Origin of the sequence: Acinetobacter sp. ABJ_C1_1, assembly GCF_044684115.1 — a bacterium.
In the GTDB taxonomy this organism is placed as follows: Bacteria; Pseudomonadota; Gammaproteobacteria; order Pseudomonadales; family Moraxellaceae; genus Acinetobacter; species Acinetobacter nosocomialis_A.
This window is the reverse complement of record NZ_JBITPU010000010.1, coordinates 1-115343: the sequence shown is the minus strand read 5'-3', so window position 1 is coordinate 115343 and position 115343 is coordinate 1. Positions and strand designations below refer to the sequence as shown.

Here is a 115343-nt window from a genome sequence, read left to right as displayed (position 1 = left end):
TTCAAAGTAACGGTCATTACCGTCATTCACAATCACTGAACCTGCATAATTTTTATCAAACAAGTTATCTACGCGAGCAAAGCTTTTGACTTTCCAATCACCTAAATCCCATGCATAACCAATATTTGCTGAAGTTACACTGTAGCTCGGCGCTGCGTCACTGTTGGTATCATTCACGTATACTTTGTCCATATACTGTACATCTACACCACCATATATGCCGTGGCTCGGTTGCCAAGCTAAAGAGACAAAAGTCTGATTTTTAGCAATACCCGGAATCGCATTTCCTGATGGAATTTGAGCAATATTTCCCAAAGCTAGAATATCAGCATCAAAAGTTGCATCTAAATAGGCATAGCTTGCAGTTGCTGTTAAATCTCTCCACAACTTTTTGTTCCATGCGAACTCCACTCCTTCACGCAAAGTTTTATCTGCGTTACGGAAGGTTGAACGTCCGTTTGAGCTTCCTGCTGAAACAATGTCATTTTTGGTTTTAGTTTGAAAAACTGCCAAAGTAAAATCACCTAATTTGTTTCGTGATTTTAAACCAGCTTCATAGGTATCACTGGTCGATGGTTTTAAGTCAAAATTAAAACCTGGCTTTGTCGTATCAGTTTGATATGCCATTTCAGTAAAGGTTGGTGTTTCAAAACCTTTGGCATAACTTACATATGCCATGAGCTCAGGTAGAATTTGCCAGCTTAAAGCAGCAGAAGGTAAAACTTTATCGTAATCGGTCTTACCACTATCGTCGCCATTACTTAAATAGTTATCTTTAGATTTGTAATGCACATTACTATAGCGTACACCACTGTCTAAACGCCATGTGGGTAAGAACTGCCATGAAGCTTGTAAATATGGATCAATATTCCACAAAGTATTATCTTCATCACGACGTAATTTACCTTTAACACCGTAAGAAGGTTGGCCGTTTACCAAGTTAAAATTTTCATACCCTTTACGATCTTCATCCATCGCATCAAGTGCAACACCGAGGCTTACAGTGGTATTTGGAAGTAACTCTTTACCTGTCCAACGGAAATCAGCACCATAATAATTACGTTCGAAATCAATCACGCCACCGGCATGATTAATACTGGCATCTTGTGTCGATTTAGGTATAGATTGATACTGAGTGACTTGTCGATTACCTAAATATGCCATGGCATAGAGTTCATTTTTATCATTAATTGGCTTAGACCATGTCACCCCTGTTTGGGTTTGCTCAATGTCTTTACGGACATTAAATTGCTTTAAAAAAGGCACTTGTTGCTTTGGGTTCCCATTCCACTGGTCATGCGTTAAGCCTTGCGGATCGTCTGCATTAATTTTGACATAGTTAGTCACCCAGTTGATTTTACTACCATCATCAAGATTCCAACTGAGCTTTGCATTATTTAATACTTTTTCTGCACCACTATGTTCTCGGTAACCATCAGTATCGAAGTAAGATGAACTAATAATATAACTTGGCTCATTCTCACCCTTTGCTCCACCTTGTAACACTAACCCTGCTCGGCTTTTATCGTGACTGCCGCCCGAATAACTGAGCTCAATTGAGTCTTTCCCTTGCCCTTCTTTAGTAGACGTTAAAATTGTCCCGCCCGATGAGTTTCCATAAAGTGAAGAGAAAGGCCCTGTTAGAATTTCAACATGGTCCAGACTACTTAAATCAATATTAGAGGTTTGGCCTTGCCCATCTGGCATTGTTGCGGGAATACCATCCACATAAAGGCGAATACCTCGAACACCAAAAGTAGAACGTGCACCAAAACCACGCATAGATAGCTGCAAATCTTGCGCATAATTTTCACGATTACGAATCTGTAAGCTCGGAATACCTTTCACAACTTCAGTTAAATTGACTTGCGAAGAAGTATCAGCTTGAGGTGCATCTATTCGAAAAACCGAAGCAGGTGTTTGTAAGTAAGTCGTATCGGTACGCGTTGCTTCCACATGTAAAGTAGGCAATTTGGCAACGTCTTGGGTTAAGTCTTCTGCCCAAACGAGTGGACTCGAAATGCAGCCCATACTCATCAAAATACAGTAATGAAGTCGGTCTAAGCGTAATAAGGACATGCTTATTTCCTTTATTTATATTGTAGTTATCATAACAAAAAGCTGTGTCTTGTCTGGATATTGAATTCGATCTGCATAGTTGTAAATTTAGAACACTATTTCGTTATTTAAAAATTAATTTCTAAATTTTAATTATCGACTTAACGAAGGATGATCTTTCCAGCAATATCGTTCAGGCCAGTCTTTTGCTTCTTCAGCGTAATCAATTCCAATGCGTGGCGTTAAAACAACTTCTGGTTGTGTAGTGGCCGCTTCAATCCATAGCCCAGATTCTTCACCTAGAGTCTGGCCTTTTAAACTACGGTCAATACCCAAATAACGTGTCAGTTTGCCCGGTCCAGCTAAAAGCTTATATTCTTTTTTTGTTGAAGCATTACTTAAAAATACAGACCGAATCATCACTCCTTCAGGCACACCCTCTGTTTGAGTAATAATGTTGAGCATTTCATACATGCCATAAATTAAATAGACGTAAATCGTACCACCATGGCGATACATCACTTCTGTTCGTGCGGTACGTTTGTCATTGTAGCTATGGCAGGCTTTATCACGCACGCCCAAATAAGCTTCTGTTTCACTAATTGTACAGCGGATAACTTGTCCATCAGGCTGTCGCTTACATAATACGCAGCCGATTAAATCATATGCTACTTCCGAAGTTTCTCGTTGAAACCAGCTTAATGGTAAAATATCTGACATAGTATTCTCTGAAATATTACATACCACACGTTATACTTGATTAATCCAGTATATCTGTTAATTCTGCGAGTTGGCATGCCTGAGTTACCCGAAGTCGAAACCACTAAAACCAGTCTATTCCCCTTATTGAATCAAAAAGTTCTAAGTGTTGAAGTACGTAATCCGAGCTTACGCTGGCCTATACCAGAAGACATTCAAAAACTCGTTGGGCAACGTCTCATTGGTTTAAATCGACGTTCAAAATATATTTTGGCAGAGTTTGAACAAGATCAAATGCTCTGGCATTTAGGCATGTCAGGAAGTTTTCGTCTAACCGAGCCAAATGATGAACTAAGAAAACATGACCACCTGATTATTCAATTTGAAGATCAGCAGTTACGTTACCATGACCCACGTCGTTTCGGTTGCATCCTTTGGCTTAACCCTGAAACTCAAGGCAAACTCATAGATACTTTGGGGCCAGAGCCTTTAAGTACTGATTTTCATGCAGAATATTTAGCTTCTAAGCTAAAGAATAAATCTGTCGGCATAAAAATTGCACTTATGGATAATCATGTAGTGGTTGGTGTAGGCAATATTTATGCAACTGAAAGCTTATTTAATGTTGGCATTCACCCAGCACAACCTGCTGGTGATTTGACTATGCAACAAATTGAGAAACTCGTTGTCGAGATTAAACGAATTTTAAAGTCGGCAATTGATTTAGGTGGCTCAACGTTACGTGACTACAGTAATGCTATGGGTGAAAATGGTTATTTTCAGCAAACACTTCTTGCTTATGGCCGTGCTGGAGAAATGTGTGTTAACTGTGAAACCCAATTAGAAAATTTAAAACTTGGGCAGCGTGCCAGTGTATTTTGCCCACAGTGCCAACCACTTAAAAAGCTGAGAAAGCCTTAATTTTTTGGAGGAAGACAACATGCAAACAGCAATTGTCCGACATATTTTAGTCAAAGATAAAGACTTAGCTGAACAGCTAAAAAAGAAGCTACAAAGTGGTGCAGACTTTGCCAAACTTGCCAAGCAATATTCCACCTGTAATTCAGCTAAACGTGGCGGTGAACTTGGCGAAGTCAAAAAAGGACAGTTGGTACCTGTTATCGACAAAGTCGTTTTTACAGCTGCTGAACGCGTGTTGCAAGGCCCTATTAAAAGCCAGTTTGGCTATCATCTTTTAGAAGTTAAATTCCGAATGGGCAGCTTACGCTGATTCCATTAATTTAATTATGGTTTTTCAGAAGATTGAGCCTGTGCATTCATTTGATATGTCCAGGCTTTAATATATTCACCCGACTCTAGTTTCACATCAGCGATGACACGCTGGTATTGAAAACCTTCAAAATCATCTAGCATCTGCCAGTTTTCAGCAAGTTTTTCTGTGCTAAACACATAACCTTCTATCCAATCGGCTTGCGAATCTAACTCAAGTGCTTTTAAACCTTTATCAGGTCCCCAATCTAAAATATGAATTACGCCTCGTACACTGGCTTTTGTCCAGTGACCATCGATTTGTTCTAAAATATGAGCATTAGCTTGATTCGGACATAAAGTGCCATATACAAATAGCTGATTCATTAATTCTCACCCCTTTAACAATATGCCCAGTTAAAACGAATTGTAAGTTTATCAATATATAGGGCCATACTTAAAATTAAAAAAAATAATTGATCAATAAAAAACGGCACTCTAGGTACCGTTTTTTATTTGAAATCTACTTAAGCTTGCTTTTTCAACTCATCACGAATTTCACGCAACAATTGCACATCTTCAGGAGTTGCAGCTGGAGCTTCTGGCTCATTCTTATCACGGCGAAGTCTGTTTAATAATTTCACCATTAAGAACACAACCCAAGCCAAAATAAGGAAGTTAATTAAAATGGTTAGGAAGTTACCGTAGGTCAATACGTTGATACCTGCTTTTTGTAAGGCATCCAAAGATTGTAAATTATTAGGGTTTGCACCTAATACGATAAATTTTTGAGAGAAATCAACACCACCACCAGTAATTACAGTGATAAGCGGCATGATGATATCTTTTACTAAAGAGTCTACGATTTTGCCAAAAGCACCACCAATAATTACACCAATGGCTAAATCCATCATATTGCCTTTAATGGCAAATTCTTTAAATTCTTGAATAATACTCATCTAAACATCTCCAGATGTTGGGGGGAGGAACACATCATATTTTTCTTTTTCAATGGCCTCTTATCCATTTAGATAGTACTCGCCATGATATTGATAATTTAATATTTTTTTCAAAAAAAGAAAGCTATTTCACACTTTGATAACATATTTGTTTACAAGAAAAATATGAATTTAAGCTTATTTTCAGCTTTGTTTGCTTTCAATAAAAAACCGCTAAAATTAATTTAGCGGTTTTTCTTTTTCATTTAAGAAAAATTATTTATCACGGTTACGTTTACGTTCGTTTTCAGTCAGGTAACGCTTACGGATACGGATTGATTTTGGAGTAACTTCTACTAACTCGTCATCTTCAATGAATTCAAGCGCTTGTTCAAGCGTATATTCAATTGCAGGTACTAAAGTTAAAGCATCATCTGTACCAGATGCACGAACGTTAGTTAATTGTTTCGCTTTAGTTGGGTTTACAACCATATCATCTGAACGAGAGTTAATACCCACGATCATACCTTCGTAAACTTCTAACTGTGGTTTAGCAAACAAACGACCACGGTCTTGTAAGCTGAACAATGCATAGCCCAAGCAAGTACCTTGAACCATAGAAATCAACACACCGTTTTGACGTTTCGCAACAGTACCTTGTTTAACAGGGCCATAATGCGAGAAGCTTGAAGTCATGATCCCTGTACCAGAAGTCATGGTCAAGAATTCAGAACGGAAACCGATAAGACCACGTGAAGGAACAGTCGCTTCAATACGGATACGGCCTTTACCGTCAACTTCCATATTGGTCATCTCGCCTTTACGGTGACCCATTTGTTCCATTACAGCACCTTGATGCTGTTCTTCAACGTCAAATGTTACGTTTTCGTAAGGTTCTTGTCTTTCCCCATCAATTTCTTTGATGATTACTTGTGGACGTGATACGCCCATTTCAAAACCTTCACGACGCATGTTTTCAATTAAAACTGAAAGGTGAAGTTCACCACGGCCAGATACTTTGAAACGGTCTGGACTGTCAGTATCTTCAACACGTAAAGCTACGTTATGAATTAATTCGCGATCAAGACGTTCACGGATATTACGTGAAGTTACGAATTTACCTTCTTTACCAGCAAACGGAGAGTTGTTTACTTGGAAAGTCATAGATACTGTAGGTTCATCTACAGATAAAGCTGGTAATGCTTCAACATTTTTCGGATCACAAATCGTGTCAGAAATGTTAAGTGCATCAATACCAGTAATACATACGATGTCACCAGCAGATGCTGAGTCAACATCAATACGCTCTAAACCATGGTAACCCATGATTTTCAAGATACGACCATTACGTGTATTGCCATCTTTGTCAATTACAGTAACAGGAGTGTTTAATTTTACTGAACCACGTTGAATACGACCAACACCGATAACACCTACGAAGCTGTTATAGTCAAGTGATGAAATCTGCATTTGGAATGGACCATCAACGTCAACTGCTGGTGGCTCAACGATGTCTACAATCGTTTCGAACAACGGAGTCATGTCTTCTGCAAGTTCTTCAGGAGCTGGACCCGCTACACCACGTAAACCTGATGCATAAACGATTGGGAAATCTAATTGCTCATCAGTTGCACCAAGGTTATCAAACAAATCAAATACTTGATCGATTACCCAGTCTGGACGCGCACTTGGTTTATCAACTTTGTTGATAATAACGATTGGTTTTAAACCACGAGCAAAGGCTTTTTGTGTCACAAAACGAGTTTGTGGCATTGGGCCTTCTTGAGAGTCAACAAGAAGTAATACGCAGTCAACCATCGACATAACACGTTCTACTTCACCACCGAAGTCGGCGTGTCCCGGGGTGTCCACGATGTTGATACGGTAAGTTGTATCAGTACGTTTATCCAACCAAGTAATAGAAGTGTTTTTCGCTAAGATGGTAATACCACGTTCACTTTCAAGCGCATTCGAGTCCATGACACGCTCAATCTCGCCTGCTCGGTCACCGAGAGCACCTGATTGCTGAAGTAGTTTATCGACAAGTGTGGTTTTCCCGTGGTCGACGTGCGCAATAATTGCGATATTACGGAGATTTTTGATATCTGACATGAAAATTAGAAACGCCTGAAATTTGAGGGCAAATTATACAGAAAAACACTACTCTTGAGTAGTGACAGTTTATTGACATTGACAAAAAAATTTCCCAATAGCCTGTATTTCGTTTTGTAAAGATAGGTATCTCGATTAGAATAGCGCCAATTTGCGAAATTGCGGCGTACTTACCCCCATGTCCAATCAACCATTACAAGACCATCTTGACCTCGTTTATGGACTAGATGACCGACCAAAACCCTTCGTGGCTTTTCTAGCAGCTTTTCAACATTTGCTTGCAATTATTGTCCCGATTGTTACACCTGGACTTCTCATTTGTTTAGCTTTAGGCGTTTCACGTACCGAAACTAACATGATTTTATCGATGTCTTTGGTCATTTCAGGAATTGCAACTTTCTTACAATGTAAAAAAGTTGGCCCTTTTGGTGCAGGTCTACTGATTGTTCAAGGTACTAGTTTTAACTTTATTGGTCCGATTATTGGTATTGGTAGTGCAATGGTTGCCGCAGGTACACCAGTAAATCAGGTTATGGCTGCTATTTTTGGTGTGGTGATCGCTGGTTCATTTATTGAAATGGGTGTTTCACAAATCCTGCCATGGGTAAAAAGACTTATTACTCCCCTTGTGACTGGTATTGTTGTACTTCTGATTGGTTTAACACTTATTAAGGAAGGTCTTATTAGCATGGGTGGTGGTTATCAAGCCATGCATGATCATACTTTTGCAAGTGCAGACAACCTTATTATGTCATGTACCGTACTTGCCATCATTATTGTCTTAAACCGTATTCGTGTAGTTTGGATTAAAAGCTCGGCTATATTAATTGCTTTAGTCATTGGCTACATTCTTGCTGGTTTCATGGGGTACCTAGATTTTTCTGGTCTAAAAGACGCGCCTGTTATTCAAATTCCGACACCAATGCACTTTGGCTTAAGTTTCTCATGGGGCTTATTTATTCCAATGGCATTCATTTATCTGGTGACTTCATTAGAAGCAATTGGTGATGTTACAGCAACAAGTAAACTTTCAAACCAACCTGTCGATGGGCCTCAGTGGATGCAACGCATCAAAGGTGGCGTGTTAGTGAATGGAGCTAACTCTTTACTTGCAGGATTATTTAACACTTTCCCTAGTTCTGTTTTTGCTCAAAATAATGGTGTTATTCAACTCACTGGTGTGGCAAGTCGTTACGTGGGGATCTGGATTGCAGCTTTACTCATTATATTAGGTCTATTCCCTGCTGTAGCTGGTGTAATACAAGCTGTACCACAAGCAGTATTAGGCGGAGCAGTTATGGTGATGTTTGGTGCGGTTGCTGCATCAGGCATTAACATTCTTTCATCTATTCACTTAGACCGTCGTGCCCTTTTAATTATCGCGATTTCACTTGCACTTGGTTTAGGTGTTGCTCAAGTTCCACAAATTTTGGAACACTTACCAGAATTATTTAAAAATATTTTTAGTTCTGGCGTAGCAACAGGCGGTATTGCGGCATTAATTTTAAATGTTGTACTTCCTGAAACACACAAATAAACCATTTTTATTTTTTGATTACTGCCCAGTTCCCACTGGGCATTCTTCTTCATGAGAGATGTACATGGATCCTAGAAGTGAAGTGGTATTAAGACAGCAAGACTATTTAAAAGGTAGACTCTTGTTAATTAATGCTCCCAATGATGCTTTGGTAAGTCAATTACCTGCTGAGATTGATGCATCAGTCTGGACATGGAATTATTCAGATTACCAAGGTTTTATTAATACAGGCACGACAGCACATTTCTCGGTTGAATTTCCATCACAAGAATTTGATCAGGCTATAATTTTTGTTCCAAAATCAAAAGAGCTTTTAAACTATATATTACATGTGGTGATGAGCCATCTAAAAACTGGCCAATCAGTTTTTTTAGTAGGTGAAAAGAAAGGTGGTGTTGAAAGAGCTGCTAAACAACTACAAAGCTTTGGCAAAATACTTAAACTTGATAGCGCTCGACATTGTCAATTATGGCATTTAAAAATTGAGAAAACTGAAAAGATCAAACCTATTGAGAGTTGGTTAAAAACCTATACAGTTCAAGCAAATGAACAAGAACTTACCATTTGTGCCCTCCCTGGCGTTTTCAGTCAAAATCATCTAGATGTCGGAACTGCTGTTTTACTCCCTTATCTAAATCAAGTGAAATCAGGTAGAATTGCCGACTTCGGGTGTGGCGCGGGAATTATCAGTTGCTATTTGGCAAAAGTAAATTCAAGTAATATTATCCATGCCCTAGATATTGATGCCTTCGCTTTACGGTCAACGGAAATGACTTTTAGTCGAAATGGAATAGGTTCAGACCAGTTGAGATTGCAGCCCGTTACAGGAATTGCAGACGCCCCAACAGAACTTGATGCCATTGTCAGTAACCCTCCCTTCCATCAAGGTATTCATACCAATTACGATGCAAGTGAAGGACTCTGCCAGAACGCTAAAAAACATTTAAAGGTATCAGGTGAGCTATGGATTGTAGCAAACCGTTTTTTAAACTATCCGATCTTAATTGAGAAGCACTTTGGTCAGTGTGAGATTAAAACTGATCTACAAGGCTTTAAGGTGTTATATGCCTGTGCATAACAAACTATGTAAGGAATCTCCATGAGCGAAACACATGCTCCTGAAAAACTCCAGCGAAAGCTTGGGGCTCGTCATCTGAATATGATCGCCATTGGTGGTTCCATTGGTACAGGTCTCTTCCTTGCTTCTGGGTCGACCATTGCAAATGCAGGTCCAGGCGGGGCATTACTCGCCTACTCTCTCATTGGTATTATGATTTACTTCTTAATGACCAGCTTGGGCGAACTTGCAACTCATACACCGACATCTGGCGCATTCTTCACCTATGGCAGTCGCTATGTAGAAGATGGCTTTGGTTTCGCTTTAGGTTGGAACTACTGGTACAACTGGGCAATTACGGTTGCGTTTGAGCTCGTTGCAGTACAGTTTATTATGAAGTTCTGGTTTCCAGATATTCCTGGATTTTACTGGAGTGCGCTCTTCCTCGTCATTATTTTTATGATTAATGCGATGAGTGTAAAAGGATTTGGCGAAAGCGAATTCTGGTTCTCAATGGTTAAGGTTATCGCTATTGTTGCCTTCATTATCATTGGTATTGCCATGATTATTAAGGTGATGTTGACACCAGGAGTGGCGACATTCGGCAACTGGACCTATAAAGATGCACCATTTGTAGGTGGTTTACAGGCCATGATTGGGGTTGCCATGATTGCAGGATTCTCATTTCAAGGAACTGAAATGGTGGGTGTTGCTGCGGGTGAATCAAAAGATCCCAAGAAAACAATTCCACTGGCAATTAAACAGATTTTCTGGCGAATTTTATTATTCTATGTGTTGTGTATTTTCATTATCGGCACACTCATTGCCTACGATGATCCAAACCTATTACAAGCCGCGACAACAGAAAATGTTGCACTTTCTCCTTTTACCTTGCTTTATGAAAAGGTAGGCTTTGCTTTCGCTGCGAGCTTAATGAATGCAGTTATTTTGACTGCTATTTTGTCAGCAGGTAACTCGGGCATGTATTCTTCTACCCGTATGTTATTTGACATGGCTCAACAAGGTCGTGCACCGAGATGGTTTGCCAAACTCGACAATCGTGGCGTTCCAATGAATGCCTTATATGCGACTACATTTATTGCTGCATTCTGCTTCTTAACGACTTTTATTGGTGAAAAACAAGTCTTTAACTGGCTACTGAATATGTCAGGGATGTGTGGCTTTATTGTCTGGTTAGGTATTGCAATTTCACATTATCGTTTCCGTAAAGGCTATATTGCTCAAGGCTATAAATTAGAAGATTTAGCTTACCGCGCTAAGTTTTTCCCATTTGCACCTTGGTTTGCCTTTATTCTCTGTTCTATCATTATTCTTGGACAAAACTATCAAGCTGTTTTGGGCGGAAAAATTGACTGGATGGGCTTACTTTCCACCTATATCAGCATACCGTTATTCTTAGTAATTTGGCTCGGATATAAATGGAAAAATAAAACTAAATTAATCCCTTATGACCAAATGGATGTAAAACCAGAGCAAGATTAATAGTAAGTTTAAAGAGTCAATTAAAACTATCTAAACGTCAAAAACTTGATCTTTAGTTAAAAACAGGTAAAATGCCGTTCAGATTTTCAACGGCACTTTTTAAAAAGGAGGACATCATGCCAACACTACAAGGTAAAACACAGTAACGATTTGGCACGATGTCAGCTCACGGACAAGTGTACAAATTTAATTCACTTGTCCGAATGCTCGAATTTAAGACCTAGCATTCGCTAGGTTTTTTTATGCCTATTCGGACAGAAAAATAAGAGAAAAATTATGGGCATACAAAAAATATTAAACGAAGAGGCACTCTATGGTGTCCCTGTTAAAATTTTCACTCAAGATATAGATAGTGAAAGTATCGAACAGCTCAAGAAAATGGCACAGCTGCAATTTATATACTCACATATTGCTGTTATGCCAGATGTTCATGTAGGAAAAGGTGCGACTGTAGGAAGTGTCATCCCGACTAAACATGCCATTATTCCAGCAGCAGTCGGTGTAGACATTGGCTGTGGAATGAATGCAATTCGTTTAAATCTAAAGGCTTCACAACTTCCTGATAACTTAAGTCGATTACGTGATGCAATCGAACGTAAAGTACCTGTCGGTTTTGCTTTGCATAAACAGGTCAAAGCTAAAGCGTCAAGTATTATTCCGCTCGAAAAGCGTTTACAACCAATTATAAAGAAGCATCCTGGACTTGTTCGAATGCTTCGGCAGTTTGATGCGACTTGGCACAAACAATTAGGCACATTAGGAGGTGGTAATCACTTCATAGAGTTATGTATTGATGAAAATCAAGATGTATGGGTAATGCTACATTCAGGTAGCCGAGGTCTGGGTAACGTCATTGGTACTTATTTTATTGAGCTCGCCAAGAAAGAAGCACAACATCGCTTTGGACATGTACCTGATAAAGACTTAAGTTATTTTGCTGAAGGTTCAAACAGTTTTAATGATTATGTAGAAGCTGTGGAATGGGCACAAGAATATGCTTTTGAAAATCGCAAAGAAATGATGCGATTAGTCTTAGAAGCAATTCGACCTCTTCTACCTTCATTTCAAATGACAAAAGAAGCAATTAATTGTCATCATAATTATGTAAGTCGAGAAACCCATTTTGGTGAAAATCTTTTAGTTACCAGAAAAGGAGCGATTAGAGCAGGTTTAGATGAGTTAGGAATTATTCCAGGTTCTATGGGAGCACGTTCTTATATTGTTAGAGGAAAAGCTAATCCTGAATCTTTTTGCTCTTGTTCTCACGGCGCTGGACGTAAAATGAGCCGAAGCAAAGCTAAGATCCTGTTTAACCAACAAGACTTAATTGAGCAAACGCAAGGTATTGAATGTCGCAAAGACAGTGGCGTTGTCGATGAGATCCCAAGTGCTTATAAAGACATAGATGAGGTTATGGCAAATCAGTCAGATCTTATTGAAGTCGTCCATACACTTAAACAAGTTTTATGTATTAAAGGTTAAAACATGAAAATTAAAGAAATGCCAAAAATTAAGGTTCGTAATCACGTAGCCCTGTCACCTTTACTTCAAAAAGGTGGCATGCATGAGACAGAAAAACCTCGTGCACAACATCGTAGAGAACGACAAGACACCAAACAACTGTTAAGAAAAGGTGTTTGGTAAAAACTTATCTATAAATAATTAACTGAATAAATGTCATCAAGGAGATATACAAATGAAAGAATACTTTAAAAATTGCAATAAAAAAAGCGACTCTAACGAGTCGCTTTTTTACTGTTCAGAAACTCAAATTATTGAGCTTGTTGACCAGGTTGAACTACTACAGTACGGCTACCAGTGATTGTCGCGAATACACGACGGTTCATAGCACGACCTTCTTTAGTTTTGTTGTCAGCAATCGGTTGATCCCAAGCGAAACCTTGAGTAGACAAACGAGAAGCGTCAACATTGTATTCGTTTACAAGAGCTGATTTAACAGAGTTAGCACGAGCTAAAGATAAACGTTCGTTCAACTTACGTGGACCAGTGTTATCTGTGTGACCTTCGATACGTGCAGTAGCGTTAGGGTATTCAGTTAACTTCTCAGCAACTTTAGCGATTTCTGGCTTGTATTGGTCTTTGATGTTTGACTTGTTAGTATCAAAGAACACACGAAGTTCCATGTTAAGGTCTTCAGTTAACTCTTGTGGTTGTGGAGCAACTGGAGTTGGTTCAACTGGAGCAACTTCTACTACAGGAGCAGCAGGCTTCAAGTGACCACCAAGAACTACGTTTAAACCAGCAAGAGCTGTATAACGCCAGTATTTTTCGTCAAAGTCATAAGTACCACGAGCTTCTGTACGAAGAGATAAAGCATCGTTTAAGCGATAGAACGCACCGATACCAGCGTTACCGATAGTATCTTTTTTGTCTGCGTAAATGCCATCAAATTCAGTTTTAGTTTGACCAGCACCTAATAATACGTACGGCTTAAATTTGCTGTCGTAGTTCTTAGTGATCAAATCTGAAGTCGCATAGAAGTTACCAGCAACAGTTTTTTGTTTATATTCAGCACCAGCTACGCCAGTACCATCAAGATCACCCTTAACTTGGTTATATTCAGCTTCAAAACCTAACCAAGGAGTTAATTCAACACCTAGTGCAGCACCAACGAATAAATCATCTTGTAATTCAGCATGACTTGTTAATTTATCGTTGTTATGCTCGCTGTCTTGCCAAGTGTAACCAACTAATAATGGAGTAACAGTTACGCCAGCATTAGCAGCAGCTAATGGAGCAGCAACCAGCATAGTAGCAAGTGCAATACGACTCAATTTCATGGATATCCTCCAGAGATAACAATTGTTGTTCAAGCTCAGCCTAAATTTATTGGCCCCTGAGATATTTTTACCCCAGTATTATTTTTAAGCTATTCACATTTGAATCATACAAACACTTGATAAACTTTCCAAGTGCTTGATAATTTTAATCAAGTAAATTATTGACAAAATTACTTACAATTTCCGTTGTAATTCGGTAATTTTTTACTCAACTAGCAAATATGAACAACTTCTTTGTTTCGCTTGCGGTGATTTTACCAGTATTCTAGCCAACTGATAACCCTTATTTAATTTTGTGTTTCCTTATTATAAAAAATAATATAAATCATTGTCAGAAAACATAAAATTGCTCTATTTATACATATATTAAGGTTTCTTAATGTTTAGATCTCCTGGTTTTACTATAGTTGAGCTCTCTATAACCCTCGTAATTCTTGTGATTATGTCAGTTATAGCCATTCCTTTATACCATCAATTTATGGCATCTGCAGAATTAAAAAATACGCCGCATGTACTCACAATTCACATACAAAAAGCCAAGTCTGACGCAATTATCAGGCATAAGAACATTGTTATTTGCCCAAGTTCCGATCAATTAGTTTGTCATACAAACTGGAATAACCGCTTAATCAGCTTTGTAGATAACAACCGCAACCTACAACATGATTTAAATGAAGAATTATTAACTTCTATAGATCTTAACCATACTTATGGCTCTATGAAATTACAACGTTTTGGTAAAAAACAAAATAGTATTGTTTTTCAAGGTAGCTCGGGACTACCAATCGAGTCTAATGGTAGTTTTATTTATTGTTCTTATGATCAGCTTAAAAATTTTAAATTAGTTCTTAGCAAAATGGGACATGTACGCTTAGAAGAACTTCAAAATTGTTAGAACTCTACAGTCTAATACAGAATCCAAGCCATCCCCCATTTTGCAATATACTGCTTAAGTTTTAATGTTTTCTTAATTTGAGATAAAGAACAATCGGAGATTACAACAATGACTGACATCGTAATTGTTAATGGTGCTCGTACTGCTATGGGTGGTTTTCAAGGATCACTATCTGGTCTCACTGCTCCAGAATTAGGTGCAGTAACAATTAAAGAAGCAATCGCACGAGCAGGTTTGCAGCCTACTGATGTCGAAGAAGTCATTATGGGCTGTGTACTGCCTGCTGGTCTAAAGCAAGGTCCAGCACGTCAAGCGATGCGTAAAGCTGGCTTACCAGATTCTACAGGTGCAGTAACGATTAACAAGCTTTGTGGTTCTGGCATGAAAGCTGTTATGCAAGCCGCTGATATGATTAAAGCAGGTAGTGCTGAAGTTGTTGTTGCTGGCGGTATGGAGTCTATGACAAATGCACCTTATGTTTTACCAAAAGCACGTGCCGGATACCGTATGGGTCATGGCGAAATTAAAGACCATATGTTCTTTGATGGGCTTGAAGATGCTGAAACCGGTCGTTTAATGGGTTCTTTTGCTCAAGATATGGCAAATACTCGTGGCTATACTCGTGAGCAAATGGATGACTTTGCAATCCGCTCTTTAAAACGTGCTCAAACTGCAATTACTGAAGGTTATTTCAAAGATGAAATCGTTCCAGTTACCGTGTCTACACGTAAAGGTGATGTCATTGTTGACCGAGATGAACAACCTTTAAACGCAAAAATTGATAAGATTCCTTCGCTTAAACCAGCCTTTGCAAAAGATGGAACAATCACAGCAGCAAATGCGAGTTCTATTTCTGACGGTGCTTCTGCACTGGTGTTAACATCAAGTGAAGTTGCAGCGCAGCGTGGCTTACAACCACTTGCTAAAATTGTCGCGACAGCTTCAAACTCTCAGCACCCTTCAGAATTTACCATCGCTCCTGTTGGCGCTATTGAAAAAGTACTTAAAAAAGCTGGATGGAATGCTCAGGACGTTGACCTTTGGGAAATTAATGAAGCATTTGCTATGGTTACTATGTGCCCAATTGATGATTTCAAACTTGATGCAGAGAAAGTCAATATTCACGGTGGTGCATGTGCACTTGGCCATCCAGTAGGTTCTACAGGTTCACGTATTATTCTTACACTTATTCATGCACTCAAACGTACTGGTGGTAAAAAAGGTATTGCTGCACTTTGTATTGGTGGCGGAGAAGCAACAGCTGTTGCCATTGAACTTATTTAATTCAATTTCCCTATTTAGGAATCCCACTTCGGTGGGATTTTTTATGGAAAATTTACAAAAAAAGACCCACAAAATCACTTTTAAGTTTTAACTTATTCCTTTAAACGAAAACAACAATGGACAATAACAATGCAACTCAATCACTATCTCAATTTCCAAGGTCAGGCAGAGCAAGCCTTTAATTTTTATAAATCGGTCTTTGGTGGTGAATTTGCTATGCTGAGCCGTTATAGCGATATGCCACCTAACGAGGGTGTAACCTTATCGGAAGCCGAAAAAAATTTAGTGCTGCATGTTTCTTTACCGATTAATGAATACACAGTACTCATGGCATCAGACACTATCGATCAGTTCTGTACGCCAAATAGTGTATTTACTAAAGGTAATAATCATTACATCGCAATCAACCTTGAAAAAGATGAGCAAGAAAAAGCGAAACAGCTGTTTGATGCTCTATCTGTAAATGGTCAAATCGAAATGCCGCTAGAAAAAACGTTCTGGGGCGCATTGTACGGTGCATTTACCGATCAATTTGGCATAAAGTGGATGGTTAACTGCCAGCTTGATACATAATATTTTTAATATCTGCCCCTTATAGAGATACTTATTATTTCTATAAGGGTTTTAAACATTAATATTAGAATATTTCGCAATAATCATTAAACCAACTGTAATAAAACCTATCCCTACCCATCCAGCCACATCAATATTCTGCCCAAGAAAAATCTTTGCTAGAAAGGCAGTCGCCAACACGCCCACTCCGGACCACAATACATATAAAATTCCCGCCTGCATATATTTCAAAGCAATAGCAGCACATGCAAAAGACACAATATATAAAATCAGCGCAATCGCCTGAGCAGTTTTATTAACTAATCCATTGCCTTTAGCAGAATAAAATGTTGAGAGCACATCTGTCGCAATAGCAAATATTAACCAGCAAGCACCGGGATTTATTTTTAAAATTAAGCCTAACATTCTTATTCTTCATTTATTAAAAGGTATTTATAAAAAAAGCTGAACCTGAGTTCAGCCTTTATATTTAAAACGATTTAAGCACCAGTTTGATAACTTGCTTGCGGTACAGCTGTTGAAGCTTGATACGGGTTGGTAAAATCTTGCAAACCTGCCGCAGCTTCTTGTACGTCTTTGCCTTCTTTCACGACAAAACTGTCAAAACCAGAACGTTTTAAGTAGTTTAGAACATCCTTAAACACATCACCTGTTGCACGTAGTTCACCTTGGAAACCTTGACGGCGTAATAGTGCAGCGAATGAATAACCACGACCATCACCAAAGCCTGCAAACTCAATGAAGATTGCATCAAGTTCATTTAATGGAAATGTATGATCTTCAGGTGAATCATTTACAGTTACATACAAAGCTTTTTTGCCTTGAACGTTAGCTAACTGGTCTAGTTGAGCTGTTGTTACCACAACATCACCTTGGGGAACCACACCATCTTCAGCAATGATTTGATAAGTATTGTCTGCAATCGTGCCGTCTTTATAAAGCACAGGTAGAGCTGTATTAAGCATATGCACGCTCCTTAAATGGTTGAATTCCTACACGGCGATATGTATCTACAAAACGCTCACCTTCTGTACGTAAATCAAGATAAGTATTCAATACTTCTTCGATAACGTCTGGTACAGCATCTGCTGCAAATGATGGCCCTAAGATATCACCGATCGATGCATCATGGTCTGAATTACCACCTAATGTAATTTGGTAGAACTCAGCGCCTTTTTTATCTACACCTAAAATACCGATGTTACCAACGTGGTGGTGACCACAAGCATTCATACAACCAGAAATATTTAGATCTAAATGACCAAGATCATAAACTTTGTCTAAATCATCAAAACGACGTGTAATCGCTTCAGCAATAGGAATTGATTTCGCATTTGCAAGTGAACAGAAATCACCGCCCGGGCAACTAATAATATCGGTAATGAAACCAATATGTGCACGTGCCATATTTTGTTGTTCAAGCGCTTGCCATACATCGAACAAATCTTTTTGAGGTACATCTGCCAAAGCAATGTTTTGTTCGTGAGTGGTACGAAGTTCACCGAATGTATATTTATCTGCAAGATCTGCAATAAAGTTCATTTCTTCAGTGGTCATATCGCCCGGTGCGATACCTGCACGTTTTAGAGAAATCGTAACAATACGATAGCCTTTCACTTTATGCGCATGCGTGTTGATATTGAACCATTGCTTGAATTTTGGATGCTCAGCAAATAAAGCCGTAAAGTCTTCATCTGCTAAATCTTGATAATCAAACGGAGTGAACTCTTCATCCAGTTTTTTCAAGATTTCTGGCTGAATTTTCAATGCTTCACGTGTATGTTCAAATTCAGCTTCAACTTTCTGAGCAAATACTTCAGGTGTTAATGCTTTAACTAGAATTTTAATACGCGCTTTGTATTTATTGTCACGACGGCCATGTAAGTTATAAACACGTAAAACCGCTTCTAAGTAAGCAATTAAATCTTCACGTGGTAAAAACTCACGAATAACGCTACCAATGATTGGAGTACGGCCTAAACCACCACCAGCCATAATTTTATAGCCGATTTCGCCCGCTTCATTACGCACGATGTAAACACCAATATCGTGGAATGCCGTTGCTGCACGATCTTTTTCTTCAAGTGCAGAAACTGCAATTTTGAACTTACGTGGCAAGAATGCAAATTCAGGGTGGAATGTACTCCACTGACGAATCAACTCACATGTTGGACGTGGGTCTGCAATTTCACCAGCAACCACACCTGCATACTGGTCAGTTGTTGTGTTACGGATACAGTTACCACTCGTTTGAATGGCATGCATTTGCACAGTTGCAAGTTCTGCCAAAATATCTGGCACATCTTCAAGTGCAGGCCAGTTCAATTGGATATTTTGACGTGTAGATACGTGTGCATAGCCACGGTCATACTTTGTTGAAACTTCAGCAACTTTACGTAATTGTTTAGAATTCATTAAGCCATACGGCACGGCAATACGCAGCATAGGCGCATAACGTTGCACATATAAACCGTTTTGCAAACGTAATGGACGATATTCATCTTCAGAAAGTTTGCCAGCTAAATAGCGTTCAGTCTGATCACGGAACTGAGCAACTCGTTCATTAACCAGCTGCTGGTCGAAATCGGTATATAAATACATGGCGTATGGCTAGTAGATTCATTATTAAGGCGGATAGCATAGCGAGCTTTTATTCATCAATAAAATGCTTTTTTTGCATATTTAATAACGGTTTTATTGATAAGCTTTAATATAAATCAATATAAAAAAGCCCAGATCAATCTGGGCTTTTTTATAGCAAAGGTTTATTTGTTATCTGGCAATGCATAAGCCACTAAATAGTCGCCCATTTTTGTACCAAATGAACCATGACCACCGGCCATGATCACAACATATTGCTTACCATTGATTTCATAAGTCATTGGTGTTGCTTGTCCACCTGCTGGTAAACGCGCTTCCCAAAGTTTCTTACCATTCGTAACGTTAAAAGCACGGATGTAGTTATCTTGAGTTGCACCAACAAACATGACATTACCTGCGGTAGAAATTGAACCACCTAAACCAGGAACACCAATTTTCACAGCTGGTAATTGGAACAGTTTTGGCAAGCTATCACGGATAGTACCAATACGTTTTTTCCATACAACCTGATGCGTTTTCAAATCTACGCCAGCAACATAACCCCAAGCCGGTTGTTTACAAGGTAAACCAAGCGGAGATAAGAATGCGCTGATTTCGACACCATAAGGTACACCATACATTGGTTGTACACCCTGCTCAGTTCCCGCACCTTTTGCAGTTTCTGCACGGTTTGGATCAGCAGGAATTAAACGGCTTACGAATGGCAGACCAATCGGGTTCATTACAGCAACTTGACGGTCAGGGTTAACCGACATGCCGCCCCATTCAAACACACCTAAGTTACCAGGGAAAACTAAAGTACCGTTTTCAGATGGTGGTGTATAAATACCATCGTAATTTAGACGTTTGAAAGATACACGACACATGAGCTGATCAAGCATTGTGGCACCCCACATGTCTTTATCAGTCAATTTGTCTTGTGGCGCCAAGTTCAAGTCAGAGAATGGCTGAGTTTTTGAATAATGCTCGCCTTTGGTTTGTGGTCCGCGTTTCACTGTTTGTGGAACTGGTTTTTCAGTTACAGGAACAATTGGCTGACCATTACGACGGTCAAGAACAAAGGCATTACCTGTTTTAGTCAATACATAGATTGCTGGAACAGTTTTACCTGTTTTGTCTTTAATATCTGCCAAAGATGGTTGAGATGGTACGTCCATATCCCACAAATCGTGATGAGTGGTCTGGAAGTTCCATATTAATTTACCAGTTGAAGCATTAATCGCTAACATTGAATTTGCATAACGTTCTTTCAACTCAGTACGGTCACCACCCCAGATATCTGGAGTACCTACACCTGTTGGTACATAAACGATATCAAGTTTGGCATCATATGCTAAAGGTGCCCAAGCATTTGGCGAGTTATGAACAAAGGTTGTACCTTCGCCTGGCATTGCATTTGGATCTGCTGCACCCGTGTCGAATGCCCAAAGAAGCTTACCAGTGTTAACATCGTAGCCACGAATTACACCAGATGGCTCTTTACTTGAATAGTTGTCTGTTACCGAACCTGCAATTACGACAGTTGAACCTGTCACAACACCAGGAGATGTTGGGTTATACCCACCTGGATAAGCATATGGCATGAATTTTTGTAAATTCACTTCACCATTTTCACCAAAGTCAGTACATGCTTTACCAGTGTCAGCATTCACAGCAACTAAACGCCCATCGTTGACTGGTACAAATACCTTACGTGGACATTGTGTAGAGCTAGATTTCTTGCTTTGAAGACTCGTTGCAAACTCACTTGTATTGTTTGCATCGTAGTACATTACACCACGGCAAGTTAAATGCTGGAACGATTTATCCGTTTTAAGCTTCGGATCAAAACGCCATTTTTCTTTACCAGTCGCTGGATCAATCGCAATTAACTGTTGATGAGCCGTACAGATAAACATGTTATTACCAATTTTAATTGGCGTAACCTGATTGGTTGTTTCACCCGAATCGTTATCTGTTTTGAAATCACCAGTACGTAATGTCCAAGCCACTTTCAAATCTTTGACGTTTTGGTCATTAATCTGTTTGAGTGGAGAATAACGCTCACCAGCTTGAGTACGACCATAAGCTGGCCAATCACTCTCTGCTACACCAGGAACGGCTTGAGCAGTTTCTGGTTGAGGTGTTTTGATCTCACCATTAATTTCTTGCGGATCGTTGAAGATAGAATAAACCATCAACACGATTGCAATCGCTAAAGTTGAAGATAAGGCAACTTTACTTGATCCAAGGTTGTTGATTCCACGAGTCACAGCCGGAACCAATAACCATAAACCAAGAATACCTAAAATATCTAAACGTGGTGCAAGCGCCCAAAAGTCTGTTCCAACTTCCCAGACACTCCAGATAATGGTACCTAGCATTAATGCGGCATACACCCACAAAGCAGTTGAAGCGCGCTTGTAGAGTTGCCATGTAACAATGAGAAGCAAGACTCCAGCTACAATGTAGTAAATTGAACCGCCTAGTGTAGCGAGCCAAATACCTCCAATTAGCAGGAATAACGCCAATAACCCAATAATGATTACGGTAAAAGTCGTTAAACCTGATCTTGAAGAAGGTTGATTCATAAACCACCTCTTATCAATCATCATTTTTATCGGAAAGATGTGCCAAAAACCTTATAGAGAAATGGCATCACCAATACATCTAAAACAAAATTCAGGCATAAAGAAAAAAACGGAAGGTCTGGATACTTCAATCAATGATTTAGCCCTCGACAATCCGTTTTTCGGAATAATTACTTAGAATACGGTTGAGAATTTAATACCGCCTACCCAAGTGTTATCACCATTTTTTAATGCACCAACATGACGAACATATTGCACATTTGGACGAATAGTTAGCCAGTTAGTGGCATGAATACCGTAGTAAAGCTCGGTATTGTATTCAGTGTCATATTCTTTGGCTTGAATATCGCTCCAGTCATCATTGATATGAATACGAGCAACGCCAAGTGCCAACTCATCTTGAGGACGTTGATTGAGCAAACCTTTATAGACCAAGCCTACATTTTGCATGTTGTCGACTTTGTTGGTATCTGAGTCATGGAAAGTCAGGTTCACAAAACCTGTTAAACCACGATCAGTTTGATCAGCTGGCTGGAATAATTTTTGTTTTGCAGTTACCCAAACACCCTGCTTATGAGATGTTTTGGTTGGATTGGTAATTTCCTCTGCATCAGCAGTGCTGTAGTAATAACCTAGACGGTATTCACCCGCCATGCTTTGCGCACCCAATTTAGGTAACCAAACTACTTCTGCCGGAATAATTGCACCGTGAGAACCGTCTGTGCTCAGGTTAAAGCCTTTGCCTCGTTCCAAGTTCTCTGGGTTATATTCATATACACCGACTTGCGTATATAGATCAGGTTGCAAGTTATATTTAACACGCATTGCCCATTGGCTAACTGGCCAGTTATACCATTGGTCACCAACCCAGTTACCCACTTGTGAACCACAAAGCGCCAAGTTCTGGAAGTCACAGTCAAAACTATTAAAGTCTTCACCTTCACCAAAACGACCGACTTTAACGTCTAACTTCTGATCAAGGAATTTTTTCTTAATCCACAAGTCTGTTAAACGCCAAGTTTGCTCACGCCCCCACACTTCTTGTGCGGAACTAATGTGTCCAGCTAAAGCTGGAGAATGTTCAGAAAGCGATTGCCCATCACGATAAGTTAATGTGATTTGAGCTTCTGTATCTTGCCACCCTAAAATTTTACCTAGGTCCAAATGCGAACCTAAAGCGAGTTGCCCTGTATAAGCACTACCATGCGAAGATGTATTCTTTGAATCTAAAATACCGGCATATTCACCGGTATATCCAAAAGAAAAATCATAACCTTGTGCTTGCAACGCTGTGCGTTGCCCGTTCCAATCACCCAACATCCAAGAACTATTTGGGTCAAATGCAGCAGCAGCTTGTGCATGCTGAACAAAAAGAGTAATTGATAAAACGGATAAACAGGAAACCATCAAAGATTTATGCGTTTTCATGTTTACGTACCTTTTATGTCTTTGTTTATAAAGGTTACGCTAATTTTATGTAAAGAAATTATTCAAAATGTTAATCAATTGATTAATCAGATAATAATCTTAATACACACTGTATAAGAAATAGCCCCAAGACATTACCACTGTCCCTCGCCAAGCTTTTGACCTACAAAGGAATATCGCATTTGTGAACGTGAAAACTTAATTGGGCATGCAATCTGCGGTTCTGTATCAGCCGTATTATTTTGCAAAGGAACATTCACAATCCATCCACGTTGTTGTGCTAACGGCGTGTTTAAAGCCTCACTCAAACTCAATACTGGCTCTACACAAACATCGAGATTTGCAAAAACTTCATGCCATTCTTTAAATGTTTTGCTTTTAATTTTTTCTTGAATGGCTTGCTTAACTTCTTTCCGATCTTCGGCATCTAATGAAGCGCCTTTTTGCAGCAGCACGGGTAAATCTAATGCAGCAGACAACCTAGCCATAAATTGTGGCTCAAGACTACCAATAGAAAGATAACGACCATCTTGAGTCATATAATAGTCATAGAAAATACCGCCATTGAGCATGCCCTGCTCTGGTGCCTGCTCAACTTGACCTGCAAGTGCGGCTGATGCTGCCATGCTATTTAGACTCGCCACACAGTCGGTCATCGAAATATCAATATATTGTCCCATACCACTACGACTGCGTTCGACAACCGCAGCCAAAATAGCAATAACTGCATGTAATGATCCGCCTGCAATATCGGCAACCTGAATGCCAAGCGGTGGCGGACCACTATCTTGTCGGCCGCTATAACCTGCAATACCCGCTAAAGCTAAATAATTAATGTCGTGCCCAGCTCGATCTTTATAGTTTCCAGTTTGTCCATAACCTGTAATTGAGCAATAAATTAAACGCGGGTTAATTTCTGCAAGTGTTGCATAGTCTAGCCCTAAACGGCGCATAACATCTGGCCGAAACTGCTCAATCACAATATCAAACTCAGAAATCTTGGCTTTTATCAGATCAATACTGGCAGCATCTTTTAAATCAAGAACAATCGACTGTTTATTTCGATTTAGATAACTATGTGCAGTCGCCTGTCCATTGGCATAGGGCGGCATAATCCGGATGAGATCTGGACGTGATGGAGATTCGATATGAATAACTTCTGCGCCCATATCGGCTAAGTACATTGTGGCAAAAGGTCCAGGTAAGAGCGTCGAGAAATCGAGAACTTTAAGTCCGTTTAATGCTGTCGTCATCGTATTTTTAACCACTATTATTCGAATTTTCTTTTATATTAGTTAAGCAAATATTCTAAAACAATGTCATGTTCAGCCATTTACCTTGATCATTTCGGCAATTTAACATGTAAAAAGTGCTTTTACTCTGTTGTAAATCGCCAATTTATTTTTTTAGACGGTCATTTAGGTCAATTTAAAGTGAACATCAAAGAGACTGAAGGATTCAATATGAGTCGCGATACGATTAGCATCCACTTCGTGAATGCGGCTTTGACAGGCGTAAAACGCCTTGGCATGGATGTCGAGACGTTACTTTCACATGTGGGTATCGAAGCGGAACTATTACGTCAACCTAAAGCTCGAATCTCACCAGAACAATATACCCGTTTTATAAAAATGCTATGGATGGTCACCCAAGACGAACATGTCGGTTTTGATGTACAACCGCGTCGTTTGGGCACTTTTGCCATTATGTGTCAGTTGATTATTCATGCAAAAACCTTGGGACAAGCTCTCGAACTTTCATCTCAATTTTACAAGTTATTTGGTGATGAATGGTCGGTAACGCTAGAACGTGACAAACACGAAGCGCGTTTGGTTCCTCTCATTCCAAAAACATTAGATCCAGATCATTTCATTACTGAAAGTATGCTCATGATTTGGCACGGTTTGGCGTCGTGGCTTATTGAACGTCGTTTACCTTTAGAGCGTGTTCATTTTAGCTATCCACGTCCTGCACATGCAGATGAATATGATGCATTATTCTTTGCACCAGTCATGCAGTTTGATGCACCTCGCACCGAAATAACTTTTGCAGCTGATTATCTTGACTTACCAATCCGCCAAGATGAAAAAACGCTTGAAGAGTTCCTAAAAGCAGCCCCTGCTCAGCTTTTAGTAAAATTCAAAAACACCAACTCATTGACTTCTCGTATTCGTGACGTACTTAAGAGTCAAATTGGCGAAGAAATGCCAACGCTTAATGATGTTGCATCAATGCTGTATTTATCTCCACAAACCTTACGTCGCCGCTTAGCTGCTGAAGGTAAAAGCTACCAAGGCGTAAAAGACGCTTTACGTCGAGATGCTGCTATTCACTTGTTACTCAACCCTGAGTTAACACTTGAAGATGTTGCTCAACAGGTTGGCTTTAGTGAAACCAGTACCTTCCATCGTGCATTTAAAAAATGGACTGGTGTAACTCCTGGTTTATATCGTCAGCTACACGGTTACCACTAATACTTAAATCTCTTTAGTTTCACATTTAGCTCAAGTTCAACTTGGGCTTTTTTGTATCTCTATTGGCAAAAATCATCACCTGACTGGTGCGCTTATCGTCATTGCACTCGCTCTTAAAACCAGTACACTCAAAACACAAATAAATTTTAAGCAATAAAAAAAGGAACTGTTATGAGCGAGGCTTATATTATTGATGCCATTCGCACACCACGCGGAAAAGGAAAAAAAGACGGCTCTCTTTACGAAGTAAAACCAATCACATTACTCACCACCCTATTAAACGAATTACAGCAACGCCATCAGCTTGATACATCTAAAGTGGACGACATTGTTCTAGGTTGCGTAACACCAATTGGCGATCAAGGTGGTGACATTGCCAAAACCGCAGCAATTGCAGCAGGTTGGAATGATGATGTTGCTGGTGTACAAATCAACCGTTTTTGTGCTTCAGGTTTAGAAGCAGTCAATATGGCAGCAATGAAAGTTCGTTCAGGTTGGGAGGATTTAGTGGTTGCTGGTGGCGTTGAATCAATGTCACGCATTCCAATGGGTTCTGATGGTGGGCCGTGGGCTTTAGACCCAGAAACAAACCTTAAATCATCATTTGTTCCGCAAGGCATCGGGGCCGACCTCATTGCAACTTTAGATGGCTATAGCCGTGAAGATGTCGATAACTTTGCAGTGAAGTCACAACAAAAAGCAGCAGCAGCTCAAGCAAATGGTTATTTTGACCAATCAGTTGTGCCAGTCAAAGATCATTCAGGTGTGGTGATTTTAGAGAAAGATGAATTCATCAAAGGTAATACCACACTAGAAGGTCTTGCAAAGCTCAACCCAAGTTTTGAAATGATGGGGCAAATGGGCTTTGATGCAGTTGCTTTACAAAAATATCCAGAAGCACAAAAAATCAATCATGTTCATCACGCAGGTAACTCATCAGGTATTGTCGATGGAGCAGCTGTAGTTTTATTAGCTTCAGAAAAAGCAGTGAAAGAACAAAATTTAAAACCACGCGCTAAAGTTTTAGCGACTGCACTAGTCGGTACTGACCCAACCATTATGCTGACTGGCCCTGCACCTGCTGCACGTAAAGCTTTAGAAAAAGCTGGCCTCACGATTGATGATATTGACCTATTTGAAGTTAATGAAGCATTCGCGGCAGTTGTTATGCGTTTTATTAATGAGCTCAACGTTCCTGCTGAAAAAGTCAATGTAAATGGCGGTGCGATTGCTTTAGGCCATCCGTTAGGAGCAACAGGTGCCATGATTTTAGGCACACTACTTGATGAGCTTGAACGACAAGATAAAAAGCGCGGTTTAGCGACGCTCTGTGTTGGCGGTGGGATGGGTATTGCCACCATTATTGAACGCGTATAAAAATTAGGGATATAAAAGATGAGTGCAATTCAATACGAAAAAAATGCCGACAATATTGTCATTTTAACGCTTGATTCAACTGGTCAATCTGCAAACACCATGAATGCCGAGTTTCGTGACTCACTCGATGAAGTCACCCAAAAACTTAAAGCAGAAACAGAACTTTCAGGCGTTATTTTTTGCTCAGCAAAAAAAACGTTCTTTGCAGGCGGCGATCTAGATGAGCTAATTCAAGTTCAGCCAGAACATGCGACTGACTTTTTTAATATGGTTGAAAAGCTAAAAGGTCATTTACGTACAATTGAAACGCTAGGAATTCCAGTTGTTGCAGCATTAAATGGCACTGCACTTGGCGGTGGTTGGGAAATCGCATTAAGTTGTCATCACCGTATTGCGATTAATGACCCGAAAAGTAAATTTGGCCTACCAGAAGTCACTTTAGGTTTACTACCAGGCGGCGGTGGTATTGTACGTATGGTACGTCTGCTTGGGCTTCAAAATGCATTTCCATTTTTAATGGAAGGCAAACAGTTCGGTGTCGATAAAGCAAAATCCTTAGGCTTAGTCCACGATACTGCCGAAAATGAACAAGAGCTTTTAGATAAAGCAATTGCTTGGATAAAGGCCAATCCAAAATCTCAGCAGCCTTTTGATGTAAAAGGCTACAAAATCCCGGGTGGTGATCCAAAAACTCCAGCAGTTGCACAAGTTCTTGCGATTGCTCCAGCCATGTTAAAAGACAAAACCAAGGGCTGCTACCCTGCTCCTGAAGCGATTATGGCTGCCGCAGTTGAAGGTGCCCAAGTCGATGTCGATACTGCTCTGCGTATTGAGTCTCGTTACTTTACTCAACTTACAACAGGCCAAATTTCTAAAAATATGATCGGCACTTTCTGGCATGGTCTTAATGCAATTAAGTCTGGTGCGAGCCGCCCTGCCCACGTTGCAAAATGGCAAGCCACTAAAGTGGGTGTGTTGGGTGCAGGCATGATGGGTGCAGGTATTGCATATTCAACAGCAATTAAAGGCATTCCTGTTATCCTTAAAGATGTATCTGTTGAAAATGCTGAGAAAGGCAAAGCATATTCTCAGAAATTGCTAGACAAACGTGTTTCACAAGGCCGCATGACCGCAGAAAAACGTGATCAGGTTTTATCGCTCATTACGGCTACTGCTTCAGCTGAAGACTTACAAGGTTGTGACCTGATTATTGAAGCCGTATTTGAAAACCAAGAGCTCAAAGCGAAAGTCACTCAAGAAGCCGAACAATACTTAGCGCCTAATGGTGTAATGGCATCGAATACATCAACCCTGCCAATTACAGGTTTAGCTCAAGCAAGTAAGGATGATAAAGCTTTTATCGGTCTGCATTTCTTTAGCCCTGTCGACAAAATGCAGTTGGTTGAGATTATTAAAGGTAAAAACACCTCCGCAGAGACACTTGCTAAAGCCTACGACTTTGTACAGCAAATTGGAAAAACACCGATTGTTGTCAATGATAGCCGTGGCTTCTTTACCAGTCGTGTGTTTGGTACTTTTATTCAAGAAGGTATGCGATTACTTGCAGAAGGCATCCATCCAGCGCGTATTGAAATGGCAGCACTGAAAGCTGGCATGCCGGTAGGACCACTTGCGATTCAAGATGAAGTGTCTTTAACTTTAACGGAGCATGTTGCTAGCGAAGCACGTAAAGCTTTACAAGCCGAAGGCAAAGAGCTACCGAAAACACCAGTAGATGAAGTGATTCATACCATGATTCATGAATTAAACCGTAAAGGTAAAGCTGCTGGCGCAGGTTTTTATGATTATCCTGAAAATGGTAAAAAGCACCTATGGGAAGGCTTAAACCGTTGGCAAAAAGATCATGATATCTCCGAGCAAGATATGATTGATCGTATTTTGTTTGTACAAGCCTTAGATACCTTACGTTGTTACGAAGAAGGTGTGTTGGAGTCGGTTATTGATGCTAATGTCGGTTCTATTTTTGGAATTGGTTATGCGCCTTGGACGGGTGGAGCGATTCAGTTCCTGAACCAATATGGTATTGATAAAGCAGAGAAACGCGCAGAAGAATTAGCTGCCAAATATGGTGAGAGATTCACCCCACCAGCATTACTCAAAACCAAAGCTGAGCAGAAACAAAATATTCAATAATTTAAATCTATTAAATATTTAAAAACTGCATAAACCTTACCCATATAAATATATTTTATTTATATGGGTTTTTCTTTATGTTCTTTAAGATTTCTGCCTACAGCCTAAATATGCTATAAATAGACTTCATTTTTGTGCTTCTACAGCACATTCGAGAAATCCTTATGTCCGATAAAAATTCTTCCGAGTCAGCAGTTTTAGGCTGGAAATTTGTTCTGATCGTTGGTGTTTTAAGTGCGATTTTCCTTGGCTTTTTCTATTTAGCAATGAGTAATGAACCTGACTATATGCCAGGTGCTCAGCGCAAAGCTCAACAGCACGAAATGCAACAAAAAGTTGAAAAATCGACAGATCAACAAAGTCAGCATGACAACATGCCTGAAATGGACATGCAAGAACATCAGCATTCACATCAGTAATCAGATATTTTTCAAATGACAGATTTTTCCCGCAACGCACTGGTTGTAGAAGGTGGAGGCATGCGTGGTGCCTTTACCAGTGGTGTACTTGATGCTTTTCTACAACAACAGTTCAATCCTTTTGACTTATACGTTGGTGTATCTTCTGGTTCGACCAATGTGGCTAACTACTTAGCAGGTCAACAAGGTCGGACTTTAACCTTCTATGTTGACCATTCATTACGTCCTGAATTTATCGATTATAAGCGCTTCTTTAAAGGTGGCGATTTACTCGATTTAAAATGGATGTGGGAAATTGGTGAAAAAGAACATCCTCTTGATCAACAGAGCCTTTTTGCCAAAAATCCAGATTTTTATATGGTGTTGACGCATGCTAAAACAGGTCATGCTGAATACCTTCGTGCTGGTAAAGATAATCTGTTAAATGCACTGCGTGCTTCTAGCTCAATTCCGGTTTTAACGCGTCATCCCGTCGATATTATGGGTGAACCATACTTTGATGGCGGCGTTGCAGATGCCCTACCCGTTCGCTGGACGGCTCAGCAAAGTGGCGTTAAAAAACTATTAGTTTTACGTACTCGCCCGAAAAATTACTTTAAAGCCAGTAGCCGAGGTGATCAATTCCTCGCGAAATATGCGTTTAAACATCACTATGGTTTTGCAAGTAGTTTGCGTAATCGCTGCGCCCGCTATAACGCTTCGGTAGATTTTGTTCGTAGTCAAAACCCAGACCAGCAAATTTTAGAAGTGTGTCCACCGTCTCTTAAAAATATGGCAGGCCGCTTAACCACAAATCCGAAAAAGCTTCGTTATAGCTATGAAGTCGGCTTAGAAACAGGGCTACAAGCCATCGAAAACTGGAATGCAATGAAATAAATCTAAATTGAGATTTCTAAAAAGAAGTCTCAATTTAACTCTAAAACCATATCAATATGTGGAATGCCACAGTCTTGGTAAACCTCTCCTTGCACTTTAAAACCTAAAGCTTCGTAAAAAGCTGTCACATAGGTTTGTGCTGAAAGCTTTAAGTAAGGCAATTTATGTTGGCGCGCATATTCAATAATATGCTGCATTAAAATTTTACCTATACCCTGCTTTCGATAAGGCATTAAAACAGCAACATGCCCTACGCTATGCTGCGGCAACAAACGTGCTGTAGCGATAGGCTGCTCTTTGTCATAGACAATAAAATGTAGAACTGTGGCATCCAAGTCGTCCCATTCATCTTCAGGTGCAATTCCCTGTTCTTGGATAAAGACTTGTTCACGGATGTATTTCGCATCTTTCTCAAGCTGTTCCCAACCACCCGCTATAATTTTATACATCCACTCACCGTCCTAGCATTTGCAGCCAATATTTTCGATTGGCAACTGATCTTGTAACAACAATTCCAAGGTCTGTTTTTTAATTCCGTACATTTCTTTCAATGCTTGAATTTGAGCCATAATCTTTGCATCAGGTTGAGAAACATCTTTGCGTTTTGTTGCCAAAATCATTTTATTTTTGCTGGTATGCTCAAGCGATACAAACTCAAAAACTTTGGTTTCATAACCATATGCTTTTAAAAGTAACGCACGCAAAGTATCGGTTAACATTTCAGCTTGTTGCCCAGCATGAATACCAAACTGTAGCATCGGTTGTAGAACTTCAGGACTATGTAGTTGTGGACGTAATTCTTTGTGACAGCATGGCGCGCACATAATCATTGAAGCGTTTAAACGAATTCCGGTATGAATGGCAAAATCAGTCGCAATATCACACGCATGCAAAGCAATCATAACGTCCAGTTTTTCTGGCTGATAACTACGAACATCGCCTTCAAAAAAGTCCAAATGATTAAAATGCACTTTGTCTGCCACATTCTGGCAGAACTCCACCAAGTTACGGCGCAACTCTACACCCGTAATTAAAGGAATCTTTTGCTGTTCTTGTAAATAATCATACAAAGCAAAAGTTAAATAACCTTTTCCTGAACCAAAATCGACAATGCGTAACTCTTTTTGCTCTGCATCAATCTGCTCATACGCACTCGCAAAAATTTCGATAAATTTATTAATCTGCTTCCATTTACGAGCCATACTTGGAATGATTTGAGCTTTCTCATCGGTAATGCCAAGCTCTTTTAAAAATGCACTACTCTGCTGTACATAACGCTGTTTCTCACGATCATGCGCTTGTACAGTTGGAGCTGTATTCGTACTTTGTTTTTTACCCATATTAAGCATGGCTTTTTTCTTATTTTTTTTAAGCTGAATTTCTTGAAGAGTTGAAAATAAATTTGCTTGTTTACATTGAACAATCAACGTTGCAATCTGTTCCAAACCCTCTTCAAAGGTATAGTTTTTGGTCACATCTTGAGTAGTATAATGATATAAAGCTGAAAGCTGCTTTTTCCCATTTAACTCTACAATGCGGAAAGTGATTTTTTCTAGCTGTGCCAACTCTCCTTTATATTGGCTCAAAATCAAACGCTCAAAACTCTGCTCATCAAGCATTTGTTTGATTTCATGAAAGAATTGCTGTTCTTGCTCAAAGGAGAAAACCGACACAGATATACCTAAAGAATGGTGACTCATATAAACTGAAAGTTTAAAGGGTATAGGATTAAAAATAAAATAACTTTACGACTGTTTTGTATTTCTATACATTTGTATTTTTAATCAAAAAATAAACTTATGAGCAAAACGGTGTTAGAAACTTACGATCCTAAAGAAGAACTTTTTAATGCCTACAGCCATGGTGCTGGCGTTGTTATGGCCGTGGTTGCCTCTATCCTTTTAATTATGAAAGGATCTTATCTTTCCACCGGGCAGTGGATCGGTTTATGGGTATACTCATTTAGTCTGATTCTCGTTTTTACCAGCTCGACTCTGTATCATTTTGCGCAGACTCAAAACTTACGTTACTGGTATAAAAAACTCGACCACACCGCTATTTATTATTTAATTGCCGGTACATATACCCCATTCTTAAGCATTGCGATACCTACACAAAAGGCTCATGTTTTACTTATTGCACTCTGGAGCATTGCTGCAATTGGTACACTTTTCAAGTTAGTTTTTATTCACCGTTTTCAGAAAATTTCATTACTTGCTTATGTTCTTATGGGATGGCTTGCCGTTTTTGTAATGGATGATATGCGTACCTATTTAAGTAAAGACGCTTTGATGTTATTGATTACTGGAGGTTTAGCTTACACTGTTGGAGCATTGTTTTACGCGTTAAAAAAGGTAAGATATACCCATGCGATATGGCATATTTTTGTACTTTTAGGTGCAGGTGCACACTTTCTTGCAATCTATTGGTACGTTGTTTAATCCATTTTTCACTCATATTCAGTGATCCTGAAAGAGTCATGGATGATGTTCTTTCACACTATTCTTTTAAGAAAAATATGCCTTTAAAGAGAATAGTAAACTAAAAATAAATTTTAACTTATATAAGGACTTATATGGAGTCAACCTCTGCGACAGCTGCTCCTGTAGTAGCCACCAATTCGAAAACACGAGTTTTATTTGCAAGCTTAGTCGGTACAACCATTGAGTTCTTCGACTTTTACATCTATGCAACTGCTGCCGTGATTATTTTTCCTCATCTATTTTTCCCTGCCAGCAGTGGCAGTGCTGCCGTTTTACAATCACTCGCAACATTCGCAATTGCCTTTATTGCCCGCCCTATTGGTGCAGCACTATTTGGTCACTTAGGGGATCGTATTGGACGTAAAGCAACACTAGTGGCAGCTTTGCTGACCATGGGTATATCAACGGTATGTATTGGCCTACTTCCAACTTATGCACAAATCGGGATTGTGGCTCCATTATTATTAGCAGCTTGCCGTCTAGGACAAGGCTTAGGTCTAGGGGGTGAATGGAGTGGCGCTGTACTACTTGCAACCGAAAATGCACCAGAAGGTAAGCGTGCATGGTATGGCATGTTCCCACAGCTTGGCGCCCCTATTGGTTTTATTCTAGCAACGGGTTCATTCTTACTTTTAAGTGCAGCTATTCCTGAACAAGCATTCATGCAATGGGGCTGGCGTATTCCATTCATTGCGAGTGCAATTTTGGTCATTGTTGGTTTATATATCCGTTTAAAACTCCATGAAACTCCAGCATTCCAAAAAGTTTTAGATAAACAAAAAGAAGTTAATATTCCATTTAAAGAAGTCGTTACCAAACACACAGGTAAGCTTATTCTCGGTACGATTGCCGCAATCTGTACCTTTGTTGTGTTTTATCTGACTACAGTGTTTGCACTTAACTGGGGAACGACGAAACTGGGTTATGCACGTGGTGAGTTTTTAGAACTTCAACTTTTTGCGACACTTTGTTTTGCAGCTTTCATTCCTTTATCTGCTATTTTTGCAGAAAAATTTGGGCGTAAAGCAACATCAGTTGGCGTATGTATCGCTGCTGCGATCTTCGGATTATTCTTCTCTAGCATGTTAGAGTCTGGAAATACGCTCATCGTCTTTCTTTTCTTATGTACTGGTCTATCAATTATGGGTTTGACCTATGGCCCGATTGGTACAGTTCTTTCAGAGATTTTCCCAACTTCAGTTCGTTATACAGGTTCAGCATTAACCTTTAACTTGGCTGGTATTTTTGGTGCATCGTTTGCCCCACTGATTGCCACAAAACTTGCTGAAACTTATGGTTTATATGCGGTTGGTTATTATCTGACAGCTGCATCACTTTTATCATTAGTCGCATTTTTATTAATACGTGAAACAAAGAACGTAGATGTGAATAATCAGATTTAACTATTTTCAAACACCCTCATATAAAAAAAGCCGGTTCAAAATTGACCGGCTTTTTTATATATGAAAATTAATTCATTGATGCAGGGTTTGCTGGTGCAACACTGTTTGTTGGCGCTGGAGCAGTTACATTACTTGCTGCTACAGCTGCTGGACCCGCAACTGCTGCTTCACCAATTAAAGCAATTTTTGCTTTTTCTTGGCTTTTTGCAGATAGAGCTGGGTTAGTTGCCACAATACGATTAATGTTTGCAGAGTTTGCTGGAGCAATCGCAGCAGTTTGTAAAATGATTGGGCGATTACCTGTATTACCCAATGTATAACGAATACCTGTACGAGGACTAATTACCGTCGTATTCTCTTGTTTCACTACAGCCTGAGCCGAAGTGGGGCCTTTTGCTGCAAGAACCTTATCAACCGTTGTGGTTTGAGGGGCTGAAGCTGTTTCTGCTGCGAAAACAAAACTTGGTACAGCAAGAACAGTTAAAAATAAAGGTTGTAATACTTTTTTCATTGTCTTTCCAACATACACTCTGGATGAGAAGTAAATAGCATTTAATACTTAAAACTGCAAACATTATTCACAGGCTTACTACAAACATAAAAAAAGCAGAACAATTGTTCTGCTTTTTTTTATCAAGCAAATTAAATTTTGCCGTGACACTGCTTATATTTTAAACCAGAACCACATGGACATGGTGCATTACGGCTTTCTGGTACTGGGAACATTTGTTGTTCATCAGCCGACTCATTGAGTGTTTCTTGAGACGCAGTCACTGCACCTGTTAAGCCATCCACATCATCATGTTCAAAAGAAAGCTTCATCGACTCAGCTTGCTGCTGCTGTTGAGCTTCCATTTCTGCAAGTTCTTCTGGTGTTGGAATATGTACACGAGACAAATCAGTCACAACATCAGTTTTAATGACGCCTAACATATTCACAAACAAGTTAAATGCTTCTTTTTTGTATTCCTGTTCTGGGTTCTTTTGCGCATAGCCACGTAAGTGGATACCTTGACGCAAATAATCCATTGCAGCCAAATGATCTTTCCAGTGGCGATCAAGAGAATTTAGAACGAAATGACGTTCAAGCATTGCTGCTGACTCATCACCCATTTGCGCACGGCGTTGACGATAACGTTCAAGCACTTCGTCACTAATACGCTCAACCAGACCTTCTTCATCAAGACGACGATCTTGTTCTAACCATTCTTGAACTGGAAGCTCAATACCTAAATCAATACGTAAAGCATTTTCCAAACCTTCAATATCCCATTGGTCATGAATTGACTCAGGTGGAATAAAGTTGGCAATCATGGCTTGCATGACTTCACGATGCATTTCTTCGACGTAATCTTGTAAAGTATTTTCAGCTAACACTTCATCACGTTGTGAATAAATGATCTTACGTTGTTCATTATTCACGTCATCGTATTTCAATAAGTTCTTACGAATATCGAAGTTACGTGCTTCAACTTTACGCTGAGCATTTTCAATAGAACGACTTACCATTTTGTGTTCAATCGCTTCATTTTCTTGTAAGCCCATTGCACGCATCATGGCAACAACACGGTCACCTGCGAAAATACGCATAAGGTCATCTTCAAGAGATAAATAGAAGCGAGAAACACCAGGGTCACCTTGACGGCCCGCACGACCACGTAACTGGTTGTCAATACGGCGTGATTCATGGCGTTCAGAACCAATAATGTGCAAACCACCCGCTTGCAATACATCTTCGTGGTCTTGTTCCCACTGTGCTTTCAGACGTGCTTCATCTTCTGCTGTCGGGTTTTCAAGTTTGGCAAGTTTCGCTTTCCAGTTACCACCCAAGATAATATCTGTACCACGACCAGCCATGTTGGTTGCAATTGTTACTGCATTCGGGCTACCCGCCTGAGCAATAATATCTGCTTCACGTTCGTGCTGTTTAGCATTCAACACTTCATGGTGAATACCAGCTTGCATCAATTTAGAAGATAGAATTTCACTGGCTTCAATGGTTGCAGTACCAATCAGAATTGGTGCAACACCTTGCTCACGAATATTCATAATTTCTTGAATAATCGCATTATATTTGCCATTACGGTTTAAATAGATTAAATCGTTTTGGTCGTTACGAATCATTGGACGGTGAGTCGGAATAATGACAACATCAAGACCGTAAATTTCTTTCATTTCCGCAGCTTCAGTATCAGCAGTACCTGTCATACCTGAAAGCTTTTTATAAAGACGGAAATAGTTCTGAAATGTAGTCGTTGCTAAAGTCTGGTTTTCAGGCTGAATTTCCAAGCCCTCTTTTGCTTCAACAGCTTGGTGTAAACCTTCTGACCAACGACGGCCCGGCATTGTACGGCCAGTATGCTCATCAACAATGATGACTTCACCATCATGAATAATATAATGCACGTCACGTTGGAATAAGAAATGTGCACGAATAGCGGCAGATACATGGTGAACAAGGTTTAGGTTTGTTGCTGAATATAAGCTTTCGCCTTCAGCTAACAAGCCCATTTGAATGAGTTCTTGTTCTACAGTTTCATAACCGATTTCAGTCATTTCAACTGAACGCTGCTTTTCATCAATCCAGAAATGGCCACCATCAGCAACTTTTTCTTCTTTTTGCGGACGTAATTTTGGTGGAATCGTATTGATTGCAGTATAGAGGTGTGAAGAGTCTTCACTTTGACCAGAAATAATTAATGGAGTACGCGCCTCATCAATCAAGATTGAGTCAACTTCATCGATAATGGCATAGTGCAAACCACGTTGTTTCTTTTCTGCTAAAGAAAACACCATGTTGTCACGTAAGTAGTCAAAACCAAATTCGTTGTTGGTACCATAGGTAATGTCAGCAAGATAAGCCGCTGCTTTTTCTGACGGTTCTTGCATTGAATAAATTGTACCAATGCTTAAACCTAAGAACTCAAATAACGGACGGTTTAACTCAGCGTCACGCTGTGCCAAGTAATCGTTCACAGTAATCACATGAACGCCTTCGCCACTTAATGCGTTTAAGTAACACGCCAAAGTACCCATAAGGGTTTTACCTTCACCGGTACGCATTTCGGCAATTTTGCCTTCGTGAAGAGTAATACCACCAATCAATTGCACATCATAATGACGCATGCCCATTACACGTTTTGCTGCCTCACGACAAACCGCAAACGCTTCTGGGAGTAACTTATCTAAACTTTCGCCATTGTTATAACGTTGTTTGAATTCTGGAGTTTTTGCAGATAAGTCTGCATCGCTTAAAGCTGATATCGTCGGCTCGAGCGCATTGATTTGCTCAACAATTTTGCGCATGCGTTTGAGTTCACGCTCATTTTTTGTACCGAAGATACCTCCGATCAGACTTGCCAACATGGATAAACTCTCTAAATCTTGCTTGGTCAAATGAATAAATTTTTTCTCAGTCGTTTATTATGGTGTCAGAAATTTGAAGTACAAGGGGTTTGCACAAAACCCATAAAAAAAATCTGATAGTTAGATAAACGGTTTTACCGTTTCTCTAAGCCCCTTTAATGCATCTGACACCCAAAACTCAACATTAACGCTTATCTATTGAACACAACTTCCGAGAAATCTAATTTAGCAAATTTATCTTAAAGTTACATTGGTTCAGTCCATAAATTAACGAGTTTTAGTCATATATATTTACACTTATATAAAAACTTCATAATAAAATACAAAAACAATAATTTTAATAATAAATAAATTGCGGCATAGTCATTTCAACATATAACAAATTTTAAACAACTGAGGACAGATCATGACATTACGATTAGGAGACACTGCCCCTGATTTTCAACAAGAATCAAGCGAAGGCACAATTAGTTTTTATGATTTTCTAGGTGATAGTTGGGGTATTTTATTCTCACATCCTGCTGACTATACCCCTGTATGTACAACAGAATTAGGCTATACAGCAAAATTAAAAGACGAATTTGAAAAACGTAATGTTAAAGCGATTGCCTTATCTGTAGATGACGTAGAATCGCATAAAGGCTGGATTAACGACATTAACGAAACTCAAAACACTACGGTTAACTTTCCAATTATTGCTGACAAAGACCGTAAAGTATCTGAGCTCTATGGCTTTATTCATCCAAATGCCAGTGAAACACTTACAGTTCGTTCTTTGGTCATTATTGATCCGAACAAAAAAGTTCGATTAATTATTACCTACCCGGCTTCAACTGGTCGTAACTTCAACGAAGTGTTACGTGTCGTGGATTCATTACAATTAACCGATAAGCATAAAGTGGCTACTCCGGCGAACTGGCAGCAAGGTGAAGATGTTGTGATCGTTCCATCTTTAAAAGATGAGGAAGAAATTAAACAACGTTTCCCTAAAGGTTATACCGCAGTAAAACCTTACTTGCGCCTCACACCACAGCCTGAGCAAGATTAAAGCCTTTAAAAAGGCTTTAATCGAAGCGCAAGACAAGCGAAGCGCGTAGGCAGGTATCTGAAAGACTCCCTGTAAGACAATGATTAGAAAGAACGCAAAGAAAAATAACTAAAACATATACACGAATGTTTCCATCTCCAAGCCATCTCACCCGATGGCTTTTTTTTGCATTATTGAATACACATGGTTTTTACTGTCGAGATCAGTTATAACTCCCAAGGAGTTTGTGCAAAAAACAACAATCATGATCCATAAAATTCATCATTTAAAATGCGGCAGTATGTGCCCTGTCTGCGCGCCTTTATTTGGACAGAAAGGCTGGAAAGCCGAAGTTGTATGTCATTGTCTTTTAGTAGAGACGGACCGCGGGCTTGTACTGATTGATACAGGATTTGGTCTGCAAGACTATTTACACATGCAACAGCGCCTTGGCTCTTTAGTCAAACGTTTGGGGAAAATTGAGTCGAATCTTGAATTCAGTGCAATCCAGCAAATACAAAAATTGGGATTCCATCCTAAAGATGTACAACACATCTTTGTGACTCACCTCGACTTTGATCATGCAGGCGGCATTTCAGACTTTCCTCATGCCACAGTTCACGTCTTAGCCACTGAATATAATGCTGCGCAATTACCTAATTTTAAAGGAAAGCTTCGCTATAGAACCAATCAATATAATCAGCATCGATACTGGAATTTCGTTGAATATCAGCAAGGTGAAAAATGGTTTAATCTTGAAAAAGTAAAAGGTTTCCCGTTATTCCAAGATGAAATTTTAATGGTGCCATTATTAGGCCATTCCGCTGGACATTGTGGTATTGCCATCAAACAACAAAATCAGTGGTTGTTATTTTGTGGAGATGCTTACTACTCACACCTAGAGCTAAATCCTGCAAATAAATTAAGATCACTTACCCTTCTGGAAAAAACATTTGCAGAAGATAATGAAAAGCGTCTTATTAACCTTAAAAAATTACAGCATTTGGCTCAACATGAGCCAACGATTGAAATTATTTGCGCCCATGACCCTCATGAGCTTCGACGGTATCAAACATGAAAAAATTCTCACTCATTGCCCTAGTTCTGTGTTTAAACCTACAGGGATGTATGCAACATGAAAGCATTGCACATGAGCACAGACCCAAAGATTGGGGAACTTTAGTTTCTCAAACACATAATTTCTATCAAGTGAGCAATGATGTTTTTCGTAGCGAACAACCAAATACTGCAATGATCCCCGAATTAAAACGCTATCAAATCGGAACTATTATTAATTTAAGAGCTAAAGATTCAGATGAATTAGTATTTAAAAATGAGAATTTTAATCTTGTTCACGTTCCTATCGACACATGGGCAATTAACCGACAAGACCTGTTAGAAGTCATGCAGCAAATTAAAATTGCCAAGCAAAATAACCAACGTGTTTTATTACATTGTTACCATGGTTCAGACCGTACTGGTGCCAGCGTTGCGATGTATCGCATTATTTTTGAACACTGGGCAATTGATGATGCAGTTAAAGAAATGAAGGAAGGCGGATACGGTTATCATATTATTTGGAAAAATATTGACCGTTTATTCACCCCTGAAAATGTAAAATGGATTCAACAACAATTGTCGAATCCATCTTAACTAGATCTTGAGTAAACCATAGATCAGATTAGCGCTGATCTAATGGCACCCAATCAATGACCCAAGCTGACTTCATGTTTAAACTGGAGTCAGACGTAATTTTCTTACGAGCTGCATCTGCTGTATCACGGTCTTTTGCTGGTCCAACCATAATACGAATACCTTTACTGGTTGGGCTTGTCGTGACCTTATAACCTTTAGCGCGTAGTTTAGATACAACTGCATCTGCATTTGCCTGATTAGCAGCCAATGCAACTTGTACCATCCACTTTTTATCGCCATTTTCAAGCAGCTCACGCGCTTTCTCAGCTTCAGCTTTTTTCTCAGCCTCGGCTTTATGCTTAGCTTCAGCTTTCTTTTCTGCTTCAGCTTGTTTCTTTGCTTCAGCTTTCTTGTCAGCTTCAGCCTGATGTTTAGCTTCTTCAGCCTTTTTCTCAGCTTCAGCCTTATGCTTTTTAGCTTCAGCAGCTTTCTTTTCAGCCTCGGCTTGTTTCTTAGCCTCGGCTGCTTTTTTATCAGCTTCAGCCTGACGTTTTGCCTCAGCCGCTTTTTTGTCGGCTTCAGCTTGTTTCTTTGCTTCAGCAGCTTTTTTATCTGCATCTGCTTTAGCTGTATCTACTGGCTTTTTTGTATCAGTCTGCTGTCCTTTTGCCTTACCTTCCCCACCTGCAACCTCAGGAGGAATGTTATCCGAACTTTCTTGTGCAGCAGCACGACGAGCATTAATCGCAGCATATTCTGCAGCAGCTTTACGCGCTGCGTCTGCCTCTGCCTGTTGCTGCATTGCCAAGAATTCGGCAGCACGAGCTTCTTGTTCCGCTACAGCTTTTTCACGCGAACGGCGTTGTTCTTCAAGAAGACGTTTTTCTGTTTCCACATCCACTGCAAGCGGCTGTAGTTGTACCATCTGCCCTTCTTGTGCTGATTGCTTTGGTTTAGCTTGTGGCTTCGGTGATGTAGAGGTTTGTGGTTCAGCACCCACATGTTTTATTTCTTCATTTCCTTTTAGAAGTAATGCTGCCAATAAAACACCACCACCTAATAAAACAACGCCACCCATCCAGCGTTGTTTGTTATTCATTGACATTCTTCCAAATACTCCCAAATCGCTTCTAAAGTATGAAACGAACCACAGGCTAAAATCAGCTGATTGTTATTTGTTTGCTCAAGCGCTGATTTAAAAGCCTCTTTGATATTGCCAAATTGTTGTATTGCCTGGCCCTGTAAGGCGTCATTCAATTGCTGAATCGGTGCAGCACGCGGCACATTCAACTCAGCAATTTTCCAATGTAAAACAGTAGGTTTCAATAAATCGACTACTGATTTTATATCTTTATCTGCCAGCATTGAAAATACTGCGACAACTTCTGTGTACTGTTTATTGTATTCTAAGAAATTTCGCAATTGCTTTAACAAAAATTCAACACCATGTGGATTGTGTCCGGCATCAAAAATTATGGTTTTTCCATTGACTTGACGCACTTCAAAGCGTCCTGCCAAGCGTGCATTTTCAATACCCTGCTCTAGTGCCGATTGTGAGATTTCAAGGCCACTATTTAATACAGCAGCAACTGCCCCTGCAATATTTTCAATTGCAAGTGACCCTAATGGCAGTTTTAAAGTAGTTCCTTCACTTGCAAAATACCAGTGTTTTCCATCACTGGCGAGTTTATAAAAATAGTCTCTATTAATTGCGTATAGCGTCGCTTGTGAACTATTGGCTTTATCTTGAATAGCTTGAGGTAAAACTTGCTCGCCTGCAAAAATTACAGGAATATCAGGACGTATAATGCCTGCTTTTTCAAAAGCAATTTTCTCTATCGTATCGCCTAACCAATCAGTGTGGTCAAGACCGATATTGGTGATTACAGCAATATTAGGGTCGATAACGTTGACGACATCAAGACGTCCGCCTAAACCGACTTCAAGCACCCATACATCGCATTGTTGCTGCTTAAAAATGACAAAAGCAGCCAAAGTGGTTGCTTCAAAAAAAGATAGGCTTAAATCGCAATCGCGACGAGCCTGATCAACTTGTACAAAAGCGTCAATCAGGCTTTGATCATCAACCTCGACTCCACCTAACTTGACCCGTTCGTTAAAACGATAGATATGCGGTGATTGATACAACCCAACTTTATAGCCTTGCGCTTTTAATATAGATGCAAGTGTAGTTGTGGTTGAACCTTTCCCGTTTGTTCCGGCAACAGTAAAAACTTTAGCAGCGGGTTTAGTCACGCCTAATTTTTCTGCTACGGGAATAACACGTTCCAGACCAAGATCGATCCCTGTAACGTGAACATGGCTCCAATAATTGAGCCATGTATCTAAAGAGTCTGTTGAAAGTGGAGCTTGTTGTTTCAAGGTAAGTTCATCAATTTCGATACAAGTCGAGATACAGTATCACGTAAAGCATGACGATGAACAATCTGATCGATTACACCATGATCAAGCAAATATTCAGCACGTTGGAACGGTTCTTCCAATGTTTCACGTACAGTTTGCTCAATTACACGTTTACCAGCAAAGCCGATCATTGCTTTAGGTTCTGCAATATGGATATCACCCAACATTGCTAAAGAAGCTGTTACACCACCATATACTGGATGTGTTAACACCACGATATAAGGTAAACCCGCATCTTTTAATTTTTGAATTGCTGCAGAAGTACGCGCCATTTGCATAAGCGACAACATACCTTCTTGCATGCGTGCACCACCAGAAGCTGCAAAGCAGATTAATGGTTGGCGTTTTTCAATTGCAAGCTCAGCCGCCTGAACAAAACGATCACCTACTACAGTACCCATTGAGCCGCCCATAAAGTCGAACTCAAAAGCGCATGCAATCATGTCTACGCCATTTAAGTTACCTTGCATGGCAATTAATGCTTCCGTTTCACCAGTTTTAGTTTGCGCTTCACGCATACGTTCTGGATACGGTTTGCTATCAACAAACTTTAATGGATCTTTCGCGCTAAACTCTTGACCTAATTCAGTCACAACATTGTCGAAGAACCAGTTTAAGCGATCGCGAGCTTTCATTTTTAAGTGTTCGTCACACTGTGGACATACATACGCGTTGAAAGATATAGCGGTACGTGTCACTAAAGCATGACATTCAGGGCACTCAATAGTCGGCTCAGTAAATGTTGCTTTGAGAGTCTGTTGCTCATCTGCAACTTCAATACCTGGAACTGGACGCTGTGTCCATGGCGTCGAAGGGCTAAGAACTTTCCCTGATTTCACTTCTTGATTCATACTAACTCATCGAGCGCTGCTCGAAGCTCCTTGACTTTATTCACCGTCTGTTCAACAGCTTCATCAGCTGTTAACGTTGCAAAAGATTTAACGAAAGCACTACCTACAATCACGGCATCTGCAACGCTACCCATCGCTTTCGCTGAAGCAGCATCACTAATTCCGAAACCAACGCCAACTGGAACGTTAGTTACACTTTTGATTTTTTCAATACGCGCAGCCGCTTCAGAAGTATCTAAAGTCGCTGCACCTGTTACACCCTTAAGTGAAACATAGTAGATAAAACCACTTGCCTGATTTGCTACGTGTTGAATACGTTGATCGGTTGAAGTTGGTGCAAGTAAGAAGATTTGGTCCATATCATGCTGTTTTAAGATCGCACCAAATTCTTTTGACTCTTCTGGTGGTAAGTCCACAAGTAATAAGCCATCTACACCACATTGTTTCGCATAAGAAACAAACTTCTCATAACCAATCACTTCAACAGGATTGAGATAACCCATCAAAACTACAGGTGTTTCCTGATCCTGTTCACGAAACTCTTTTACCATGTTCAATGCATCTAAGGTGTTGGTCCCTGCCGCAAGCGCGCGTTCCGCAGCAAGCGCAATAACCGGACCATCAGCCATTGGATCTGAAAATGGTAAACCAAGCTCAAGAACGTCTACTCCTGCCGCAACCATTTTATGAAGTAACGGAACAGTTACTTGTGGCTGTGGATCACCCGCCATAACATAAGATACAAGCGCTTTACGTTGTTGGGACTTAAGCTTTTCAAAACGGGTGGCAAGACGTGACATAGGGTTGTGCTTTCCTTGAATTATTTAAAATTGAGGAGTTGTTTGTAGAAATACAAGAACACCGCATTTTAACGCTATTTTTTGTTCATTGAACAGGTCTAACGTTATGGCGATATTCGATTGTATGATTCATACAACCCATGGCGTACATTTATCAATATTTTGAAACTTTTCTCAATGATCAAAGCTTCCTATTTTTGAGCCATTATTCGTTTGCAATTTGAATAAAAAAACATCAAAAACTCTATTTCTCTGTATTTTTATGGGTGAGTTGCAATTGCTTTTTATGGGTTAATAACGTTTGCCCTGTTAAATTTTTATGTGCCCTTGCAAGTGCAGACTGATCGGAATAACCCAACTGCTCGGCAATTGCGGTAAGACTTTCATTTTGACTTAACAATATCTCGCAGCGCTTCATGCGCTCAGTATCTAAAATTAATTTAAATGAAGTGTTTAAGGCCTGTAGTTGACGCTGCAAGCTTCGTACTGAAACATTAAGTTCGATGGCAATATCTTCTATTTTTGGAGCCTGCTGCTTGTGCTTCAAATATTCTTGTACGATCCAATGTATTTGCTGAACTAAATCGGTATGTATTTTTCGTTGAACCAAAGCTTCTTCAGCTTGTTTCACTAAAAGCTGCACTAAAGTCGGATCTGCATGCTGGGGACGAACATTTAAACTTTCACTTGCAAAAGTTAATGCATAGTAAGGTCGGTCAAATGACAATTTGCACTGAAAGAAGCGTTGATAATGAACCAATGGTCCCCGAGGTCGGTGTACAAACTCGACATGCTGTAAAAGAAAATCATGCAAGGGAGCAATCTCTTTAGCAAGCTGTACCATTGCGGCTAAGGTTAACTCACTAAGTACAATATTACTGTCATCAACCAAAGGCCAATACAAGCGAATTTTGGAAGCATCTTGCTCAATTTGGATGGGGACAACTTGCTCCCCATCAATGACTAGACGGTGGAATTTAGCAATATACTTAACCACTTGACCCAAAGTATCACTTCTAGATGCCATGTAACCCAGCACGCCAAAGTTGGCAGGTGTAATACAGGCTGCCATTTCTAAAGCCAAATTGGTCACTTGTAATTGAGATTCAGTCAGTTCTAAAAGCTCAATAAAAAGGTGTAAGGAGGACTGAGCATCAATAGAAGCAGATAAAATATTTTGTATTTGCCGAGTTTGAGTGTCATTTAAATTGAGTGACTGCCAAGCTATTCCCTTTTCTTTTAAATACGTATTCCAAAGATAAAAGTATCCATTTGAGATCGTAAACTCTTGCATGGCGTTTCCTTTTTTTACTGCCATCTTGTCGCAAACTGTATAAAAATTGGCGATAACTGTCAAAACAAAGCCGACCATTCACGACATACTAATGAAAAGCTTAGTTGCGAGAAATACAAAGATGAACGCACATGTTTCTTATCAGGTCGAGCCAGTAGTTCGCAAAGATCTAGATTTTCATTTAAACGAAGCACCACGCTTTTGGTTTAATAACGATCCTTTTTTGACTCGCATGTTTGATGCACTCAGCTTAACCTTTCCAGATGGAGAGCGTTACTTCATTGAATGTGTACGGATGTTCCGTGACAAAATTGATGACCCGGAACTACAAAATCGAGTTGCCGATTTTATTAAACAAGAAGCTCAACATGGCATTGCCCATGACAAAATGAATCAGCTTATGAAAGAACAAGGTATGCCTGTGGATGAGTTCACAAGCACACTTAAAAGGATTTTCCGTTTTGAGCTTACCAAACGTTCACCACAATATAATATTGCCATGACTGCTGCCGCTGAACATTTAACAGCATTAATGGCAGAAACCTTTTATAGCAATAAAAAAACCTTGGAAAATGCTCATCCTTATGTACGCGCGCTGTTTGCGTGGCATGCCATTGAAGAAATGGAGCATCGCGATGTGGCATTTGATGTCATGAGACAAGTAGGTGAAGTTCCAGAGTCAACACGTCGCTTTGTACTTGTTTTAACAACTGTACTCATGTTTGGTTTTACACTTTATAGAACCAACATTATGTTGAAATGTGATGGCTTTAGCCCTAAAGAAAGGTTATCAATGACACTCAAAGGTTTACCTTGGTTCTTTGGAAGAAATGGCACATTAACAGCTATGAAAAAACAATATTTGGACTGGTTTAAAAAAGATTTTCACCCAAGCCAACATCCTGTTATTCGTCAGTATCCTGTTTGGATTGAAACTTTAGAAAAAACAAATGACCCAATCGCAGCGGGTGAAGCATTTTGGCAAGCAGGTTTATAACCTGCTTGTTACCACTTTGCATAATGTTGTTCTAATAGCCCGTATTGCTCATTGCAAGTGATTGTATCGATTGCCTCATGCTCAATAGTGCCGCTAATTTTGGCTTGCCACTGATTGAACTGGCTTCCGATCATCCTTAAATTAATATTTTCGTATCGACACCAACCAATATGGACGTGCAGATTAAGCTTTTGATCTAAAGAGCTAATTTTCCATGTCTCATCATTTATTTTTTCAAATAAAACATCTGTAAGTGGAAATAAAACGCCATTCACCCATAAACAGTTTTCATTACCAAAACTTTCATTAACCCCAGAAGCCAAATTTAGCCCAATACGTCTCCCCTGCTCATCCCAAAAATTACATGAAAGCCAAAACCAAGCGGTCTCAGGGCGTAAAAAACCACAAGTATCATCAAGCGATGCAAATGTCTTTTCATCGAATTGTATAAGTTGATTCTGTTTATTAATGAACATTCCCTCTACAGCCAAAGTGGTCTGCTTTTGGGTATACGTCCAACCATTAATACCTGTTGGGGTACACAAACTTAAAATATCTGTTCCAGCACAAAAAATACGGGCACTCAGGCAAATTTCACCATATTTAGTCACCCGAATGTATCGCACACCATTGGCATGCTGAATATCGATCTGATAAGGCGATTTAGAAAAATAGCTTTGATTAAACAATGGCTGCTCATCAAGATGAGTTTTATGGCCTAAAGGTTGAATGGCGTTCCACTCAATGACTTGCCCCGTTTCATGATCATAAATATAGAAAAAGCCATGCCCAACCCAACCAATATCTGCAATTGCGAGACCAATACTGTAATGCTTATGCTGAATGCCACAGAATTTAAATTTTTTATACTTTAATTGCTTACGCCAGCCCTTTAAGACCTTGCCATAAGGCGTTTTATAGATATAACGTTGTACATGAATGGTCGACGGTACAGATTCAAAACGCCCATAACGAGGCTGTCCATTTTCTTGAATTAAATCCATTATTTATTATCCGTTGATTTCCTGCTCATCTATTGACTAATAATAGACTGATCACTGACCAATTGGCTACTCATCTGTTTTGATCTTCAAATGACTTTTGTTGAGCCATAAAAAAAGAGCATATTGATATGCTCTTTTTTCTATTATTCACTTAAATCGATATACGATAACTTAAACTCTTTGAGGGTCTATTTCAGTAGCTACGACCCCATTCATCAACAAAATCAAATTCAACTCATGATTTAAGTGTAATTCAATTTTTAAAAGTTAAGCGTCATCATCACTTGCTTGTTCTGGTTCTGGCTCTGGCTCTTGCTCGTTACTGTCCTGATTTTCCAATTTTTTCTCAGCGATTTTTGCTGCTTCATAGCCAGCAAAAGCACCTGCTGCTTTTTCTAGAAAACCTGCATCTGGATCTAATTTATCGACGCCTTGTTCCGCGATAATTGCACCAGCAATTTTACCTACTTCATCTAGAAGACCCATTTTGATTACTCCAAAGAGCTTATGTTGAGCTTCTAGTCTAGGCAGATGGATTGTAAATAGTGCTACAAAAAAGTTGCGATTTGAGAGAGCTATACATGAGATCAGCAATTTTTTATATTTTATTTTTGCCTTTAAGCCTTTTTTAAGAACATTTACAGAAGTAAATAAGTGTTTTCCCAACGCGTTGGATTGAACTCACCTTGTACTAACTGGATGTAACGACCTGCTATATGGTCAATCGGAATGCAATCATCAATATCTACTACACGGTCGGTATGTGGTTTATGCCACTCTTGATCTATAAACTGTTTACCTAATTGTTTGGCACTTACCGCATCTGATGCCACGACCAAATGGTAACTATGTAACTCACCAAAGGCATTAGGTGTATATCCACCCAGATTAATCAAATACAACTTTTGATCTGAAGCTGACGGCGCTGCATCAGAAAAATGGATTTGATAGTTCTGCCCTTGAGAGTTAACACCAGAGAGCTTGGCCCAAGCATCGATATGCAACCCTTGAGCCTCACCAAACCAAGCCTGTTTAAGTTGAGGATAAACTTCTTCCAAAGTATCTCCTACAGCCATGACTACATCATGAACTTCTGTATTAGCACGCGCATGACGTCCACCCAACATTACCATAAACAAGCTTGGCATTTTTTCCTCTTACATCTCAACCATTTCTACGCCATCAATGCGTGCAACTGTCATTAAATCTTTATCACCACGACCTGAAACAGTCGCAATAATAATCTGATCTTTAGACATGGTTGGTGCAAGCTTAGAGACGTATGCCATTGCATGCGAGCTTTCAAGCGCAGGAATAATTCCTTCGATTTTGGTTAAGTCACGGAAACCTTGAAGAGCTTCTGTATCGTTAATTGGCACGTACTGTACGCGCTTCATATCTTTCAAGAAGCTATGTTCAGGACCAACGCCCGGATAATCAAGACCCGCCGAGATACTATGTGTCTCGATAATTTGGCCTTGTTCATCACTCATTAGGTAAGTACGGTTACCATGTAATACACCCACATGGCCTGCATTTAATGGCGCAGAGTGTTTACCAGTTTCAATACCAAAGCCAGCAGCCTCAACACCATACATTTTTACATTGGCATCATTTAAGAATGGATAGAACAAGCCCATTGCATTTGAACCACCACCTACACAAGCAACTAATGCATCTGGTAAGCGACCTGCTTGCTCCAAAATCTGTTTACGAGCTTCACGGCCAATAATTGACTGGAAGTCACGAACAAGTTGAGGGTAAGGATGCGGACCTGCAACTGTACCAATGACATAGTAAGTCGTATCAACGTTGGTTACCCAGTCACGCATTGCTTCGTTCATGGCATCTTTCAGCGTTTTAGAACCACTTTGTACAGGAACAACTGTTGCACCCAACAAACGCATACGATAAACATTCATGGCTTGACGTTTAACGTCTTCTGCACCCATATACACAACACACTCAAGACCTAAACGTGCTGCAATTGTTGCCGTTGCCACGCCATGCTGGCCTGCGCCAGTTTCAGCAATAATACGTTTTTTACCAGAAAGCTTTGCAAGTAGTGCTTGACCAATCGTGTTGTTTACCTTGTGTGAGCCTGTATGGTTCAAGTCTTCACGTTTAAGGTAAATTTGCGCACCGCCTAACTCTTTTGACCATCGCTCAGCATAATAAAGTGGACTAGGACGACCTACATAGTAGGCGAGGTCACGGTCGAATTCTGCCAAAAACTGTTCATCATTTTTCATGCGGGAATAGAGATTTTCTAAATCTTCTAATGCCGCCATTAGAGTTTCTGACACAAAACGTCCGCCATGGATACCGAAATGCCCATTTGCGTCTGGGAATTGGGTATAGTCAATCACATTATTTTGCTGATCCACGTTGGACTCCTTGCATAAATCGTTCAATGAGTTGTTGGTCTTTTATACCTTTTGCGGACTCTACGCCTCCGCTCACATCTACTGCAAAAGCACCGGTAGTATGAATAGCGTCAATGACATTGTCAGGGGTTAAACCACCTGCCAAAATTAAAGGAATATCAAGTTTCGGGAATTTAGACCAGTCAAACTGATGTCCTGTGCCCCCTTTAAGCTCAGGATGCCACGCATCGAGCAATACAGCACTGGCACCAGCTACCTGATATTTTTGAATTTCAGCAACTACATCCAGATCAGGTTTGACCTGAATCGCTTTATACCAGCGACGCTTACAATGGCGAGCAATATCTTGGCATTGTTCTGGAGTTTCATCGCCATGTAGTTGTAATACATCTAGGGGAACACAATCAAGTACATCCTGAATTTCAGCAGCACTCGCATTTACAAACAAACCTACCATTTGTACATAAGGCGGAACGTGTTTTGCTAATTCTTGTGCTTGTTCACCTGTTACATTTCTTGGACTTGGCGGAAAAAAAACAAAACCTATTGCATCTGCTCCAGCTGTGACTACTGCTTGAACATCCTGCTTACGAGTAATTCCACAGATTTTTGCTCGTGTACGTTTTTGGTTTGATGGGCTCATGATCTGCCTAAACTACAACCATTTTTTAAAATAAACGCCATTGTAATGCAATTTTTGTCCCTTGCGTAAAAGTTCTCTGGGAATTGCTCGAAATGACGTTGTAGGAAGCAATTCAGCACTTTATACTGCATTCAAATGGAAGCAAGTGTAAGCAATTGATGCTTTAGGGAAGCTGGTGAAAGTCCGGCACTGCCCCCGCAACGGTAACAATGTAAAGCATATTTTTTAAGTCGAGATCGACTTACACCACTGCAGTGATGTGGGAAGGTGAATATGTCCATAAATGAATTATGGCGCTGAAGTCCGGAGACCTGCTTGTTTCATCTATCTACCCGATCATTCACGTGGGGTGAATGTATGGAGCATGTTATGTCTAAGTCTTTTCAACCTACTCGTCTGGTAGGGGCTATCGCTATTGCGATGGGGTGTTCACCTGTTATTTTTGCTGAAGATACAACTAACGCAACTCAGCTCGATCCAATTGTAGTGACTGCTTCAAAAAGCGCAGAAAAAGCGAGTGAAGTTCCGGCGCGTATTTCAGTGATTGATGAAAAAACCATTGAGCAGAATCCATTATTAAACGTTTCAGATATTATTCAACGAGACCCATCCATCTACGTAAAACAAAGCGGTGGTCTAGGTCAGATTTCTGAAATTTCTCTTCGTGGTACTAAATCAGTTCATACATTGGTTCTTAAAGATGGCGCTCGTTTAAATAGTCAAAATGAACTTGGTCCTTTATATCCAGCATTTTTAGATACAACAGATGTTCAACAAATTGAAATCTTAAAAGGCCCAGCATCAGTTCAATATGGAAGCGATGCTATTGGCGGTGTAGTTCAGTTAATTTCTAAAAAACCTGAGAAAACAAGTGCTGAGCTAACAGGTATTTATGGTGAAAATAATACCTATAAGACTATTGTTAATGCCAATCTTGTAAGTGATCAAGGTTTCTATGCTCAAATAGGTGGACAACGCTTAGAAAGTGATGGAACACGTATTTTTGAAAGCCAACCAGAAAATGAAAAGGCTGGATATGATCAAAAAGGTTATCACGCTAAAGTAGGCTTCTTTCAAGAAAACTTAATAGATGCTTCTGCTTCAATTAGTGAAAATAAAGGCACTAATGTTTTCAGTAATGATTACATAACCAACACAGCACAGCGCCTATTCGAAAATCGAGTTATCAACACGAAAGTTGCTTATAATATTTTGCCTGATCTCATCATCAATGCACACTATGCAAATGTTCAGGATAAACAAAATGTTCCTGCTTACGACTCATATTACAATACTGAAAACAATGAAAGCGATCTAAACCTGAAATGGAAATTTACTCCAAATCAGAACATTTTGGTTGGTGCAACATATAACGATGCAAATTATAAAAGTAATACCATTCTTAACTCAGATAAAAGTGTAAATAGCACGGGATATTATTTACAGCATCAACTCAAAAATGATCTTTTTGACACCCAAGTTGGCGTTCGCTTAGAAGACAACCAACGCTTTGGTACTCATACTGTTGGACAAGGTGCTATCCGCTATCATTTCTTACCTAATGCTAGTGTATATGCAAATATCGGCAGTGCTTTCAGAGCTCCAACCTTGAATGAACTATATTCACAATGGGGAGGTAATGAAAACTTAGCGCCAGAAAAAAGCACTTCTTATGAAATGGGTGTGAACTATGATCTTACCTCTAATGTGAGTACTAATTTTTCTGTTTATCATACAAAAATTAAAGATCTTATTGCCTACAATGCAGGCACTAATACAAATATAGCTAAGGCGAATTTTACTGGTGGCGAAGCTGGAGTAAAGTGGCATCAAGATGATCTGTTCTTATCTACTGAATATGCTTACGTAAAAACAGAAAATGAAAAAGACAATACAGAAATTGCTTATCGCCCTCGCCAGACTCTCACTGTAAGCACAGGTTTAGAGAATGCAATGTATGGAATTAGTGCCTCGTTAATCGCTAGAGCTAAATCTTATGCAGATTCTGCAAACTCTATGCGAGTACCAGGTTACGCAACAGTAGACTTAAATGCTTATTGGAACGTTATTCCTAACGTAAAATTATTTACCAATATTCAAAATGTAGGTGATGTTCAATATCGTGAAGTATTAAATACATATCCTTCAAATGACTGGTATGTTAATTCAGGTCGCCAAGCTTCTGTTGGCGTAACTTTCCGTTATTAATTTTTCAATCTGATTATAAAAATATTTTATTAACTCCAGTTTCGGGGTAATGTTTTGACCGACATTATCCCCTTTTTTATGTTCAGGATATCCATCATGGGACACCGTTTAAGCAAAATCTATACACGCACAGGCGACTCAGGCACAACAGGTTTAGGCGATGGCTCTCGTGTTGCCAAAGATGATTTACGAATTGCGGCACTTGGTGATGTTGATGAACTGAACGCAATTATTGGTGTACTCCGTGCACAAATCACAGCCAGCCAAGTGACTAATAAAGCAGATTGGGACAAAAGCCTGAGCTTGATTCAACATTGGCTTTTCGACTTAGGTGGCGAAGTCTGTATTCCAAATTACAATTTACTTCAGCCCGTTTGTATTGAGTTTCTGGAAAAAGAAATTGACCGTATGAATGAAGATTTGCCTATGCTGAAAGAGTTTATTCTGCCATCTGGCTCTTTATCTTGCAGTTATGCTCATCAAGCGCGTGCTGTTTGCCGTCGTGCAGAACGGTCACTCATGTCAGTACAAACGCGTGATCAAAATATTCAAGCCACGGCGCTCCAACTTTTAAACCGTCTATCAGACTGGTTATTTGTCGCATCTCGTGCTCTACAGCGTGCCGAAGGTGGACAAGAAGTCCTTTGGCAAAAAAATATTAATGAGATTATTTAAAAATAGACTAACTTAAGTATGGTCTCTACTTTTGAAGAGACCATAACCAACAATAACTGAATAGAAGAAAATTATGCGCATTATTGGTCATCGTGGTGCACGCCGAGAAGCTCCTGAAAATACATTAGGGGGTTTTCAGCACATAAAAAACTTAGGTATTCGTGGTGTCGAATTTGATATTCGTCAGCTTCAGGACCAAGAATTGGTCGTTATTCATGACGATAATTTTTTACGTACAGCTGGAGTCGACCAAATTGTTGAGCAATCTACTTTGGCTCAAGCTTTAACATTTGATCATCGCAAAAACTGGCCCAACTGGCCAAATTCAGAGCCAACACCCACTCTTACAGATGTTTTAAAATTGCTTGATAACTTCGAGCATATTGAAGTTGAGGTTAAAGCTGTCAGAGATATGGCTTTTGCAGAAAAGTTAGTTCAAAAGCTTGAGTCTGAATTACAGGGTTATGAAAAAGTCGTAACTATCACAAGTTTCGATCTTCAAATTTTAACTGCCTTACGTGATATCAACTCACAATTTAAGCGCGGTTTGTTAGTTGAAATTCCAGTTGGAGCCACAGCAATTGAACTCGCTCATCAATTTGGTTGCTGTCATATTGGTTGGTATGACCAACTTGCTACAGATGAAATGATTCAACTATCTCATCAAGCAGGTTTAAACATTAGTGTCTGGACAGTAAATGATGTAGAAAGAGCAAAAAAGCTCCGTGATTTAGATATTCAGGGTTTAATTACAGATATTCCCACGACAATGCTCGAAGCACTTTAAATGGAAAAAGGTGGTATTAACCACCTTTTATTTTTTCTCTGCCTGAATTAGGCGTTGTCCGTTCTGATCAAGTAAATACAAGGTATTACCTACCAACTGGAAGCGTTGAATACGTTGTAAAGAGTCAACTAGTTCTGCTTCTTGAGCCAAAGCGCCATCACAACTTGAATGACCCGCATTCACTTCCATATCGAGTTTCTTTTGGTTGAAGTCGAAACTATATCGACCAAAAATACGGTTACATCCCGTATGACCAGACACAGTTTTGACTGCGGAGTTCAATGAAAGAGTCGGCCATTGGTTAAAGAATTTTGCCTTATGACCGTTGATTTGAGTAATTTGCCAATCAATATCTTGAACACCGTCTGGGCTCACTTTCTTTTTGACTACTGGTGTTTGTACATGGTGTGTTGGTTTTACATGGCCTTTTTGAATATTTTGTTGCGGCGTGCTTTGGCAGGCTGCCAATACAAGGCTGATTGCGATGAAAAGACATTTCAATGGCAATTTTCCTGCAATATCAATGCTATTCTTTTTTCTCAATCGCTGTATTTTCATTACACAACTTCTCCTATCTGAAATGTTGCCAAGCATGGTTTAATTCTGTTACGGTTCTTTCAATACATCTGTACAATAATGTTAGTGATTCTCACTATGCACGTGCTAATATGATGTGCAAAATAGCAATAAATCTTGATGATTGGTTTTGCTATGTCGTTTTGTCTTTTTACCTTGTATGACAAGGTTTCTAGGAGCGCTGCCGGATATGACTTCCGCCCCACTCAAGGCCCCAATTAACTGGACCGCTAGCATTACCTTAATTGGTTTACCAATTCTTGCTGCAATCATAATCCCGATTTATGCGTATTATTATGATTTTAGTGTAAGCGCATGGGTAAGCTTATTTTTTCTTTTAGCTTTAAGTAGCATGGGGATTACTGCTGGTTACCATCGTCTTTGGGCACACCGTGCTTATGAAGCGTCATTACCACTTAAAATTCTTTTAATGATTGGCGGCACATTTGCTGTACAAAACAGTATTCTGTTTTGGGCATCTGGTCACCGTACTCACCACCGCCATGTTGACCATGTGGATGAAGATCCGTACTCAATTGAACGTGGTTTCTGGTATGCCCATATGGGTTGGATGATCCGCGATCATTCTCCATCTAAACCTGACTTTAAAAATGCACCTGATTTGCTCAATGACAAACTCGTGATGTTCCAGCATAAATACTATGCTTTGCTGGTTGTAGCAGTTCATGTCGGCATTTTAGGTTTAGTTGGTTGGGCAACTGGCGATTTATGGGGAGTTGTTCTTCTCGGTGGCTTATTACGTTTAATCATTAGCCATCAAGTAACATTCTTCATTAACTCACTTTGCCACATGTTTGGTAAACGTCCTTATACCGATGAAAACTCAGCACGCGATAACTTCTGGTTAGCGATTGCAACATGGGGCGAGGGTTACCATAACTATCACCATATTTTCCAATACGATTATCGTAATGGTGTGAAATGGTGGCAGTATGACCCGACTAAATGGTTAATCTGGACATGTTCTAAAGTTGGTTTAGCAAAGAACTTACGTCGTATTCCAAGCTTTAATATTAAAAAAGCAGAATTGGCAATGAAGTTTAAATATGCTGAACAAGACCTTGCTATTTATGGTCATGACGTAAATGCCGATATGAGTCAAATGAAGCAACGCATTGCTCAAGAATATGAAGCATTTACCCACACTTTAAATGACTGGGCGAAACTCAAAGAACAAGAGTTACAAGCGAAGAAAGCAGCTATGGCTGAAAAGATTCATAAAATGGATCATAAGTTAAAGGTTGATTTCCAATTGCTTGAACATCGTTTGAGTCATCACCGTGAGTGTTTAGAAACTTTAATGCGCAACATTAAAAAGAACACAAACGTCGTACCAGACTAATACGAGTCTAGTTCGAAATAGCGCCTGTAAAGCCATGCTTTGCAGGCGCTATTTTTTTGGCTCGTTTTTAACTATGGTATAGTGAAGTTCGCCTCAAATATTTAGTCCAGCCTATGCAATTCAATCCGCTTTATTCATCACTCAATCCAAAGCTTTTTCATATACAACAGCCTTCTCCTCTGCGTGGTGCGAAAGCTGGTCACTTTAATTTAGCTTTAGCCGAAGAGTTACAATGGACAGATGAAGAAAAACAAGCTTGGGTAGAAATTTGCAGTGGTCAGCGGACTTTCTCAGAGTTTCCCCCTTTAGCAATGGTTTATGCAGGCCATCAGTTTGGACAATGGGCAGGTCAGCTAGGCGATGGACGTGGTTTACTTATTGGCCAAATTCTTAATAAAAAAGGCCAAACCATCGATTTGCATTTGAAGGGCGCAGGCCCTACTCCCTATTCGCGTATGGGAGATGGTCGAGCAGTTCTACGTTCAGTTGTTCGTGAATATTTAGCAGGTCATGCCTTAAATGCGCTAGGAGTCGCATCGAGTCATGCAGTAGGTTTTACAAGCTCTGCTCAAGGTGTACAGCGTGAAAAACTAGAGCCAGGCGCAATGCTGCTTAGAACATCTGAATGTCATATCCGTTTAGGTCATTTTGAATGGATCAATCAATATGCACCAGAGTTATTAGCTGAGTTCACTCAAAAATGTATTGAATGGCACTATCCAGAATGCCAAAAAGAAGAACAACCTATTTTAGCTTTTGCTAAAGCTGTGATTAGAAATACAGCCATCATGATTGCCAAATGGCAGCTGCTCGGTTTTGCTCACGGCGTGATGAATACCGATAACTTAAATATTACAGGTTCTACACTCGATTTTGGTCCATATGGTTTTATGGAACGCTTTCGCCCCAATTGGATTAACAACCATTCTGACTACCAAGGGCGTTACACCTACCAAAACCAGCCAAGTATTGCACACTGGAATTTATGGACTTGGTTAAATAATCTAGTTCCACTTGCTGAACCTGAGCAAAAAGAGCAATTCAAAGAAGAATTAGCTGCTTGCTTAGAAGAGTTTGAACCCACCTTTATTGAGCACTACACCACTGGATTGTGCAAAAAAATGGGACTTCCTCATTTCCACAAAGACAGTACTGAATGCGGCTTAAGTTTTTTGCGTATTTTGCAAACGGAGCAGCTTGATTACACTCAAAGCTTTATTCGACTACAAAATAAAGAATACAAAGCACTACGAGATGATTGTCTTGATATTCGACAGTTTGATGAGTTTCTTACCCAATATGAAAGCATTCGTGAGCACCAAGATACAGATGAACTTGATGCAAACATGCAACAAGCAAATCCAATTTATATTTTACGTAATCATATGGCACAACGAGCGATTGAAGCAGCGGAGCGAGATGATTTTAGTGAGGTAGACCGTTTGTTTAAGCTACTCAATCATCCTTATACAAGACAGCCAGACTTGGAAAAACCAGAAGATTTAGGACCATTACCAAGCGATGTACCTGATGTAGCGGTGAGTTGTTCGTCTTAATATAAAAAACTAAAACTCTCTTAAGTGGCTTAGCTTAAGAGAGTTTCTTAATCATCAAAGAATAATATATGAAAATTAGACCTATCATTATTTGTACACTTCTATTCATTCCACTCGGAATTGCTTTTTATAAGTATGAAAAATATTTACCTACTTTTTCAGGCTCTCATGAAGCACTTACAAGTAATGAGATATCCCATCTTATAAAGACAAAACCTGTAACCTCAATTGAAGTGTTTAAAAATCAACGCATACTTCTACTCAAAAGTAATCAGGAAGTAATTCGTCGTTATCCTATTCGTTTAGGCTTCAACCCTGAAGGGCATAAAAATTTTGAAAATGACGGTAAAACACCTGAAGGTGTTTATTCTATAGACTGGCGCAATCCCCAAAGTGCTTTCTATAAATCATTACATATTTCCTATCCCGATGCGAAAGATATTGCTTATGCCAAACAGCATAACCAGCCAACAGGCGGAAATATCATGATCCATGGATCAGTTCCAAAATCCTTACTCTCGATGCCTTTTAGTTCAACCTATATGCCACACAAAGATTGGACTTTAGGTTGTGTCGCAGTTAGAAATGTAGATATAGATGAAATTTGGCAGTTAGTTCCCAATCACACCAAGATTATAATTTATCCATAATCTTTGAAAACTATCCACATTTTCTGTGGATAACATTGTGGTTATCCACAGAATAACTTTTCCAAACAATTATTCTTCTGGATATTCGAAGCGATACCCTACACCGTAAACAGCTTGAATCCACTCATGACGGTTACCAGTTTCCGCTACTTCCGTGATTTTTCGACGCAAGTTTTTAATATGGCTATCAATAACTCGGTCAGCGACATCAAAGCTATCCGGATTAATATGGTCTAATAATTGTGCACGTGAATAAACTTGCCCCACATGTTCTAAAAATAGCTCAAGTAGGCGAAATTCTGTCGGCGTTAAACTTAAAGATTTTTGTTGATACCAAATTCTTTGTTGAGCTTTATCGATCCGGAACGAATCATTTTGTTCTGGCTCGGCCTTACGTTCCAAACGACGTAAAACTGCTTGTACACGGGCAACTAACTCTTTTGGACTAAAAGGTTTGCACACATAATCGTCTGCTCCCATATTTAGACCTAAAACACGGTCAATTTCTTCAGTACGCGCAGTCACCATAATAATCGGTAAATCTGACTGTTCACGCACCTTACGGCAAATGGTTAAACCATCCATTCTTGGAACCATTAAGTCCAGAATCATTAAATTAGGTTTGCGTTGTTGAAAGCTCGTATAAGCATCTTGACCATCATGAAACATGCTAACTTCGAAACCAGCAGCCTCAAGATAATCACGCACTAGCTGCGCTAACTCGACTTCATCCTCAACCAACATTACATGTTTCATGGGCCATTTTTCCTTTTATTTAACTCTGCTTTTCAAAGGTCAGTACACAACGTAGACCACCTAATGGTGAGTGCTCAAAACTGAGTGTACCACCAAGCGCTTGCGCAATTTTACAAGATAAAGCTAAGCCTAGTCCTGTTCCACCTGTACTACGCGTGCGCGAATCATCGACACGATAAAAACGTTCACCTAAACGAGACAATTGTTCATCATTTAAACCAAATGGGCTGTCATCGACATATAAAGTCCAATTTTGGGCGGTTTGACGTGTATGAATATGAATTTTTCCACCTGTTTCGGTATAACGAATACTATTACTAATCAAATTCACGATAATTTGTTTAAACCGGTCACGGTCTAATAATAATGGAACGCCCTCACCTTCAACCTCAATTTCTAAGCCTGCCTGTTCGAGTTTAGGTCTAAAATTTTCGACCTCTTGAAGTACAACATCCCATGGATTGACCGAACTAACATAACATTTAAGTTGCTGAGCATCGGCCTGAGCCAAGTCTGCAAGGTCTTGAGTGAGTTTCTTTAAACTCGAAACTTGTCGCATCATGGCATCAAGGTGTTCAGGGGTCGCCTTTCGAATACCATCTTGCATTGCTTCAATTTGCGCCTGCAAAACAGCTAATGGTGTTTTCAATTCATGAGATGTATCTGCAACCCATTGACGGCGTGATTCTTCATGTTGATGTAGAATCTCGGCCAAATGGTTCAATTGAGTCGATAAATCACCAAGTTCATCATTACGTTTAATGACCACTTGATGTTGATAATTACCTTTAGTTAACTCCTTTGTCGCATTTAATAAACGTTGAATTGGCTTTTTAAAATAAGTTGCCATTAAAAGTGCTGCAACTAAACTCGATAGTAAAGTTAAGGCATAAATTAAAAGTAAATAACGCTTTTGATTACTAAAGAAATTAATACTTAAAGCATCTTCTTTATCTAGAACTGGTTTTAGGCCTAAATAACCGACCACCTGATTATTAACGATGATGGGACGGTAAGACATTTGATCTGAAGATGGAGGTTCACCAACTACAAATTGATGTTTGGCATCATATAAAGATAAACGAGAACTTAAGCCCAAACGGTCTGGTAAAGCAATAAAGCGCTTCTTACCATTTTGAGTCTCAATGTCTTTGAGACTTCCTCTTTTTGACTTGTTTTTACTGTCATCACGTGGACGAAACTGGTTGGCACTTAATGGGAATTTTAAACCTTCAAATGGTTGATACTCAGAAGGCAAATTCTTTTCCAATGTGCGTAGCTCTTCATCACTAAAAATAGAGTTTTTATTTGCAGTCGCACCATCTGGAGAAACATTAATGAGAGTGTGCTCATCGAACGAATGCTGCTGGATGGCAATATCATATTGGCGTCTTAACCACCACTGCGAAAGACGGTCATAATCATCTGGAGCTGCCGTTCCTTCAATTTGTAAGATTTGCGCCTGAATCGCATTTCCCCAATCATGATAAACGGTATAGACATTTCCAAGATTGGTCATGAGCCGATCTAGCTTTTGCATTTCAACATCGGCCACATATTTGGCAAAGTTCTTTTGCATCGTCCAGTGCAGAACACTCAAACTTGCGGTTGCAATTAACAGCGTAGTAAGCAAGACCGTTAAAAATAGCCGCAATGCAATGGGAACACGTAGTACGTTCAAAAGCACTCTCTCATTTTTACCTTATATTTGGCATTGTAACTAACAACGAAAAGAAAAACTCTCCATTGTTTCTTCATCTTTATTATCTAATCTTTAAGCCATCTGAAAACAAACATTAAAGGGCTTTAAACATGAAAATGACGGCAAAAATCGCATTATTCAGTGCAGCAATTGTAACTATGGGCAGTTTGGCTGCGTGTCAATCAAACCCGCAAACGCCTAATTCAGAACATCACATGATGCAAGATGGTCCACGAGATGGCCACCACCGTATGAAACACCGTGAATTTACCCCTGAGCAAAAAGCAGCGTGGGAACAGCATCGTGCAGAACGTCAAGCTCGTTTTGAACAGATTCAAAAAGCATGTGAAGGCAAAGCAAATGGTCAAGCTGTAAATGTTCAAGTTGGAGATAGAACACTTGAAGGTACATGTAACCTTCGTTTTGAGCCAAAGCGCCCTCAACCTCCAATAAATGCCCCGGCTCCAGTAGCACCTCAAGCAAAATAATTCTAAAAATATTCAAATAAAAGGCGCCTATAGGTGCCTTTTTTTGTGTACATAACTACTTACGATTTTGACTATTTGTCTCATCTAAATTTCACTAAAAGTGTTTACACTCAAAGCACTTACATAGTTCAAGTATTTTTTTCTTGACTTTGCAGTCACAAAGTAAAGGCCCTGAGGTGCTTGTACAGTTATGCAAGTTGTTGCACGATGTAATGGTTCAAGGTGCCTCTTATGGCACATTATCGTAGATTAGGATTATAACTCTGGTTTCACCAGTATTGAGGAACCCGATATGCCACAATACAAAGCGCCCTTACGTGATATGCAATTCGTTTTGCATGAATTATTAAATGCTGAAGAACACTATGCAAAATTACCTGATTTCCAAGGTAACGTAAGCCGTGAATTGGTTGATCAATATTTAGAAGCTGCGGCAGACTTCTGTGAAAATGAACTTTCTCCTTTAAACCAAGTTGGCGACCGCGAAGGTTGTACTTGGAATGATGGTGTTGTAACTACACCAACAGGCTTTAAAGAAGCTTATCAAAAATATATTGAACTTGGCTTCCCATCTTTATCAGCAGAAGAACAATACGGCGGTCAAGGCTTACCTAACTCTTTAGGTATCGCAATTTCTGAAATGGTGGGTAGCTCTAACTGGGCATGGGGTATGTACCCTGGCTTGTCTCACGGAGCAGTACGTACATTAGAACATCATGGTTCTGATGAGCAAAAAAATACGTACTTACCAAACCTTGTTTCAGGTGTTTGGACAGGTACGATGTGCTTAACTGAATCTCACGCAGGTTCAGACTTAGGTATTATCCGCACTAAAGCAGAACCAAATGCAGATGGTAGCTATGCAATCTCTGGCGAGAAAATCTTTATCTCTGCTGGTGAACACGACATGGCTGAAAACATCATCCATATCGTTCTTGCTCGCCTTCCGGGTGCACCTAAAGGTACTAAAGGTATTTCGTTATTCATCGTTCCTAAATTCCATGTAAATGCAGATGGAACTGTGGGCGAGCGTAATGCGGTACGTTGTGGTTCTATCGAGCACAAAATGGGTATCCATGGTAACGCGACTTGTGTCATCAACTTTGACCAAGCTAAAGGTTATTTAATTGGACCTGAAAACCGTGGTTTGAACTGTATGTTCACCTTCATGAACACAGCACGTATTGGTACTGCTGTTCAAGGTTTAGCAGCATCTGAGTCATCTTTCCAAGGTGCCTTAACTTACGCGAAAGAGCGTTTAGCAATGCGTTCACTTTCTGGTCCTAAAGCTCCAGAAAAAGAAGCAGATCCTATTATTGTTCACCCTGCTGTTCGTAACATGCTTTTAACTCAAAAAGCGTTTGCTGAAGGTGGTCGTGCACTTGTTTACTTACTTGCTCAATATGCAGATATCGTTGAGAAAGGCGAATCTGAAGAAGAGCGCAAGTTTGCTGACAATATCTTGTCTTTATTGACTCCAATTGCAAAAGCATTCTTAACTGAAACAGGTTCTGAGTCTGCTAAGCACGGTGTTCAAGTCTTCGGTGGTCATGGCTTTATTTCTGAGCATGGTATGGAGCAAATCGTACGTGATACACGTATTGCTTGCTTGTATGAAGGTACAACTGAAATTCAAGCACTAGACTTGTTAGGCCGTAAAGTTTTACAAACTCAAGGTGCAATGCTTCGTGATTTCACCAAGATTGTTCACAAGTTTGTAGAAGCAAATAAAGACAATGCTGCCATGAAAGAATTTGTTGAGCCACTTGCTGCGCTAAACAAAGAATGGGGCGACCTCACTATGCAAATCGGTATGCGTGCAATGCAAAATCCGGATGAAGTGGGTGCAGCAGCTGTAGATTACCTCTACTTCGCTGGTTACGTAACTTTAGCGTATCTATGGGCTCGTATGGCACTTGTAGCACAAGAGAAATTGGCAGAAGGTACAACTGACGTTGATTTCTATAACGCGAAAGTTACAACTGCTCGCTTCTACTTCAAGAAAATCTTGCCACGCGTACGTTCTCATGTAGACGTGATTGCTGGTGGTCTAGATCCATTGATGTCATTAGATGCTGAACATTTCGCTTTCTAACCATAGTTAGTTGCGATATGCAATGTTAAAAACCAAAAAAGGACTGCTCAGTTTTGACGGTCCTTTTTTTATAAAATCAGTGATAAATTTAGACTTTAAATTCAATATCCATTTCGTTTTACAGGATATCTAGCACAGGTCGATGTGCATAAAAAAGGTGAACGATTATGCCAATTTACAATGCTCCTTTAGCTGATATGAAATTCATCTTAAATGATGTATTTAAAGCAGAACAATTTTGGCAGTCTAATGAGAAACTCGCTCATGTAGATGCTGCAACTGCTGAAGCAATTTTAGAAGAAATGGCTAAATTTGCTCAGAACGTGACTCATCCATTAAACCGTACTGGTGATGAAGAAGGCGCTCGTTACGAAAATGGCGAAGTCTTTACTCCTGCTGGCTTTAAAGATGCATTTCGTCAATATGCAGAAGGTGGTTGGATTGGCTTAGGCGCAGATGAAGAATGGGGCGGTCAAGGCATGCCAAAAATGCTTACCGTTCTTGCCGATGAAATGTTATTTGCGACAAACCCATCTTTCATGCTCTACCCGCTTCTTTCAGTGGGTGCAGGTATGGCTTTAAGCAGCTATGCTTCTCAAGAGCAAAAAGAAACGTATTTACCTAAAATCTATTCAGGTGAATGGTCAGGTACTATGTGCTTGACTGAACCACACGCAGGTACTGATTTAGGTATTATCAAAACTAAAGCAGAGCGTAATGAAGACGGTACATATAACATTACTGGTACTAAAATCTTCATTACTGGTGGTGATAACGATTTAGCAGAAAACATCATTCACTTAGTGCTTGCTAAAACTCCTGATGCTCCTGCTGGTTCACGTGGAATCTCGCTATTTATCGTACCGAAATACCTTGTAAATGAAGATGGTTCTGTAGGCGACCGTAACCATGTTGGCCCAGGTTCTATTGAACATAAAATGGGTATCAAAGCATCTGCTACTTGTGTGATGAACTTTGACGGAGCAAAAGGTTACCTCGTTGGTAAAGAAAACGAAGGCCTTGCTGCAATGTTCGTTATGATGAACTACGAACGTTTATCAATGGGTATTCAAGGCTTAGGTGCTTCTGAATTTGCTTATCAAAATGCTGCTCAATACGCGACGGATCGTTTACAAGGTCGTAGTGCTGCGGGCGTTCAATCACCAAGCAAACCTGCTGACAGTATTTTAGTACACGGTGATGTACGCCGTATGTTGTTAAACGTACGTGCAAACAACGAAGCTTCTCGTGCATTTGCAGTTTATGTAGGTCAACAGCTCGATATCACTAAGTTCTCAACTGATGCAGAAGCTGTGAAAAAAGCCAATAATCGCGTTGCGCTTTTAACACCAATCGCAAAAGCTTACCTTACAGATACAGCATTCCAAGCAACTTTAGATGCTCAAATGGTATTTGGTGGTCACGGTTATATTCGTGAATGGGGTATGGAACAATGTATTCGTGATCTTCGTATTGCTCAAATCTACGAAGGTACCAACGGCGTTCAATCTCAAGATTTAATTGGTCGTAAGACCATTAAATGTGGCGGTGCATTCATTGCTGAATACATCACTGAAATTCGTGACTTTGCAAATGACTTAGACACCGATTTGAACTTCATTAAAGATGCAACTTTAGATGCTGCAACTGAAATTGAAGCGATTACTCAGTTTATTATTGAACAAGCTGCTGAAAATGTAGACTTCCCAAATGCTGCTGCTGTTGATTACTTACATGCAGTAGGCTTACTCAGCTTCTCTTATATGTTTGCGAAAATTGCTGCCGCGGCTAAAGACAAATCTGGTGACTTCTACCAAAACAAACTTGCTTTAGCTCAATACTTTGTTGAACGTATCTTGCCGGATATTGATGCACGTATTGCTAAAATTAAAGCGGGTGCTGACTTAATTATGGGCTTTAGTGAAGACTACTTTACTAACCAAGCATAATTAAGTTTTTCATAAAAACGCCTGAGTAATCAGGCGTTTTTTTATTTTGTATTTACTATTTCTATTGGCATAAAATTTGTTTATTTTCTAGGCATACTCATATCAAAAAAAGATCTTACTATGCCTGATCCTAAAAAGTTTGAAAGAACGCTCGACCGGTTTGGACACTATGCCGTTGAAGCTTTTCATTATTTAGCTTTATTCATTATCGGCTGTATGGTGGCTTGGTCAGCTGCACATACCGTTTTTGAAATTTTAACTATCAAAAAGTATGCTTCAATTGATGATATTTTATTATTATTTATCTACTTAGAACTTGGAGCGATGGTCGGTATTTATTTTAAAACCAATCATATGCCGGTTCGATTTCTTATTTATGTGGCAATTACAGCCTTAACGCGTTTGCTGATTTCAGATATCCAACATGACCATAAAGCGGATATCGATCAAGTCATTATTACTGGTTCAATTTTAATTTTAGCGATTTCTATTTTAGTGGTTCGTTTTGCTTCATGGAATTATCCATCGGTCATGAAAGAAAAGCACTCAAAGACTCCAGCATCTCTAAAAACTCCTCAACCCCAAGATGATGAATTAGCATAAAAAAGGCCTCAAATATTGAGGCCTTTTCATATCTATATTTTTCTTTTAACGAACACGATAAACTTGGTGGTGTGAATCAACTAATAAATATTGATTCGGTGTTTTCACCCAGTGATATCCACGTGGTGGCTCATATAAACGGTGTGCACGCCAGTCTGAAACAAAGTAGCGGTTATCACGATATTCTACAGGAATACGCTCCCCTCGCTTGATTACGACATATTCATGGCCACGGTTCGCATTTGACCAAACTGGTGGTCTATGGTCATCGCGTCGATCATAACGATGATCATAGTGCTTTTCATAATGTCGATTATCTCTACCGTGATAATCATCCCAGCGATTATTTGAATCCGCCATCGCAGTAGCAGATATACCCAACATTAAAGTTGAAAGTACAAGAACGATTGGCTTTTTCATGGTGCATCCCTTTTGTCTTGATATAGAGCTAGATTAAAAGAGAGTCGAGGAGAAACCATGAATAAAACAGACTTGATTGATATTGTTTGTAATGACTATAAAGAAAATATGAAGAATCTGTATCTGTGCTACCATTAGCATTTTCCAAGCTAGGTCAATTGCTGTGTCTGAAATCAGTTTTGAACGTCTTCATCAATTTTTCTGCAAAGTTCCAAGTGTACAAGAAGCCCGTATCATGGCACATGGAGCAGATGGCGAACACGCTTGGTGGTTTAAGTTCAGTATTGATGTAGAACACCCACTTGCATGGCAAATCGTACAAGAACTCGGTCATGTTTTAAATTATCTCTCGACGAATGAGCGTCTACCAACACTATTTTTTCCGGTGTCACCACCACCTTATATGAATGGTGAAGCAAAAGACTTTTTATCGTGGATTATTCAGTGTAATCACCCTGAGTTTAATCCAGATGTCGTTTGTGATTGGCTTGAGGCACGTTTACCTAATCCTGTAGATGATGAATCTCAGTGGAAAATCAAGACTGATTTGAGTGAAATAGAAAAGTTAGATGATAAAGCTTTGGATCAATTAATTCCGCCTGCACCTTAAATCGGACTTATGGCACAGCCTTTACTCACAGTGATATTCTAATATCTTTTGTATAGGCTAATGCCTCACTTTTGAAAGGTCAAAAGTGACAAAAACCTTTGTTTCACTGATGTTGCTTCCCTGCAACACAGTGAAACGGCGACATCCATGTCGCCAATCACCTTGCTAATTTTATACAAAATCACGGCAACGAATAAGCTCCAAGTTTAGAACCAAACTAAGCAAGACTCCGTAGTGAACATATCACCTCAACTTTTATATAAAAAATAGAATTAGAAAGTCGATAACCCTGACCATTCCATAAAACGATAAATCCAATACTTCACTTTAGACTCATCGGCATACTTCGCGTAATCCACACTCATCTGTTTGCCTTGCAAGTTTGACCATGACGTATTGAAGTAATCCTGAGCATCTTTAAAAACTTGATCTTGAACTTTGCCGATAACCAGCATATCCGTTTCAAGGTTGTAATTTTTTAAATTACGGGCCGTAAAGTTGGCAGATCCTACAATCAACTCAGCTTGCTGGTCGTTATATTTCAAAATCATTTTGCTATGGTTCTGCTCACCATGAGTGTCACACCAGCGAATTGGTATACCAGCAGCATGTAGTTCTGAAGCAACCTGACGGTTTGGAATACCATTCTTTTGTCTTCCAAATGCATCTTTATTTGGATCAAGTAAAACACGAACAATCACACCTCGTGCTTGAGCATTTTTTAGAGCTTCAATAATCTTGCGTTCAGACAAATAGAACATACTCAAATCGAGATGTTCTTTAGGTTTAGCCGAGTTAATTAGTTTCAGCACAGATTCATAAATCGCGCCTTCAGTTAACACTTGAACTTGAGGCTTGGTTATATCTTTTTCAAAGTCACCTAAAATCAGTGATGGAGAGCTACTTCCAGATATTTGTGCAACAGCAGCTTCTGTTTGGAGAATATCAGTAGCTGTGGCTCCTGTTACAACCAACGCCACATTAGAGTGTCTCGAACTACCATCGTGTGGATTTGCTGAAGTGACCAATGATTTCCAGCCAGCATCGGTATCAACGACCAATGTCTTACGGTGATTCGCTTTAAAATTAAATAAGTTCAGATAACTGCGTAATGTAATTTTTTCATTACCAAATGGGTTTGGAAGCCAGCCTTTGTCTGGATTATTTCCAACATTCTGACAACAGATATACCAAAAACCTGACCAAAGTGGATTCGACGCCCGTAAAGGTGCCAGATTTGTTTCAATAACATCAACCCCAGCTTGACGTAATTGACGATAATGCTCAGGCCTTAAACCACCATAAACTGAGTTAATCGGGTCAGTAATCAATACAATCTGAATTTGATGGTTTTGTCTTTTTTTATTGATTAATGCATCAGTCAGCTCTTGCATCAATGGTCTTTGCTTTATTTTTGAATCACCGACTTCTGAATTAAACAAGAACATATCGACCACTATCGTAGTCTTTGCCTCATCAATCATTTTTAAGATTTCATCAAAAATATGCTGATCAAGCTTCTGCTGACCATTGGCATCAAGATAAGTTTTATCTGCTAAAAATTTGACATCGGCATGTCTAAGCTTGCCACTAAAGTTAATGCCCTGTGGTAATGGTTTTACTGTGTGGTAAATTGCCGATGCAACATATGCAATAGCAACAACGCAAAGTAATACCGCCATATAACGACGCCCTGACCAATTTATTTTTTGATGAATCCGCTGAAAAATACGCATAAAAAAGACCTAACTTGATCATTTCAAATTAGGTCTTTTAGCTTGATTTTTCAAGTTTAGTTTCGTGTTAGGCTTTAGAAACTAAAGTTCACACCTACAGTAAAATTACGTCCGACTTGTGGAACATTTGCGAGGAAAGACTCATGCTGATAAATGCGGCTGTCTAACAAGTTATTGGCATTCAGGAACACTCGGTAATCACCAATGTTGCTATATTTCCCGTTATAACCAACGCCTAAATTCAGCATGTTATAGCTCTGCCCTCTAGTTTCATAATTAGCAATATCATCTTGTTTAAATACATGATAATACTCGGCAGAACCATCCCAGCCATCACCAAAATCTGCTTTGACTTTAGTACCTAAACGTCCACCAGGAATACGTGGTGCATTTTCATTATCAATTTTGCCGCGAACATAATCGCCAAATAACCCTAAATTATATACAGGTGAAATTTGGTAGCTTAGGTCAGCATCGACGCCATAGAACTTCGCTGCATCTTGACTATATTGAATAAGACGGAAGCCTTGGAACTCATCCAAAGTATTGGCATAAATGAAATTATCAAAACGGTTATGGAACACACTTACATTGTATTTCAAGAGGTCATTATTAAAGTGCAAGCCTAACTCAACATTATTTGAGCGCTCTTTCTTAAGGTTATCATTACCCAACTCATAGGTATTGGTCGCCATATGAATACCGTCCGAATACAACTCTTGAGCAAATGGCAAACGCTCTTGGTGTGATGTTGTGAGGGACAATTTGTATTGCGGAATAAATTCCCAGCTTGCTGTACCAGCAACTGAATATCCAGTACCCGTGTAATTCTTTTGATCTGACTCAATGTCGATAGTTTGATGGTCAACACGAGAAGAAACCGCAAGATTGACGTTATTGATTTGTTTTTGTTGCAAACCAAATACGCTATAACGTTGGGTTTTGCTTGGGTCCATAATCGACTCATCACCAACAATATTCAGTTTTTGTTGGGTATATTGCGCACCAATTTGTCCTGTCCAACCAGCCCAAGCATTATTTTCTAATGTAACTCGGCTATCAATCCCTTTGCTTTTAAAGGTTGTTCCGACATCAGTATTATGCATTTCTTCATGTTGATAATCGGTATAGCTTGCTTGCGCTGCAACTTTAGCAAAACCCGCAAACGGGTCTTTTAACTCACCTTTTAAGTCATAACGCTTTTCTTTGAGATTAATCCATGACGCATCATGTTCGTGACCAATTCCCTGATTGGCTGATGGGTCACCTGCTCCGCACACCAGATGCAAGCCATCACGTTCACATGAACCAAAAAGCTCATTATCAGCAGGAATACCATATTGATCGTGGCGCTGGCTAAATGAAGCACCGATAAATCCACGGTCACCAATCCAAGACAGTCCAGCATTATAGTTTTTAGAGTCGGCAAAAGTGCTGTCCTGACGACGCTCATCTGTTTGTAATTCTTTAGGCAAGATATAGTCATTGGCATCGCGTTTTAAACCACCAACGCGTAGCGCAACATGATCACCTAAACCAACTGTCGCTTGCCCTGAATAAAGTAGCTCATCACTACCTGAGTTGTAGCGAACACCAGCTTTTCCTTGATAGCCCTTATCTGGCATGCTGGTTGGAATTTTTTCATCAACAACATTCACCAGTCCGCCGACTGAGCCTGCCCCATATAGTAATGCTTCAGCACCATTTAATATCTGAATATCTTGGGCAGAGTTTGGATCAACCGTAACGGCATGGTCTGGCGATACAGATGAAACATCCATTACATCGCCACCATTTTGTACGATCTTGACGCGTGTACCATCTTGACCACGAATCACAGGACGACTCGCCCCTCCCGTATATTGAGCTGAATAAACCCCTGCCTGACCATTTAAGGCATTACCAATACTGGTTGCCCCTTCTGCCAAAGACGTATTGTTAGGTGGTACTGTAGTTTCTGCTTTAACCTTAATTGTTGCCAATTCGGCAGGTTTCTCTTCCTTAGTATTTGTCTCATCTGCTGCCATCACTTGCTGAATAGAAAATGATAATAATGAGAGAACAAAAAGCTGTGTTTTGAGCTGCATAGTCAATGACCCATATTTTTTTGTTATATTATAACATTCCAAACGTTTTGCAATAAAAAACATTAGTCGAAGGCATGTTTCGTTAGACTCATTGTTTTGATGATGTGAGAAGCTTCCTTTTCCAATGCCTTTTACAATCTCTCATGCTGTTATCGCTCCACCGATTGCTAAACTAAGTCGAAACATACTGCCTATTGCTGCACTCGCTATTGGTAGTATGACACCTGACCTTTACCGCTTATTTACAGTTCAGTCCAGTATGCTGACTCATCAATGGAAAGGTTTGCTCTACCCAAACCTTGCATTAGGTTTATTGTTCTGTGCTATTTGGTATTTACTTTATCGGCCTGTGGTTTACCGTTTTTTTGGTATTCAGCATGATTTGAAATTAGGCTCTTTTAAACGTTTTATCCAGTTTTTTATTGGAATTATATTTGCGCTTATTATCGGGATAGCCACTCATCTCATTTGGGATGGTCTTACCCACTCTGACTTTAGAACATTCATCTTCCAAGATTTTTTATCCCAAACGGTTCATTTCTTTGGTCGCCCATATCCTTTGCACCGTCTACTTCAACTCGGTTCTTCTGCTCTAGCATTACCCTTTTTAGGTTGGATGAGTATTCATTACTATCAAAAACATAAACAGCACTGGAAAATAAGTCATAAAATTAAAATTTTTGCATGGTCGCTGTTTATTTTATCTACCCTTTTGGGCTTATTTTCTTTTTGGGATTATGCCCGTTACATTCCTCATGAAGTTTGGCATACCGATACCTATTATTTTACAGGTCGATCTATTAATGAGTTCATGCAAGGTTGGTTAAGTACTTTTAGTTTAGGGTGCTTATTATTCCTGTTTTTAGATCGGCAACAAAGAATGGGCTAATGGGTAAACTTGCTGCCAAATTGCTCATTTTTAGCTAAATTATAGCTGTTTTTTGATCTAGTTCTTGTCGCATGCCATTCAACAGGGCATAATCGAAAACTTACTTTTTTGACGGTGCGCGGTTTACGCATCCGTCTTTTCAGCCAATATAGTTTGGATAATCTTCATCATGATGCGAACTCATTACTGCGGCTCTTTAACTGAAGCCCAAATCGACCAAACCGTTACATTATGCGGTTGGGTACATCGTCGCCGTGACCATGGCGGTGTTATTTTCCTTGATATGCGTGACCGTGATGGTCTCGTTCAAGTGGTTATTGACCCAGATACTCCAGAAGCATTTGCAACTGCAGATAAAGCACGTTCTGAATATGTATTAAAAATTACAGGTCGTGTTCGTCGCCGTTATGAAGGTACTGAAAACCCAAATATGGTGAGTGGTCAAATCGAAGTGTTAGGCAAAGAAATCGAAGTTCTTGCTGCTTCTGAAACTCCGCCATTCCCGTTAAATGATGACACGATTAACGTGTCAGAAGAACACCGTTTAAAATATCGTTTCTTAGACATCCGTCGTCCAGAAATGCTAGATCGTTTACGTTTCCGTTCTAAAGTAACTAACTTGATTCGTAACTATTTAGACGATCACGGTTTCTTAGACGTTGAAACTCCAATTTTAACTCGTGCAACTCCTGAAGGTGCACGTGACTATTTAGTACCAAGTCGTGTACAAAATGGTAGCTTCTACGCACTTCCACAATCACCTCAATTGTTCAAACAATTATTGATGGTGGGTGGTATCGATCGTTACTACCAAATCGCGAAATGTTTCCGTGATGAAGACTTACGTGCTGATCGTCAGCCAGAATTCACTCAAATCGACATTGAAACATCGTTCTTAAACGACGATGAAATCATGGATTTGATGGAAGGCATGACTGTTAAATTATTTAACGACTTGCTTGGCGTAAAATTTGAAAAATTCCGCCGTATGCCATATAGCGAAGCTATGCGTGACTATGCATCTGACAAACCAGATTTGCGTATTCCGTTGAAACTCGTTGACGTTGCAGACTTAATGCAAGAAGTTGAGTTCAAAGTATTTGCTGGCCCTGCAAAAGATCCTAAAGGCCGTATTGTTGCCTTACGTGTTCCAGGTGCAGCATCATTGCCACGTAGTGCAATTGATGAATACACTAAATTCGTTGGCATCTATGGTGCAAAAGGTTTGGCTTACATCAAAGTTAATGAACTCGCTAAAGGAATTGAAGGTCTTCAATCTCCAATCGTGAAATTCATTGAACCGATCGTACTTGAGCTGTTGGAACGTGTTGGCGCGCAAGATGGCGATATCGTATTCTTCGGTGCTGATAAAGCTAAAGTTGTAAATGATGCAATGGGTGCGCTTCGTGTCAAGATTGGTCATGACTTGAACCTTTCAACTTGTGAGTGGGCTCCACTTTGGGTTGTTGACTTCCCAATGTTTGAAGAAACTGACGATGGCAAATGGACTTCTGTTCACCATCCATTCACATTGCCTAAATCTAGCGTAGAAGACGTGAAGAGCAATCCAGGCGAAGCACTTTCTGTTGCTTACGACATGGTATTGAATGGTACTGAAGTTGGCGGTGGTTCACTTCGTATTTACACATTAGAAATGCAAAAAGCGATTTTTGAAGCGCTTGGTATTTCTGATGAAGAAGCAGAAGAGAAATTCAGCTTCTTACTTAACGCACTTCGTTATGGCGCTCCTCCTCACGGTGGTTTGGCATTTGGTCTTGACCGTTTAGTAATGCTTATGACTGGCGCGACTTCAATTCGTGACGTTATTGCATTCCCTAAAACGAAAACTGCTGAATGTCCACTTACTCAAGCACCTGCTCCTGTTGAAGCGAACCAACTTCGTGACTTGGGCATCCGCTTACGTGAAAAGCCAAAAGCTGAAGAATCTAAATAATTTTTAGATTTTCAAATTAAAAAACCCTGCTTATGCAGGGTTTTTTAATGAGCGAATTTTAATGAGACATTTCTTTTTCAAAGCTTGAAACCGTATCAAATTTCTGTTCAAAAATCTGAATAATTTCTTTTTTTAATTTTTCAAAATCAACCACTTGCTCATCGTCATTTAAACAAATCTGTGGAAGCTGCTCATTTTTAATAACATGATCAATTTCAGGAAGATTTTGTATTCTTAAGTTAAAGTTTTGGCCGCGCTCAAATATATTTACAGGGTAAAAGCGGTCTGAACAAAGCTGCCATAACCTAAACAAATATTGGTTAACATCTAAAGGCTGCCTAAATCGATGACTTGATACCTCCTTCAAATAAGCTTCTTCATTTTTCCACACTTCTTCAAATACCGATTTCAAAAATGGTTGAGGCAAATGAGTACTATAGAAGCTTGAGTATTTTCGATTATTTAAACTTAAGAAATTACCCCAATTATTACTTATCGAATATCGAGGATTAAAAAGTGCATAAGGATTTTTTCGAAATAATTTTCTCTTATCAAAATATTTATTAATAATCGCAACATCAGTCAAAGCAACTGCGCCTAAAAAATTTTCCTCACCAACAACCATCAAAGGCTGTAGCCGAATACCATCACAAGGTAAGCCATTTTTAAAGAAAAACTCTGGTTCTAAAGATCTATTAATAAAAGTATCATCATTGAAATATACAAAATGCTCTGCAAGCCCTTTTATTTTATGAATATTAATTTCAATAGCATGAGAGTTAAACGTAGGTAAACAATTTGATTCTATAATTTGATCATGGGTAACCAAGTTTAATTTAGGATGATTTTCAACTAAAAATTCAGGGAAATGACCACAAGTTACAAGGTGAATTTTTCGTACCCAAGGGCAGAATTTCTCAACTGATCTGAACCAATATTGAAGATTATCCCAGTCTCGATAGCGGCATTCATCAACGAGTTCCGTCACCTGTATATTTGTTTCTTTAGATTTATAATATATATAATCTTGCTGCCATTCAGTATCAGTTGAGTCGACCCAAATCATTACAAAATCAATAGGCTGCATTATTCTCCCCTGGCTAAATTCAACAAGATAATAAAAGTTTTAGCAAATAAGAGGGATATTACTATTTATTAATGTTAATAAAAGTTCACAATTCATTCATATTTTTATTTTTTCTAAACAATTTCGTTAATTCATAGTCTATTGAGGTGACAGTGGGCAAATGGCATAATAGCTGCTCTTTTCTCCCGCATGGTAATTGATTATGGCAATGCGTCCTGACGTTCGTCGACATGCTTTAGTCGTGATTGTATTCTCTTTAGCACAATGGTTTTTCATGCGCTATATCCTTGCCCATGAGTTATTCAATTTAACAACGAATCAACGTATTCTTTATTTTTGCGTAAGTAGCCTTGTAGGTGCATTACTTATTTTTGTTGCGCTGATTTATATGGTACTTAAAGGAAATGCGGATAAAAATTAATATCCGCCCCTTCATAAGATTTAGATAATTCTCAACCTACTTGCTAATATAGTTGTCACATAACTGAAGCAGTTCCGGATGTCTATCATGCTGGTGGACAACCGGAATAATTTCTTGATTGCGATTAATAATAAAGCCTTGATCATTAACTGCAATTTGATCTATTGGATATAGTCCAAGCGTTACAATAATAGATTCAAATGGCTGACAACGAATTGTATTGGCCAATTCATTAGTAATTAATAGTTTATTATGCATGGCTTGATCATAAATTCTTTCAGACATTTTTTGATATGGCTGTTTGCAAAATTCTTCAATCATCTTATTGATGTAGACTTTAATTGATTCCCGATCACCAATAGTGACACCTGAACAAGAAACTTGCTCATCTTTTGCAATGTTATAAAAACTCTCTCCATATGCATCCAAGATCCATTTTTGGTTATATTGCTCAGTACCTATGGTGAAATCCGGATTCTCCATCCCAACAAATAAACCCTTACCAAGATTTTTAAAAGGATTACTTTGGAAAAATACATCTCGAACGTCGCTAAGCAATACATGTGAAGCATCAGGATGGCTTTCTACAATTTCCTTATATTCAAAGAAACGGCTCACATGCGGATAACCTGTGATTTTAAGCGCTTTTATCTTTGATGCAGAGTTTTCCTCATTTACTGTTAAGCTAATAATTCTCTTTAGAATATTTTTAAAAAATTTAAATTTATAAATACCAGAATATTTTGATTTGGATTTAAATTTCCCAATTGTTGAAATTTTAAAATCAATTTTAAATTTCTTAATATGAGAAAATGCCGTAACAAACTCTGCAAGTTGCTCTTGATATATAATTAAAACCAAGACCCCATTAAAATCTGACTTTTCCAAAGAACATACAAAGGAAGAGATAAGGCCAGCCTGATATCCTGTTGCTGACCCAATGATAATATTTTTTTGCTTAATCATAAAATTAGTAAGAAAACCTAAAAAAACGGCTAAATTATATATTTATTAAGTATATATTTCTTTAATTTAACTCTTAAGTAACGTAAAAAATCACTGTCATCTTGAGAAAGAGGCGTAATTAGACTCCTTTCCTTTTCTAAGTAACTTAAAGCATCATTATTTTCAATAATGGGATGATCGAATAAAAAGCTGACATAGAAGCTAAAATCCCCTCGTCCTACAAGGCCCTGCCAATGATCATAAATTTTTATCGGTTGATGATAATCAACCAACATTTGTGCCATTTTACGATCTACAACATAGGCATAAGCATAGGCAAGTTTTTCAAGATAGTCGTAATCAACTTTCAAAATTTTCTGGTTATATAATTCTTCAGGTAAAAATTTTCCACGAACGCGGTTGCAAATTTTCATTTGAATACCGCCCAAGCTTAGGAAAAAACAAGGATCTAAATTCAAAGAACGGATGTGTTTTTCTAAATCTTGAAAATCAATTTCAAATCTTTCGATCACATCATCTTCAAAAATAATTGCATATTCTTCATCGGAGCTTAAAAAATCTTTTAAAGCAGCAATATGAGACATGGCACAACCAAGCTCACCAGGCGTCATCGGTTTTTTCTTGCCTGCTACACCTTGTTGAAAATACTCACTAACACTTAAATTTTTCCCTATAACCCCAAATTGCTTGAATTCATCGCGATATTTGTAAAATGTTGGCTGAGAGTACAGCTTTTTTAAACGTTCACTATTCGTAGATTCAATACTGATTAAATATTTTTTCATTTCATTCAAATGTTAAAATGAGTCATGGATAGTCTATCTAATTATAGTTATATCGAGTGTAAAATTTAATGCTAAATCGCCTAATCCAAAAAAAATGGTACAAGTACCAACAAGCAAAAAAAGCAAAAACTTTTGACTCTCATTGGTATATGCGTTTTGGCTGGTTAGAACAACCTTTTACAACACTTGAACAATTAAATTCTCTCTTTGAGATCCACTCCCCTAGAAAGTTTACTTTTGCAGATAGTTTTTATGCTTATGAAAATGGCCGTCATTTCATTTTTTTTGAAGAAGTTGATGATGAACATCCAGTAGGTTTTCTTTCTGTTTTAGAAGTCTTTAAAGATGGCACCTACACGCCACCAGAGACAATCCTAAAGCTCGATTATCACCTTTCTTATCCTTGTGTATTTAAGTTAGAAGACACTTGGTACATGATCCCAGAAACTTCTGCCAACAAGACGATTGAACTTTGGAAATGTACGGAATTTCCCCTGAAATGGGAAAAACATTCCAATCTGATTGAGAATATCGAAGCAGTCGACAGCACCCCTTTTTATCATGAAGGCTTATGGTATCTTTTTACTTCAACGCGTCGTGATTGTAAGAAATTTGGTGACCGTTTAGACCTATTCTTTACCGAAGATATTTTAAATCCGAGCTGGCAAGAGCACCCAATGAACCCAGTGTGCCGAGGCAGTCAGCAGTTCCGTATGGCAGGTAAACCTTTTATTTATAAAGGACAACTGGTTCGACCAAGCCAAGATTCTTTAAAACGCTATGGCGGCAATATCGAATTAAAGGCAATTACTCAGCTTAGCCCGACAGCTTATGAAGAAAAATTACTAGAAGTAGTTTTACCAGACTGGAATCAAGCAGATGACGGTTGCCATACCATTAATGTCGAAGATAACTTCGTGGTACTTGATGCCATCCGCCTTACACCGAAGAATAATTAAGTTTTCAGCAGGCCTTTATAAATATGAAGCGTCTGCTCAGCCATGGCTGGTACAGTCAGTTCAGCCTTGGCTTTTGCATATAAAGGGCTAAAGTCGTGTTGAGCTTCAGGTTGAAGCGCACATTTAATCGCTTTTGCTAAACCTTGTGCATCTCCAATTTCTGCCAGATATTGCTCTGGCAGCCACTCAATCACACCGTTTACTTTGGTTGAAGCCATTGCTTTATCAGCCTGTAAAGCTTCGACCATAACAAGTGGAAAACCTTCACGATCTGATGACAAAACCACGATATCTGCTAATTGCAACAAATCTCGAGCATCAGTTCTAAACCCAAGAAAAGTCACCCGATCTTGCATGTTTAATTCACTGACTTGTTTTTCTAAACTTGCTCGAAGTGAACCATCACCAATAATCCATAAATTGGCATCAATCTGTTGCATCGACTCAATCAGTAAACTGATATTTTTTACTGGCTCTAGACGTCCAATGCACATAACAACTTTCTTGCTTGTGTCTAGCTCAGCAAAATCTTTTCGAATAGATTGAAGTAGCTTTTCTTTATTTTCAGTTGTAAGAGCAGCTTGAGGATATACCCCGTTATAAACCACGTGTGCTTTAGACTCAGGAATGCCTTGCGTGAGTGCTTGGCTCACCGCAATAACCGCATCACCTGCTAAATACGCAGATTTATTCTTTTTCGTGCCGTGTACCGTCGTTACAAATTTTGGGCCAGATAAAAATGGCTTAATTCGGGCAATCAGCTCAGCCGCCTTTCCTGCTTGTGCATGAACAATAGCAGGTTGGATTTGTTGAATAAGATTTTTAAGTTGCCAGAGTAAAAAAATATTCCAACGGCTTCGCGCAAAATCAACCGCATGAAAATGTACTTGTTGGCTAAACTTGTCTAGATAGCAAGGATGTGCAATCACATGTACTTCATGGTTTAAAGCGAGCTCATTAACAAGGTTAAAAGTGTGCTGCTCTAAACCACCAACTCCACCACTAGTTGCCAATACCTGAACAATTTTCATAGCTTGCCTACTTATTTTTTATCTTTATTCATGGTCTGTTCAAATAGTTTGGCTTCTTTTAGAAAAGCATAAAACGCGTTAATCATACTATTTACGAAACCACGCCAACCATTTAAGAAACTACGGCGAATAAAATAAGACTTCATAAAAGTCACTGGCATCACCAAAACCAATTTAGCAACACTTGGAGACTTTCCTTTTTGGTATTTCTCTAATGCTTTTAAGTTGGAATATTGGTTATTTTTTTCGACCTTAACGAAAATGCTCGACTCGCCATAATGATAAATATCATGTTGAGCACGCTGAGATTCACCATCTACTATCACATTTTCATGGACTTTATTGGCAAGATCATAGTGCCCTTTAGACTTGCGAAAAAAACGCACCTTTGCATGTTTTTTAGTATGTTTACTGTTTGGAACACCTAAAAACACGTCATTAATCGGTGTAATTAAAGCATCAAGCTTGTTCTGCTGAATAGTCGCAACAATTTCTTGTTTTAACTCCTTAGATAAGACTTCGTCACCATCTAGATTGAGTACCCAATCATTTCGGCACTTTGCTAAAGCCAAACTTTTTTGTCCAGCATAACCTTGCCAGTCTTGATGGGATATTTGCGTATTTTCGAAGCGCTCTGCAATTTCATAAGTATTATCAATACTGCCCGAGTCTAAAATAATGACTTCATCAAACTCACTGACACTTTGTAATGTTCGCTCTAACCAAGCACCACAATTTAAAGTAACAATATAGACACTACATGGAATTTTATTCATAACTTATAACGTCCTTTAGCAAGGGCGATACGCATCTGTAAAGCATTCATGGCACCATGCGTGCTGACACGTGGAATATTAAATTGATTAACTGCTTCGTAAGCTTCGATTTTTTTACGAGTCGATACTGCGTTTTTAAAGCCAATCTCTTGAGCCATTTTCTGATGTTTTTCATTAAAACGACCAAATGGATAAGCAAAGCTCGGGCACTTCCCAACTAATGCTTCAACGTCACGTTTAGACTGAAGCATCTCATCATAAGCAGTTTGATCATCAAGCTTAAGTAAGTTCACATGATGTTGGGTATGTGCCCCAAACTCAATGAAACCTGAATTCGCCATTTCATGAATTTGATCATGAGTTAGCTTTTCGATGCCTTCAATTTGCGTCGCCAAATAAATGGTTGCCTTTGCATTATATTTTTTAAGTAATGGATAGGCATAAAGATAATTATCCATAAAGCCATCATCAAAACTTAAAGCAACGACATTCTTTTGATTACGGTATTGTTCAAGCTCTGAAACAAAACAAAAAGTAGTCCCCTTACGCGTCAACAACTGTAAAAGTTGTTCAAACTTTTCAGGAGGCATGTTCATACCAGAGGCTGCATCTTTAGGAGTAACCTGATGCAACATGACAATGCGTGGTAGTTTGTTCGAACGAAACGGAAGCCAGAATGTATAATTACCCAGCACATATAACAGTGCAGCAAGTACTAATAGGCCTACCGCAACGTACAAAAACCACATCATGCATAAACCTCATGTGACCATTCATAATCTTCTGAAAGAGGCTGCTTAAATGTCACTTCAACCATAAACTGGGTGATGCGTTTAGCATTGAAAGATCTACGCGTTTTCTCCCAGCCCTCTTTCGCTATTTTTTCAGCCTGCTCTGGATTCTGATCAAAGAATTTGATTTTCTTAGCCAAATCAAATTGATCATCAAAGTAAACCACTTCCTGCTCAGTGTAGAGCTTTTCAAAACCCGGAATTCTTGGGCTAAAAGTCAATAAACCATTACCAGTCAGCTGTACAATACGGTCAGAACTATACAAGGTTACATCATTACGGCGTGAGTAATTAAGTCCCATTTTTGTTTCAGATAGAACTTTATAATACGCTTTACCATAAACACCAGGCTCTTCAAAACAACCATAATATTGATAGTTCACATGGCCTTGTTGCAAAGCATCTGCCAAATCTTTTAAGAACTTCTCACGCTCAGGTTCTTTATAAACCACGCCACAAAAAATAAAGGTCTTATCCGTATTAGTATTTGAAAATTGCTGTAGTGTTTCTACATTACGATGACCCACATTTGGCAAATAGGCTACGCTTAAATGAGGCTGCTTCAACTTCTGTAGATACTCACCACCAGTTGTACAGAAGATAGCATCCAAATACGGAGAGAATGCTTTTACAAAGCCAAGTTTGCCCTCTAAATAAAGCGGGTCAACATACCAAAATGCTATTTTAGTATTTGGATAAGCTTCTTTAATTTGTCTTAGAACATCTGAACTCATCAAGTCACTATGACCAATAAGCACCAAATCAGGCTCAATGTTATTGACGACTTTTAATACTTCTTTGTTGGCCCAATTAGCACCCAATTTTTTTGTTTTAAAAATGGTGCCCATTCGAGCCATATCACGAAAACTAAAATCATAAACGAAATGGCCATTTTCAATTAATCCGGCAGAAATTTTACGGTCTGTGCAGTAAAAATGTGCGCCTTGTTTATTAAAGCCAAAATTTGCGATATGCAATATTTTCATTCTTAACTCTATAATTCCATCAATTCTGGAGATGAACTAAAATATTATATCATGCCTGAAATTATGTAGACCCTGTTATCAAAATATAGGATGATATCGCGCTTTTACACTTGGAACAGCTTGGCGTGATTTTTCGACTCAAAACAGGAAAGTTATGGTTCTTTATTTATTGCTTTATGCTGCTTGTTCCATCATGCATTATTTCCAGTGATGGTTTTTTCAAAGCCTTATATCCGCTTATTTTTTTCGTTTTTTTAATTTATCATTACCGCCGTTTTTTTTGGCTTAGCTTACCTATTTATCTTTTAAGTCCTTTTGCACTGTACTACGAAATTACCTATAACGCCCCAACTGAAATTTCAGTATGGCTCACAATTCTAGGAAGCTCTACAACTGAAGGTAAAGTTTATTTATCAACATTAGATCTTCCTTTAGCAATTGGTTTGATTATCGCGTATATCATTCCTCTAGTTTTCTTTTATTATTTTATTCCAAATCAAAGACTAAACACTCCAATATGGCTACGTATTTTAGCCTTATGTCTTATTTTTTCACCCATTCAACGCTATCTTAAAGCACCTGATCATCAGCAAGGATTTCTAAATGTATATCGTCATTTTAAACAGTCCTATCCTTTAAATTTAGTTCTTGGTTTACCAGCAGCGAGTCTTGAGGTAAATCGAGTAAAAGACTTTATAGCAACACAGAATGAAATTGAATGCACACAAGTTAAGGAAACTCGCCCTACCATTACGGTATTGGTTATTGGGGAAAGTGCTCGACGCGACCGTTTAAGTTTATTTGGGTATACCAAAAATAATACGACGCCTTATCTAGAAAAATATAAGAAAGATTTATGGTTATTTAATAACACAATTTCAGGCTCTTATATGACCAGTAAGTCTGTACCTACCTTATTAACAGGAAAGCTAAACGGTACTGATAATTTAAGCCCTTCTATTGTGAATGCTTTCAACGCAGCAGGCTACAAAACTTACTGGTTTAGCGCACAATCTCAATATGGAGAATATGATTCGCTTGTTTCAGCCTATGCATCTTCTGCTCAAGAAACCCAATTTTTGACGCAACATTCATATTCAGCATCACTAGAAACGCATTACGATGAAGAGCTACTCAAATCATTTGATCGAGCATTAGCAGAAAAAACGCACCATAAATTCATTGTGTTACATCTTTATGGTTCACATGCAGATTTTGCAAAACGCTATCCACCACAATTTAATAAATTTAAAGATACCTATGACAATACGGTACTTTATACAGACTATCTACTGAATGAAATTATTCAGAAACTAAAAGCAACTAATGTGGACGCCAACTTAATTTACACATCTGACCATGGACTGAACCTTGGAGAATGTAAAGAAAATAGCTCACTGCATTTAGATATGAAAAATAATTTCGATGTTCCGTTAATTATGTGGAGCTCAAACTCATGGAAGCAACATCATCCAGAGATGGCGAGTACTCTTTCTAAAGAACAAAGTAGTGCTATTAGTTCAATTAATATATTACCTACACTCTTAGATATGAGAGGTATTCACTGTAAAAACATTTCTCAAGAGAGATCGTTATTTAATTCGAAATACAAAACATATCCAAGAGAAATTTTAGCAACATCAGAAACAGTCAACTATGATAAAGGCCATGATGACAGCCAATGTCATTTAGTGATTTGATGCACAACCCGATCCGCTTCCTGTAGGACCTGTCCTTCAGGAAGCAAATTTATATCAAATACATTTGCTATTAACTTTTCCTCTAGCAGCCTATCAACCGAATTAGTAATACGATCTTGTTTGAGTCTGTTCATTGCAATCACACCGACTCGGCAACCCGCAGTAAGTGCCTCATAAATCATAGAAACACTATCTTCTGTTACCCACACCGCTTCTGCTTTTTGCATTTCCTCAAAAATCCAACCTTGAGGTGTTTGCTCAACCGGACATATCTGTAATTTTTTGGCGGAACTTTGTTGTTTTAAAATGTCTATAAAACCGGTTGGAGTCCGTCGTGAGGTCGTCAGAATAATTTCAGAGCTTGGATTATGCTCAACAATTTGTTGAACAGACAATAATACTTTTTCTTGGTTCCATTGGTGACGTTTAGATGAACCACCCAAAGCAATTAAAATTCTGGTTGCTTGATGGTGGTTTTCATTACGAATGGGATTGAGTGCACCACGTGTAACAATAACGCGGCTATTTGCCGGAATACCGTCATGCTCTGGAATCACAGCATAGTCGAACCAAGCAATAGGTAAATTTGGCTTCATTAAGATAACAGTCTTCGCCTTTTTAAAAATTTTACCCAGTAACCAGACACGAAAGTGTGTATGACTCCCAACTCCAAATATAAAATTGGGTGCTTGTTCAAATAGAGTATTTTTTGAAGAGAAAAGCGCTTTAATTAAGGAAATAATAGGCAAATCAGAAATAAGGATCTCTTCAAAAGTTGCATTTGCCTGCTGTCTTTGCATCGCCTGAAATAAACCTAAAGCCTGTGAACGATGCCCTGCTTTACCATCAGAGACATAGACAATATGCATAAAAACTCCCTAACCAAAAAATAAAAAGGCGAAACCAATGTTCGCCTTTTCATGTTAACGGATTAACTTATTTTACGTAAGTTAACCAGTGTTCATATTTCGGATTTCTACCTTGAACTGCATCAAAGTAAGTTTTTTGGATTTCAGTGGTAATTGGGCCACGGCTACCCGAACCGATTGGACGATCATCGTATTCACGAATTGGTGTTACTTCAGCAGCAGTACCTGTGAAGAATGCTTCGTCTGCAATATAGAATTCGTCACGTGTAATACGGCGCTCAACAACTTGGTAACCAAGATCTCTAGCAATCGTCATCACAGTTTGACGTGTAATACCGTCAAGTGCACCGCCAGCGATATCTGGAGTATGTAAAACACCATCTTTAATCAAGAATACGTTCTCGCCAGAACCTTGGCATACATAACCTTGTGGGTCCATGAGCATTGCTTCATCGTAACCAGAGTGTGCAACTTCTTGATGAGCAAGAATTGACAATGTGTAGTTACCAGATGCTTTTGCTTTACACATGGTCACGTTTGGATGATGGTGAGTAAATGATGAAGTTTTAACACGAATACCTTTCGCCATTGCTTCATCACCAAGGTATGCACCCCACGCCCATGCTGCAACAGCGGCATGAATAGTGTTATTTGTTGCAGCAATACCTAGTTTTTCTGAACCGATCCAAATAAGCGGACGTAAATAGCAAGAAGCTAATTTATTTTCACGTACAACATCGATTTGTGCTTGTTCAAGCGTTGCTTGATCATACGGCACTTTCATTTGATAAATTTTTGCTGAATTTAACAAACGTTTTGTGTGGTCTTGGAGACGGAAAATTGCAGTACCTTTAGGAGTTTCATAAGCACGAACACCCTCAAATACGCCCATACTGTAGTGTAATGTATGGGTTAAAACGTGAATCTTTGCATCACGCCAGTCAATTAATTTTCCATCTTGCCAAATAAAACCATCACGATCAGCCAAATTCATGGAACACTCCAAATTGTTATAAAATCATTCACTATCCAACTCAACCGAGGCGGTTGGGTCTATTAATCTTTGCCATAAATTGCAAACGACCGCACGGGTACTACGCCAGTCCGCTGCGCTTACTTGCATGGATTGATTCGCAAGGGCTAAGCGGTGGCTTTCGGCACGTTCACTAAGATAGGCTCGAATTAATGCTGTGGCATCTTCACTGGATAAGCAGTCTGCTTTAGCAGCATCTTCTAATATTCTTACATTATCAGAATAATGGGCGAGATCTGGTTTCGTCCCGCTCCATGCAAGTACAGCATACTGTGCCATAAATTCGATATCTACGATACCACCTGCGTCCTGTTTTAAATGAAAAATACCATGTTTTTTTTGTTCAGAAGACGAACCTAAGTGGTCTTTCATTTTCTGACGCATTTTCAACACTTCTTCACGAACATAAGCTTCATCTCTAGATTGAGTCAATATCTCGCGGCGAAATATTTCAAATTTTTGGCAAAGCGTTTCATCACCTGCTATAGAGCGTGCTCGAACGAGTGCCTGATGCTCCCAAAGCCATGCACTTTTCAACTGATAGTGTTCATAGGCTTTCAGACTGGTCACTAATAAACCAGCTTCACCTGAGGGTCTTAAGCGTGTATCAATTTCATAGACGCGGCCATCAAGCGTTTGAGTGGTCATGAGTGACATAAACTTTTGAGCAACACGCATAGCAAACTCAAAGCCAGTAATCGCCTTGGTTCCATCAGTGTCGGCTTGTTCATCTAGATAGTGAATAAAGACAAGGTCTAAGTCAGAACCATAGCCCAGTTCAATACCACCCACTTTGCCATAACCAATAACAGCAAAGGCTTTATAGTCAAGAGAGCAACGTTTCCCCTCAACATCTTTTGGGTAACCATGACGCTTTGCTACGGTCTGATAAGCTAAATGAAGTGTTGCATTAACACTCACTTCAGCAATATCGGTTAATGCATCGGACACCTTCATAAGAGGGCTTTCAGCTAATACATCACTTGCAGCGACCGTGAGCACATTACTCTTTTTAAACAAGCGAAGTACCCGCATTTGGTCTTCAACTTGATCAATTTCGATGCGAAGCAATTGCTGACGTAATGAGTCTTCCAAATCCTTACGCTTTGGTAATTCAAAGTCCATCGACAAAAATTCATCCAGTAGCACCGGATATTGCGTTAGCTCTTCACAAATCCACGGACTCACCGTCGCCATTTTCACTAAGCGTTGTAATGCCCCTTTACTTTCAATCAGCATCACCAAATACACGGTTCGACGCATAACCGATTCAATCAGCGGCATTAAACGCAATAATGCAGTTTGTGGTTGTTCAGACTGTAAGATCGCTTCAATCAAATGAGGCCAAAACGTTTTCAAGCGTTGCACAGCATTTGAAGGAAGTTTTTTAAGTGCATGGCCATGCCAGAACTCATGAATCAGATTTTTAGCATTGTCATCTAGCACTTCATCTAGCTGTTGTTCTAACTGTCCAAAGTTCTCGGTTGCTGCATTAGAGCTGGTATCTTCAATGAGTTGCTTAAATTGAACTTTTACTTTTTGACGTTTCTCATTAAGAACATCAAGAAACTCATTCCAGCTAGCGAAACCTAAGGTATCTATAATGCGTTGTCTTAGGTCAACTTCTTCTGGCAATAGTTGCGTTTGCTGATCATTGAGCGCTTGAATCGCATGTTCAACACGACGTAAAAACAGGTAAGCATCTTCAAGCTCTAAAACGGCTTGTTTTTCTAACAAACCCGCCTCACCAATATGCTCAAGGCTGACTAAGCACTGACGGTCTTGTAACTCACGTTTAGATCCGCCGTAAATAAGCTGGAAGACTTGAACAATAAACTCAATTTCGCGAATACCACCCGCTCCAAGTTTAATGTCATCCTCAATATGGCGGCGCAATACTTCGCGCTCAATCATCGCTTTCATATCACGCATGGCAGCAAAAGCGGTGTAATCGACATAACGGCGGAATACAAAAGGCCGTGTCATTTCTAACAAGTCTTGCCCTTCTTTACCGCCAGTCACAACACGCGCTTTAATCCAGGCATAACGTTCCCATTCACGGCCATGCTGACTTAAATATTTTTCTAAAGCTGCATGACTAATCGCCAATGCGGAGCCATCACCCCAAGGACGTAAGCGCATATCTACTCGAAACACAAAACCATCTGCGGTGATATGTTCGAGTAAATAAATAAGTTTTTGTCCCCACAAAATACAGAACTGCTGTACATCAATACATTTGCGACCATTGGTTTCACCTTGCTCATCAAAGGCAAAAATCAGGTCGATATCACTCGATAAATTAAGCTCTTGTGCACCAAGCTTACCCATGGCAACCACAATCAGATCTTGAACTTTGCCTGAATAACTTAACGGTTCACCGTGTTTAGCAACTAGTGCTACACGAGCAAAAGCTTTTGCTGCACAAATACTGGCATCTGCAAAATCTGAAAGTTCGCGTGTGAGTGTGACAACATCGGTGAGTTGATTGGCATCCTGCCAAATCCAACGAAACATGAAACGACTGCGTAAAATGCGAAGTGCACGCATCCAAGTTGTTTCATCGGCAATACCATCGAGTATGGTGTCTACAAATTGATAAATCTGATCAGTTGAGAGCGGTGCAGCAAATTGATCTAGTTGATAATCTTGTTCTAAAACAGCCTGATGTAACCCCAAAACTTGTTCCGCGTACTGACTAGCACGCAATGTTTTTTGTAACTGCTCCGCATTCATATAAAAAAGCTCTTTTCCTCAGACTCTCTTTTTAGTTATAGCAGTTCACGTAGTAATAGGAAAAGGGATTAAACTAATTTTGCTTCCGATGTGTTTTGTTCTTCTACATGGAGTTCGGGAACTTCTTGGGCAGAAGGTAATAAAACTTTAAATGTCGTTCCAATACCCTTTTGGGAATTCACGCTAATCTTACCCTGATTAATCTCGACAAACCGCTTACATAAACTTAAACCTAATCCCGCGCCCTTTTCACCTGCTGTTCCCTTAAAGCTCGCTGTAATACGCGGATGGAATAAATTTGCCATTTGTTGTTCACTCATGCCAAGACCTGTATCACGTACAGTGATTTCGACATTTGTGCCTACCTGCTTCGCTTCAATGAACACTTTGCCAGAGCCATCAACATCGGTAAATTTCAATGCATTTGACACCAAGTTTTGAATCACGGAAGTCATCATATTGATATCGGCATAGATTTTTAAATCTTCGGAAACCGCGTTTACCAATTCAATATTTTTCTTTAAAGCCAACGTATGCAGCACATCGCAAACAATATTGCTGACTTGTCTAAGCTTAAAATTAATTGGGTGATAAACAAAACGTCCACCCTCTGCCATCGCCCATGTTAATAAGCTTTCAAGTAAGTTATAGGTCGATTGAGAAGTATCATATAAATAGTCAGCAATATTTTGAATACTCGATTCATCCAGTGTTTCACGTTCTTTAGCTAACACTTCGGAGAAACCTAACAAGCCATGAAATGGCGCCCGCAAGTCATGCGAAATAATAGAAAAGAACTTTGTTTTACTGGAGTTAAGCGCGACTTGCTGCTCATAGAGTTCATTTAATTCTTCATAATTAAATTTCAACTCGACTTGTTGCATAAAACTAGAACAATAATCGAGCAACAACTGAATTTGATCATTTTCGAAAGTGGTTTCATCATCATCAAAGAAAACTGCAAATCCCATAGAAGTCTGGTCGGGTTGCACCAAATGGACAGCTAAGGCACGACCACAGTCAATATTAAGCTCTTTTAAATAGTTGATTAAATTTTGATAAGAAGGATGATCGTGATGAATCACCTGTTGTTTAGCAAAACATTGTTTTAAGTGTCTTGAAGGTTTAAATGAAATGGCAGTCATACCTTCAGAACAGTGATGCCAAAAATAAGGTTCCTGATTAAAAGTAAGCAAAGCTTTTTGACACTTCAACAGGCGAACACTAAACCGGAAAAATTGCTCAATGTAATTCTGCTCGGCATTTAATCCAAGTAATAGTGATATTCTACAAGCACTTAATTGCTCGACCTGATGTAGTTCTAATCGCTGTGTCATGCCCGCCTCACAGATTTTGTCGTTGTTAGTCGGAACCGCTCTTTGAGAAATGTACTTATAATCATTATGATCTAATACAAACTTTAACACAGTACATTAAAAGAGCAACTTTCTTTTCGAAATAGAAATGTGAAGTTTCAATTAAAGGTTTTCAGATACATAAAGTGGGTTTGCTTGAGAAAAATACAACAAATGTTTGAAGCTGGAGAGTTGTAAGATGATACAAATGCGAGTTCAGAATTATATAAAAAAGATAGAATTTAGCTTTAAATTTTTGACCATTACAATTTAAACAGGTTGAAGTTTAAGCAAAAGAGTTTAGCCTTCCTTCGCTTACTGAATGTGAAGAATGCGGAAATGATATTCTTGTTGAGCATCAGTGCTCAAGGAGTTCTCCCCAAAGGCTCAGCAATACGAACTAAAAATTCCACGTAACAACGTTCCCAACTTTTCATGAAATATCCCCTTTTTAAACTATTTACCTTCTGAATCAGCTTTTCCACTATCAGGCATTTTTAAATCTTTTACAGCTTTAATAAAATCGGTATTAGCTTTAATATTCTCGTGCATCAAGTTTTCACCCCCCGTATAACTTTCATGATGTATACCATTGCCAAAATATTTATAAGCTAGGTCAAAGCGAATCTTTTCTTTCATTTCGTCTGGCATCCCTTCCATATAACGTGGTAATGCGTCTAACTCTTTAGCGGTGCGATACGCTTCATCTGCCAAACGACGGTTCATAAAAGAACGTTTTAAAAGAAAAGCTGCAAGTGTTGTCGATAGAACTAATAATGAAATTTTTTGGATATAGAATATAGCTGAATGATTTTCATAAAATTGCTCAGCCAACTTGAACTTAAAATTATTTGTGTTAATTTCAACATACCAACCAAAGAAATATAAAAATAAGAAGGCTAAGGCTATATAGAATGCAATTTCATATCTCTTTGCAAGTTTTTTGAACTTTTCAGAATCATCAGCGAAAATCTCATGTACTTTCTTATTTTTTAAATCATTATTAATTATATCGACTTGCTCAATTTTATGCTCCAGCTCATTCCGATTATCTCGAAGCTCATTAATTAATTTATTAGCATCTCGTCTATAATTTTTAAATTGTTGTTCAATATCAATTTTCGCTGTATAAGCTTTCATATCAGTAAGGTTAGAATCGAAAGTATCAATTGATTCTCCCAAATTTTATCTATAAAGTTATTATTACTAATAAGATTCTCTAGGTCTTTGAGAGTTTCTTCATTATTTTGAGTTTTCCTTATAATAAAATTTAAAGATGCTGAATCGATTTTTTCTAGACTATTTAGTCTCTGAATTAATTCATTTATATCTGTTATAAATGCATCTCGTATGCCTTCAAAAAGTGGCAAACTATTAGATTCACTATTTATGTTTAGAAAACTATAACCTTTGATTAACTGGTTAAATACTTCTTCTATTTTTTTTTTGGTTTTCTATTAAACTGTTTATGGCTGTAGTTTTAATTTGTTCATTTTCATCAGTAGAAGCATTCACTATAAACCCCCAAATTTATTATAAAGTCTTGACGCATAATAGTATCTAAGCTTTTCTAAACTTTCTACAATAAAAATTAGACCAACAAAAAACCCCTAAACCGTTAGTTTAGGGGTTTTCGTAGAATCTTACGATTCTGAATTTGGTCCCGAGGGTCGGACTCGAACCGACACGTCATCTCTGACAGCGGATTTTGAGTCCGCCGCGTCTACCAATTTCACCACCTCGGGAGAGGAAGTATGTTTGTGTTGCGTATATTAGCGCGTTTGTAAAACTTGTCAAACCCTAAGTGAATATTATCGTTCACTTTTAGATCATTTAAACATTTTTCATGATTTAGATCAGAAGCACAGCCATAAAAAAGCGAAAAAGTTTATACTAGGCCCAATTTTTGCGGTGTTTTTTCTCAAATATGCAACTGTCTGACTTTTCCTTTGAATTACCTGATGAACTTATTGCCCGTTACCCTCTTGAATCACGTAGTGCTTCGCGTTTGTTGCACTTAGACTCGAAGGGTCAATATCACGATCACATGTTTACAGACATTATCGATCTGTTTGAAGAAGGTGATTTGTTGGTGCTGAATGACACCAAAGTCATGAAAGCTCGACTTAAAGGAAAACGCTCGACAGGAGGTGCGATTGAGATTTTGGTTGAACGTATGTTGAACCACACTACTGCGTATTGTCATATCAAATCGAGTAACTCGCCTAAAGCTGGTGCCGAGCTTTATGTAGGTGCAGATAATATTCCTGTGATTGTGCGTGGCCGTCACGAAAACTTATTTGTCGTTGAGTTTTCGCAGCCAATTTTGCCTGTACTTGAGCAATATGGTCAGTTACCTATTCCGCCTTACTTTAACCGTGAAGCAGAAGAAATTGACACTGAACGCTATCAAACGGTTTTCCATAACCCTGAGAAAATTGCCAGTGTGGCTGCACCAACTGCGAGCCTGCACTTTGACGAAGAGTTACTAGCAAAGTTAGAGCAAAAAAATGTTCAAAAATCTTTTGTGACTTTACACGTCGGCGCTGGCACATTTATGCCTGTCCGTACTGATGACATTACCAATCATGTTATGCACAGTGAATGGTGCGACGTTCCCCAAGAAACTATTGATTTGATTTTGACGACAAAAGCGCGCGGCAATAAAGTAATTGCTGTCGGTACAACCGCAACACGTGCCTTAGAAAGTGCAGCTCAAGCACACGGCGGAAAAATCGCAGCGTGGAATGGTGATACGCAGATCTTTATCTATCCGGGCTATGAGTTCTGTATTGTAGATCGTTTAATTACTAACTTCCATTTACCTGAATCTACCCTACTCATGTTGGTATCAGCATTGTCGAATCGAGACAATATTTTGGCTGCTTACGAACATGCAGTTAAAAACCGCTATCGTTTCTTTAGTTATGGCGATGCAATGTTGATTGATAAATTAGAAGTTTAAAAATTAAAGCTGGGTTAAACCTTATAAGTTAATTCGAGGTTTAATCCAGCTGATCTAGATACTATTTTAATTAATAAAAAAATTTATGAATCCTATCTTCCAGAAAGTTCGAAATACTTTTGATAATCAAAATACGCACAACAAAATTACTTTAAAAAATATTGAAGCGTTAAGAAATTTACTTAATCAGGAATTACCACCTGAGCTGCTTATTCATTCATTAAAGAATTGGACAGGTACACAACAGCTTGGTATACGAAATTATATTTTTTGGAATGCTACAATCTTTGCCTTAGTTTGTATGGCTTTAGGCTTTTTTATTTCGATCTATTTCTTCCCTTTTGCGATTCTTGCGATCTTTTATGGCTTTCATCATAGAGCATCGACTGCCGAACTTAATTGTCTGCTTCAAGATATCCAAACTTATTATTATGAACATAAATATAATTTTAAATTTGCAACCGAAGATAATTTGCCGGAAGAAGGCACACCTGCTTCAGTTTTTCCATTATTTAAGTTAGGTAATCAACAAAATTCAGTCCTAATAGCAGTACACGGCAAGTGGCAAGTAAGAAAAACAACTCATCCCTATAAAATTTTTAGATATCATTATATCAATCGAGAGATGGCCTATAACTCAAAAGGCAGTTGGGAACTTAAAGATGTTAGCTATGATTTATACGGTATCATTTTAGAGAGTTTTCCAGTTCGCGGAGTCAGCATTTCAAGTCAACAGCAAAAGGCTTGCCGCTTAGGAGTAGCTTGGGAGTCAAGTGATATTCGTTTTAATCAAAAATACCAACAAAGTGGAATTAATGAGTTGGACTTAGTAAAATTTCTAAGCCCTGACCGTTTGTTATTATTAGAAAAAATGTTGGAAGATTTTCCGGGGGACTTCTATGTACACCCTGAAACATCTGCATTATGTTGGCTCTGTAATGTAAATCTTTTACGTCAGCAAAGTTTATATGGCACTAGTGTACGTGAGCTTACTGAATGTCTTGAAACACTTTCAATGCCAGAGTTTGAGCAGTTTGCAAATATATTGCAGCATTTCATTGATGAAACTCAAATGCCGAAGTCATAAAAGTAATTATTTATTTAAAACTTATTTCTATTTATCTCTTTCAATTTAAAAGATAATCTAGGCTTAGCACTTTATGATAATCAACTCATTACCTTCATGCCAATTGATACCGTACAACAAGCACTTCATATAAGACGTAAAAAAAATACACAGGTCTTTCGTAATATTGCTCGACTTTGGGACGCGGGACAAAAGTCACAAACAGATCAGGAGCTCTTAAATGCGTTACATCCATGGCGTGAAGATCATAACCTTCGTTTTGTTAATGTATTGCCGTATTTGTTAGGTATTTGCAGTATTACGACACTATTATTTGGATATTTTTTTCATCCTCATATTCAATATATTTGGAGTCTCTTATGGGCATTTTTAACTGGTTTTCTGGCCTACTTACTCTATGAACCGCAAAAGCCTTTAACCGAAGTTATTCATTATTTAGAACAGCGTATGACTGCTTTACGTTATGGCCTGCAGTTTCAGCAGTTACCAGCTTATCTTCCAATTCAAGCTCAACCCATTTTAGTCTTAAGCAGACTAAAACAATATTTCCCATTGTTTAATCGAGGCAATGAAGCGAATGAAATTACTGAGTTTGCTTCAGTGACATGGAATGATGGCATTACAGATCATCAAGTCCTGCTATTTAAATATCACTATGTAAATAATTTACCTATACTTCAAGATCAGAACAGCGATAAAAAAATAATAAAAGAGATTCATAAAGATTTATGGGGTGCTTTTATTTTTCAAATACCAGCCTTAGGTATAGCCGTAAGTAATCAACGTTCTCGCTTTTTTGCACCGTACTTAAGCGAATGGCAAAGTACTGACATTCTGATTAACCAAGAGCTCAATATTTTCGGTACTGACCAACACCAGTTAGCTAAAGAAATTAGCCCAAGTCTAACTTTAAAACTTCATGATTTTTTTCAACATTTTAACGGTGATTTAATTTATCATCATGAAGAGCAAATATTATGTTATCTCGGTGAGCAAGATCTTTTTCAAACCACCAGTAAACGTAGTGAAATTCATGATATTCCAGCATTACGTGGACATTTACGTACCATGACCATGCCGCAATATGAAAAATTTCAACAATTCATGCTTAATTTAATTAAATAAATCTCTCGTAGTGCCGAACTGGCAACTTATTAAATAAGAAGTTAAAAGGTTCAATGAGAGAATAAAAATAAGAGGAGTGAAAATGAAAGGCTTATTCATTTTTTTGGGGATTTTCGTCGTACTGATTGCGTGGGGCATCCACATTCGTAACAACATTGTGCGTTATTTTAACGCGACCAAACGTGCTTGGGCAGAGGTTGCAAATTTCGAACGCCAAAAAGTAAAAACACTTGAAGCATTAGAAACTACTCTCAATCAATATACTCAGTTCGAGAAATCGACCTTAGAGAAAGTGACTGCTTTACGTCAGCAAATTCTAAGTTTAAATGTCGATCATACTGATATTGCTCAATTACAGCAGATTGAAAAAATGAGCAAAGAGCTGATCCGTAGCCTAAATGTCGTGGTTGAAAACTATCCTGAACTAAAAGCAGATACGCTCTATAGCAAAATGATGGACGATATTCAGGAACAAAACGAAAATGTTGGCGCGGCAATCAGCATTTTTAACCGCAATGTTGAAGTATTTAACAACCAGATTGAAGTGTTCCCAAATAACCTGATTAATACAATGACGTTATCTAAAAAAGCAATTCGTCCTTTTCGCGATAATTTGGCTACAGACAATTTTGACTACAAACCTAACTTTTAGTCTAAATAAAAAAGTGGTCATTCAATCGGAAAATTGACCTATTTTATAGCCAGCTACATTTAGTAGTAGAACTACTTGGCAGAATCAAGGAAAATAGCCCTCTTATTTTTAGGGCTATTTGTGTTTTTAAATTGGTCTTCCCGTTTAAAGCTCATAATGTTACAGCCCCTATTTAGCAGCGAACTGTTTTTTCGCCCTTGCACTGCCCTACGGTATTGCTTGCTATTGTTCAGGATTTTTAGATGAAGTTTGAAAAATTAGGTCAGTCGGGTCGTGCCCGTCGTGGTCGTTTAACTTTAGAACACGGTGTTGTTGAAACACCTGTTTTTATGCCAGTGGGGACTTACGGTACAGTCAAAGGCATGTTGCCACGTGATATCGAAGATATTCAGGCACAAATTATTTTAGGTAATACCTTTCATTTATATTTGCGCCCGGGCCTTGAAGTAATCAAGCAACACGGCGGATTGCACGACTTTATTAAATGGAATAAGCCAATTTTGACTGACTCTGGCGGCTTCCAAGTATTTAGTCTTGGCGCTATGCGTAAAATTAAGGAAGAAGGTGTTACCTTCCGCTCTCCGATTGATGGTTCAAAAGTGTTTTTATCGCCTGAAATTTCAATGGAAATTCAGCATGTATTGAACTCTGATATCGTCATGATTTTTGATGAATGTACACCGTACCCTGCAACACACGAAGAAGCACAAAAATCATTACAGCTTTCTTTACGCTGGGCAAAGCGTTGTAAAACGCATCACCACGATGAGCTTAAAAATAAAAATGCCTTATTCGGCATTATTCAAGGCGGCATGTATGAAGACTTACGTGATGAATCTTTAAATGGCTTACTTGAAGTTGGTTTCGATGGTTATGCAATTGGTGGTTTATCTGTAGGTGAACCAAAAGAAGAGATGATCAAAGTTTTAGATTATCTTCCAAACAAAATGCCAACGGACAAACCTCGTTACTTAATGGGCGTAGGTAAACCTGAAGATATCGTTGAAGCGGTGCGCCGTGGTGTCGATATGTTTGACTGCGTAATGCCGACTCGTAATGCACGTAATGGTCATTATTTTGTCACTGATGGTCTGGTACGTATTCGTAATAGTAAATATCGCCATGATCAAGGGCCTCTTGACCCACACTGCGATTGCTACACATGTAAGAACTTTACCCGTGCTTATCTGTTCCATCTTGAAAAATGTGGAGAGATGTTAGCATCTATGCTTGGTACCATTCATAACTTACGTTATTACCAACGTTTAACTGAAGGTATGCGTGATGCATTAGATAATGGCACTTTTGATGAATTTGTTCAGGACTTTTATGCCCGCCGCGGATTAGAAGTTCCACCTTGCCCTGTCGATGAATAAGCGAGATTTGCGCTCAACCGCAAGACAAGGTAAATTGCAAAACGAATTAGGATTATGTCAGGTATCTGACTCATATTTTTTAACTTTAGGAAATTAAAATGAGCTTGTTCATTTCTACTGCACATGCAGCTCCAGCAGCAGCCCAAAGCCCGGGTCTTTTGCCAAACATTTTGATGATTGTTGTATTCGTTGCAATCTTCTATTTCTTAATCTGGCGCCCTCAAGCAAAACGCGCAAAAGAGCACCGTTCTTTAATCGAAAGCTTAGGTGTAGGTAGCGAAGTTGTTTTTGCTGGTGGCTTAATGGGCAAAGTAACCAAACTTGAAGGTGACTATGCGGTTGTTGAACTTAACCGTGGTGTAGAAGTAAAAATTCAGCGTGCCAGCGTAATTTCTGTATTACCTGAAGGCACTCTAAATAACCTTTAATCATAAAACAGTCGTGCTTTAGCACGGCTTTTTCATTTAAGAAGAAAGCGAATGCGTTACCCTGCATGGAAATATTTACTGATTCTGGTTGTTCTGGTAGTCAGTACATTATACGCACTGCCTAGTCTATATCCGGATGAGCCCGCAGTTCAAATTTCTGGTGCCAAAGCTGGTACCCAAATTGATCAAAGTGTGGTGCAAAAAGCAGAGCAAATTTTAAAAACAGCAAATATTGCGAGCCACGATAATACTTTTACAAATAATGCTGCCCTCTTGCGTGTCAGCTCTTCTGAAGCGCAGTTAAAAGCAAAAGAAGTATTACGCCGTGATTTAGGTGATCAATATGTTGTTGCCCTAAACCTTGCACCAACTACACCAGAATGGTTGCAAAAAATTGGGGCTAAACCAATGAAACTTGGTTTGGACTTACGTGGTGGTGTCCACTTCTTGCTAGAAGTAGATATGGACAAAGCCATTTCCCAACGTATGGAAACCTCTGCAACTGATTTGCGTCGTCAGTTCCGTGAAAACAAAATTAAATTTAACAACCTTGCGTTAAATAATAATGTGATCACTGTTCAATTTGCTGACAACGCTGATCGTGATGCAGCAATGGATTTTTTACGCCGTAATGGTAATGAATATACCCAACAGGCATTAGCGAGCACGACAGGTTCTACCTTAAAACTCTCTTATACCGATGTACGTCGTCAAGAAATTCAAGCATATGCAGTCAATCAGAACTTAACAACACTACGTAACCGTATTAACGAACTTGGTGTTGCAGAAGCATTAGTACAAAGTCAGGGTAGCAACCGTATTGTCGTTGAATTACCAGGTGTTCAAGATACAGCAGAAGCTAAACGTGTTTTAGGCCGTACTGCTAACCTCGAATTCCGTTTGGTATCTGACTTAAATGATCAATATATTGACCCATATACAGGTAAATATAATGGTCAACCTTTACCTCCGGGTACAGAAGTTTTTGCTTATCAATCTTTAGATAGCGGTCGTCAACTTTTGTTGCAACGTAACCGTATCTTGACTGGTGAACGTGTTCAAAATGCAAGTTCTGGCTTTAGCCAAGACTCTGGGGGTGCCGAAGTAAATATTACGCTCGACAGTGCTGGTGGTAAGCTCATGTCAGATGCAACTCGCAATGCTGTTGGTAAACGCATGGCGGTATTGTTCATCGAAAACAAGCAAAAGATTAGCTACGTTACAGATCCAAAAACTGGTGCTCAAACAGAAGTTCGTACGCCATATACAGAGTCTGTCGTAATTAACGCTGCAACAGTTCAAGCTGTTTTAGGTTCAACTTTCCGTATTACTGGTTTAAGTTCTCCTCAAGAAGCATCTGAACTTGCATTAATGCTGCGTGCTGGTGCTTTAGCTGCGCCAATGTACTTCGTTGAAGAACGTGTTGTTGGTCCAAGCCTTGGTCAAGAAAACATTGATAAAGGTGTACTCTCAACTCAAATCGGTTTCTTACTTGTTGCAATCTGGATGGTCGTGTTCTTCCGCGTATTCGGTTTAATTGCGAACTTTGCACTTGTATTTAACTTGGCAATGATTTTAACCGTGATGTCTTGGATAGGAGCTTCCCTCACCTTACCGGGTATTGCGGGTATCGTTATTACCATTGGTATGGCGGTCGATGCCAACGTACTGATATGTGAGCGTATTCGAGAGGAAATGCTCTGGGGTGCTTCACCTAAACAGGCCATTGTGGCGGGTTATGATCGAGCCTATAACACCATCTTTGACTCGAACTTAACCACGTTCCTTGTTGCATTCATTCTATTTGCAATTGGTACAGGCCCGATTAAAGGTTTCGCCGTAACATTAATGATTGGTATTGTATGTTCGATGTTTACTGCAATTACAGTAACACGTGCTATCGTACAGCTCATTTATGGTAAACGCCGTAATTTGAAAAAGTTGAGCATTTAAGGAGATCTATGATGACTAAAGTGACTCAACAGCCTTCAAAACAATATGGTCGTCCGGATGATGCAAAAATCATCCCGTTCATGAAGATTGCTAAACCAGCAGCAATCTTCTCGATCCTTATTACTTTAGCGAGTATTTTCTTTATCGCGACTAAAGGTCTTAATTTAGGTTTGGACTTTACAGGTGGTGTTTCTGCCGAGCTTAACTATGCACAACCAGCAAATCAGTCTGACGTTATTCAGGCACTCGACAAAGCTGGTTTTAAAGATGCAGTAGTACAAACGCTAGGTAGTAATAAAGACTTACTCGTGCGTATGCCGGTACAAGAAGTTAAGGTTGAAGATCTTAATAACGCGATTACTAAAGCTGTGCAATTACCAAATAACGCTGCCGAAGTTCATAAAGTGGACTCGGTAGGCGGTCAGGTTGGTAATGAGCTTTATGTTCGTTCGGCTGGAGCGGTTGCTCTTGCGCTGATCTTAATGTTGATCTACGTGACCATTCGCTTTGAGTTTAAACTCGCGATGGGTGCCGTAATGTCTTTATTCCATGACATCATCATTATTATTGGTGCATTTGCATTATTCCAATGGCCATTTGACCTTACAGTTTTAGCTGCTGTACTCGCGGTGATTGGCTTCTCGCTTAACGATAACATCGTGGTTTCAGACCGTATCCGTGAAAACTTCCGTAAGATTCGCGGCGCGACTCCACGTGAAATCGTGGATATTGCTTTAACTGAGACTTTACGCCGTACCATCCATACCTCAATGACCTTATTGCTTGTTGTACTTGCAATGATGTTCTTGGGCGGTGATGGCTTACACTGGTTCTCTGTAGCAATGTTTGTAGGTGTCTTTGTTGGTACTTACTCTTCGATTTATATCGGTACAGCATTTGCGTTGTGGCGTGGTCTTAACCGTCAAGATTTCATCGTTCAGGTTAAACCTGAATTTGAAGATGAAATTCCTTGATTGTTAAACCAAGGCATATAAAAAAACCGCGATTTATTCGCGGTTTTTTTATTAAGCTCAAAATTTATTTACGGCGTAAAGCATCCGAAATAGCTTCAACCAGTTGTTGAGAAATTTCTTGTTTAGATGCTTTTTCTAACTCACGCTTTTTCATATGGTAGCTTTCAGCAAAGAAAACAGTCATCGCATTTTCATCCGAAGCAAAACCAATATCAGCACGAGAAACATCGTTACACGCAATCATGTCTAGTTTTTTAGCAACCAGTTTACCTGCTGCATATTCTTCAACATTCTGCGTTTCGGCAGCAAAGCCCACCATAAATGGACGTTTTTCCTGAGCTGCAATGGTTGCCACAATATCCGGATTTTTCACAAGGGAAACATTCAGCTCATCCCCTGCTTTCTTAATCTTGTGCTCAGCCACTTCTGCAACGCGATAATCAGCTACTGCCGCTGTCGCAATGAAAATGTCGCAACCAGTCTCAAGTGAGTTCATGCTAACATCCAACATTTGTCGTGCAGATGCAACATTGACACGTTGAACACCGTTTGGTGTATCTAAACTTACAGGTCCGGCAATTAAAGTGACTTTTGCGCCCGCCGCATAACATGCAGCCGCTAAAGCAAAGCCCATTTTTCCAGTACTATGGTTTGAGATATAACGAACTGGGTCAATCGCTTCACGTGTTGGTCCAGCAGTAATCACAACTCGCTTACCTGCCAATAAACCAAATTTTTCAGCAATGGCGCGTTGGGCTTGATGGAAATAACCAGCCACTTGACGGGCTATTTCTTCAGGTTCTGGCATACGGCCTAAACCGACATCACCACAAGCCTGTTCACCTGAATCTGGCATAATCACATGCACGCCATCTTCAACTAGCGTTTGCAAATTACGTTGTGTTGCTTTTGCAGCCCACATTTGCTGGTTCATCGCTGGAGCAACCCACACAGGTGCTTTAGTCGCTAAAAATAGAGTACTGAGTAAGTCATCTGCTAAACCATTAGCAAACTTAGCCAGAGTGTCACAGCTTGCAGGCGCAACCAGTAATAAATCAGCCCAACGAGCCAACTCAATATGGCCCATTCCAGCTTCAGCCTCAGGGTCTAAGAGTTCGGTATGTACAGGATTTCCCGAAAGAGCCTGAAACGTTAGAGGGGTAATAAATGCTTGAGCCCCGTGTGTCATCACAACCCGAACGTCGAAACCATAATCTTTAAGACGACGAACCAAAATGGCACTCTTATAGGCAGCAATTCCACCTGTAACGGCTAAAACAATGTTTTTATGAGGAATAACACTTAAATCAAAGCTCACGAACAGGATACCTTACTGTTGCAGTGGCGCTCACAATAGCATTAAATACGCGCAGACCCAAGATTGATTGGGCAAACAAAATAAAATTTTAAGCAGAATATTGCTGGGGAATATGAATACTTCTATTAAAAATTGGCCAGAACAAGAACGGCCAAGAGAACGGTTATTACAACAAGGCCCTCAAAGCCTCTCTGACTCTGAATTACTTGCGATCTTTCTTCGCTCAGGTTCACGCCAACATTCAGCAGTTGAACTCGCACGCTTGCTGATTCAACAATTCGGAAGCCTCAATGCTGTTTTCGATGCATCTTTCAATGAGTTGGCCCAATTTAACGGTATTGGAGCCACCAAGTATTCCCAATTATTGGCCGTAAAAGAGCTTGGACGGCGCTATCTCGACTATCATTTTAGTCAAACTGAGCTAAGCCTTCATTCATCTCATTTGGTTCTAGATTATCTGCGTTATGAATTAAAAGGTGAAAAACAAGAAGTCTTCGCAGTACTTTGCTTAGATGCCGAACTAAGAAAACTGCATTTTAAAAAGTTATTTTTTGGATCAGTTCAGCACTGCGCCGTTTCAGTGAATCAAACTTTACGTTATGCCTTACAACAACATGCTTGCCAACTGGTGATAGCACATAATCATCCCTTTGGTTCTGCACAGCCATCTCCTGAAGATATTAAACTCACAGAGCAACTCCAGCAGGCTTGTCAGCTTGTTGAAATACGTTTACTGGACCATTTTATTATTTCGCCAGAAGGTAGCTTTTCATTTGCTGAACAACAACTGCTCAACCCTACCACAATAGCCGTTCAATGATATTGACAAAGCTTCACTAAGCTTAGAATATCAAAAACAAAAATAGCGACGTTTAAAATAAAATGATTGTTCGTGAACAGCCCAGTATTTTTAAAGTTTTATTCTCTTGGCGAGGGACGATATTACCAAAAATTTTGCCCTCTTTAGGGGTGGTAATGCTGATTTCGGCAATCATTGGTGGGGTTGAATATATTAATCTCTACCGTTTTCCAGAAATTCCTTTAGTTGGCTTCACCTTAATTGGCGTTGTACTTTCTATTTTTTTAGGCTTTAAAAATACGGCATGTTATGACCGTTGGTGGGAAGCTCGGAAACTATGGGGTGTACTCATTGCGACTTCACGTCACTTTGACCGCGACTGTCGTATTTTAACTCAAGCCCGTCGTGAACGAGTCATTCAACATGTGATTGTTTTTGCTAATGTATTACGTGATCGTTTACGTCGTCAGACAGCGAACCCAACTGAGTTAATACAAACCAGTGGTATGAGCCAGCAAGCACTCACCCAACTCTATCAGCAAAATAATGCCCCTCAGTACACACTGAGCCTCATTCACTGGGAATTATTACAAGCACTTAAAGAGGGTGAAATCTCTGACATCATCTATGCACAAATGAATAAAAATGTTTCAGATTTAAGTGTAGTACAAACTGGTTGTGACCGAATCGCCAATACACCTATTCCATTTGCCTATTCAGTTTTGCTCAATCGCACTGTCTATTTTTTCTGTTTTATGTTGCCGTTTAGTCTTGGTTCATTGCTTGGATTAGCAACACCTTTACTGGTCGGAATTTTGGCATACACATTCTTAGGTCTAGATGCTCTAAGCTCTGAAATCGAAGAGCCTTTCGGTACTCAAAGTAATGACTTACCTTTAGATGCCATGGTGCGTAGTATCGAAATTGAACTTTTAGGAACGCTGGGTAAACCAACACCTCCTCCAATTCAAGCTCAAGATAACAACTTGCTTTAGAGCACTATTAGAGAAAACGTTCCCAAATACCCTGCTGGTCAGTCTTTGGTTTAGGGGTGTTACCCAATTTAATCCATGGCATATTTTCTCCATGAAAGTCACTGCCAATTGAAACAGCCAAATGATGCTGATCAATCATACGATCAATCATTTGGCGAGTAGACAAAGGATCTACAGGCGGCGGTAACTCTACGGCGTCACCACCACAACTCGCAAATAACTCAATCAAATAACGCGTATTGGTTGCCGATAGGTCATAACGAGTTGGATGAGCTAAAACTACCAAGCCTTTACTGTTATGAATGACCTCAACCGTTTCTTGTAAACCCAAGCCTTCAAACTTTACAAAGGCGCGTTTACCTTCCTTTAAAAAACGGTCAAAAGCTTGTTGAGGACGGCTCACCACATTCTTTTCAACCAAGGTTTTGGCAATGTGGGTTCTGGTAATACGATCTGGCTGATTTTCAACTTTATCGAGTACATCTTGATAAATATCAAAGCCAATACACTTTTTTAATAGTTCACAAATAACTTCTGCTCTTTGTGCTCTAATTCTTTTTTGTTGTTCTAATGCTTCCAAAATTGGTGCTTCATCTTGCATGTTTAAAGCCACAATATGCACGCCATAGCTTTTTTTTGTGCTTGGCCTAGACCATTGGCTTGAGATCTCGACACCAGAAATAATTTTTAAATCATGGGCTTGTGCTGCTTTCTTTGCACGCTGTAAGCCATCCATTGTATCGTGATCAGTGAGCGCCAAGGTATGCAGCTTCACATCCACAGCAGCTTGCACCAGCAATTCCGGAGACAAAGTTCCATCAGAAATATTGCTATGTGTATGTAAATCTATGCCTTGCATCTTTTATACTATGCCATTCACCAAACCTGATCAGATACTCTAACATGAAAGCACTTCTGGACTTTGTTCCATTAATTATTTTCTTCTATTTATATAAAACTGTTGATCCTGCGAACGCACATCACCCCTTGCTTAAACTGATCGGTTCCGCTGGCGGTGTAAATAACAATAATATTCTGGTCGCCACAACAGGCTTAATTATTTCAATGCTTGTCGTGTATGGTGCTTTGTTTGTCATCCAAAAATTCCGTTTAGATAAACAGCAGTGGATTGTACTGTTTATGACAGTTATTTTTGGTGGCATTACACTCATGTTAAGCGATGATTTTTATATTCGTTTAAAAGCTGCGATTTTGAACTTAGTATTTGCTGGTGCTTTCTTGGTTTCACCTTGGTTTGGTAAAGAACGTAAACCTCTTATTAAACGTTTATTCGACCCAATTTTAGACCTAACTGAAAAAGGTTGGAAAAATTTAAATTTTGCTTGGGCTGCCATGTTTGTCGTAATGTCTGGTTTACATGTTTTCTTCGCGTTTTTATTTCACGGCGGAAAATATTGGGGCGAATTTACTGCATTTGGTGACATGATTGTCATGTTTTCATTTATCATTATTCAGTTCATTATTTTACGTAAACATTTTAAGTCACCAGAAGCTTAATGTGATTTCGGTTTGATTATAGAGATACGACATGCCTTTTTTTGTTCTAAGCTGTACCGATAACGAAGGAACTCTAGAGAAACGTTTAGCAGTACGCCCTCAACATATCGAACGTTTACAAAAACTTGATGATGAAGGTCGTCTTGTTGCCGCTGGAGCTATGCCAAAAGACCCGAATGATCCTCAAGCTGGTTTTTATGGTAGTACCATGATTGTAGAGTTTGATAGCCGTGAAGCTTTAGATGAATGGTTAAAAGAAGAACCATTTTTGAAAGAAGGCATTTATAGCCATATTGATGTCAAACCGTTTAATAAAGCATTTCCAAAAGGGTAAACGCATGCAGCTTGCAACCAAAAGCTTTCTTGGCTTGTGTTTGATCTGTTCAACTGCCGGAGCAGTTGAACCTGCTGCGACACCAGCAACACCACCCACTGTGCCTTCAACTCAGGCAGCTAAACCAGCGCCTACTTCTGCAACTGTAGCTAAACCAACCGCTACAACAGCGGCAGCTACAACACAGCCGCTTACAGCAGAACAAATCGCAAAAAATAAGCAACAGCAAGATGCAAAAATCAAAGCTTTAGTTCAAGATCAAGCATCTCGTCTAAAACAGCTAGAACATGCAAACCTTGAAGCACTTGCACAAAACCAAGAGTTACAGCTAAAGAATGATAACTTGTCTGTTCAGGTACAAGTTTTACAAAGTGAACGTAGTGCTCAAATGTTCTTATATGGCGCAGTAACTCTTGCAGGTGGCGTACTGCTTGGCTTCTTTATTGCGAGTTATGTTTACACCAAACGTCGTCGTCAGTGGTAATTCTGAGCGACTTATTAAACCGAATGAACAAATCAAACCGTATACAAACTGCTGAGCTGGATTGGGAATCTATTGATGGTATTGAAGTTCCCATTTCCAAACAATTTGGTGATGTCTATTTTTCTAAAGATAATGGTCTGCTTGAAACAAGACATGTATTTTTAAATGGCAATGACCTATCAGAACGATTAGCCAATTTACAAGACTTTGAATATTTTAGTGTAGGAGAAACCGGATTTGGTACTGGTTTAAATATTCTTGCACTCTGGCAGCTTTGGCAGCAGGTCCGTCCCCATAACCACAGCCATTTACATGCAATTAGCGTAGAAAAATTTCCTTTAAGCAAAGCAGATCTCATCCGTGCACTCAATGTATGGGATGAACTTAAGCCATTTGCGAAACAACTTATTGAACAATATCCCTTGCCTATTGCAGGATGCCATCGTTTAAGTTTTCCAGAAGAACGTTTTAGCATCGATCTATGGCTAGGAGATGCACAAGATATTTTTCCAAGTATGGTAAAAACGAAAGCAGTGAATGCTTGGTTCCTAGATGGATTTGCACCTTCGTGTAATCCAGATATGTGGGAACAAAACGTTTTAAACAATATTGTACGTCTTTCTGACTATGGCACTACCTTTGCCTCGTTTAGTGTAGCTGGTATTCTCAAACGTGGACTAAAAGCTCATGGCGTTGATATTTCACGTCCTCGTGGCTTCGGGCATAAACGTGAAATGCTTAAAGCAGTTTGGAGAGCACCTTTAAGTGAAGACACCGCACTAGAACCAGATAACCATACTTTCAATTTTACACAGCAGCATATTGCCGTTATTGGCGCAGGGATTGCTGGTTTAAGCACAGCATGGGCTTTTGCTGAACGTGGGCACCAAGTTACTCTATTCGAGCGTACAGCGCCTTTATCAGGAGCTTCTGGCAACCCTTTAGCATTGCTCAATCCAAAACTATGCCCAATTGAACAAAGTCATGAGCACCTGATGACTTTAAGCTGGCAACATGCGCTGAATTTCTATAAAAACTTTCAAGCATTTCGCCCAATTCAAATACAGCAAATGGCATTAAAAAATGCCCAAGATCTTCTCGATCTTGCTGATCAATATCCTGCTGATATTGTTACGCATCAAACAAGCTCACTTGAATCGGACTATCCACACATTGTATTAAGCGAGGCCGGAGCAGTTTCTCCACACCAGTTACGTGATGAAATTTTGCAGCATTCAGGTATTGAATTAAAAATTGCCAATATCACAGCACTTGTTTCTTTTGAAAATAAAGTTCAATTGAAAACAAATGAAGAAATCATTGCAGAGGCAGATCATGTTGTGGTGTGCTGTGCCCGAGAAAGTGCTGCTTTATTTGAGAACTATCCCCCTTTAAAGCCAATACGTGGACAAGTGAGCTGGGTTAATAATTCTTTTGCACCTTTACCTTTACACGAAGCGTATAGCTATGGTGGCTACTGCATGCAGCTTAACTCTTCTCAACTCATTTTAGGGGCATCTTTCTACCCGAACAGAGAAGATCAAAACGTACTCATTGACGACCATGTGCATAACTTTGAATTAATCCACAGTATCTTCCCTACATATGCAAAACAATTACCACCTGTAGAACAATGGCAAGGTCGAGCAGCGGTTCGTGCTCAAAGTCCAGATTATTTCCCAGTAGTTGGAAAAATGCAGAGTGAAAGTCGTATTTCTACCTTTGCAGGTTTAGGTTCAAAGGGCTTTTTATTTGCGCCACTTTGCAGTGAAGTACTTGTTGCCCAAATGTTGGGTGAGACTTGTCCTGTTCCGGAAAGTCTATTAAAGAAATTAAGTGCTGAGCGCTTTCAAAAGAAAGTTAAACCCAAGAAACCGTATTTTAAATCTCAATAGTGCACTTGAGAAAATTTAGTTCCAATAAAAAAGCACCCGAAGGTGCTTTTTTTATGCGCCCTGCTCTAGAGGTAAACCTGCGTCACGAGCTGCACGCGTCCCCCCCATCAGCACGACATATTCACGCGAGGCATCTAAGTCTTCTAGTTTCTCAGCTGCACGAGGAGCTTTGCTACCACCACCACATAAAATATAAATCGGCTGATCCGCAGCGACCTGGTTCAAAATATCAGCATTTAAATCATTAATCGGGCGACTTACCGCACCTTTAACATGCCCTTCTGCATAAGCACTTGAATCACGGACATCCCAGATAACAGCATTTTCTGGGAACTCAAATGTTGTAATTTCTTGTTTACGGATCATTGTGCACTCCTTTGATGTAAACAACACTTGGCAAATGAAGAAAACCCTCTTAGCATCTCAAATATTCTTTCACTTTGTAAAGGTCTAAACTATGCCTTCTTTCGATATTGTTTCTGAATTAGAGTTATTTGAAGTTAATCATGCGGTTCAAAACACACAAAAAGAGATTGCAACACGCTTTGACTTCCGTGGTCACGATGTTTCTATCGAACTAAACGAAAAAAATAAAGAGATCAAAATCAGCACAGAAAGTGATTTCCAGTGTGAACAAGTTTATAACATGTTAGAAAACCATTTTTATAAACGTAAAATTGATGTGCAAGCACTTGATCCACAAAAGGCGGCTGCTTCAGGTAAAAATTTTGTACAAGTGATTAAGCTTAAAGATGGTCTTGACTCTGATACAGCAAAAAAAATTAATAAAGCCATTAAAGAAAGCGGCGTTAAAGTGCAATCTTCTATTCAAGGCGACAAAATCCGTGTGACCGATAAAAAACGTGACACTTTGCAACAAGTCATGACTTTTTTACGTGAACAACAATTCGGTGTGCCATTACAGTTTAATAACTTTAAAGATTAATATCTTTTAGCGACATTCAAAGTTAAGGTAATCCCATGTCTCAATCCAATCGACTATTAAAACTGGTAAAAGCGACTTCAAAATTTCCTAAAGGTGTTCGGAGTACGCTTTGGAGCAAGGCATTTGGCCGTATTGTGCCAATGGTGGGTACAGCCAATATTCGCTATCTGGAAGTAGATGTAAACCATGTGACTGTTCGCTTAGAAAACCAGAAAAACATGCAGAACCATATTAAAGGTGTGCATGCTGCTGCAATGGCACTTTTGGCAGAGACTGCGACAGGTTTTTTAACGGGTTTACATATTCCTGATAACCGCATTTTATTAATCAAATCATTGCACGTTGATTATTTAAAAGTGGTTGAAGGCGGTTTAACAGCAACAGCTACCCTCTCTACAGAACAGCAAAAATATATTGCTGATCATGAGAAAGGTGAACTTGTTATTCCAGTGACAGTTATTGATGATGCAGGTAATGAACCAATCCAATGCCAAATGCTTTGGGCATGGTTACCTAAACGTAAGAAATGATAACTAATCTAAAATATTTTTAGATTGTTATTTACCTCAAGATATAAAAACTACAATTTTATATCTTGAGGTCACAATGAAAAAAATATTGATTCTATCCTCGTTATTTACTAGTTTCATATTTACATCAATTACGACTTACGCTGCCGACCCCACAAATAAAACCAATAAAATTGTTCAATCAAAAACTGAAACAATCGATAAAATAAGTGCTCAAAATAAAAAAATAGTAGTCGACTTTTATGAAGGTGTCTTTTTAAAACATCAAGTTAAAGAATATGCCGACCGTTATATTGGTCATCAATATATCCAGCACAATCCCAACGTTCCTGATGGGAAGGCTCCTTTTGTTAATTTCTTCACTGAGAAATTCCAAAAAAATCCACAAGCTAAAAATGAGATTAAACGTACGATTGCTGAAGGTAATCTTGTCATTTTACATGTCCATTCGACTGAAAACAAAAAAGACCGAGGCCGAGCAATTATTGATATTTTCCGTGTAGAAAATGGAAAAATTGTAGAGCATTGGGATGTGATACAAAACATTCCAGAGCAAAGTAAAAACTCTAATACAATGTTTTAGTGATAGAAATTAAAGCCTGAATACTTATATTCAGGCTTTAAATATTTTATTGAGTTTCTAAAAACTTTTGTTTCGCTTCTTCTGGAATCTGACGCTTATTACCTTTTACATCAACAGCGACAAAGGTAAAAACACCTTCGGTAATACGAATTGGAGCACGAGAATCATCATGACTATCCCAAACTTCAATTTGCATTTGAATAGACGTATTACCTACTTTTAAGATTTTGGTATAGCAGCTAATGACAAAGCCTACTTTTACTGGAACCAAAAAGGTCATCTGATTAATGGAAATCGTGGCACAGCGTCCACGACTAAAACGCTCTGCGTGAATTGCTCCAGCCAAGTCCATTTGTGACACGATCCACCCACCAAACACATCACCACTCCAGTTTGTATCTGCTGGCATGGCAATCGTTTGTAAGGATAAAATTCCTTCTGGTTTGGTATAAGCTTCTGACACCTTAGCTCCCGAAATTCGTTTGAAGTTGTTGATCTAGCCACTGCTGCAATTCAGGAGCGCGTAATGCACCGCTCATTCGAGCAACTTCTGTGGTTTTATTCATTAATACAAGCGTAGGAATACTTCTCACATTAAATGCTTGGCTTAAGCGAGGAGACTCTTCGGTATTAATCTTGGCAAAAATGACACGTGGATTCTGTTTTGCAACTTGTGCAAAATGTGGCGCCATCATTTTACAAGGTCCACACCATTCTGCCCATAAATCTATCAAAATAGGCAGATCACTATTTGTGATGTAGTTACTAAAGTTTTGTTCATTTAACTCAATCGGCGCAAGCGGAAGTAATGGCTGATGGCATTGGCCACAACTCGGTTGCGCACTAAGTTTTTCCTCTGGAACTCTATTTTTTGCACCACACGATGCACATACAATAATCATTTACATCACTCCTATATGCTGATGTAAAAATTCTAATTGGGTCGTCACTGCTTTTTCAAACCATGAACCGTGATAGATATCAAAATGTTTCATATCCCACTCATGATAACTCACAAAAGGAGCAATATTGGTTGCAGCTTCACGACTAGACTCAATTGGAATTAAAGAATCATGCTGAGCAGCAATAAATAAAACTGGAATATTAATCTGACGTACGAGTTGAATTGGACGGTAACGCATCAAATTAAAAAAGACGCGTGCAGGAACTTCTCCACTCCAATAATAATCTGGATTTACAATCGACAAATACCCATAGTAGCTATCTGCTGTTGGCATGAAACATAATTTAAATTGGTCAACAACAGGTAATCTCTTTGGATTAAGGCCCATTTTTGAGCCCATATAATCTTGGCTCGACAACTTTAAAGCTTGGGGATAACGCTGTAATGGATATAGTTTTGCTGTTTCAGCACCGTCTACATATGGAATTTGTACCATAATGGCCTGAATATTTTTCAGTTCAGAAGCTAGACTTAAAGCATATCCCCCACTTAAAGAAGTGCCCCACAAAACAATTCTTCGATTATCTATAAGTTTACAAGTGGAAGCGTATTGAATAATGGTCTTCCAATCTTCCAATTGAGAATTGATAGAAATCATCTCTCGGGGCTTACCTGTACTCCCACCCCAATATCGATAATCAAATAAAATAACAGCATAGCCTGCCTGAGCGAAACGCTGCGCATATTGGATAAGCTTGAATTGACGTAAACCGGCAAAACCATGTGCCATGATAATTACCGCAGATTTATTATTTGTTTTTGGAATATAAAAGTCAGCTGCGATCATTTCCTGATCACATGGAACATATAAAGGCTCAACCGTATAAGCGTGCATATGTGCTCCGTGGCATTATGGTCGAAGTAATGAACTTACAAAAAACATCCTGATCGCCTTTTAAAAATCTATAGCTGTTCTTTTACATAAATTTTATCTATGTAGGAACAACGTTTTAGTGTCTTGTATCTCAGGTTAAGCTTAATGCTATGATACAGCATAAGAGGTTTTATTAAATTTTGGAGTGACGAAATGTCAGATAATGTTGGTTTCGCAGGTCAAATTGGTCCAGAACATGTGGGGCAAGTGGTAGAAAAAGGATTTAAATCTATTATTAATAACCGTCCTGACATGGAAGGTGGTCCAGAACAACCAACAAGTGCTCAAATTGAAGAAGCAGCACGTCAAGCAGGTCTAGATTACGTTTACCAACCTGTAGTTGCGGGTCAAATTACTGAGCTTGATGTTCGTACTTTTGCAAATCACTATAATGAACTTCCAAAACCTGTTCTCATGTTTTGCCGTACAGGAAACCGTTCAAACAATCTTTATCAATTAGCCAAGCAAATGGATTTGTTAGACGATTAAATTAGTGAACGAACTAACCCAAAGCTCTATTTTTACTTAAAAATGGAGCTTTCATTAATAAAAAGAATATATACGACTGCATCAATTCAACAGATATATAAATAGTCTTCAACTAAAGTATTCCAATCGCTTTAAATTTCTCAGTTTTATTATGAATAAACTTATATTCTTACTGGTAAGTTGCCTCATTCTTAGTGCATGCTCATCTATGCAGGTTCGACCTACAGTCGGTGTAAGTATGGGAACACAACTCTAAAAAAGAAGCAGCTTAAATGCTGCTTCTTTTTATATTAATTACCATTTGAACAGTTTGGATCTAACCCATATGGGCTTCCTATATTCGGGGCAATACGATCACTCACAGTCACATCCTTTTTCAAGTAATCTAAAGTAAGAGATGTAGAGCCTTTGATTAAACTTCCCGAAACTGTAGATTTAGCAGTTAACTGAACCGTTAACCACGATGCATAAATTTTAGGATATTGAATCTTAAGGTCAAAGCGACCATTCCCATCTGTTGTGTATTTATTGTTGGTTGCAGCGGTACCAGCACTATTAATATATGATACAACCTGAACTGTAGAATTTTCTTTAAGCGGCTTTAATTGATTAATAACTTCACCATTCATATTCACAGCTTGAACTGGTGCTGTACACGCTGATCTAATAACTGGTAAATATTCATCTGGTTTACCGTCAGCTGGAATAGATGTATCAACAAAATCAAATCCTCCTTTATAATAGGCAAGAGCATTAACACCCATTATTACATCTTGATTTGGTATTGGCTTACCATCAACATCAGTCACTTGTACTGAGATATTTTTATAGTAGTAAACTCCATCACTCGAGTCTTCCATTGTAGTCGGATTATATGCTACAGCAATAGCTCCTACTGCTACTGGTACATCAGAATTAACAACATCAAGTTTATATGTATAAATTTTTGTTGATTGACCAAAATTAGCTTCTAAAACAAGATCATCTGTTACAAATTGAGCAGCGCTATATGATGAAGATCTTTGATTCTCACTAAACGATAACGTATAGCTGATCTGACCATTTGCATCAGTTTGAGTCGCATTCGGTGTAAATCTAACACCATTTAAGACCGAATCTTTAACTTTAAGTGTGATCGCTTGGTTTGCTAAAGTTGCACCATTTGCATCTACAGCTGTTAATGTAACAGTTGTCTGATCACCTCTAACATTTAAAGAGGTCTTTGTAGCATCAAACAATACGATACTCGTGGTATCAGCTTCAGCAGTACTATTACTACCTGTGACTGTCACGGTCTGTTCTTGAGTAAGCGTACCATTATTTGTAGAAGCAATTAATTTAAAACCATTTTTCACCAAATCATTTATAGAACTCGATGTTTTTGGTGTTTTTATAATATATACAGCATTACCTGCCGCATCTGTAGTTTGAGTTGATACTCCTTCTATAGATACATTATTTGTTGGATCAACTAATGCCAAACTAACTTTTGTACCAGCAACACCACCTTTATTTATATCTAGAGCTCTAACAGTAACAGTTAAAGTATCATTCGTTGCAGCAACTGATAATTTATCTAGTTCTATCTTTAAAGCTGTAGCAGTCGCTTGCTGAGATCCACTATTATTACTTCCAGATGAGGAATTACTACTATTTGATGAACCATTCTGGTAATAACCATCACCACCGCCCCCGCCACAACTTGCTAACATAATTGACACAGCAATAGCCGACAACTTCAAGGTAAGTTGTTTTTTATACATACTTTTCATTTCCCCAATCTTTCCTAAAGGTATAAGATTTTTTAATTATTTATATTATTAGTGTAATCATATTCACCACACTCTGTAAACATAAATTACATTGTGTTTTATTATGTAACTTATTAAATGAAAAACTTATAGATATTAGGATTTATAATGTTCGATATAATTATCATCGGCGCAGGTACTGCTGGTATTAGCGCTTATAAAGAAGCCGTTAAACATACCAATAATATTTTAATTATAAATGATGGACCATGGGATACCACTTGCGCACGTGTAGGGTGTATGCCAAGTAAAGTTCTCATCTCTACAGCAAATCGTATGTATGACATCCAAAATACTCAAGGAGTTGGACTGAGTGCTTCCGTAGATATTAATACTGATCAGGTTATGGAGCATGTAAGAACCTTACGTGACCGTTTTACGAAGGCAACTCTTAAAGATGTAGAGCAATGGCCAACTGAACATAAAGTTTCAGGTAAAGCACATTTTATTGATTCGGAAACTATTGAAGTGAATGGTAAACAATACCAATCAAAAAGCTTTATTCTTGCAGTGGGTTCCACTCCTAATTATGATCAAACATGGAAACAAGAATTAGGTGAACGCCTTATTACCACAGACCAAATATTTGAATTAGATACTCTACCTAAATCTATTGCCGTTATTGGAAGTGGAGTAATTGCTCTTGAGATCGCACAAGCTATGCATCGGTTGGGAGTAGAAACAACTATATTTGCTCGTAGTAAAAGAATTGGAATATTTACTAGCTCTAAATTACAGCAACTTGCTCAAGAAGAGCTAAGTAAAGAGTTAAATTTTTTATTTGAAACATTACCAACCAAAGTAAAGTCTACTTCTAATGGCGTTATATTAAATTATAAAATTGATGAAAGAGAAAAGTCTATTCAAGCTGAGTATGTATTATCTGCAACAGGCCGTTCGAGCTTACTAGATACGCTAAAATTAGAGAATATTGATAAATCTTTTCAGGATATTAAGTTATTACCTATAAATGCTAAAACAAAACAACTAGATAACTATCCAATTTTTATTGCTGGGGATGCTTATACTTCAACGCCACTACAACATGAAGCTGCCCATGAAGGCAAAAAAGTTGTTCAGAACTGTCTGAATTATCCACAAGTTAAATCAGTTAAGACTCTCACTCCATTAGGAATAGTATTTAGTCATCCAGAAATGGCAATTGTAGGGCAAAGTTATAAACAGCTAAAAGATAATGGAGTAGAGTTTGTCACAGGTGAGGCATCTTATGAAAGACAAGGAAGAGGTATTGTTCTCGGAAAGAATAAAGGGGCTATTGAAGTTTATATAGAACGAGAAAGCCAAAAGCTACTTGGTGCCGAGTTATTTACCGAGGCAACGGAGCATATGGCTCACCTATTAAGCTGGATTATTGGTGAAGAATTAACTTTAAATGAAATTCTAGAAAAACCTTTTTATCATCCTACTCTTGAAGAAGGCTTACGCACTGCTCTAAAACATGCGCGTAGGCAATTGAAATAATTATTCTCGGAAGAGTTTACTTAATTAAAGTTAGGCTCTTCTTCTATACTTCTTTAAATAGTTTTCTGATCCATTTTCCTTTAGTTTATATTTTTATAAACATCTAATGTCTAAAGATTTGTGGATTAAACTTCGCCTTTATTCCGCCCATAAAGCAACACCCCAATCTCTTTCGAGACCGGGGTGTTTAGAATAATGAGCTGGCGATGACTTACTCTCACATGGGTAACCCCACACTACCATCAGCGCTAAGAGGTTTCACTTCTGAGTTCGGGAAGGGATC

107 protein-coding genes, 1 tRNA gene, 1 rRNA gene and 1 riboswitch (1 of these 110 running past the window's edge) are annotated in these 115343 nt (G+C 39.1%); of the genes, 56 read left to right on the top strand and 53 right to left on the bottom strand.

What is annotated here, in order from left to right; all coding sequences use genetic code 11:
* Together ACG59Z_RS12690 and ACG59Z_RS12685 are read right to left on the bottom strand one after the other, a co-directional pair.
* On the bottom strand, positions 1-2079 hold the 5' portion of the coding sequence (locus ACG59Z_RS12690; protein ID WP_400199715.1) for a TonB-dependent receptor family protein. It extends 54 nt beyond the left edge of the window; only the first 2079 of its 2133 coding nucleotides appear in the window; the start codon lies at positions 2077-2079; its stop codon lies beyond the left edge, outside the window.
* 132 nt (positions 2080-2211) lie between these two features.
* Positions 2212-2778: a DNA-3-methyladenine glycosylase gene (locus ACG59Z_RS12685; RefSeq protein WP_400199714.1), complete on the bottom strand. Its 567-nt coding sequence runs from the start codon at positions 2776-2778 to the stop codon at positions 2212-2214.
* Between the two features lie 75 nt (positions 2779-2853).
* Between ACG59Z_RS12685 and mutM the strand changes: the two genes are divergently transcribed.
* Together mutM and ACG59Z_RS12675 are read left to right on the top strand one after the other, a co-directional pair.
* Entirely contained in the window at positions 2854-3678 is an 825-nt protein-coding gene (gene mutM, locus ACG59Z_RS12680; RefSeq protein ID WP_400199713.1) for a bifunctional DNA-formamidopyrimidine glycosylase/DNA-(apurinic or apyrimidinic site) lyase, read from the top strand.
* A 19-nt stretch (positions 3679-3697) separates the two neighbouring features.
* On the top strand, positions 3698-3988 hold the full coding sequence (locus ACG59Z_RS12675; RefSeq protein ID WP_002051379.1) for a peptidylprolyl isomerase: 291 nt from the start codon (positions 3698-3700) through the stop codon (positions 3986-3988).
* Between the two features lie 14 nt (positions 3989-4002).
* Here the strand turns inward: ACG59Z_RS12675 and ACG59Z_RS12670 are convergent, their stop codons facing one another.
* From ACG59Z_RS12670 to typA, 3 genes are all read right to left on the bottom strand, one after another.
* Positions 4003-4353 carry a gamma-glutamylcyclotransferase family protein gene (locus tag ACG59Z_RS12670; protein ID WP_400199711.1) on the bottom strand — a complete coding sequence of 117 codons (351 nt, stop codon included), beginning with the start codon at positions 4351-4353 and terminating at the stop codon, positions 4003-4005.
* 140 nt (positions 4354-4493) lie between these two features.
* The gene (gene mscL / locus ACG59Z_RS12665) at positions 4494-4925 is read right to left on the bottom strand and encodes a large conductance mechanosensitive channel protein MscL (protein WP_032055316.1); all 432 of its coding nucleotides are present in this window, start codon (positions 4923-4925) and stop codon (positions 4494-4496) included.
* A gap of 255 nt (positions 4926-5180) precedes the next feature.
* Positions 5181-7016: a translational GTPase TypA gene (typA, locus tag ACG59Z_RS12660; protein WP_004705742.1), complete on the bottom strand. Its 1836-nt coding sequence runs from the start codon at positions 7014-7016 to the stop codon at positions 5181-5183.
* Between the two features lie 178 nt (positions 7017-7194).
* Between typA and ACG59Z_RS12655 the strand changes: the two genes are divergently transcribed.
* The 5 genes from ACG59Z_RS12655 to ACG59Z_RS12635 all read left to right on the top strand — a co-directional run bounded on the left by ACG59Z_RS12655 (position 7195) and on the right by ACG59Z_RS12635 (position 12757).
* A complete protein-coding gene (locus ACG59Z_RS12655) occupies positions 7195-8553 on the top strand; it encodes a uracil-xanthine permease family protein (protein ID WP_400199707.1) in 1359 nt (452 codons plus the stop codon).
* A 64-nt stretch (positions 8554-8617) separates the two neighbouring features.
* Positions 8618-9631, top strand: coding sequence for a methyltransferase (locus ACG59Z_RS12650; RefSeq protein WP_400199705.1), 1014 nt, complete (start codon positions 8618-8620; stop codon positions 9629-9631).
* A gap of 21 nt (positions 9632-9652) precedes the next feature.
* The gene (locus ACG59Z_RS12645) at positions 9653-11113 is read left to right on the top strand and encodes an amino acid permease (protein WP_400199703.1); all 1461 of its coding nucleotides are present in this window, start codon (positions 9653-9655) and stop codon (positions 11111-11113) included.
* 276 nt (positions 11114-11389) lie between these two features.
* Positions 11390-12595 carry an RtcB family protein gene (locus ACG59Z_RS12640; RefSeq protein WP_400199701.1) on the top strand — a complete coding sequence of 402 codons (1206 nt, stop codon included), beginning with the start codon at positions 11390-11392 and terminating at the stop codon, positions 12593-12595.
* Between the two features lie 18 nt (positions 12596-12613).
* A complete protein-coding gene (locus tag ACG59Z_RS12635) occupies positions 12614-12757 on the top strand; it encodes a hypothetical protein (RefSeq protein ID WP_171070748.1) in 144 nt (47 codons plus the stop codon).
* A gap of 128 nt (positions 12758-12885) precedes the next feature.
* Here the strand turns inward: ACG59Z_RS12635 and omp38 are convergent, their stop codons facing one another.
* A complete protein-coding gene (gene omp38 / locus ACG59Z_RS12630) occupies positions 12886-13914 on the bottom strand; it encodes an outer membrane protein Omp38 (protein ID WP_263614536.1) in 1029 nt (342 codons plus the stop codon).
* Between the two features lie 379 nt (positions 13915-14293).
* Between omp38 and ACG59Z_RS12625 the strand changes: the two genes are divergently transcribed.
* The 3 genes from ACG59Z_RS12625 to ACG59Z_RS12615 all read left to right on the top strand — a co-directional run bounded on the left by ACG59Z_RS12625 (position 14294) and on the right by ACG59Z_RS12615 (position 16666).
* Positions 14294-14809 (top strand): GspH/FimT family pseudopilin, encoded by a 516-nt coding sequence (locus ACG59Z_RS12625; RefSeq protein ID WP_311086589.1) that lies wholly within the window; start codon positions 14294-14296, stop codon positions 14807-14809.
* 108 nt (positions 14810-14917) lie between these two features.
* On the top strand, positions 14918-16093 hold the full coding sequence (locus ACG59Z_RS12620; protein ID WP_400199698.1) for a thiolase family protein: 1176 nt from the start codon (positions 14918-14920) through the stop codon (positions 16091-16093).
* Between the two features lie 129 nt (positions 16094-16222).
* Positions 16223-16666, top strand: a complete 444-nt coding sequence (locus ACG59Z_RS12615; RefSeq protein ID WP_240288015.1) for a VOC family protein — start codon at positions 16223-16225, stop codon at positions 16664-16666.
* 51 nt (positions 16667-16717) lie between these two features.
* Here ACG59Z_RS12615 and ACG59Z_RS12610 read toward each other — a convergent pair whose 3' ends face one another.
* The 6 genes from ACG59Z_RS12610 to ACG59Z_RS12585 all read right to left on the bottom strand — a co-directional run bounded on the left by ACG59Z_RS12610 (position 16718) and on the right by ACG59Z_RS12585 (position 24518).
* On the bottom strand, positions 16718-17071 hold the full coding sequence (locus ACG59Z_RS12610; protein WP_400199696.1) for a DMT family transporter: 354 nt from the start codon (positions 17069-17071) through the stop codon (positions 16718-16720).
* Between the two features lie 74 nt (positions 17072-17145).
* Positions 17146-17631: a DUF934 domain-containing protein gene (locus ACG59Z_RS12605; protein WP_240288019.1), complete on the bottom strand. Its 486-nt coding sequence runs from the start codon at positions 17629-17631 to the stop codon at positions 17146-17148.
* The gene (locus ACG59Z_RS12600; protein ID WP_100191803.1) at positions 17624-19267 is read right to left on the bottom strand and encodes a nitrite/sulfite reductase; all 1644 of its coding nucleotides are present in this window, start codon (positions 19265-19267) and stop codon (positions 17624-17626) included. Before ACG59Z_RS12600 ends, ACG59Z_RS12605 begins: the two co-directional genes overlap by 8 nt.
* A gap of 164 nt (positions 19268-19431) precedes the next feature.
* Positions 19432-21837, bottom strand: a complete 2406-nt coding sequence (locus ACG59Z_RS12595) for a glucose/quinate/shikimate family membrane-bound PQQ-dependent dehydrogenase (RefSeq protein ID WP_400199693.1) — start codon at positions 21835-21837, stop codon at positions 19432-19434.
* A 174-nt stretch (positions 21838-22011) separates the two neighbouring features.
* Positions 22012-23244, bottom strand: a complete 1233-nt coding sequence (locus ACG59Z_RS12590) for a carbohydrate porin (RefSeq protein ID WP_400199728.1) — start codon at positions 23242-23244, stop codon at positions 22012-22014.
* A gap of 155 nt (positions 23245-23399) precedes the next feature.
* Positions 23400-24518: a CaiB/BaiF CoA transferase family protein gene (locus ACG59Z_RS12585; RefSeq protein WP_400199691.1), complete on the bottom strand. Its 1119-nt coding sequence runs from the start codon at positions 24516-24518 to the stop codon at positions 23400-23402.
* A 210-nt stretch (positions 24519-24728) separates the two neighbouring features.
* Between ACG59Z_RS12585 and ACG59Z_RS12580 the strand changes: the two genes are divergently transcribed.
* The 5 genes from ACG59Z_RS12580 to ACG59Z_RS12560 all read left to right on the top strand — a co-directional run bounded on the left by ACG59Z_RS12580 (position 24729) and on the right by ACG59Z_RS12560 (position 30565).
* Entirely contained in the window at positions 24729-25739 is a 1011-nt protein-coding gene (locus ACG59Z_RS12580; RefSeq protein ID WP_002051267.1) for an AraC family transcriptional regulator, read from the top strand.
* A gap of 171 nt (positions 25740-25910) precedes the next feature.
* Positions 25911-27116, top strand: a complete 1206-nt coding sequence (locus tag ACG59Z_RS12575; protein ID WP_063099574.1) for an acetyl-CoA C-acetyltransferase — start codon at positions 25911-25913, stop codon at positions 27114-27116.
* Positions 27117-27134: 18 nt separating this feature from the next.
* The gene (locus ACG59Z_RS12570) at positions 27135-29270 is read left to right on the top strand and encodes a 3-hydroxyacyl-CoA dehydrogenase NAD-binding domain-containing protein (protein WP_400199688.1); all 2136 of its coding nucleotides are present in this window, start codon (positions 27135-27137) and stop codon (positions 29268-29270) included.
* A gap of 164 nt (positions 29271-29434) precedes the next feature.
* Positions 29435-29689 (top strand): hypothetical protein, encoded by a 255-nt coding sequence (locus ACG59Z_RS12565; protein ID WP_002051419.1) that lies wholly within the window; start codon positions 29435-29437, stop codon positions 29687-29689.
* A gap of 15 nt (positions 29690-29704) precedes the next feature.
* Complete coding sequence (locus tag ACG59Z_RS12560; protein ID WP_400199686.1) at positions 29705-30565, top strand: patatin family protein; 861 nt, start codon at positions 29705-29707, stop codon at positions 30563-30565.
* Positions 30566-30594: 29 nt separating this feature from the next.
* Here ACG59Z_RS12560 and ACG59Z_RS12555 read toward each other — a convergent pair whose 3' ends face one another.
* Both ACG59Z_RS12555 and ACG59Z_RS12550 read right to left on the bottom strand, forming a co-directional pair.
* Positions 30595-31014: a GNAT family N-acetyltransferase gene (locus ACG59Z_RS12555; protein ID WP_400199684.1), complete on the bottom strand. Its 420-nt coding sequence runs from the start codon at positions 31012-31014 to the stop codon at positions 30595-30597.
* A gap of 12 nt (positions 31015-31026) precedes the next feature.
* Positions 31027-32238, bottom strand: coding sequence for a class I SAM-dependent methyltransferase (locus tag ACG59Z_RS12550; protein ID WP_400199682.1), 1212 nt, complete (start codon positions 32236-32238; stop codon positions 31027-31029).
* Between the two features lie 126 nt (positions 32239-32364).
* On the opposite strand from ACG59Z_RS12550, the gene ACG59Z_RS12545 reads away from it, so the two are divergent.
* Both ACG59Z_RS12545 and ACG59Z_RS12540 read left to right on the top strand, forming a co-directional pair.
* Complete coding sequence (locus ACG59Z_RS12545) at positions 32365-33006, top strand: hemolysin III family protein (RefSeq protein ID WP_400199680.1); 642 nt, start codon at positions 32365-32367, stop codon at positions 33004-33006.
* Between the two features lie 134 nt (positions 33007-33140).
* A complete protein-coding gene (locus tag ACG59Z_RS12540; protein ID WP_263614549.1) occupies positions 33141-34451 on the top strand; it encodes an MFS transporter in 1311 nt (436 codons plus the stop codon).
* Positions 34452-34518: 67 nt separating this feature from the next.
* Here ACG59Z_RS12540 and ACG59Z_RS12535 read toward each other — a convergent pair whose 3' ends face one another.
* Both ACG59Z_RS12535 and secA read right to left on the bottom strand, forming a co-directional pair.
* Positions 34519-34962 carry a hypothetical protein gene (locus tag ACG59Z_RS12535; RefSeq protein WP_400199679.1) on the bottom strand — a complete coding sequence of 148 codons (444 nt, stop codon included), beginning with the start codon at positions 34960-34962 and terminating at the stop codon, positions 34519-34521.
* A 131-nt stretch (positions 34963-35093) separates the two neighbouring features.
* Positions 35094-37817: a preprotein translocase subunit SecA gene (gene secA / locus ACG59Z_RS12530; RefSeq protein WP_396462780.1), complete on the bottom strand. Its 2724-nt coding sequence runs from the start codon at positions 37815-37817 to the stop codon at positions 35094-35096.
* Positions 37818-38223: 406 nt separating this feature from the next.
* Here secA and ACG59Z_RS12525 point away from each other — a divergent pair, with 406 nt between their 5' ends.
* The 3 genes from ACG59Z_RS12525 to ACG59Z_RS12515 all read left to right on the top strand — a co-directional run bounded on the left by ACG59Z_RS12525 (position 38224) and on the right by ACG59Z_RS12515 (position 40497).
* The gene (locus ACG59Z_RS12525; RefSeq protein ID WP_151799570.1) at positions 38224-38865 is read left to right on the top strand and encodes a peroxiredoxin; all 642 of its coding nucleotides are present in this window, start codon (positions 38224-38226) and stop codon (positions 38863-38865) included.
* Between the two features lie 244 nt (positions 38866-39109).
* Positions 39110-39922, top strand: coding sequence for an MBL fold metallo-hydrolase (locus ACG59Z_RS12520; protein ID WP_343569781.1), 813 nt, complete (start codon positions 39110-39112; stop codon positions 39920-39922).
* Positions 39919-40497 (top strand): dual specificity protein phosphatase family protein, encoded by a 579-nt coding sequence (locus ACG59Z_RS12515; RefSeq protein ID WP_343569691.1) that lies wholly within the window; start codon positions 39919-39921, stop codon positions 40495-40497. The genes ACG59Z_RS12520 and ACG59Z_RS12515 overlap by 4 nt, the downstream gene beginning before the upstream one ends.
* 28 nt (positions 40498-40525) lie before the next feature.
* On the opposite strand, the gene ACG59Z_RS12510 is transcribed toward ACG59Z_RS12515, so the two are convergent.
* The 5 genes from ACG59Z_RS12510 to ACG59Z_RS12490 form a co-directional block, all read right to left on the bottom strand.
* On the bottom strand, positions 40526-41584 hold the full coding sequence (locus ACG59Z_RS12510) for an SPOR domain-containing protein (RefSeq protein WP_400199676.1): 1059 nt from the start codon (positions 41582-41584) through the stop codon (positions 40526-40528).
* Complete coding sequence (gene folC / locus ACG59Z_RS12505; RefSeq protein WP_400199674.1) at positions 41575-42861, bottom strand: bifunctional tetrahydrofolate synthase/dihydrofolate synthase; 1287 nt, start codon at positions 42859-42861, stop codon at positions 41575-41577. Before folC ends, ACG59Z_RS12510 begins: the two co-directional genes overlap by 10 nt.
* Positions 42858-43754: an acetyl-CoA carboxylase, carboxyltransferase subunit beta gene (accD, locus tag ACG59Z_RS12500; protein ID WP_004705709.1), complete on the bottom strand. Its 897-nt coding sequence runs from the start codon at positions 43752-43754 to the stop codon at positions 42858-42860. The genes folC and accD overlap by 4 nt, the downstream gene beginning before the upstream one ends.
* Positions 43751-44554 (bottom strand): tryptophan synthase subunit alpha, encoded by an 804-nt coding sequence (gene trpA / locus ACG59Z_RS12495; RefSeq protein ID WP_016804527.1) that lies wholly within the window; start codon positions 44552-44554, stop codon positions 43751-43753. Before trpA ends, accD begins: the two co-directional genes overlap by 4 nt.
* Before the next feature lie 244 nt (positions 44555-44798).
* Positions 44799-45848 carry an AraC family transcriptional regulator ligand-binding domain-containing protein gene (locus tag ACG59Z_RS12490; protein ID WP_400199673.1) on the bottom strand — a complete coding sequence of 350 codons (1050 nt, stop codon included), beginning with the start codon at positions 45846-45848 and terminating at the stop codon, positions 44799-44801.
* A gap of 121 nt (positions 45849-45969) precedes the next feature.
* Between ACG59Z_RS12490 and ACG59Z_RS12485 the strand changes: the two genes are divergently transcribed.
* Positions 45970-46845 carry a metal-dependent hydrolase gene (locus tag ACG59Z_RS12485; protein WP_400199671.1) on the top strand — a complete coding sequence of 292 codons (876 nt, stop codon included), beginning with the start codon at positions 45970-45972 and terminating at the stop codon, positions 46843-46845.
* An 8-nt stretch (positions 46846-46853) separates the two neighbouring features.
* On the opposite strand, the gene ACG59Z_RS12480 is transcribed toward ACG59Z_RS12485, so the two are convergent.
* The 5 genes from ACG59Z_RS12480 to ACG59Z_RS12460 form a co-directional block, all read right to left on the bottom strand.
* Positions 46854-47849, bottom strand: coding sequence for a DUF2804 domain-containing protein (locus tag ACG59Z_RS12480; RefSeq protein WP_263614556.1), 996 nt, complete (start codon positions 47847-47849; stop codon positions 46854-46856).
* Between the two features lie 267 nt (positions 47850-48116).
* Positions 48117-48335: a hypothetical protein gene (locus ACG59Z_RS12475; protein ID WP_400199669.1), complete on the bottom strand. Its 219-nt coding sequence runs from the start codon at positions 48333-48335 to the stop codon at positions 48117-48119.
* Positions 48336-48487: 152 nt separating this feature from the next.
* Complete coding sequence (locus ACG59Z_RS12470) at positions 48488-48997, bottom strand: DUF1543 domain-containing protein (protein WP_400199668.1); 510 nt, start codon at positions 48995-48997, stop codon at positions 48488-48490.
* 9 nt (positions 48998-49006) lie between these two features.
* A complete protein-coding gene (gene trpB, locus ACG59Z_RS12465; RefSeq protein ID WP_049065708.1) occupies positions 49007-50236 on the bottom strand; it encodes a tryptophan synthase subunit beta in 1230 nt (409 codons plus the stop codon).
* A complete protein-coding gene (locus ACG59Z_RS12460) occupies positions 50220-50879 on the bottom strand; it encodes a phosphoribosylanthranilate isomerase (RefSeq protein WP_400199667.1) in 660 nt (219 codons plus the stop codon). The genes trpB and ACG59Z_RS12460 overlap by 17 nt, the downstream gene beginning before the upstream one ends.
* A gap of 126 nt (positions 50880-51005) precedes the next feature.
* Positions 51006-51213: riboswitch (cobalamin riboswitch) on the top strand.
* A gap of 23 nt (positions 51214-51236) precedes the next feature.
* On the opposite strand from ACG59Z_RS12460, the gene ACG59Z_RS12455 reads away from it, so the two are divergent.
* The 3 genes from ACG59Z_RS12455 (at position 51237) to ACG59Z_RS12445 (ending at position 54549) form a co-directional block, all read left to right on the top strand.
* Positions 51237-53087 carry a TonB-dependent receptor plug domain-containing protein gene (locus tag ACG59Z_RS12455; protein WP_400199665.1) on the top strand — a complete coding sequence of 617 codons (1851 nt, stop codon included), beginning with the start codon at positions 51237-51239 and terminating at the stop codon, positions 53085-53087.
* 96 nt (positions 53088-53183) lie between these two features.
* Positions 53184-53762 carry a cob(I)yrinic acid a,c-diamide adenosyltransferase gene (locus ACG59Z_RS12450; RefSeq protein ID WP_068564952.1) on the top strand — a complete coding sequence of 193 codons (579 nt, stop codon included), beginning with the start codon at positions 53184-53186 and terminating at the stop codon, positions 53760-53762.
* Positions 53763-53835: 73 nt separating this feature from the next.
* Positions 53836-54549, top strand: coding sequence for a glycerophosphodiester phosphodiesterase (locus ACG59Z_RS12445; RefSeq protein WP_400199664.1), 714 nt, complete (start codon positions 53836-53838; stop codon positions 54547-54549).
* A 27-nt stretch (positions 54550-54576) separates the two neighbouring features.
* Here ACG59Z_RS12445 and ACG59Z_RS12440 read toward each other — a convergent pair whose 3' ends face one another.
* Entirely contained in the window at positions 54577-55107 is a 531-nt protein-coding gene (locus tag ACG59Z_RS12440) for an META domain-containing protein (RefSeq protein ID WP_400199663.1), read from the bottom strand.
* A gap of 208 nt (positions 55108-55315) precedes the next feature.
* Between ACG59Z_RS12440 and ACG59Z_RS12435 the strand changes: the two genes are divergently transcribed.
* The 3 genes from ACG59Z_RS12435 to ACG59Z_RS12425 all read left to right on the top strand — a co-directional run bounded on the left by ACG59Z_RS12435 (position 55316) and on the right by ACG59Z_RS12425 (position 58694).
* Positions 55316-56488 (top strand): acyl-CoA desaturase, encoded by a 1173-nt coding sequence (locus ACG59Z_RS12435; RefSeq protein ID WP_263614561.1) that lies wholly within the window; start codon positions 55316-55318, stop codon positions 56486-56488.
* 113 nt (positions 56489-56601) lie between these two features.
* Complete coding sequence (locus ACG59Z_RS12430; RefSeq protein WP_400199661.1) at positions 56602-58044, top strand: YdiU family protein; 1443 nt, start codon at positions 56602-56604, stop codon at positions 58042-58044.
* A 68-nt stretch (positions 58045-58112) separates the two neighbouring features.
* Positions 58113-58694, top strand: coding sequence for a murein L,D-transpeptidase family protein (locus ACG59Z_RS12425; RefSeq protein WP_400199660.1), 582 nt, complete (start codon positions 58113-58115; stop codon positions 58692-58694).
* Between the two features lie 69 nt (positions 58695-58763).
* Here the strand turns inward: ACG59Z_RS12425 and ACG59Z_RS12420 are convergent, their stop codons facing one another.
* Both ACG59Z_RS12420 and baeS read right to left on the bottom strand, forming a co-directional pair.
* Positions 58764-59450, bottom strand: coding sequence for a response regulator (locus ACG59Z_RS12420; protein ID WP_263614564.1), 687 nt, complete (start codon positions 59448-59450; stop codon positions 58764-58766).
* Between the two features lie 19 nt (positions 59451-59469).
* Complete coding sequence (gene baeS, locus ACG59Z_RS12415; RefSeq protein ID WP_400199657.1) at positions 59470-61131, bottom strand: sensor histidine kinase efflux regulator BaeS; 1662 nt, start codon at positions 61129-61131, stop codon at positions 59470-59472.
* 131 nt (positions 61132-61262) lie between these two features.
* Between baeS and ACG59Z_RS12410 the strand changes: the two genes are divergently transcribed.
* From ACG59Z_RS12410 to ACG59Z_RS12395, 4 genes are all read left to right on the top strand, one after another.
* Positions 61263-61640 (top strand): hypothetical protein, encoded by a 378-nt coding sequence (locus tag ACG59Z_RS12410; protein WP_263614566.1) that lies wholly within the window; start codon positions 61263-61265, stop codon positions 61638-61640.
* Between the two features lie 292 nt (positions 61641-61932).
* On the top strand, positions 61933-63735 hold the full coding sequence (locus ACG59Z_RS12405; protein ID WP_019457492.1) for an acyl-CoA dehydrogenase C-terminal domain-containing protein: 1803 nt from the start codon (positions 61933-61935) through the stop codon (positions 63733-63735).
* Between the two features lie 167 nt (positions 63736-63902).
* Complete coding sequence (locus ACG59Z_RS12400; RefSeq protein WP_343569722.1) at positions 63903-65684, top strand: acyl-CoA dehydrogenase C-terminal domain-containing protein; 1782 nt, start codon at positions 63903-63905, stop codon at positions 65682-65684.
* 120 nt (positions 65685-65804) lie between these two features.
* On the top strand, positions 65805-66287 hold the full coding sequence (locus ACG59Z_RS12395; protein ID WP_311069851.1) for a phosphate-starvation-inducible PsiE family protein: 483 nt from the start codon (positions 65805-65807) through the stop codon (positions 66285-66287).
* Positions 66288-66332: 45 nt separating this feature from the next.
* On the opposite strand, the gene ACG59Z_RS12390 is transcribed toward ACG59Z_RS12395, so the two are convergent.
* A complete protein-coding gene (locus tag ACG59Z_RS12390) occupies positions 66333-66707 on the bottom strand; it encodes an RcnB family protein (RefSeq protein ID WP_400199653.1) in 375 nt (124 codons plus the stop codon).
* Between the two features lie 163 nt (positions 66708-66870).
* Between ACG59Z_RS12390 and ACG59Z_RS12385 the strand changes: the two genes are divergently transcribed.
* Positions 66871-67317 carry a hypothetical protein gene (locus tag ACG59Z_RS12385; protein ID WP_400199651.1) on the top strand — a complete coding sequence of 149 codons (447 nt, stop codon included), beginning with the start codon at positions 66871-66873 and terminating at the stop codon, positions 67315-67317.
* 272 nt (positions 67318-67589) lie between these two features.
* Here ACG59Z_RS12385 and ACG59Z_RS12380 read toward each other — a convergent pair whose 3' ends face one another.
* Both ACG59Z_RS12380 and znuD read right to left on the bottom strand, forming a co-directional pair.
* Positions 67590-69053, bottom strand: coding sequence for a phospholipase D family protein (locus tag ACG59Z_RS12380; RefSeq protein WP_400199650.1), 1464 nt, complete (start codon positions 69051-69053; stop codon positions 67590-67592).
* Positions 69054-69127: 74 nt separating this feature from the next.
* Positions 69128-71140, bottom strand: a complete 2013-nt coding sequence (gene znuD / locus ACG59Z_RS12375; protein ID WP_400199648.1) for a zinc piracy TonB-dependent receptor ZnuD — start codon at positions 71138-71140, stop codon at positions 69128-69130.
* 124 nt (positions 71141-71264) lie between these two features.
* Between znuD and ACG59Z_RS12370 the strand changes: the two genes are divergently transcribed.
* Complete coding sequence (locus ACG59Z_RS12370; protein ID WP_400199646.1) at positions 71265-72029, top strand: DUF4184 family protein; 765 nt, start codon at positions 71265-71267, stop codon at positions 72027-72029.
* Positions 72030-72198: 169 nt separating this feature from the next.
* Positions 72199-73983: an aspartate--tRNA ligase gene (aspS, locus tag ACG59Z_RS12365; protein WP_263614574.1), complete on the top strand. Its 1785-nt coding sequence runs from the start codon at positions 72199-72201 to the stop codon at positions 73981-73983.
* A gap of 58 nt (positions 73984-74041) precedes the next feature.
* Here the strand turns inward: aspS and ACG59Z_RS12360 are convergent, their stop codons facing one another.
* Positions 74042-75070, bottom strand: a complete 1029-nt coding sequence (locus ACG59Z_RS12360; protein WP_311069846.1) for a stealth conserved region 3 domain-containing protein — start codon at positions 75068-75070, stop codon at positions 74042-74044.
* 202 nt (positions 75071-75272) lie between these two features.
* Here ACG59Z_RS12360 and ACG59Z_RS12355 point away from each other — a divergent pair, with 202 nt between their 5' ends.
* Positions 75273-75491: a hypothetical protein gene (locus ACG59Z_RS12355; RefSeq protein WP_311069845.1), complete on the top strand. Its 219-nt coding sequence runs from the start codon at positions 75273-75275 to the stop codon at positions 75489-75491.
* 36 nt (positions 75492-75527) lie between these two features.
* On the opposite strand, the gene ACG59Z_RS12350 is transcribed toward ACG59Z_RS12355, so the two are convergent.
* Complete coding sequence (locus ACG59Z_RS12350) at positions 75528-76457, bottom strand: lipooligosaccharide outer core biosynthesis glycosyltransferase GtrOC6 (RefSeq protein WP_400199643.1); 930 nt, start codon at positions 76455-76457, stop codon at positions 75528-75530.
* 29 nt (positions 76458-76486) lie between these two features.
* Complete coding sequence (locus ACG59Z_RS12345; protein ID WP_400199642.1) at positions 76487-77242, bottom strand: glycosyltransferase family 25 protein; 756 nt, start codon at positions 77240-77242, stop codon at positions 76487-76489.
* A 68-nt stretch (positions 77243-77310) separates the two neighbouring features.
* Here ACG59Z_RS12345 and ghy point away from each other — a divergent pair, with 68 nt between their 5' ends.
* Positions 77311-78201: a glycosyl hydrolase Ghy gene (gene ghy, locus ACG59Z_RS12340; RefSeq protein WP_400199640.1), complete on the top strand. Its 891-nt coding sequence runs from the start codon at positions 77311-77313 to the stop codon at positions 78199-78201.
* Here ghy and ACG59Z_RS12335 read toward each other — a convergent pair.
* From ACG59Z_RS12335 to ACG59Z_RS12320, 4 genes are read right to left on the bottom strand one after another with little or no spacing between them, the layout of a single operon-like run.
* Entirely contained in the window at positions 78198-79232 is a 1035-nt protein-coding gene (locus ACG59Z_RS12335) for a glycosyltransferase (RefSeq protein WP_400199638.1), read from the bottom strand. The genes ghy and ACG59Z_RS12335 overlap by 4 nt on opposite strands.
* Before the next feature lie 11 nt (positions 79233-79243).
* Positions 79244-80008 carry a glycosyltransferase family 2 protein gene (locus ACG59Z_RS12330; protein ID WP_400199636.1) on the bottom strand — a complete coding sequence of 255 codons (765 nt, stop codon included), beginning with the start codon at positions 80006-80008 and terminating at the stop codon, positions 79244-79246.
* Positions 80005-80760, bottom strand: coding sequence for a polysaccharide deacetylase family protein (locus ACG59Z_RS12325; RefSeq protein WP_400199634.1), 756 nt, complete (start codon positions 80758-80760; stop codon positions 80005-80007). The genes ACG59Z_RS12330 and ACG59Z_RS12325 overlap by 4 nt, the downstream gene beginning before the upstream one ends.
* Positions 80757-81785, bottom strand: a complete 1029-nt coding sequence (locus ACG59Z_RS12320; protein ID WP_400199632.1) for a glycosyltransferase — start codon at positions 81783-81785, stop codon at positions 80757-80759. The genes ACG59Z_RS12325 and ACG59Z_RS12320 overlap by 4 nt, the downstream gene beginning before the upstream one ends.
* Positions 81786-81910: 125 nt before the next feature.
* On the opposite strand from ACG59Z_RS12320, the gene ACG59Z_RS12315 reads away from it, so the two are divergent.
* Positions 81911-83485, top strand: a complete 1575-nt coding sequence (locus ACG59Z_RS12315) for a phosphoethanolamine transferase (RefSeq protein WP_400199631.1) — start codon at positions 81911-81913, stop codon at positions 83483-83485.
* On the opposite strand, the gene ACG59Z_RS12310 is transcribed toward ACG59Z_RS12315, so the two are convergent.
* From ACG59Z_RS12310 to ACG59Z_RS12285, 6 genes are all read right to left on the bottom strand, one after another.
* Positions 83470-84354: a mitochondrial fission ELM1 family protein gene (locus tag ACG59Z_RS12310; protein WP_400199630.1), complete on the bottom strand. Its 885-nt coding sequence runs from the start codon at positions 84352-84354 to the stop codon at positions 83470-83472. The genes ACG59Z_RS12315 and ACG59Z_RS12310 overlap by 16 nt on opposite strands.
* Before the next feature lie 67 nt (positions 84355-84421).
* A complete protein-coding gene (locus tag ACG59Z_RS12305; protein ID WP_077168766.1) occupies positions 84422-85348 on the bottom strand; it encodes a branched-chain amino acid transaminase in 927 nt (308 codons plus the stop codon).
* 24 nt (positions 85349-85372) lie between these two features.
* The gene (gene glnE / locus ACG59Z_RS12300; RefSeq protein WP_400199628.1) at positions 85373-88123 is read right to left on the bottom strand and encodes a bifunctional [glutamate--ammonia ligase]-adenylyl-L-tyrosine phosphorylase/[glutamate--ammonia-ligase] adenylyltransferase; all 2751 of its coding nucleotides are present in this window, start codon (positions 88121-88123) and stop codon (positions 85373-85375) included.
* Positions 88124-88191: 68 nt separating this feature from the next.
* Positions 88192-89460, bottom strand: coding sequence for a sensor histidine kinase (locus ACG59Z_RS12295; RefSeq protein ID WP_400199626.1), 1269 nt, complete (start codon positions 89458-89460; stop codon positions 88192-88194).
* Between the two features lie 474 nt (positions 89461-89934).
* A complete protein-coding gene (locus tag ACG59Z_RS12290) occupies positions 89935-90660 on the bottom strand; it encodes a hypothetical protein (protein WP_400199624.1) in 726 nt (241 codons plus the stop codon).
* A gap of 476 nt (positions 90661-91136) precedes the next feature.
* Positions 91137-91223, bottom strand: a tRNA-Leu gene (locus tag ACG59Z_RS12285).
* Positions 91224-91405: 182 nt separating this feature from the next.
* On the opposite strand from ACG59Z_RS12285, the gene queA reads away from it, so the two are divergent.
* The 8 genes from queA to secF all read left to right on the top strand — a co-directional run bounded on the left by queA (position 91406) and on the right by secF (position 100038).
* A complete protein-coding gene (gene queA / locus ACG59Z_RS12280; RefSeq protein WP_400199623.1) occupies positions 91406-92443 on the top strand; it encodes a tRNA preQ1(34) S-adenosylmethionine ribosyltransferase-isomerase QueA in 1038 nt (345 codons plus the stop codon).
* An 85-nt stretch (positions 92444-92528) separates the two neighbouring features.
* On the top strand, positions 92529-93530 hold the full coding sequence (locus ACG59Z_RS12275) for a hypothetical protein (RefSeq protein WP_400199622.1): 1002 nt from the start codon (positions 92529-92531) through the stop codon (positions 93528-93530).
* Positions 93531-93626: 96 nt separating this feature from the next.
* Positions 93627-94655 carry a hypothetical protein gene (locus ACG59Z_RS12270; RefSeq protein ID WP_400199620.1) on the top strand — a complete coding sequence of 343 codons (1029 nt, stop codon included), beginning with the start codon at positions 93627-93629 and terminating at the stop codon, positions 94653-94655.
* Between the two features lie 82 nt (positions 94656-94737).
* Positions 94738-95307 (top strand): LemA family protein, encoded by a 570-nt coding sequence (locus ACG59Z_RS12265; protein ID WP_086497531.1) that lies wholly within the window; start codon positions 94738-94740, stop codon positions 95305-95307.
* Between the two features lie 242 nt (positions 95308-95549).
* On the top strand, positions 95550-96683 hold the full coding sequence (tgt, locus tag ACG59Z_RS12260) for a tRNA guanosine(34) transglycosylase Tgt (protein WP_019457465.1): 1134 nt from the start codon (positions 95550-95552) through the stop codon (positions 96681-96683).
* A 98-nt stretch (positions 96684-96781) separates the two neighbouring features.
* Complete coding sequence (gene yajC, locus ACG59Z_RS12255; protein ID WP_000051669.1) at positions 96782-97111, top strand: preprotein translocase subunit YajC; 330 nt, start codon at positions 96782-96784, stop codon at positions 97109-97111.
* A gap of 51 nt (positions 97112-97162) precedes the next feature.
* The gene (secD, locus tag ACG59Z_RS12250) at positions 97163-99064 is read left to right on the top strand and encodes a protein translocase subunit SecD (RefSeq protein ID WP_151760907.1); all 1902 of its coding nucleotides are present in this window, start codon (positions 97163-97165) and stop codon (positions 99062-99064) included.
* A gap of 8 nt (positions 99065-99072) precedes the next feature.
* A complete protein-coding gene (gene secF / locus ACG59Z_RS12245) occupies positions 99073-100038 on the top strand; it encodes a protein translocase subunit SecF (RefSeq protein ID WP_019457463.1) in 966 nt (321 codons plus the stop codon).
* A gap of 64 nt (positions 100039-100102) precedes the next feature.
* Here the strand turns inward: secF and coaBC are convergent, their stop codons facing one another.
* On the bottom strand, positions 100103-101356 hold the full coding sequence (coaBC, locus tag ACG59Z_RS12240) for a bifunctional phosphopantothenoylcysteine decarboxylase/phosphopantothenate--cysteine ligase CoaBC (RefSeq protein WP_049063470.1): 1254 nt from the start codon (positions 101354-101356) through the stop codon (positions 100103-100105).
* 100 nt (positions 101357-101456) lie between these two features.
* Here coaBC and radC point away from each other — a divergent pair, with 100 nt between their 5' ends.
* Both radC and ACG59Z_RS12230 read left to right on the top strand, forming a co-directional pair.
* Complete coding sequence (gene radC, locus ACG59Z_RS12235) at positions 101457-102176, top strand: DNA repair protein RadC (protein WP_080593553.1); 720 nt, start codon at positions 101457-101459, stop codon at positions 102174-102176.
* Between the two features lie 62 nt (positions 102177-102238).
* Positions 102239-103150 (top strand): bestrophin family protein, encoded by a 912-nt coding sequence (locus tag ACG59Z_RS12230; RefSeq protein WP_005072669.1) that lies wholly within the window; start codon positions 102239-102241, stop codon positions 103148-103150.
* 7 nt (positions 103151-103157) lie between these two features.
* Here the strand turns inward: ACG59Z_RS12230 and ACG59Z_RS12225 are convergent, their stop codons facing one another.
* The gene (locus ACG59Z_RS12225) at positions 103158-104009 is read right to left on the bottom strand and encodes a PHP domain-containing protein (protein WP_400199611.1); all 852 of its coding nucleotides are present in this window, start codon (positions 104007-104009) and stop codon (positions 103158-103160) included.
* 44 nt (positions 104010-104053) lie between these two features.
* Here ACG59Z_RS12225 and ACG59Z_RS12220 point away from each other — a divergent pair, with 44 nt between their 5' ends.
* The 4 genes from ACG59Z_RS12220 to mnmC are packed head-to-tail and all read left to right on the top strand — an operon-like array spanning position 104054 to position 107381.
* The gene (locus tag ACG59Z_RS12220) at positions 104054-104668 is read left to right on the top strand and encodes a septation protein IspZ (RefSeq protein WP_400199609.1); all 615 of its coding nucleotides are present in this window, start codon (positions 104054-104056) and stop codon (positions 104666-104668) included.
* Positions 104669-104699: 31 nt separating this feature from the next.
* The gene (locus ACG59Z_RS12215; protein ID WP_002051453.1) at positions 104700-105002 is read left to right on the top strand and encodes a YciI family protein; all 303 of its coding nucleotides are present in this window, start codon (positions 104700-104702) and stop codon (positions 105000-105002) included.
* A 4-nt stretch (positions 105003-105006) separates the two neighbouring features.
* Positions 105007-105486, top strand: coding sequence for a hypothetical protein (locus ACG59Z_RS12210; RefSeq protein ID WP_311069823.1), 480 nt, complete (start codon positions 105007-105009; stop codon positions 105484-105486).
* A 23-nt stretch (positions 105487-105509) separates the two neighbouring features.
* Positions 105510-107381, top strand: a complete 1872-nt coding sequence (mnmC, locus tag ACG59Z_RS12205; protein ID WP_400199607.1) for an FAD-dependent 5-carboxymethylaminomethyl-2-thiouridine(34) oxidoreductase MnmC — start codon at positions 105510-105512, stop codon at positions 107379-107381.
* 51 nt (positions 107382-107432) lie between these two features.
* Here mnmC and ACG59Z_RS12200 read toward each other — a convergent pair whose 3' ends face one another.
* A complete protein-coding gene (locus tag ACG59Z_RS12200) occupies positions 107433-107747 on the bottom strand; it encodes a rhodanese-like domain-containing protein (protein WP_002051246.1) in 315 nt (104 codons plus the stop codon).
* Positions 107748-107838: 91 nt separating this feature from the next.
* On the opposite strand from ACG59Z_RS12200, the gene ACG59Z_RS12195 reads away from it, so the two are divergent.
* The 3 genes from ACG59Z_RS12195 to ACG59Z_RS12185 all read left to right on the top strand — a co-directional run bounded on the left by ACG59Z_RS12195 (position 107839) and on the right by ACG59Z_RS12185 (position 109440).
* On the top strand, positions 107839-108327 hold the full coding sequence (locus ACG59Z_RS12195) for a YajQ family cyclic di-GMP-binding protein (RefSeq protein WP_002051423.1): 489 nt from the start codon (positions 107839-107841) through the stop codon (positions 108325-108327).
* Positions 108328-108362: 35 nt separating this feature from the next.
* Positions 108363-108857 (top strand): DUF4442 domain-containing protein, encoded by a 495-nt coding sequence (locus ACG59Z_RS12190; protein WP_311069821.1) that lies wholly within the window; start codon positions 108363-108365, stop codon positions 108855-108857.
* 76 nt (positions 108858-108933) lie between these two features.
* Positions 108934-109440 (top strand): ester cyclase, encoded by a 507-nt coding sequence (locus ACG59Z_RS12185; protein ID WP_400199604.1) that lies wholly within the window; start codon positions 108934-108936, stop codon positions 109438-109440.
* Between the two features lie 46 nt (positions 109441-109486).
* Here the strand turns inward: ACG59Z_RS12185 and ACG59Z_RS12180 are convergent, their stop codons facing one another.
* Genes ACG59Z_RS12180 through ACG59Z_RS12170 form a run of 3 tightly spaced genes read right to left on the bottom strand, consistent with a single transcriptional unit; the run spans position 109487 to position 111239 of the window.
* Positions 109487-109903 carry an acyl-CoA thioesterase gene (locus ACG59Z_RS12180; RefSeq protein WP_002051216.1) on the bottom strand — a complete coding sequence of 139 codons (417 nt, stop codon included), beginning with the start codon at positions 109901-109903 and terminating at the stop codon, positions 109487-109489.
* A 1-nt stretch (position 109904) separates the two neighbouring features.
* Positions 109905-110342 (bottom strand): thioredoxin TrxC, encoded by a 438-nt coding sequence (gene trxC, locus ACG59Z_RS12175; protein ID WP_002051446.1) that lies wholly within the window; start codon positions 110340-110342, stop codon positions 109905-109907.
* On the bottom strand, positions 110343-111239 hold the full coding sequence (locus tag ACG59Z_RS12170; protein ID WP_263614602.1) for an alpha/beta hydrolase: 897 nt from the start codon (positions 111237-111239) through the stop codon (positions 110343-110345).
* A 192-nt stretch (positions 111240-111431) separates the two neighbouring features.
* Here ACG59Z_RS12170 and ACG59Z_RS12165 point away from each other — a divergent pair, with 192 nt between their 5' ends.
* On the top strand, positions 111432-111767 hold the full coding sequence (locus ACG59Z_RS12165; protein WP_049063451.1) for a TIGR01244 family sulfur transferase: 336 nt from the start codon (positions 111432-111434) through the stop codon (positions 111765-111767).
* A gap of 290 nt (positions 111768-112057) precedes the next feature.
* Here the strand turns inward: ACG59Z_RS12165 and ACG59Z_RS12160 are convergent, their stop codons facing one another.
* The gene (locus tag ACG59Z_RS12160; RefSeq protein WP_400199600.1) at positions 112058-113539 is read right to left on the bottom strand and encodes a hypothetical protein; all 1482 of its coding nucleotides are present in this window, start codon (positions 113537-113539) and stop codon (positions 112058-112060) included.
* Positions 113540-113686: 147 nt separating this feature from the next.
* Between ACG59Z_RS12160 and ACG59Z_RS12155 the strand changes: the two genes are divergently transcribed.
* The gene (locus ACG59Z_RS12155) at positions 113687-115060 is read left to right on the top strand and encodes a dihydrolipoyl dehydrogenase (RefSeq protein WP_400199598.1); all 1374 of its coding nucleotides are present in this window, start codon (positions 113687-113689) and stop codon (positions 115058-115060) included.
* 198 nt (positions 115061-115258) lie between these two features.
* On the opposite strand, the gene rrf is transcribed toward ACG59Z_RS12155, so the two are convergent.
* Positions 115259-115343, bottom strand: a 5S ribosomal RNA gene (gene rrf, locus ACG59Z_RS12150); the annotation flags it as partial.

Excerpts from the sequence above, each read along its gene's own strand:
- ACG59Z_RS12390 (WP_400199653.1), bottom strand. The coding sequence starts at position 66,707 with ATGAAAAAGCCAATCGTTCTTGTACTTTCAACTTTAATGTTGGGTATA.
- ACG59Z_RS12430 (WP_400199661.1), top strand. The coding sequence starts at position 56,602 with ATGCAATTCAATCCGCTTTATTCATCACTCAATCCAAAGCTTTTTCAT.
- ACG59Z_RS12620 (WP_400199698.1), top strand. The coding sequence starts at position 14,918 with ATGACTGACATCGTAATTGTTAATGGTGCTCGTACTGCTATGGGTGGT.
- ACG59Z_RS12555 (WP_400199684.1), bottom strand. The coding sequence starts at position 31,014 with ATGTATAAAATTATAGCGGGTGGTTGGGAACAGCTTGAGAAAGATGCG.
- ACG59Z_RS12325 (WP_400199634.1), bottom strand. The coding sequence starts at position 80,760 with ATGATGTGGTTTTTGTACGTTGCGGTAGGCCTATTAGTACTTGCTGCA.
- ACG59Z_RS12580 (WP_002051267.1), top strand. The coding sequence starts at position 24,729 with ATGAGTCGCGATACGATTAGCATCCACTTCGTGAATGCGGCTTTGACA.
- ACG59Z_RS12165 (WP_049063451.1), top strand. The coding sequence starts at position 111,432 with ATGTCAGATAATGTTGGTTTCGCAGGTCAAATTGGTCCAGAACATGTG.
- ACG59Z_RS12540 (WP_263614549.1), top strand. The coding sequence starts at position 33,141 with ATGGAGTCAACCTCTGCGACAGCTGCTCCTGTAGTAGCCACCAATTCG.
- ACG59Z_RS12615 (WP_240288015.1), top strand. The coding sequence starts at position 16,223 with ATGCAACTCAATCACTATCTCAATTTCCAAGGTCAGGCAGAGCAAGCC.
- ACG59Z_RS12350 (WP_400199643.1), bottom strand. The coding sequence starts at position 76,457 with ATGATTAAGCAAAAAAATATTATCATTGGGTCAGCAACAGGATATCAG.
- ACG59Z_RS12610 (WP_400199696.1), bottom strand. The coding sequence starts at position 17,071 with ATGTTAGGCTTAATTTTAAAAATAAATCCCGGTGCTTGCTGGTTAATA.
- ACG59Z_RS12220 (WP_400199609.1), top strand. The coding sequence starts at position 104,054 with ATGAAAGCACTTCTGGACTTTGTTCCATTAATTATTTTCTTCTATTTA.
- ACG59Z_RS12655 (WP_400199707.1), top strand. The coding sequence starts at position 7,195 with ATGTCCAATCAACCATTACAAGACCATCTTGACCTCGTTTATGGACTA.
- mnmC (WP_400199607.1), top strand. The coding sequence starts at position 105,510 with ATGAACAAATCAAACCGTATACAAACTGCTGAGCTGGATTGGGAATCT.
- ACG59Z_RS12185 (WP_400199604.1), top strand. The coding sequence starts at position 108,934 with ATGAAAAAAATATTGATTCTATCCTCGTTATTTACTAGTTTCATATTT.
- ACG59Z_RS12160 (WP_400199600.1), bottom strand. The coding sequence starts at position 113,539 with ATGAAAAGTATGTATAAAAAACAACTTACCTTGAAGTTGTCGGCTATT.
- ACG59Z_RS12685 (WP_400199714.1), bottom strand. The coding sequence starts at position 2,778 with ATGTCAGATATTTTACCATTAAGCTGGTTTCAACGAGAAACTTCGGAA.
- ACG59Z_RS12270 (WP_400199620.1), top strand. The coding sequence starts at position 93,627 with ATGCCAATTGATACCGTACAACAAGCACTTCATATAAGACGTAAAAAA.
- ACG59Z_RS12625 (WP_311086589.1), top strand. The coding sequence starts at position 14,294 with ATGTTTAGATCTCCTGGTTTTACTATAGTTGAGCTCTCTATAACCCTC.
- ACG59Z_RS12200 (WP_002051246.1), bottom strand. The coding sequence starts at position 107,747 with ATGATCCGTAAACAAGAAATTACAACATTTGAGTTCCCAGAAAATGCT.
- ACG59Z_RS12320 (WP_400199632.1), bottom strand. The coding sequence starts at position 81,785 with ATGAAAATATTGCATATCGCAAATTTTGGCTTTAATAAACAAGGCGCA.
- ACG59Z_RS12345 (WP_400199642.1), bottom strand. The coding sequence starts at position 77,242 with ATGAAAAAATATTTAATCAGTATTGAATCTACGAATAGTGAACGTTTA.
- ACG59Z_RS12455 (WP_400199665.1), top strand. The coding sequence starts at position 51,237 with ATGGAGCATGTTATGTCTAAGTCTTTTCAACCTACTCGTCTGGTAGGG.
- ACG59Z_RS12545 (WP_400199680.1), top strand. The coding sequence starts at position 32,365 with ATGAGCAAAACGGTGTTAGAAACTTACGATCCTAAAGAAGAACTTTTT.
- ACG59Z_RS12440 (WP_400199663.1), bottom strand. The coding sequence starts at position 55,107 with ATGAAAATACAGCGATTGAGAAAAAAGAATAGCATTGATATTGCAGGA.
- ACG59Z_RS12450 (WP_068564952.1), top strand. The coding sequence starts at position 53,184 with ATGGGACACCGTTTAAGCAAAATCTATACACGCACAGGCGACTCAGGC.
- ACG59Z_RS12645 (WP_400199703.1), top strand. The coding sequence starts at position 9,653 with ATGAGCGAAACACATGCTCCTGAAAAACTCCAGCGAAAGCTTGGGGCT.
- ACG59Z_RS12330 (WP_400199636.1), bottom strand. The coding sequence starts at position 80,008 with ATGAATAAAATTCCATGTAGTGTCTATATTGTTACTTTAAATTGTGGT.
- ACG59Z_RS12230 (WP_005072669.1), top strand. The coding sequence starts at position 102,239 with ATGATTGTTCGTGAACAGCCCAGTATTTTTAAAGTTTTATTCTCTTGG.
- ACG59Z_RS12435 (WP_263614561.1), top strand. The coding sequence starts at position 55,316 with ATGACTTCCGCCCCACTCAAGGCCCCAATTAACTGGACCGCTAGCATT.
- ACG59Z_RS12675 (WP_002051379.1), top strand. The coding sequence starts at position 3,698 with ATGCAAACAGCAATTGTCCGACATATTTTAGTCAAAGATAAAGACTTA.
- mutM (WP_400199713.1), top strand. The coding sequence starts at position 2,854 with ATGCCTGAGTTACCCGAAGTCGAAACCACTAAAACCAGTCTATTCCCC.
- ACG59Z_RS12275 (WP_400199622.1), top strand. The coding sequence starts at position 92,529 with ATGAATCCTATCTTCCAGAAAGTTCGAAATACTTTTGATAATCAAAAT.
- ACG59Z_RS12650 (WP_400199705.1), top strand. The coding sequence starts at position 8,618 with ATGGATCCTAGAAGTGAAGTGGTATTAAGACAGCAAGACTATTTAAAA.
- yajC (WP_000051669.1), top strand. The coding sequence starts at position 96,782 with ATGAGCTTGTTCATTTCTACTGCACATGCAGCTCCAGCAGCAGCCCAA.
- omp38 (WP_263614536.1), bottom strand. The coding sequence starts at position 13,914 with ATGAAATTGAGTCGTATTGCACTTGCTACTATGCTGGTTGCTGCTCCA.
- ACG59Z_RS12560 (WP_400199686.1), top strand. The coding sequence starts at position 29,705 with ATGACAGATTTTTCCCGCAACGCACTGGTTGTAGAAGGTGGAGGCATG.
- ACG59Z_RS12520 (WP_343569781.1), top strand. The coding sequence starts at position 39,110 with ATGATCCATAAAATTCATCATTTAAAATGCGGCAGTATGTGCCCTGTC.
- ACG59Z_RS12470 (WP_400199668.1), bottom strand. The coding sequence starts at position 48,997 with ATGCCAAGCTTGTTTATGGTAATGTTGGGTGGACGTCATGCGCGTGCT.
- ACG59Z_RS12570 (WP_400199688.1), top strand. The coding sequence starts at position 27,135 with ATGAGTGCAATTCAATACGAAAAAAATGCCGACAATATTGTCATTTTA.
- ghy (WP_400199640.1), top strand. The coding sequence starts at position 77,311 with ATGCTAAATCGCCTAATCCAAAAAAAATGGTACAAGTACCAACAAGCA.
- ACG59Z_RS12360 (WP_311069846.1), bottom strand. The coding sequence starts at position 75,070 with ATGCAGCCTATTGATTTTGTAATGATTTGGGTCGACTCAACTGATACT.
- ACG59Z_RS12460 (WP_400199667.1), bottom strand. The coding sequence starts at position 50,879 with ATGAGCCCATCAAACCAAAAACGTACACGAGCAAAAATCTGTGGAATT.
- secA (WP_396462780.1), bottom strand. The coding sequence starts at position 37,817 with ATGTTGGCAAGTCTGATCGGAGGTATCTTCGGTACAAAAAATGAGCGT.
- secD (WP_151760907.1), top strand. The coding sequence starts at position 97,163 with ATGCGTTACCCTGCATGGAAATATTTACTGATTCTGGTTGTTCTGGTA.
- ACG59Z_RS12480 (WP_263614556.1), bottom strand. The coding sequence starts at position 47,849 with ATGGATTTAATTCAAGAAAATGGACAGCCTCGTTATGGGCGTTTTGAA.
- ACG59Z_RS12670 (WP_400199711.1), bottom strand. The coding sequence starts at position 4,353 with ATGAATCAGCTATTTGTATATGGCACTTTATGTCCGAATCAAGCTAAT.
- ACG59Z_RS12400 (WP_343569722.1), top strand. The coding sequence starts at position 63,903 with ATGCCAATTTACAATGCTCCTTTAGCTGATATGAAATTCATCTTAAAT.
- ACG59Z_RS12310 (WP_400199630.1), bottom strand. The coding sequence starts at position 84,354 with ATGCATATTGTCTATGTCTCTGATGGTAAAGCAGGGCATCGTTCACAG.
- ACG59Z_RS12425 (WP_400199660.1), top strand. The coding sequence starts at position 58,113 with ATGAAAATTAGACCTATCATTATTTGTACACTTCTATTCATTCCACTC.
- ACG59Z_RS12405 (WP_019457492.1), top strand. The coding sequence starts at position 61,933 with ATGCCACAATACAAAGCGCCCTTACGTGATATGCAATTCGTTTTGCAT.
- ACG59Z_RS12605 (WP_240288019.1), bottom strand. The coding sequence starts at position 17,631 with ATGCTTAATACAGCTCTACCTGTGCTTTATAAAGACGGCACGATTGCA.
- trxC (WP_002051446.1), bottom strand. The coding sequence starts at position 110,342 with ATGATTATTGTATGTGCATCGTGTGGTGCAAAAAATAGAGTTCCAGAG.
- ACG59Z_RS12600 (WP_100191803.1), bottom strand. The coding sequence starts at position 19,267 with ATGTATTTATATACCGATTTCGACCAGCAGCTGGTTAATGAACGAGTT.
- ACG59Z_RS12265 (WP_086497531.1), top strand. The coding sequence starts at position 94,738 with ATGAAAGGCTTATTCATTTTTTTGGGGATTTTCGTCGTACTGATTGCG.
- ACG59Z_RS12335 (WP_400199638.1), bottom strand. The coding sequence starts at position 79,232 with ATGAAAATTGTTCAGGTATTGGCAACTAGTGGTGGAGTTGGTGGTTTA.
- ACG59Z_RS12215 (WP_002051453.1), top strand. The coding sequence starts at position 104,700 with ATGCCTTTTTTTGTTCTAAGCTGTACCGATAACGAAGGAACTCTAGAG.
- ACG59Z_RS12595 (WP_400199693.1), bottom strand. The coding sequence starts at position 21,837 with ATGAATCAACCTTCTTCAAGATCAGGTTTAACGACTTTTACCGTAATC.
- accD (WP_004705709.1), bottom strand. The coding sequence starts at position 43,754 with ATGAATCAAGAAGTGAAATCAGGGAAAGTTCTTAGCCCTTCGACGCCA.
- ACG59Z_RS12420 (WP_263614564.1), bottom strand. The coding sequence starts at position 59,450 with ATGAAACATGTAATGTTGGTTGAGGATGAAGTCGAGTTAGCGCAGCTA.
- glnE (WP_400199628.1), bottom strand. The coding sequence starts at position 88,123 with ATGAATGCGGAGCAGTTACAAAAAACATTGCGTGCTAGTCAGTACGCG.
- ACG59Z_RS12485 (WP_400199671.1), top strand. The coding sequence starts at position 45,970 with ATGAACGCACATGTTTCTTATCAGGTCGAGCCAGTAGTTCGCAAAGAT.
- aspS (WP_263614574.1), top strand. The coding sequence starts at position 72,199 with ATGATGCGAACTCATTACTGCGGCTCTTTAACTGAAGCCCAAATCGAC.
- ACG59Z_RS12225 (WP_400199611.1), bottom strand. The coding sequence starts at position 104,009 with ATGCAAGGCATAGATTTACATACACATAGCAATATTTCTGATGGAACT.
- queA (WP_400199623.1), top strand. The coding sequence starts at position 91,406 with ATGCAACTGTCTGACTTTTCCTTTGAATTACCTGATGAACTTATTGCC.
- ACG59Z_RS12490 (WP_400199673.1), bottom strand. The coding sequence starts at position 45,848 with ATGCAAGAGTTTACGATCTCAAATGGATACTTTTATCTTTGGAATACG.
- ACG59Z_RS12575 (WP_063099574.1), top strand. The coding sequence starts at position 25,911 with ATGAGCGAGGCTTATATTATTGATGCCATTCGCACACCACGCGGAAAA.
- ACG59Z_RS12515 (WP_343569691.1), top strand. The coding sequence starts at position 39,919 with ATGAAAAAATTCTCACTCATTGCCCTAGTTCTGTGTTTAAACCTACAG.
- secF (WP_019457463.1), top strand. The coding sequence starts at position 99,073 with ATGATGACTAAAGTGACTCAACAGCCTTCAAAACAATATGGTCGTCCG.
- ACG59Z_RS12510 (WP_400199676.1), bottom strand. The coding sequence starts at position 41,584 with ATGTCAATGAATAACAAACAACGCTGGATGGGTGGCGTTGTTTTATTA.
- ACG59Z_RS12565 (WP_002051419.1), top strand. The coding sequence starts at position 29,435 with ATGTCCGATAAAAATTCTTCCGAGTCAGCAGTTTTAGGCTGGAAATTT.
- ACG59Z_RS12210 (WP_311069823.1), top strand. The coding sequence starts at position 105,007 with ATGCAGCTTGCAACCAAAAGCTTTCTTGGCTTGTGTTTGATCTGTTCA.
- znuD (WP_400199648.1), bottom strand. The coding sequence starts at position 71,140 with ATGCAGCTCAAAACACAGCTTTTTGTTCTCTCATTATTATCATTTTCT.
- ACG59Z_RS12590 (WP_400199728.1), bottom strand. The coding sequence starts at position 23,244 with ATGGTTTCCTGTTTATCCGTTTTATCAATTACTCTTTTTGTTCAGCAT.
- ACG59Z_RS12370 (WP_400199646.1), top strand. The coding sequence starts at position 71,265 with ATGCCTTTTACAATCTCTCATGCTGTTATCGCTCCACCGATTGCTAAA.
- ACG59Z_RS12585 (WP_400199691.1), bottom strand. The coding sequence starts at position 24,518 with ATGACGACAGCATTAAACGGACTTAAAGTTCTCGATTTCTCGACGCTC.
- ACG59Z_RS12305 (WP_077168766.1), bottom strand. The coding sequence starts at position 85,348 with ATGAATTTGGCTGATCGTGATGGTTTTATTTGGCAAGATGGAAAATTA.
- ACG59Z_RS12635 (WP_171070748.1), top strand. The coding sequence starts at position 12,614 with ATGCCAAAAATTAAGGTTCGTAATCACGTAGCCCTGTCACCTTTACTT.
- mscL (WP_032055316.1), bottom strand. The coding sequence starts at position 4,925 with ATGAGTATTATTCAAGAATTTAAAGAATTTGCCATTAAAGGCAATATG.
- ACG59Z_RS12525 (WP_151799570.1), top strand. The coding sequence starts at position 38,224 with ATGACATTACGATTAGGAGACACTGCCCCTGATTTTCAACAAGAATCA.
- ACG59Z_RS12535 (WP_400199679.1), bottom strand. The coding sequence starts at position 34,962 with ATGAAAAAAGTATTACAACCTTTATTTTTAACTGTTCTTGCTGTACCA.
- ACG59Z_RS12170 (WP_263614602.1), bottom strand. The coding sequence starts at position 111,239 with ATGCACGCTTATACGGTTGAGCCTTTATATGTTCCATGTGATCAGGAA.
- ACG59Z_RS12295 (WP_400199626.1), bottom strand. The coding sequence starts at position 89,460 with ATGACACAGCGATTAGAACTACATCAGGTCGAGCAATTAAGTGCTTGT.
- ACG59Z_RS12190 (WP_311069821.1), top strand. The coding sequence starts at position 108,363 with ATGTCTCAATCCAATCGACTATTAAAACTGGTAAAAGCGACTTCAAAA.
- ACG59Z_RS12155 (WP_400199598.1), top strand. The coding sequence starts at position 113,687 with ATGTTCGATATAATTATCATCGGCGCAGGTACTGCTGGTATTAGCGCT.
- ACG59Z_RS12475 (WP_400199669.1), bottom strand. The coding sequence starts at position 48,335 with ATGGGTCTTCTAGATGAAGTAGGTAAAATTGCTGGTGCAATTATCGCG.
- trpA (WP_016804527.1), bottom strand. The coding sequence starts at position 44,554 with ATGTCACGTCTTGCCACCCGTTTTGAAAAGCTTAAGTCCCAACAACGT.
- ACG59Z_RS12640 (WP_400199701.1), top strand. The coding sequence starts at position 11,390 with ATGGGCATACAAAAAATATTAAACGAAGAGGCACTCTATGGTGTCCCT.
- ACG59Z_RS12355 (WP_311069845.1), top strand. The coding sequence starts at position 75,273 with ATGGCAATGCGTCCTGACGTTCGTCGACATGCTTTAGTCGTGATTGTA.
- typA (WP_004705742.1), bottom strand. The coding sequence starts at position 7,016 with ATGTCAGATATCAAAAATCTCCGTAATATCGCAATTATTGCGCACGTC.
- ACG59Z_RS12195 (WP_002051423.1), top strand. The coding sequence starts at position 107,839 with ATGCCTTCTTTCGATATTGTTTCTGAATTAGAGTTATTTGAAGTTAAT.
- tgt (WP_019457465.1), top strand. The coding sequence starts at position 95,550 with ATGAAGTTTGAAAAATTAGGTCAGTCGGGTCGTGCCCGTCGTGGTCGT.
- ACG59Z_RS12410 (WP_263614566.1), top strand. The coding sequence starts at position 61,263 with ATGAAAATGACGGCAAAAATCGCATTATTCAGTGCAGCAATTGTAACT.
- ACG59Z_RS12445 (WP_400199664.1), top strand. The coding sequence starts at position 53,836 with ATGCGCATTATTGGTCATCGTGGTGCACGCCGAGAAGCTCCTGAAAAT.
- ACG59Z_RS12380 (WP_400199650.1), bottom strand. The coding sequence starts at position 69,053 with ATGCGTATTTTTCAGCGGATTCATCAAAAAATAAATTGGTCAGGGCGT.
- ACG59Z_RS12395 (WP_311069851.1), top strand. The coding sequence starts at position 65,805 with ATGCCTGATCCTAAAAAGTTTGAAAGAACGCTCGACCGGTTTGGACAC.